Source organism: Massilia aquatica (assembly GCF_011682045.1).
GTDB classification, from domain to species: Bacteria; Pseudomonadota; Gammaproteobacteria; order Burkholderiales; family Burkholderiaceae_D; genus Telluria_A; species Telluria_A aquatica.
In genome coordinates this window covers 1-87919 of sequence record NZ_VVIW01000029.1, presented here as the reverse complement: position 1 = coordinate 87919, position 87919 = coordinate 1, and the positions used below count along the sequence as shown (strand labels likewise).

General features: G+C 61.1%; 74 protein-coding genes and 2 pseudogenes. 56 read left to right on the top strand and 20 right to left on the bottom strand.

The window, feature by feature from the left end; genetic code table 11:
• The first annotated feature begins 119 nt into the window (after positions 1–119).
• The 3 genes from F1609_RS29760 (at position 120) to F1609_RS29750 (ending at position 2633) form a co-directional block, all read left to right on the top strand.
• Complete coding sequence (locus F1609_RS29760; RefSeq protein WP_167080831.1) at positions 120–947, top strand: chitinase; 828 nt, start codon at positions 120–122, stop codon at positions 945–947.
• 501 nt (positions 948–1448) lie between these two features.
• Positions 1449–2096, top strand: coding sequence for a hypothetical protein (locus F1609_RS29755; RefSeq protein WP_167080829.1), 648 nt, complete (start codon positions 1449–1451; stop codon positions 2094–2096).
• 12 nt (positions 2097–2108) lie between these two features.
• Positions 2109–2633 (top strand): hypothetical protein, encoded by a 525-nt coding sequence (locus F1609_RS29750; RefSeq protein ID WP_167080827.1) that lies wholly within the window; start codon positions 2109–2111, stop codon positions 2631–2633.
• 64 nt (positions 2634–2697) lie between these two features.
• On the opposite strand, the gene F1609_RS29745 is transcribed toward F1609_RS29750, so the two are convergent.
• The 4 genes from F1609_RS29745 to map form a co-directional block, all read right to left on the bottom strand.
• Positions 2698–2889, bottom strand: a complete 192-nt coding sequence (locus tag F1609_RS29745; RefSeq protein ID WP_370661686.1) for an RICIN domain-containing protein — start codon at positions 2887–2889, stop codon at positions 2698–2700.
• 208 nt (positions 2890–3097) lie between these two features.
• Positions 3098–3844 carry a pseudouridine synthase gene (locus tag F1609_RS29740; RefSeq protein WP_167080823.1) on the bottom strand — a complete coding sequence of 249 codons (747 nt, stop codon included), beginning with the start codon at positions 3842–3844 and terminating at the stop codon, positions 3098–3100.
• Between the two features lie 52 nt (positions 3845–3896).
• Positions 3897–6479: a [protein-PII] uridylyltransferase gene (locus F1609_RS29735; protein ID WP_167080821.1), complete on the bottom strand. Its 2583-nt coding sequence runs from the start codon at positions 6477–6479 to the stop codon at positions 3897–3899.
• A 13-nt stretch (positions 6480–6492) separates the two neighbouring features.
• Positions 6493–7320: a type I methionyl aminopeptidase gene (gene map / locus F1609_RS29730; RefSeq protein ID WP_167080820.1), complete on the bottom strand. Its 828-nt coding sequence runs from the start codon at positions 7318–7320 to the stop codon at positions 6493–6495.
• A gap of 414 nt (positions 7321–7734) precedes the next feature.
• On the opposite strand from map, the gene rpsB reads away from it, so the two are divergent.
• From rpsB to F1609_RS29635, 19 genes are all read left to right on the top strand, one after another.
• Positions 7735–8484 carry a 30S ribosomal protein S2 gene (gene rpsB / locus F1609_RS29725; RefSeq protein ID WP_166879227.1) on the top strand — a complete coding sequence of 250 codons (750 nt, stop codon included), beginning with the start codon at positions 7735–7737 and terminating at the stop codon, positions 8482–8484.
• 100 nt (positions 8485–8584) lie between these two features.
• Complete coding sequence (tsf, locus tag F1609_RS29720; RefSeq protein ID WP_167080819.1) at positions 8585–9493, top strand: translation elongation factor Ts; 909 nt, start codon at positions 8585–8587, stop codon at positions 9491–9493.
• 102 nt (positions 9494–9595) lie between these two features.
• Positions 9596–10312, top strand: a complete 717-nt coding sequence (gene pyrH / locus F1609_RS29715) for a UMP kinase (RefSeq protein WP_054262915.1) — start codon at positions 9596–9598, stop codon at positions 10310–10312.
• A gap of 27 nt (positions 10313–10339) precedes the next feature.
• Complete coding sequence (gene frr, locus F1609_RS29710; protein WP_166879124.1) at positions 10340–10900, top strand: ribosome recycling factor; 561 nt, start codon at positions 10340–10342, stop codon at positions 10898–10900.
• 101 nt (positions 10901–11001) lie between these two features.
• The gene (gene uppS, locus F1609_RS29705) at positions 11002–11754 is read left to right on the top strand and encodes a polyprenyl diphosphate synthase (protein WP_166879122.1); all 753 of its coding nucleotides are present in this window, start codon (positions 11002–11004) and stop codon (positions 11752–11754) included.
• Positions 11754–12587, top strand: coding sequence for a phosphatidate cytidylyltransferase (locus F1609_RS29700; protein WP_167080818.1), 834 nt, complete (start codon positions 11754–11756; stop codon positions 12585–12587). Before uppS ends, F1609_RS29700 begins: the two co-directional genes overlap by 1 nt.
• Before the next feature lie 34 nt (positions 12588–12621).
• Positions 12622–13803, top strand: a complete 1182-nt coding sequence (gene ispC / locus F1609_RS29695; RefSeq protein WP_167080817.1) for a 1-deoxy-D-xylulose-5-phosphate reductoisomerase — start codon at positions 12622–12624, stop codon at positions 13801–13803.
• The gene (gene rseP, locus F1609_RS29690; RefSeq protein WP_167080816.1) at positions 13800–15194 is read left to right on the top strand and encodes an RIP metalloprotease RseP; all 1395 of its coding nucleotides are present in this window, start codon (positions 13800–13802) and stop codon (positions 15192–15194) included. Before ispC ends, rseP begins: the two co-directional genes overlap by 4 nt.
• Before the next feature lie 16 nt (positions 15195–15210).
• Positions 15211–17544, top strand: a complete 2334-nt coding sequence (gene bamA, locus F1609_RS29685) for an outer membrane protein assembly factor BamA (RefSeq protein ID WP_167080815.1) — start codon at positions 15211–15213, stop codon at positions 17542–17544.
• 40 nt (positions 17545–17584) lie between these two features.
• Positions 17585–18100 (top strand): OmpH/Skp family outer membrane protein, encoded by a 516-nt coding sequence (locus tag F1609_RS29680; protein ID WP_167080813.1) that lies wholly within the window; start codon positions 17585–17587, stop codon positions 18098–18100.
• Between the two features lie 32 nt (positions 18101–18132).
• The gene (gene lpxD, locus F1609_RS29675) at positions 18133–19182 is read left to right on the top strand and encodes a UDP-3-O-(3-hydroxymyristoyl)glucosamine N-acyltransferase (protein ID WP_167080812.1); all 1050 of its coding nucleotides are present in this window, start codon (positions 18133–18135) and stop codon (positions 19180–19182) included.
• Between the two features lie 7 nt (positions 19183–19189).
• Positions 19190–19690: a 3-hydroxyacyl-ACP dehydratase FabZ gene (gene fabZ / locus F1609_RS29670; RefSeq protein ID WP_054262906.1), complete on the top strand. Its 501-nt coding sequence runs from the start codon at positions 19190–19192 to the stop codon at positions 19688–19690.
• A complete protein-coding gene (gene lpxA, locus F1609_RS29665) occupies positions 19691–20479 on the top strand; it encodes an acyl-ACP--UDP-N-acetylglucosamine O-acyltransferase (protein WP_167080811.1) in 789 nt (262 codons plus the stop codon). It begins immediately after the preceding gene.
• A 64-nt stretch (positions 20480–20543) separates the two neighbouring features.
• Entirely contained in the window at positions 20544–21656 is a 1113-nt protein-coding gene (gene lpxB / locus F1609_RS29660) for a lipid-A-disaccharide synthase (protein WP_187363175.1), read from the top strand.
• Positions 21653–22339: a ribonuclease HII gene (gene rnhB, locus F1609_RS29655; RefSeq protein ID WP_167080809.1), complete on the top strand. Its 687-nt coding sequence runs from the start codon at positions 21653–21655 to the stop codon at positions 22337–22339. The genes lpxB and rnhB overlap by 4 nt, the downstream gene beginning before the upstream one ends.
• On the top strand, positions 22336–23124 hold the full coding sequence (locus F1609_RS29650) for a TrmH family RNA methyltransferase (RefSeq protein WP_167080808.1): 789 nt from the start codon (positions 22336–22338) through the stop codon (positions 23122–23124). Before rnhB ends, F1609_RS29650 begins: the two co-directional genes overlap by 4 nt.
• 28 nt (positions 23125–23152) lie before the next feature.
• Positions 23153–23476 carry a hypothetical protein gene (locus F1609_RS29645; protein WP_167080807.1) on the top strand — a complete coding sequence of 108 codons (324 nt, stop codon included), beginning with the start codon at positions 23153–23155 and terminating at the stop codon, positions 23474–23476.
• 143 nt (positions 23477–23619) lie between these two features.
• Positions 23620–24819, top strand: coding sequence for an EAL domain-containing response regulator (locus tag F1609_RS29640; protein ID WP_167080806.1), 1200 nt, complete (start codon positions 23620–23622; stop codon positions 24817–24819).
• Between the two features lie 110 nt (positions 24820–24929).
• On the top strand, positions 24930–25139 hold the full coding sequence (locus F1609_RS29635) for a hypothetical protein (RefSeq protein ID WP_167080805.1): 210 nt from the start codon (positions 24930–24932) through the stop codon (positions 25137–25139).
• Between the two features lie 156 nt (positions 25140–25295).
• On the opposite strand, the gene F1609_RS29630 is transcribed toward F1609_RS29635, so the two are convergent.
• The 7 genes from F1609_RS29630 to F1609_RS35455 form a co-directional block, all read right to left on the bottom strand.
• Positions 25296–26345, bottom strand: a complete 1050-nt coding sequence (locus F1609_RS29630; RefSeq protein ID WP_167080803.1) for an NAD(P)-dependent alcohol dehydrogenase — start codon at positions 26343–26345, stop codon at positions 25296–25298.
• A 232-nt stretch (positions 26346–26577) separates the two neighbouring features.
• On the bottom strand, positions 26578–27111 hold the full coding sequence (locus F1609_RS29625) for a 3'-5' exonuclease (protein ID WP_167080801.1): 534 nt from the start codon (positions 27109–27111) through the stop codon (positions 26578–26580).
• A 12-nt stretch (positions 27112–27123) separates the two neighbouring features.
• The gene (locus F1609_RS29620) at positions 27124–27513 is read right to left on the bottom strand and encodes a hypothetical protein (protein ID WP_167080799.1); all 390 of its coding nucleotides are present in this window, start codon (positions 27511–27513) and stop codon (positions 27124–27126) included.
• Positions 27514–27872: 359 nt separating this feature from the next.
• On the bottom strand, positions 27873–28847 hold the full coding sequence (locus F1609_RS29615) for a hypothetical protein (protein ID WP_167080797.1): 975 nt from the start codon (positions 28845–28847) through the stop codon (positions 27873–27875).
• 174 nt (positions 28848–29021) lie between these two features.
• Positions 29022–29291: a hypothetical protein gene (locus F1609_RS29610; RefSeq protein ID WP_167080795.1), complete on the bottom strand. Its 270-nt coding sequence runs from the start codon at positions 29289–29291 to the stop codon at positions 29022–29024.
• Between the two features lie 284 nt (positions 29292–29575).
• On the bottom strand, positions 29576–30262 hold the full coding sequence (locus F1609_RS29605) for an IS66 family transposase (protein ID WP_267876821.1): 687 nt from the start codon (positions 30260–30262) through the stop codon (positions 29576–29578).
• Complete coding sequence (locus F1609_RS35455; RefSeq protein ID WP_370661687.1) at positions 30184–30465, bottom strand: IS66 family transposase; 282 nt, start codon at positions 30463–30465, stop codon at positions 30184–30186. The genes F1609_RS29605 and F1609_RS35455 overlap by 79 nt, the downstream gene beginning before the upstream one ends.
• 295 nt (positions 30466–30760) lie before the next feature.
• Here F1609_RS35455 and F1609_RS29595 point away from each other — a divergent pair, with 295 nt between their 5' ends.
• From F1609_RS29595 to F1609_RS29575, 5 genes are all read left to right on the top strand, one after another.
• A complete protein-coding gene (locus tag F1609_RS29595; protein ID WP_167080789.1) occupies positions 30761–31195 on the top strand; it encodes a hypothetical protein in 435 nt (144 codons plus the stop codon).
• A gap of 71 nt (positions 31196–31266) precedes the next feature.
• Positions 31267–31773 carry an immunity protein RhsI2 family protein gene (locus F1609_RS29590; RefSeq protein ID WP_167080787.1) on the top strand — a complete coding sequence of 169 codons (507 nt, stop codon included), beginning with the start codon at positions 31267–31269 and terminating at the stop codon, positions 31771–31773.
• 6 nt (positions 31774–31779) lie between these two features.
• Entirely contained in the window at positions 31780–32313 is a 534-nt protein-coding gene (locus tag F1609_RS29585; protein WP_167080785.1) for an immunity protein RhsI2 family protein, read from the top strand.
• Between the two features lie 219 nt (positions 32314–32532).
• Positions 32533–32907, top strand: coding sequence for a hypothetical protein (locus F1609_RS29580; protein ID WP_167080783.1), 375 nt, complete (start codon positions 32533–32535; stop codon positions 32905–32907).
• 490 nt (positions 32908–33397) lie between these two features.
• Positions 33398–33562, top strand: coding sequence for a hypothetical protein (locus F1609_RS29575; protein ID WP_167080781.1), 165 nt, complete (start codon positions 33398–33400; stop codon positions 33560–33562).
• A 175-nt stretch (positions 33563–33737) separates the two neighbouring features.
• Here F1609_RS29575 and F1609_RS29570 read toward each other — a convergent pair whose 3' ends face one another.
• Positions 33738–39404 (bottom strand): DUF3320 domain-containing protein, encoded by a 5667-nt coding sequence (locus F1609_RS29570; protein ID WP_167080779.1) that lies wholly within the window; start codon positions 39402–39404, stop codon positions 33738–33740.
• Between the two features lie 3 nt (positions 39405–39407).
• Positions 39408–40256 carry a posphoenolpyruvate synthetase regulatory kinase/phosphorylase PpsR gene (ppsR, locus tag F1609_RS29565; protein ID WP_166878825.1) on the bottom strand — a complete coding sequence of 283 codons (849 nt, stop codon included), beginning with the start codon at positions 40254–40256 and terminating at the stop codon, positions 39408–39410.
• 179 nt (positions 40257–40435) lie between these two features.
• Here ppsR and ppsA point away from each other — a divergent pair, with 179 nt between their 5' ends.
• From ppsA to F1609_RS29545, 4 genes are all read left to right on the top strand, one after another.
• Positions 40436–42868, top strand: coding sequence for a phosphoenolpyruvate synthase (ppsA, locus tag F1609_RS29560; protein WP_167080777.1), 2433 nt, complete (start codon positions 40436–40438; stop codon positions 42866–42868).
• Positions 42869–43167: 299 nt separating this feature from the next.
• Entirely contained in the window at positions 43168–43590 is a 423-nt protein-coding gene (locus F1609_RS29555; RefSeq protein WP_167080775.1) for an NfeD family protein, read from the top strand.
• An 85-nt stretch (positions 43591–43675) separates the two neighbouring features.
• A complete protein-coding gene (locus F1609_RS29550; protein WP_229422136.1) occupies positions 43676–44533 on the top strand; it encodes an SPFH domain-containing protein in 858 nt (285 codons plus the stop codon).
• A gap of 9 nt (positions 44534–44542) precedes the next feature.
• Entirely contained in the window at positions 44543–45337 is a 795-nt protein-coding gene (locus F1609_RS29545; protein ID WP_167080771.1) for an SDR family oxidoreductase, read from the top strand.
• A gap of 58 nt (positions 45338–45395) precedes the next feature.
• Here the strand turns inward: F1609_RS29545 and F1609_RS29540 are convergent, their stop codons facing one another.
• Complete coding sequence (locus tag F1609_RS29540) at positions 45396–46001, bottom strand: hypothetical protein (protein WP_167080769.1); 606 nt, start codon at positions 45999–46001, stop codon at positions 45396–45398.
• Positions 46002–46186: 185 nt separating this feature from the next.
• On the opposite strand from F1609_RS29540, the gene lepB reads away from it, so the two are divergent.
• Positions 46187–46855, top strand: a complete 669-nt coding sequence (lepB, locus tag F1609_RS29535) for a signal peptidase I (RefSeq protein WP_167080767.1) — start codon at positions 46187–46189, stop codon at positions 46853–46855.
• 107 nt (positions 46856–46962) lie between these two features.
• Entirely contained in the window at positions 46963–48159 is a 1197-nt protein-coding gene (locus tag F1609_RS29530; RefSeq protein ID WP_167080766.1) for a multidrug effflux MFS transporter, read from the top strand.
• Between the two features lie 49 nt (positions 48160–48208).
• Here F1609_RS29530 and smpB read toward each other — a convergent pair whose 3' ends face one another.
• A complete protein-coding gene (gene smpB, locus F1609_RS29525) occupies positions 48209–48658 on the bottom strand; it encodes an SsrA-binding protein SmpB (protein ID WP_054262876.1) in 450 nt (149 codons plus the stop codon).
• A 73-nt stretch (positions 48659–48731) separates the two neighbouring features.
• Between smpB and F1609_RS29520 the strand changes: the two genes are divergently transcribed.
• Both F1609_RS29520 and F1609_RS29515 read left to right on the top strand, forming a co-directional pair.
• A complete protein-coding gene (locus tag F1609_RS29520) occupies positions 48732–49163 on the top strand; it encodes a type II toxin-antitoxin system RatA family toxin (protein ID WP_166878796.1) in 432 nt (143 codons plus the stop codon).
• A gap of 4 nt (positions 49164–49167) precedes the next feature.
• Positions 49168–49485 carry an RnfH family protein gene (locus F1609_RS29515; protein WP_229422135.1) on the top strand — a complete coding sequence of 106 codons (318 nt, stop codon included), beginning with the start codon at positions 49168–49170 and terminating at the stop codon, positions 49483–49485.
• Positions 49486–49513: 28 nt separating this feature from the next.
• Here the strand turns inward: F1609_RS29515 and F1609_RS29510 are convergent, their stop codons facing one another.
• A complete protein-coding gene (locus F1609_RS29510; protein ID WP_167080764.1) occupies positions 49514–49981 on the bottom strand; it encodes a DUF4124 domain-containing protein in 468 nt (155 codons plus the stop codon).
• Between the two features lie 207 nt (positions 49982–50188).
• Between F1609_RS29510 and guaB the strand changes: the two genes are divergently transcribed.
• From guaB to F1609_RS29430, 15 genes are all read left to right on the top strand, one after another.
• Complete coding sequence (gene guaB / locus F1609_RS29505) at positions 50189–51652, top strand: IMP dehydrogenase (protein WP_166878791.1); 1464 nt, start codon at positions 50189–50191, stop codon at positions 51650–51652.
• A gap of 119 nt (positions 51653–51771) precedes the next feature.
• Positions 51772–53382 carry a glutamine-hydrolyzing GMP synthase gene (guaA, locus tag F1609_RS29500; protein ID WP_167080763.1) on the top strand — a complete coding sequence of 537 codons (1611 nt, stop codon included), beginning with the start codon at positions 51772–51774 and terminating at the stop codon, positions 53380–53382.
• Positions 53383–53411: 29 nt separating this feature from the next.
• Positions 53412–53654 (top strand): hypothetical protein, encoded by a 243-nt coding sequence (locus tag F1609_RS29495; RefSeq protein WP_167080761.1) that lies wholly within the window; start codon positions 53412–53414, stop codon positions 53652–53654.
• A 313-nt stretch (positions 53655–53967) separates the two neighbouring features.
• Positions 53968–55116, top strand: a complete 1149-nt coding sequence (gene pigA, locus F1609_RS29490) for a prodigiosin MBC biosynthesis dehydrogenase PigA (RefSeq protein WP_167080760.1) — start codon at positions 53968–53970, stop codon at positions 55114–55116.
• Positions 55117–55243: 127 nt separating this feature from the next.
• Positions 55244–59620: a prodigiosin ligase PigC gene (gene pigC / locus F1609_RS34135; RefSeq protein ID WP_187363174.1), complete on the top strand. Its 4377-nt coding sequence runs from the start codon at positions 55244–55246 to the stop codon at positions 59618–59620.
• A gap of 52 nt (positions 59621–59672) precedes the next feature.
• The gene (gene pigD / locus F1609_RS29475; protein WP_206752975.1) at positions 59673–62114 is read left to right on the top strand and encodes a prodigiosin MAP biosynthesis protein PigD; all 2442 of its coding nucleotides are present in this window, start codon (positions 59673–59675) and stop codon (positions 62112–62114) included.
• 49 nt (positions 62115–62163) lie between these two features.
• Positions 62164–64677 carry a prodigiosin MAP biosynthesis aminotransferase PigE gene (gene pigE / locus F1609_RS29470; RefSeq protein WP_167080757.1) on the top strand — a complete coding sequence of 838 codons (2514 nt, stop codon included), beginning with the start codon at positions 62164–62166 and terminating at the stop codon, positions 64675–64677.
• A gap of 13 nt (positions 64678–64690) precedes the next feature.
• On the top strand, positions 64691–65710 hold the full coding sequence (locus F1609_RS29465) for a methyltransferase (RefSeq protein ID WP_167080755.1): 1020 nt from the start codon (positions 64691–64693) through the stop codon (positions 65708–65710).
• 47 nt (positions 65711–65757) lie between these two features.
• Positions 65758–66036 (top strand): acyl carrier protein, encoded by a 279-nt coding sequence (locus F1609_RS29460; RefSeq protein WP_167080754.1) that lies wholly within the window; start codon positions 65758–65760, stop codon positions 66034–66036.
• Positions 66033–67976, top strand: coding sequence for an aminotransferase class I/II-fold pyridoxal phosphate-dependent enzyme (locus tag F1609_RS29455; protein WP_196785508.1), 1944 nt, complete (start codon positions 66033–66035; stop codon positions 67974–67976). The genes F1609_RS29460 and F1609_RS29455 overlap by 4 nt, the downstream gene beginning before the upstream one ends.
• 152 nt (positions 67977–68128) lie before the next feature.
• Positions 68129–69757: a D-alanine--poly(phosphoribitol) ligase gene (locus tag F1609_RS29450; protein WP_167080752.1), complete on the top strand. Its 1629-nt coding sequence runs from the start codon at positions 68129–68131 to the stop codon at positions 69755–69757.
• The gene (locus F1609_RS29445; protein ID WP_167080750.1) at positions 69750–72479 is read left to right on the top strand and encodes a beta-ketoacyl [acyl carrier protein] synthase domain-containing protein; all 2730 of its coding nucleotides are present in this window, start codon (positions 69750–69752) and stop codon (positions 72477–72479) included. Before F1609_RS29450 ends, F1609_RS29445 begins: the two co-directional genes overlap by 8 nt.
• A 15-nt stretch (positions 72480–72494) precedes the next feature.
• The gene (locus F1609_RS29440) at positions 72495–72815 is read left to right on the top strand and encodes a RedY/HapK family protein (RefSeq protein ID WP_167080749.1); all 321 of its coding nucleotides are present in this window, start codon (positions 72495–72497) and stop codon (positions 72813–72815) included.
• Positions 72812–73558 (top strand): 4'-phosphopantetheinyl transferase family protein, encoded by a 747-nt coding sequence (locus F1609_RS29435; protein ID WP_167080748.1) that lies wholly within the window; start codon positions 72812–72814, stop codon positions 73556–73558. Before F1609_RS29440 ends, F1609_RS29435 begins: the two co-directional genes overlap by 4 nt.
• Before the next feature lie 9 nt (positions 73559–73567).
• Positions 73568–74719, top strand: coding sequence for a nitroreductase family protein (locus tag F1609_RS29430; protein WP_167080746.1), 1152 nt, complete (start codon positions 73568–73570; stop codon positions 74717–74719).
• A gap of 39 nt (positions 74720–74758) precedes the next feature.
• Here F1609_RS29430 and F1609_RS29425 read toward each other — a convergent pair whose 3' ends face one another.
• Positions 74759–76102, bottom strand: a complete 1344-nt coding sequence (locus tag F1609_RS29425; RefSeq protein WP_167080745.1) for a PAN/Apple domain-containing protein — start codon at positions 76100–76102, stop codon at positions 74759–74761.
• 424 nt (positions 76103–76526) lie between these two features.
• On the opposite strand from F1609_RS29425, the gene F1609_RS29420 reads away from it, so the two are divergent.
• A complete protein-coding gene (locus F1609_RS29420; RefSeq protein WP_187363173.1) occupies positions 76527–77279 on the top strand; it encodes a hypothetical protein in 753 nt (250 codons plus the stop codon).
• A 452-nt stretch (positions 77280–77731) separates the two neighbouring features.
• On the opposite strand, the gene F1609_RS29415 is transcribed toward F1609_RS29420, so the two are convergent.
• Positions 77732–80896: an nSTAND1 domain-containing NTPase gene (locus F1609_RS29415; RefSeq protein WP_229422132.1), complete on the bottom strand. Its 3165-nt coding sequence runs from the start codon at positions 80894–80896 to the stop codon at positions 77732–77734.
• Between the two features lie 383 nt (positions 80897–81279).
• Between F1609_RS29415 and tssB the strand changes: the two genes are divergently transcribed.
• The 5 genes and pseudogenes from tssB to F1609_RS34895 all read left to right on the top strand — a co-directional run.
• On the top strand, positions 81280–81819 hold the full coding sequence (gene tssB / locus F1609_RS29410) for a type VI secretion system contractile sheath small subunit (RefSeq protein ID WP_167080742.1): 540 nt from the start codon (positions 81280–81282) through the stop codon (positions 81817–81819).
• A gap of 41 nt (positions 81820–81860) precedes the next feature.
• A complete protein-coding gene (tssC, locus tag F1609_RS29405; RefSeq protein WP_167080741.1) occupies positions 81861–83354 on the top strand; it encodes a type VI secretion system contractile sheath large subunit in 1494 nt (497 codons plus the stop codon).
• A gap of 77 nt (positions 83355–83431) precedes the next feature.
• Positions 83432–83929, top strand: coding sequence for an Hcp family type VI secretion system effector (locus tag F1609_RS29400; RefSeq protein WP_229422131.1), 498 nt, complete (start codon positions 83432–83434; stop codon positions 83927–83929).
• A 291-nt stretch (positions 83930–84220) separates the two neighbouring features.
• The gene (locus F1609_RS29390; protein WP_167080737.1) at positions 84221–84970 is read left to right on the top strand and encodes a hypothetical protein; all 750 of its coding nucleotides are present in this window, start codon (positions 84221–84223) and stop codon (positions 84968–84970) included.
• A gap of 434 nt (positions 84971–85404) precedes the next feature.
• Positions 85405–85546: pseudogene (locus F1609_RS34895) on the top strand (IS5/IS1182 family transposase); the annotation flags it as partial.
• 198 nt (positions 85547–85744) lie between these two features.
• Here F1609_RS34895 and F1609_RS35520 read toward each other — a convergent pair.
• Together F1609_RS35520 and F1609_RS29380 are read right to left on the bottom strand one after the other, a co-directional pair.
• Positions 85745–85870 (bottom strand): annotated as a pseudogene (locus F1609_RS35520) (hypothetical protein); the annotation flags it as partial.
• Between the two features lie 848 nt (positions 85871–86718).
• A complete protein-coding gene (locus F1609_RS29380; protein WP_167080735.1) occupies positions 86719–87627 on the bottom strand; it encodes a hypothetical protein in 909 nt (302 codons plus the stop codon).
• Positions 87628–87919: the final 292 nt, after the last annotated feature.

Here is an 87919-nt window from a genome sequence, read left to right as displayed (position 1 = left end):
CACCGACACCGACACCGACACCCACCCCGACACCCACCCCGACACCGACGCCGACGCCGACGCCGACACCCACCCCGCCACCGACCCCAAGCTGTTCATTCCAGACCTGGAGCGCAGGCGTGAACTACAGCCTGGGCAGCGTGGTGAAGTACCCGGCTAACGGCAATTTCTACAAGGTCGTCAATAGCGGCACCAACGGCTCCGACGGTACCGATCCGACCATCAGCACCTGGTATTGGCAGCCAACGACGTGTGGCGGCACGACGCCAACGCCGACGCCGACTCCCGACCCGGCAGGCAGTTTCGCCGGCCTGTCAAAAGCCCAGTTCGAAGCGTGGTTCCCCAGCCGTAGTTCGTTCTACCAATACGCCGACTTCGTCGCTGCGGCAGGTTTCTATCCAAGTTTTGCCAAGTCGGGCAACGCTACCCTGGACAGGCAGGAAGTGGCCGCCTTCTTCGCCAACCTGCAGCACGAGTCGGACAACCTGAAGGCAGTGAGGGAATACAACACCGCCAACTGGCCCTTGTACTGCGACGTCAACTGGGTACGCGTTGCCTGCAAGAGCACCAACGTGGCCGACCAGTACTTCGGCCGCGGCCCGATCCAGATCAGCTGGACCTCGAACTACCGCAGTCTGGGCAACGCCATGGGCCTGGGCGAGCAACTGGTGAACAATCCGGAACTGTTGGCCACCAACGCCACCATCGCCTGGAGAAGTGCGCTCTGGTACTGGATGACCCAGCCGGGCCGCGCCGGCAGGTCGGCGCATGACTCGATGGTGGGCGGCTACGGTTTCGGCCAGACCATCAATGCCATTAACGGCAATCGCGAATGCGCAGGCGGCACCGAGTACCAGGGGCCGGCACAGATGCAGACCCGGGTGAATTACTACACCACCTTCACCCAGAACCTGGGCGTAGCCACCGGTCCCAGTCTGACTTGCTGACAGGCACGGGCTAAAGCGCAGGCCTGAAACGTCAAAGGCGGCATCGATATCCTGATGCCGCCTTTTTCGTCTCCATATCAGGCCGAACGGCCCGGATGATTTCTGGTTGGCCCGCTCCAGGCCCCAGCGTTGCGGCGCCAGTCCATTGCCGGTCCACTGCTCGATCACGGCGCCGTCGAGCAGGCTGCCGTCGCGGTTGTCGAGCATCAGAGCACTGTTGCGGTTGCGTATGCCGATATCGGCCATCCTGGCGCGCCTGACGCTCAACGCCGCGCATGGCGTCGTTTCTCCATATACGCGGAGCGGTGACGCTTGCCCCCTGCGATTGACTAATGAAATAGCCCGCCGTCCAAAGGCATCTGATGCCTGCGTCGTGGCGAATGATTTTTTGCGTAGAATATTGCTGGAATTGCTGCTAAAAGTAGAGTCTGGAGCTACCAGGTAATGATTGCTTAAGCCATAATCAGTTTTTATTGATTTTTCAAGCCTATGCAACCGAGAATGTTGAGCCGTTTGCCTCTTCGAGGTAGCGCATCATTTATTGACATCGACATTCGGGAAGGCACGATGATCGATGCGCAAAATTGGCATGCTGTTGTTCAACCGCATATAAATACTCAGCAACGCATTGACGCCCTTTGGGACTGGCCAGCCCTGTATACCAATTGTATGGTTCTTGAGGCCGGCTTGGGAAGGAAGGTGAGCCTTCAGTGCATTGATATTCCTAACGCGCATGGAGAGTCGGTACCGCTGGCAATGATGTTGTTATCAGTGGGTTACCCTGCGCTGGATGGGAGCTACAATGGTAGTGTCTTTCTTTGGTATCTTGCTGCCGCCCCTGGGGCTGCACTAACAGCGATGGGCGTGCTATACCAAAAACCGATGTTAATTCTTCAGGCACTGATTGATACAGCGATCCAGCTTAGCTCTGAACAGGGGTATGATGGACGGGTAGCCTTGCACGCAGCACAAGCCGGTAAGCATGAACTGTACTGCAAGTACCGTGATGATGCGCGTATGTTGACATTGAGACATAACGCAGTCCTTTCATTGGGACGGCGGATGAAGGGAGGCAACGATGGGCGCTATTTCTGGACAGATCCTAAGTTGGCCCAATCGTTGTCGAACAGCCTGGATTATTTACGATAAGGAGAATAACTGATGGGACGAAAACCCAAGGCCCCTTCAGGGTCGGCGCATCCGAGCTTGGTGGCGGATAAGCAGCCGGGATCTGCGCGGTCCCGGGTTGTCACTCTTGGTCCGGAGACGTCATTTTGGCCTGAACACGCGCGATTAATTGTCCGATGGTCTTTCCCTGCTTGGGATAGGTCTGTCAATTTCCTCGGGCAAGCGGAACGTGTCGACTATGTAAGTGCATCAGGCAAGGCGCCCATTGGGCCGACCACGCCACCATTGCCGTATGAGCTCTCTAAGTTCAAGGCTGAAGAACACGCCGGTTCTGATGCGACGAGGTCGCCGTCGATGGAGATTCTTGATACTCTGGCAATGGAGGCGCGCATGTTGAACATGCGTTTCGGCGCCATGAACCTTGCGTTACATGAACTGGAAGATGCGGTCTACACGGGCGATTTCGCGCGGGAGCACGCGACCAAGCTGTCTGAGTCCTTTAAACCAACGTTTCCATCATGGCCAAAAAACAAGAAGACCGCACCATACGACCTGTAGCAGGCTAAAAATTGTCGTAAATGTCCTACGTTCGCCCGGTCGTGTGCTAGCGCTTCCAACTGTTTCATCGCCAGCGCGTACTTTCTCCAGTTGCGATCTCCTGGTTGGCCCGCTCCAGAAGCCAGCGTTGCGGCCCCGGTCCGTTGCCGGTCCATTGCTGGATCACGGCGCCGTCGAGCAGGCTGCCGTCGCGGTTGTCGAGCATCAGGCCACTGTTGCGGTTGCGCATGCCTCCATACTTGGTCGCCCCCGGCACCGGCAGCCAATGCTAGCGGCGAGCCGGCCCGTCGGGATGACAGGATGTTGTAACATTGGCAGTCTCCATTGATGGACCGCCCCGTGGAGGCGGACGGTCCGGCCATGGTGTGCCACGGCTCGCCAGCAGAGTATGGTCGCCACTTGAGGCGCCGTCTAATCCCAAAGCGGACATCGCAGCGCGCAAAAAAGTGATTGCAGCCAGGGTGTCAGAACTGCTCGTCGGGCCGCAGATAGCGCCATTGCCCGACCGGCAGGTCGCCCAGCTTGACCTTGCCGATGCGCACGCGCTTGAGGCCGATGACTTTCAAGCCCACCATGTCGCACATGCGGCGGATCTGGCGCTTCTTGCCTTCTCGCAGGGTGAAGCTGAGCTGGTCTTCGTTCTGCCAGCGCACCTTGGCCGCCAATAGCGGTTTGCCGTCCATCCACAGGCCGAAGCACAGTTTTTTCAGGTCCGATTCCGGCAGCTTGCCTTCCTTGGTGTACTGCACGCGCACCAGGTATTCCTTCTCGATGGCGGTATCCTGGCCGATCAGGGTCTTGGCCACGCGCCCGTCCTGGGTCAGGATCAGGAGGCCGACCGAGTCGATGTCGAGCCGTCCGGCCGGCACCAGCGAGCGCAGCTGGGTGGGGTGGAAGGTTTCCGGCGACGGGTCCTCGGCCCAGCGGTTCTCGGCCTTGATGAGCGCCACCGCCGGGGTGTAGCCGTCTTCGGCCTGGCCGCTGACATAGCCCATCGGCTTGTTGATCAGCACGGTGACGCGCTTGGATTGCTCGGCCGCGGCCTGGCGCTCGACCGTGATTTTCTGGTGCGGCAGCACTTTGCTGCCCAGTTCGGAGATGACCTGGCCATCGACCCGCACCCAGCCGCGTGCGATCCATTCATCGGCTTCGCGGCGCGAAGAGAGCCCGAGTTCGGACATGCGTTTGGAGAGGCGTACTAATTCAGTCATGGCTTGCTTTGCTAAGGTTACGTAAATGGGTTGCTAAAAAGGTTGTTGACACTTACACGCGCAATGCGTCGAGCAGGTCGGTTTCGAGCTGGATCTGGTTGCGCGCGTTGTTGAGCACGGCGCCGTCGACCAGGAACACGTCTTCCACCCGCTCGCCCAGGGTCATGATCTTGGCCGTATGCAGGTTGATGCGGTAGCGCGTGAGCACGTTGGCGATCGCGTACAACAGTCCGGTGCGGTCGTTGGCGGCGATCGACAGCAGGTAATACTGGCCGCGCTCGTCGGGCCGCAGGTCGACCGTCGGCGTGATCGGAAAGGTGCGCGACAGGCGCGACAGCCGTCCGCGCGTGGGCGCCGGCAAGGGCGCCTGCGAGGTCAGCAGTTCGCAGATCTCGTGCTCGATCAGGTTGATGATGTCGCGGTAGCTCTTGGCGAAGCTCTGCTCGGTCACCATGAAGGTGTCGAGCGCATAGCCGTGCCTTGTCGTGTGGATCTTGGCATCGAGGATGCTGAAATTCTTGCGGTCGAAATAGCTGCAGATGCGCGCGAACAGGTCGGGCTGGTCCTTGACGTAAACCGCCACCTGCAAGCCTTCGCCGATCGGCGCCAGGCGGCATTTGACGACCGGCTTGCCGCTGTTGAACTTGTCCCACAGGCAGCGCGTCTGCCAGGCGATGTCGGAGGCGTCGTGGCGCAAAAAATAGGCGACATCGAGTTGCTTCCAGAAGTCGACATGGGCGATGTCGGGCAAGCCGTACAGGCGCAGGGTGGCCATCGCTTCTTCCTGGCGGTTCTTCAGTTCGCGGTCGGCCGAGTGCGGCTCGCCCCCCAGCACGCGCAAGGTGATGCGGTACAGGTCTTCAAGCAGCTTGGCCTTCCACGCATTCCACACCTTGGGGCTGGTGCCGCGAATGTCGGCCACGGTCAGCAGGTACAGCGCGGTCAGGTGGCGCTCGTCCTTGACCACTTTGGCGAAGGCCTCGACCACGTCCGGGTCCGACAGGTCCTGCTTTTGCGCGACCTGCGACATGGTCAGGTGGTTTTCGACCAGGAACACCACCAGTTCGGTGTCTTCCGAGCCGATCGCGTGTTCTTCGCAGAACTGGGCGGCGTCGACCGTGCCGAGCTTGGAATGGTCGCCGCCGCGGCCCTTGGCGATGTCGTGGAACAAGGCCGCCACATACAGCAGCCACGACTTGCGGAAGTTGGCGATCAGCTGGCTGCAAAACGGGTATTCGTGCGCGTGTTCGGTCATCGTGAAGCGGCGCATGTTACGCACCACCATCAGGATATGCTGGTCGACGGTGTACACATGGAACAGGTCGTGCTGCATCTGGCCCACGATGCGGCGAAAATTCGGCAGGTAGCGCCCCAGGATGCTGGTGTCGTTCATGCGCCGCAGCGCGTGCACCAGGCCCACCGGCGCCTGCAAAATGCGCAGGAACAGGGCGCGGTTGACCGGGTCTTCGCGGAATTTGGCGTCGATCTCGAAGCGGGCATGCCACAGCGCGCGCATGGTGCGCGCCGTCATGCCCTTGAGGTGCGGGCGCTCGGTCATCAGCACGAACACTTCCAGCACCGTCGAGGGCTGTTTCGTAAACGTGTCGTCGTGGGCGATGTCGATCAGGCCGTTGACATCGTTGAAGCGCTCGTTGATCGCCTCGGCCTCGTTGGCTTCGGGGAACAGCTGCGCCTCGATATTTTGCAGCATGATGGTATTGAGCTGGGTGACCGTCTTGGCCGCCCAGTAATAGCGCTGCATCAGGTATTCACTGGCGCGGCGCGCGTTGATGCCTTCGCCGGTGGTTTTCAGGCCGAAGCTCTCCGCGATCGGGGTCTGCACGTCGAACACCAGGCGGTCTTCGCGCCGGTTGGCGTGCAGGTGCAGGCGCACGCGAATATCTTTAAAGGCGCGTTCCTTTTCCATCAGCTGGCGCGCCTCGGTCTGCGTGATCAGGCCGCGCGTGGCCAGCTGGCTCCACGAATTGGCGAGGTTGGCCGCCTTGGCCACCCACAGGATCACTTGCAGGTCGCGCAGGCCGCCCGGACTTTCCTTGACGTTCGGTTCGAGCGAGAAAGCCGTGTCTTCATACTTGGCGTGGCGCAGGCGCATTTCGGCCGCCTTGGCGTGGAAGAAGGCCTTGGGGTCGAGCGCGCCGGCGTAACGCTGCTGCAACTGGTCGAACAGGACCGCGTCGCCGCACACCAGGCGCGCCTCCAGCAGGCTGGTCTGCACGGTGATGTCGGCCTTCGACTCGCTCATGCATTCGTCGATGGTGCGGATGCTCGAGCCGATTTCCAGGCCCAGGTCCCACAGCATCTGCACCAGTTCTTCCAGTTTGGCCTGGGTGATGGCGTCGGCCGCTTCGCCCAGCAGGATCAGCAGGTCGACATCGGAAAACGGGAACAGTTCGCCGCGCCCGTAGCCGCCCACGCCCACCAGCGCGGTGGAGGCGGGCAGGCCGACCGTCTGCCACGCTTCGCTGAGCACCTCGTCGACGCTGTGGCGCAGGCCGCGCAGCAGCTTTTCAGGCTTGCCGTCGGCGCGGAAGGCGGCAATCAGCACTGCCCGCTCCGCCTTGAGCCTTTGCTTGAGGAGGTCGCGGGATTGCTTCTTGAGCGCGGCGGCGGGCATGGCTGTCCTGGCCTTACGCCGCGGCGCTCTGGCTGGCGTCGGTGATGAAGGCCGGCGGCGGCGGCGAGCCGGCCGACAGGGTCAGCACCTCGTAGCCGGTCTCGGTGACCAGGACCGTGTGTTCCCACTGCGCCGACAGGCTGCGGTCCTTGGTCTTGATGGTCCAGCCGTCACCCATTTCCTTGATGTCGCGGCGGCCGGCGTTGATCATCGGCTCGATGGTGAAGATCATGCCCGCTTCCAGGCGCTCCAGGGTGCCCGGACGGCCGTAGTGCAGCACCTGCGGCTCTTCGTGGAAGATCTTGCCGATGCCGTGGCCGCAGAATTCGCGCACCACGCTGTAGCCGTTCTTTTCGGCGTGCTGCTGGATCACGTGGCCGATGTCGCCCAGGTGCGCGCCCGGTTTCACTTGCGCGATGCCGAGCCACATGCATTCGTAGGTGACTTCGGAGAGGCGCTTGGCCAGGATCGATGGTTTGCCGACCAGGAACATGCGGCTGTTGTCGCCGTGGTAGCCGTCCTTGATGACGGTGATGTCGAGGTTGACGACGTCGCCATCCTTGAGCGCCTTGTCACCGGGAATGCCGTGGCAGATCACGTCGTTGACGGAGGTGCAGATGGCTTTCGGGTAGGGCGTGTAGCCGGGCGGGCAGTAGTTCAGCGGCGCCGGGATCGAGCCTTGCACCATGATCATGTATTCATGGCAAAGACGGTCCAGTTCGCCGGTGGTGACGCCGACCTTGATGAAGGGCGTGATGTAGTCGAGCACTTCGGAGCCAAGACGGCCTGCGACGCGCATGCCTTCGATGTCGGCGGGGGATTTGATCGAGATGTTGGACATAAGTTGGCAGTCAGCAATAAAACAGTAAGATTGAGTAACAGCGGGAGGATGTGGCGAAAACCCGTGCAAATATGGCGACCATTATAAGGGATAACCATCGCGTCGTTCCCGACCTTGGCGGGAACCCAAGTCCTTCATTCAGTGGCGGCAATGCGAACCTGGGTTCCCGCCGGCGGGCCGCCCTGGCGCGGGATGTCGTTTCCGGCAATGCCGGAGACAACCGGTGGGTGGCGAATAGGCTGCGCAGTGCTTGAAAAATTCTCAAATTCCGGTTAGAATCTCGGGTTGCTTGAATTCGCTTTCGGGCAATGTTGTTTAAGTAATGCCACAAATCTTGTTAAAATCGCGAATCCGGTCGCAAAGGGTGCCTGTATGGTGACTGACCGGATTCCAGACCCAACCCTGGAGAATTACATGTCCGTAACAATGCGTGAAATGCTGGAAGCCGGTGTCCACTTCGGTCACCAAACCCGTTTTTGGAACCCAAAAATGGCGCCGTTCATTTTCGGCCACCGCAACAAGATCCATATCATCAACTTGGAAAAGACGATGGGTATGTATCAGGAAGCCATGAAAACCATCAAGCAGGTCGCATCGAACCGCGGCACGATCCTGATGGTCGGCACCAAGCGCCAGGCGCGCGAAATCATCGCCGCTGAAGCTGCACGCGCCGGCGTTCCTTTCGTCGACCAGCGCTGGTTGGGCGGCATGCTGACCAACTTCAAAACGATCAAGACCTCGATCAAGCGCCTGAAAGACATGGAAGCGCAAGTTGAAGACGGTTCGGTTGAGAAGCTGTCGAAAAAAGAAGGCCTGATGTTCCAGCGCGAAATGGTCAAGCTGCAAAAAGCCATCGGCGGTATCAAGGACATGGGCGGCGTTCCTGACGCAATCTTCGTCGTCGACGTCGGCTACCACAAAGGCGCGATCACCGAAGCCGGCAAGCTGGGCATCCCTGTTATCGGCATCGTCGATACCAACCACTCGCCAGAAGGCGTGACCCACGTCATTCCAGGCAACGACGATTCGTCCAAAGCGATCATGCTGTACGCCCGCGGTGTTGCCGATGCGATCCTGGAAGGCCGTGCAAACGCCTCCAACGAAATCGTTGAACTGGTTAAATCGGCTGGCGACGAGTTCGTCGAAGTTTCCGAGCAGGCTTAATTGCCCCCAGGCGCCTCTCTGGCGCCACGGAAATCAAAAGGGGTAGCAGCAGCTCCCCCTTTTTTTTAAACAGAATATGTCACAAATTTAGGAGAAACACATGGCAGCGATTACAGCAGCGATGGTAGGCGAACTGCGCGCGAAAACCGACGCACCGATGATGCAATGCAAAAAAGCACTGACCGAAGCCGATGGCGACATGGCGCGTGCGGAAGAAATCCTGCGCGTCAAACTGGGCACCAAAGCCACCAGCAACGCGACCCGCATCACCGCTGAAGGCGTTGTAGCAACCTTCATCGCTGGCAATATCGGCGCCCTGGTTGAAGTCAACAGCGAAACCGACTTCGTCGCCAAGAACGACGACTTCCTGGCACTGGCGAACAACGCCGCGCGCCTGGTTGCCGAAAACAACCCGGCCGACGTCGCTGCCCTGCTGGCCCTGCCACTCGATGGCAAGACCCTGGACGAAGTGCGTATCGCCCTGATCGGCAAGATCGGCGAGAACATGACCATCCGCCGCTTCCAGCGTTTCGAGACCACCAGCAAGCTGGCCTCGTACCTGCACGGCACCCGTATCGGTGTCGTGGTTGACTTCGACGGCGCCGACGAGCAAGTCGGTAAAGACGTGGCCATGCACATCGCTGCCATGAAGCCAGTGTCGCTGTCGTCGGACCAGGTGCCTGCCGAACTGATCGAAAAAGAGCGTTCGGTTGCTGCTCTGAAAGCTCAGGAAGATGCTGACGTCGCCGTTGCCGCAGGCAAGCCGGTACAATCGGCTGAAATCCTGGCCAAGCGCCTGGAAGGCTCGATCCAGAAGTATCTGAAAGAAGTCTCGCTGCTGAACCAATCGTTCGTCAAGAACGACAAGCAGTCGATCGAACAGATGCTGAAAGAAAAGAGCACCAGCGTGAAAGCATTCACGATGTATGTTGTCGGTGAAGGCATCGAGAAAAAGCAGGACGATTTCGCTGCAGAGGTTGCGGCGCAAATGGCTGCCAACAAGCAGTAAGTGTGAAAGCGGGCCGGAAGGCCCGTTTTTTTAATCTGCGTACATGAAAGTGTGCGTATGGAAAGACCGAATACAAACCGTCATTTTTTGGAGCCCACCCCCATGTCGAAACCAGCCTACAAACGCGTACTCCTGAAATTGTCTGGCGAAGCACTGATGGGCGATGATCCTTACGGCATCAACCGCGCCACCATCGAGCGCATGGTCGCCGATGTCGCGGAAGTAGCGAACCTGGGCGTGGAACTGGCCGTCGTCATTGGCGGCGGCAACATCTTCCGTGGTGTCGCTCCCGGCGCCCAGGGCATGGACCGCGCCACCGCCGATTACATGGGCATGCTGGCCACCGTGATGAACGCGCTGGCCCTGGCCGACGCCATGCGCCACGTCGGCATCGTCGCCCGCGTCATGTCGGCGATTGCCATCGAGCAGGTGGTCGAGCCGTACGTGCGCCCGAAAGCGCTGCAATACCTGGAAGAAGGCAAGGTTGTCGTGTTCGCCGCCGGCACCGGCAACCCGTTCTTCACCACCGATACCGCCGCCGCACTGCGCGGTTCGGAAATCAGCGCCGAAATCGTGCTCAAGGCCACCAAGGTCGATGGTGTTTACACCGCCGACCCGAAAAAGGATCCGAACGCGACCCGCTACGAGTCGATAACTTTCGACGAAGCCATTTCCAAGCACCTGCAGGTGATGGATGCGACCGCGTTCGCGCTGTGCCGCGACCAGAAACTGCCGATCAAGGTGTTTTCCATCGTCAAGCCAGGCGCGCTCAAACGCGTGATCATGGGCGAAGACGAAGGTACACTGGTACACGTTTAATATCATTCAGAGCTACAGGAGAGCAGCATGACTATCGCTGACGTCAAGAAAAACGCGCAAGAGCGCATGAACAAGTCGATCGACACCCTTAAAAGCGATCTGGCCAAGGTCCGTACCGGCCGCGCCCACACCGGCATCCTCGATCACGTGATGGTCGATTATTATGGTTCGGCCACCGCGCTGACCCAGATCGCCAACGTGACCCTGATCGACGCCCGCACCATCGGCGTCCAGCCGTGGGAAAAGAAAATGCTGACCACGGTCGAAAAAGCGATCCGCGATGCCGACCTCGGTCTCAATCCATCGTCGCAGGGCGACATGATCCGCGTACCGACCCCGCCACTGACCGAAGAACGCCGCAAGGAAATGGTCAAGCTGGTCAAGGGCGAGGCGGAAGATGCCAAGATCGCGATCCGCAATATCCGCCGCGATGCCAACGAATCGCTCAAGAAACTGGTCAAGGACAAGGCGTGCTCGGAAGATGACGAGCGTCGTGCATCCGAAGAAATCCAGAAACTGACCGACAAGTTTGTCATCGATGTCGATAAACTGGTTGCTGAAAAAGAAAAAGAAGTCCTGACGGTGTAGAGTTAGGGGAGGCCCGCTCAGGGCGCGAAGGCAGGGTCTGCCCACGCGGAGGCGGACCCGGCGTCCGCTTCCCATGCATTTGTTCTAGATAGTCTGGATTTATGATCTATAAAAGTTCGACGACAGCAGTACCCGAAGTGGCCCGCGTGCCGCGTCACGTTGCGATCATCATGGACGGCAACGGCCGCTGGGCCACCAAGCGCTTCCTCCCGCGCGTGGCCGGCCACGTCAAGGGCGTCGAAGCCGTGCGCGGCTGTGTCGAAGCCTGCATTCAGCGCGGCATCGAGTACCTCACCCTGTTCGCCTTTTCGTCCGAAAACTGGCGCCGCCCCGAAGAAGAAGTCTCGCTGCTGATGCGCCTGTTCGTCACCGCGCTCGAACGCGAAGTGGCGAAGATGCACGCAAACAATATTCGTCTGAAAGTCGTGGGCGATCTGTCGCGTTTCGATTCCAAGTTGCAAGACATGATCGCCTCGGCCGAGCGCCGCACCGCCAACAACACGCGCCTGACGGTGACCATCTGCGCCAATTATGGCGGACGCTGGGACATCATGCAGGCCACCAGCAAGATGGTGGCCGCCAATCCCGGCATCACCACCTTTGCCGAAGAGCAGCTGGCCGAGCACCTGGCCATGGCCTACGCGCCCGAGCCGGACCTGTTCATCCGCACCGGCGGGGAAGAGCGCATTTCCAACTTCCTGCTGTGGCAGCTGGCGTATTCCGAGCTGTACTTTACCGATACCTACTGGCCCGATTTTTCGATCGAGTCCCTGGACGCGGCGATCGCGTCCTATCAAAACCGGGAGCGCCGCTTCGGACGCACCGGCGACCAACTGGCTGAAAAGAAAAGCTGATGCTAATTACCCGGATCATCACCGCTGTTGTCTTGCTTGTCGTCCTGCTGGCGGTGCTGTTCGGCGGGTATTACCCCGCCTTCGCCGCGGTGGTGCTGGTGTTCCTCACGGCCGCCATCACCGAGAGCTTTCAATTGTTCAAGTCCTCGCGCAAGCAAGCCTTCCTGGTGGCCCTGTTCTGGAGCGCCGCCTTTGCCTATGCCTTCCTGTACAAGGACAACAGCGCCGTGAAGTTCTGGTTCGGCCTGTCGACCCTGCTGTGGCTGTTCCGTTTCGTGCCCGCCCTGAAAACCGGCTTGCCCCCGCCCGAAGGCGGACGCAACACCATGCTGGCGACCATGTACGCGATTTCCATCGTGGCCTGTTTCGCCGCCATCGTGCTGTTCTTCAAGCATTCGGCCGTGTACTTGCTGTCGGTCATGGCATTGGTCTGGATCGCCGACATCGGGGCCTATTTTTCCGGCAAGGCCTTCGGCAAGCGCAAGCTGGCGCCGACCATTTCCCCAGGTAAATCGTGGGAAGGCGCGATCGGCGGCGGCATCGCCGTGCTGGTCCTGTCCACCCTGCTGATCCAGTTCGCCGGTCCGCTGCTGGCCGATACTTTCCCGGTGCACCTCCAGGCCAAGCTGGGCTGGGGCGGGGCGCTGGCGGTGCTGGTGGTGCTCGTTGCCGCCAGCGTGGTAGGCGACCTGGTCGAATCGCAGCTCAAGCGCCGCGCCGGCGTCAAGGACAGCAGCAACCTGCTGCCGGGCCATGGCGGCGTGCTCGACCGCATCGACGCGCTGGTGCCGGTCATGCCGCTGGCTGCCCTGATCTATACCGGGATGCTTTGAAAAGAAGTCTGATAAAAAGTTTGAAAGTACGCCTATGCAACGCATCACCATTCTAGGCGCGACCGGTTCGATCGGCGTGTCCACCCTGGACGTGCTTGCACGCCATCCTGAAAAATACCAGGTCTACGCCCTCAGCGCGCATGCCAAGGTGGAAGAACTGGCCGAACAGTGCGCGCAGTTCCGCCCGGCGCGCGCCGTGGTCGGCAGCGCCGCCGCCGCCGCCCGCCTGAGTACCTTGCTGCGCGAACGCGGCCTGGCGATCCAGGTCGAACACGGCGAGGCGGCGCTGTGCTCAATCGCGTCGAGCGCCGACGTCGACACGGTCATGGCCGCCATTGTCGGTGCCGCCGGCCTGGCCCCGACCCTGGCCGCAGCCCGGGCCGGCAAGAAAATCCTGCTGGCGAATAAAGAAGCGCTGGTCATGTCGGGCCAGCTGTTCATGGACGCGGTGCACGAGCACGGCGCCACCTTGCTGCCGATCGACAGCGAACACAACGCCATTTTCCAGTCGCTGCCGCACTCCTACGCGCGCAAACCGGCTGCCGCCGGCGTGGCCAAGATCCTGCTGACCGCCTCCGGCGGCCCGTTTCTGAACCGCGCGGTCGAGACCCTGGAGCACGTCACGCCCGACGAAGCCTGCAAGCATCCGAACTGGTCGATGGGGCGCAAGATTTCGGTCGACTCGGCCACCATGATGAACAAGGGCCTGGAAGTGATCGAGGCGCACTGGCTGTTCGGCGCGCCGGCTTCCCTGATCGAAGTGGTGATCCACCCGCAAAGCGTGATCCACTCGATGGTGTCCTACGTGGACGGCTCGGTGATCGCCGAACTGGGCAACCCCGACATGCGCACCCCGATCGCCAACGCGCTCGCATTTCCCGAACGCATCGAGTCCGGCGTAGCCCAGCTCGACCTGACCAGCATCGGCACCTTGCAGTTCCACAAGCCGGATTTTGCGCGCTTTCCCTGCCTGGCGCTGGCCTTCGAATCGCTGGACGCCGGCGGCACTGCGCCGGCCCTGCTCAACGCCGCCAATGAAGTGGCGGTGCAAGCCTTCCTGGAACGGCGCATCGGTTTTCGCGACATCGACCGCGTGATTGCGCGCGTCATGCACGAGAACGAACATCACGCGGCCACCAGCATCGGCGCCGTGATGGACTGCGATGCGCGCGCTCGCGCCGCCGCCCACGCCATCGTCGCCGGCCTGGCCAGATGAACTTTTTCACCACGCCGCTGGCGTTCCTGTGCGCGCTCGGACCGCTGATCATTCTTCACGAACTGGGTCACTACCTGGTGGCGCGCCTGTGCGGCGTGAAAGTGCTGCGCTTTTCGCTCGGCTTCGGCAAGGTGATCTGGTCGCGCCGTTTCGGCGCCGACCAGACCGAGTGGGTCATTTCCATGCTGCCGCTGGGCGGCTACGTGCGCATGCTGGACGACCGCGATCCGGCTACCCGCGCCATGTCGGAAGCCGACCAGGCGCGCGAGTTCACCCGCAAGTCGGTGTGGCAGCGCATCGCCATCGTGGCCGCCGGTCCGGTCGCCAATTTCCTGGTGGCGATTGCGCTGTTCGGCAGCCTGTACATGGTGGGCATGGACGAAATCGGCACCCGCGTGCGCGCCATGGAAGCGAGTACGCCCGCGTACCAGGCCGGCCTGCGCGGGGGCGACCGCATCGTCGCCGTCAACGGCGAAGCGGTGGCCACCTACACCGAATTGCGCTGGGAAACCCTGAAAGCCGTGTTCGACAAGGGCGGGGTGCGGCTCGACGTCGTCCAGCAGGGCGGGGCGCGCTACAGCGCCACCTTGCCGCCGGCTGCGCTGGCCGGCAAGGATGTCGAAGGCGATGTGCTCGGCGAACTCGGCATTGCCGTGTTCCTGAGCCCGGTGACGATCGGCGAGATTCCCGATCCCGCCGGCCCGGCCGCACGCGCCGGCATGCAGCCGGGCGACCGCGTGATCAGCATCGACGGCAAACCGGTGGCCGACGGCGCCGCGCTGATGAAACTGGTCGGCAATGCCTGCGGACGCACCCTGGAATTCGTCATCGACCGGGCCGGGCGCACGCTCACCCTGGCCGTCACCCCGGAACTGAATAAAGCTACTAATCTCTGGCGCATGAATGCCCAGGTCATCTCGCAGCCGGAGATGGTCGAGGTTGCGCTGGGCCCGATTGACGCGATTGCCGCCGGCGCCAGAAGCACCTGGCAACAAGCCATCATGAGCCTGAAAATGATCGGCAAGATGGTGACCGGGCAGATTTCGCTGGCAAACCTGACCGGCGTGGTCACGATCGCCGACTACGCCGGCAAGACCGCGCGCATGGGTCCGGAGGTTTTTTTGAGCTTTATCGCCGTCGTCAGCGTCAGTCTTGGAGTGATGAATCTGTTACCAATTCCGGTTCTGGACGGTGGGCTTTTGCTGTATTATTCGCTGGAAGTTTTGACCGGGCGCCGCCTGCCGGACCGGGTAGTCGAGTTGGCGCAGAGCGCCGGCGTCGTGTTCCTGGTGATGCTGATGGCCCTGGCGCTCTACAATGACGTGAACCGCCTGACCCAACCGGCGCCGACGCCTTCCACGAATACATATGTACGTTGTCCAAACGATTGACCATTGAATAACCCCAATGAAATTAAATTCTGAACGTTTTGCCTTGCCTTTCTTTCGTCGCAGCTTAATCGGCGCAGCCGTCCTGGCGCTGTGCGCCGGACAAGCCCTTGCAGTGAACCCATTCGTGGTCAAGGATATCCGGGTCGAGGGCATCCAGCGTACCGAAGCCGGTACCGTGTTCAGCTACCTGCCGGTGCGCGTCGGCGAAACGTTCAACGACGAAAAGAGCATCGCCGCCATCAAGGCGCTGTATGCAACCGGCTTCTTTAAAGACGTGCGCCTGGAAGAAGAAAAGGGCGTGCTGGTCGTGCTGGTGGAAGAGCGGCCGGCGATTGCCACCGTCGACTTCACCGGCACCAAGGAATTCGAGAAGGACGTGCTGGTCAAGGCGCTCAAGGAAATCGGCGTCGGCGAGACCAAGATTTTCGACAAGGCGTCGGTGGACCGCGCCGAGCAGGAACTCAAGCGCCAGTACCTGTCGCACGGCCTGTACGGCGTCAAGATCACCACCACCGTCACCCCGATCGAACGCAATCGCGTCACCGTCATGTTCAACGTCGACGAAGGCGAGGTCGCGCGCATCAAGCAGATCAGCATCGTCGGCAACAAGACCTTTTCGGACAAGGAACTGCGTGAAGTGCTGCAACTGGGCACCTCCGGCTGGTTCACCTGGTACACCAAGGCCGACCAGTATTCCAAGACCAAGCTGACCGGCGACATCGAGTCGATCAAGTCGTTCTACCTGAACCGCGGCTACCTGGAAGCGAACGTCGAATCGACCCAGGTGTCGATCACGCCCGACAAAAAAGACATCTACCTGACCATCAACATCACCGAAGGCGAGAAGTACACCGTCTCCGGGATCAAGCTCGAAGGCGAAATGTTCGGGCGCGAGGACGAACTCAAGGAACTGGTGCGCCTGCGCGAAGGCCAGACCTATTCGGGCGAACTGCTCACCTTGAGCAACAAGCTCATTTCGGACCGCATGGGCACCTTCGGCTACGCCTTCGCCAACGTCAATGCCAACCCCGAAATCGACCGCGAAAAGCGCCAGGTGGCGTTTACCTTCTTTGTCGATCCGGGCAAGCGCGCCTACGTGCGCCGCATGAATATCGCCGGCAACACCACCACGCGCGACGAAGTCATCCGCCGCGAGTTCCGCCAGTTCGAGGGCTCCTGGTACGACGGCAACAAGATCAAGATGTCGCGCGACCGCGTCGACCGCCTGGGCTACTTCAAGGAAGTGACCATCGACACGCCGGAAGCGCAGGGCACCTCCGACCAGGTCGACGTCAACCTGACCGTGGTCGAAAAGCCGACCGGTAACTTCCTGATCGGCGGCTCGTTCTCGCAGGCGGAAAAATTCACTTTCACGGCGTCGATCCAGCAGGCCAACTTTGCCGGCAGCGGCAACACGGTCGGCATGGAGCTCAACACCAGCGACTACAGCCGCACGATCGCGCTGTCGCACATGAATCCGTACTTCACCGAAGACGGCGTGTCGCAGCAGTTCGAACTGTACCTGCGCACCCTCAATCCTCCGGCGCTGAACCAGGGTACCTACAAGGTCAAGCAGACCGGTGGCCGCGTCAACTACGGCGTGCCGTTCTCCGAAACCGATACCGTCTATTTCGGCATCGGCGTCGAACGCACCACCATCGAAACCGACATCACCAGCCCGACCCGCTACCAGGACTACGTGCGCCAGGTGACCGGCATCGAGAGCGGCATCGGCAGCGCCACCACCAACGCCTTGCCGCTCACCGCCGCCTGGCAGCGCGACAGCCGCGACAGCGCGATCACGCCATCGGCGGGCCGCTACCAGCGCATCAACGTTGAACTCGATCTCGCCGGCGACACCAAATACTACCGCGCCATCTACAACCACGAATGGTTCCGTCCGCTGACCAACAAGATCACCCTGGCGCTGCGCGGTGAGATCAATTACGGCCAGGGCATCAAGGGCAGCCCGTACCCGGTCTTCAAGAACTTCTACGGCGGCGGCATCGGTTCCGTGCGCGGTTACCTGAGCCAGTCGCTCGGCGTGGTCGACCGCAACGGCGACGCCGTCGGCGGCGCCAAGCGCCTGATCGGCAATGCCGAACTGCAGATGCCGTTCCCGGGCAGCGGCACCGACCGCAGCCTGCGCTGGTTCGGCTTTGCCGACGCCGGCCAGGTCTACAGCGAAGACCAGAAAATGCGCCTGAACGAACTGCGCTACTCGGCAGGCCTGGGCGTGAGCTGGATTTCGCCGGTCGGTCCGCTCAAGTTGAGTTATGCTAAGCCTTTGAACGCGAAACCTGGCGATCGCCTGGAACGCTTCCAGTTCCAGATGGGTACCGGTTTCTGATCGCTAGCGCGACCGTTTCCATTTTAGATTGCGGAGAACTATGTTGAACACTGTGACTGCCTCCTGGCCCAAGCATCTTGCCCTGCTGGCTTTGTGCGCGTGCTCGCTGGCCCAGGCGCAAAATGCGCCGAGCAGGATTGGCTACGTTTTCACCGAGCGCCTGATGACCGAGTCCAAGCTGGCCAAGGCCGCCGACGCCAAGATTGAAGCCGAGTTTTCCAAGCGCCAGAAGTCGATCCAGGACACCGTGACGCGCTTCAAGTCGATGGAAGCGAAGTTCGAGACCGACGCGCCGACCTTGCCCGAACTCGAACGCACGCGGCGCGCGCGCGAACTGCTCGACCTCGAAAAAGACGTGCAGCGCACCCAGCGCGAATTCCGTGAAGACCTGATCCAGCGCAAGAGCGAAGAGCGCGCCAACATCGCGCAAAAGGCCTACAAGCTGATCGAACAGATCGCCGAGCAGGAAAAGCTCGATATCGTGCTGCAGGAATCGGCCTGGACCAGCCCGCGCATCGATATCACGGACAAGATCCTGAAACAGCTCGACAAATAACACCAATACAAACTCAAGACAGGACTAAGAAGATGAGCACTCGACTAGGTGAATTGGTCGAACGCTTGGGAGGACAGCTGATTGGCGACCCGAATACCGAGGTATCCGGTGTCGCTTCATTGGCTGACGCAGGCGTTTCGCACATCAGTTATCTGAGCAACAGCAAACTGCGGGCCCAGGCCGCGCAGAGCGGCGCGGCGGCCATGATTGTATCCAGCGCCGACGACGAATTCGTCGGCGCCACTTACGCGGGCGCGCGCATCGTCGTTAAAAACCCGCACGTCTACTTCGCCTACGCCGCCCAGTATTTTGCCTCGCTCGACGCGATCGTGGCGCCGCCCGGCATCGACCCCACTGCCAGCGTGCACCCGAGCGCCACGGTCGATCCGAGCGCGCATATCGGCCCGCAGGTGACCATCGAAGCCGGGGCCGTGATCGGCGCGCACGCCGTCATCGACGCTGGCAGCTTCGTCGGCCGCGAGGCCGTCATCGGCGAAGGCACGCGCCTGTTCGCCAACGCCACCTTCCATGCACGCTGCCAGATTGGCAAGCGCGGCATGATCCATTCGGGCGCCGTGATCGGCACCGACGGATTCGGCTTCGCCAACGAAGGCGGCGTGTACGTCAAGATTCCGCAGACCGGGCGCGTGATGATCGGCGACGATGTCGACATCGGCGCCAACACCACGGTCGACCGCGGCACCATGGCCGATACCGTCATCGAAGACGGCGTCAAGCTCGATAACCTGATCCAGATCGGCCATAACTGCCACATCGGCGCGCACACCGCGATGGCCGGCTGCGTCGGCGTGGCCGGCAGCGCCACCATCGGCAAGTACTGCACTTTTGGGGGCGCGGCCATGGTCTCGGGCCACATCACCATCGTCGACAAGGTGTACGTCACCGCCGGCAGCCTGGTGGCCAACTCGATCAAGGAAGCGGGCCAGTACACCGGCTTTTACCCGATCGCCAAGAACAGCGACTGGGAAAAGAACGCGGTCCTGCTGCGCAACCTGACGTCGATGCGCGAAAAAATCCGCGCGCTCGAAAAAGCCGTCAAGGCACTCACAGAACAAAAATAGACAACATATGACCATTACCGACAACAAAGGCGTACCCGGCAAGACCCTCGACATCTGCCAGATCAAGGAATACCTCCCGCACCGCTATCCGATGCTGCTGGTGGACCGCGTGCTGGACTGGGAAGCGCACAAGTCGATCAGCGCGATCAAGAACGTCACCGCCAACGAAGAATTCTTCAACGGCCACTTCCCGCACAAGCCGGTCATGCCGGGCGTGTTGATGATCGAAGCGATGGCGCAGACCGCGGCGATTTTGTCGTTCATGTCGATCGGCGTGAAACCGGACGCCAATTCGGTGGTCTATTTTGTCGGCATCGACAACGCGCGCTTCAAGCGTCCGGTCGGTCCCGGCGACCAGCTGCGCATGGATATCGAGATCATCCGCTGCTCGCGCGGCATCTGGAAGTACAAGGCGGTCGGCAGCGTGGACGGCGCCATCGCGCTTGAAGCGGAACTGATGTGCACCATCCGCAGCGCGAGCGACGCGAGCCAGCCGATGGGGAACTAAATGGCCACGATCCATCCCAGCGCCATCGTCGACCCGCGCGCGCAGCTAGACAGTAGCGTCGAAGTGGGCGCCTTTTCGATCATCGGCCCGCACGTGTCGATCGACGCCGGCACGGTGGTTGGCCCGCACGTGGTCATCGAAGGCCACACCACGATCGGCAAGGACAACAAGTTCTTCCAGTTCTCGTCGATCGGCGCACCGCCGCAAGACAAGAAGTGGGACGGCGAGCCGACCCGCCTCGAAGTGGGTGACCGCAACACGGTGCGCGAATTCTGCACCTTCAATACCGGCACGGTGCAGGATGAAGGTGTTACGCGCCTCGGTCACGATAACTGGATCTCGGCCTACTGCCACCTGGCGCACGACTGCCAGGTCGGCAGCAACACGATTTTCTCGAACAACGCCCAGCTGGCCGGGCACGTGGAAGTGGGCGACTGGGCGATCCTGTCGGGCTTCGCCGGCGTGCACCAGTTCTGCAAGATCGGCGCGCATGCCTTTATCGGCATGTACACCAGCCTCACGCAAGACGTGCCGCCGTTCGTGCTGGTGTCGGGTAATCCGGCCAGCGCCCACGGCGTCAACATCGAAGGCATGAAACGGCGCGGCTTCACGCGGCCGCAGATCGATGGCGTACGCGCGGCCTACAAGCTCATTTACCGCTCCGGCATGACGCTCGAACAAGCCAAGGCGGCCCTGGTCGACCAGCAGCACGAGTCGCCCGACGCCGCGCTTGATATCGGCGCCATGCTGACCTTCCTGGGGACTGCGTCCCGTGGCATTGTCCGCTGATTCAGTCCGGGGTGCTTCGGCCGGGGTTTCTGTTGCCTTGGTAGCGGGCGAGGTCTCCGGCGACATGCTCGCCGCGCGCCTGCTGGCCGGCCTGCGCCCGCACCTTCCCGAGGCGCGCTTCCACGGCATTGGCGGCCCGCGCATGATGGAGCAAGGCTTCGTGTCGGACATCGAGATGGACCGCCTGACCGTGCGCGGCCTGTTCGAAATCATTCCCCGCTACCGCGAGATCAAGGGCATCCAGAATACCCTGCGCGACCGCCTGCTGGCCGAGCGCCCGGACGTGTTCATCGGCGCCGATTACCCGGGCTTCAACCTCGGGCTGGAACAGCAGCTGAAAGATGCCGGGATTCCGACCGTGCACTTCGTCAGTCCGCAGATCTGGGCCTGGCGCGGTGGGCGCATCAAGAAGATCATCAAGGCCGTCTCGCACATGCTGGTGATCTTCCCGTTCGAGGAAGAGATCTACCGCAAGGCCGGCGTGCCGTGCACCTACATCGGCCATCCGCTGGCCGAAGTCATTCCCATGGAGCCGGACGTGGCGGCCGCGCGCACGGCGCTTGGCATGCCGCTTGACGCGCGCGTGATCGCGCTCATGCCGGGCAGCCGCATGGGCGAACTCAAATACCTGGCCGAGCCGTTTGTCGGCGCAATCAAGCTGCTGGCCGCGCGCGACCCGGACCTGCGTTTTGTGGCGCCCATGGCGGGCCAGCGCCAGCGCCAGTATTTCATGGAATTGATCGCCAAAGCCGGCTTGCAGTCGGTGCGCATCGACCTGCTGGACGGCCGCTCGCACGAAGCGATTGCCGCCGCCGACGCGGTGTTGGTGGCGTCCGGCACGGCAGCGCTGGAAGTGGCACTCTTCAAAAAGCCGATGGTCATTGCCTACAAGGTCATGCGCGCCTCCTACGAGATCATGCGCCACATGGGCTACCAGCCGTGGATCGGCCTGCCGAACATCCTGGCGCGTGAATTCCTGGTGCCGGAAATCCTGCAACATGACGTGACGCCGCAAAAGCTGGCCGACGCCATGTGGGAACAACTTAACAACGCGGCCAACCGCAAGCTGCTGGTGCAGCGCTTTATCGAGATGCACCACAGCCTGTTGCGCAACAGCGCGCAGGAAAGCGCGGCGGCCGTCATGCGCGTGATCGCGGCATCGAAAAAGTCATCATGAGAACCAAAAAAGTCAATTTTTACCCGGGGCTGAAAAAAAACGCCTATCCGTTCACGCCCGACGATATCGTGTGCGGCGTGGACGAAGCAGGGCGCGGCCCGCTGGCCGGCCCGGTGTTCGCCGCCGCCGTGATCCTGCATCCGGACCGCCCCATCGAGGGCCTGCGCGACTCCAAGAAGCTCACTGCCGAGAAGCGCGAGGCGCTGGCGCCGCAGATCAAGCAATACGCGCTGGCCTGGGCGATTGCCGAATGCTCGCACGAGGAAATCGACAGCATCAATATTTTGCAGGCGACCATGCTGGCCATGCGGCGCGCGGTGGAAGCCTTGTCCACCATGCCGACCATTGCCCTCATCGACGGCAACCGCAGCCCGGTGATGCAGGTGCGCTGCCATCCGATCATCGAAGGCGACGACAAGGTGCACGCCATTTCGGCCGCCTCGATCCTGGCCAAGACCGCGCGCGACGCCGCGCTGGTGTCGCTGCATGAACTGTATCCGCAGTACGGCTTCGACCAGCACAAGGGCTACGGCACCGCGCTGCATTTGGCGCGCCTGCGCGAGCACGGGGCCTGCCCGGTGCACCGGCGCTCGTTCGCGCCCGTGCGCGCGACCTTGCCTGTAGCGGTGGCCAACACCATTGTCGGCATGGACATGTCGTTTGATTTTGGCGAGGCCGCATGAAAACCATCACCTCGCGCGATAACCCGCTCTATAAAGACCTGAAACACCTCGCCGGCAGCTCGCAGGCGCGGCGCAAGGCCGGCCAGACCCTGCTCGACGGCGTGCACCTGTGCCAGTCGTACCTGGCGCTGCGCGGCGCGCCGCTGCACTGCATCGTTTCCGAAGGCGCGCTGGCCAACCCGGAAGTGGCCGACATCGTCATGCAGTGCGAAACAGCGCGCGCGCATGTCACCGCCATGCCGGACGCGCTGTACAACGCCCTGAGCCAGGTCGAACACGGCGTCGGCCTGATGTTCCTGATCGCCACCCCGGTGCTCGATGCGCCGGGCGTGCTGACCGCCTCGGCGGTCCTGCTGGACAACCTGCAGGACCCCGGCAACGTCGGTTCGATCTTGCGCAGCGCGGCGGCGGCCGGTATCACCCAGGTCTATTGCAGCAGCGGCACAGCCTTTTGCTGGTCGCCCAAGGTGCTGCGCGCGGCCATGGGCGCGCACTTCGTGGTCGATATCCACGAAAACGTCGACCTGGCCGAGCTGGTGAAGGCCTCGGCCATTCCGGTGCTGGCCACCAGCGGCTATGCCGAGCAGCGCCTGTACGACGTCGACCTGGCGCGCCCGGTGGCCTGGCTGCTCGGGCACGAAGGGCAGGGCGTAGCGCACGACCTGCTGGCACTGGCGACCCATCAAGTGGTCATCCCGCACCTGGGCCAGATAGAGTCGCTCAACGTGGCCGCCTGCGCGGCGGTCTGTTTCTTTGAACAGTTACGGCAGATTCAAGCGGCGTGAAGCTCGTCCGCTTGCTGGAAGTTGTCAGATGAATAGCGAATTCAAGCGCGAAGTCATGGAGTGCATGGAGACGTTTGCGCACACCGTGCGCATGACGCGTCTGTTCGAGGACGCGGAGTTGGAGAGGCTCAAACGTCTGCTATCCGAGCTGGCCGACATGTTGCGGCATGAAACCGTGATCGATAAAGACTTGGCCGCGTACTTATATGACCTGCCTCAGATTGTGCGCAATATGTCGCTCAGTTATGACGGTCCCCCCACGGAACGCCCAGAACAGTTTGACCGTCTCGAGGATGCCTGGCTCGAGCTGGATGCGCTGGTGAGCGAATGCCTGAACACGCCTGCAGCATGAGAAAACGCCTTAACGTGTGCGGCTGTCTGTTTTTTTGAACAGTCGAGGTAGATTCCATCAAAGTAAGGCGAAACAGTTTCTTGACAGCATAGACGCGGCTGCTCTCCGGGGGTAATGTCAATACTCGGACCTCAGGAGATATGATGGACATCGCCCCTTTGCACTTTCTGGTCGCCGACGGCGACGCCGCGCAGCGCCAGACCCTGATCGACATGCTCGGCCGCCTGGGCGCGACCCGCATCAGCGTGGCGGCCGATGGCGAGGCTGCGCTGCGCCAGATCGAAGCGCCGGCCGGACCGCCGATCGACATCGCCGTGATCGACCTGGCCCTGTCCGGACGCGACGGCCTGGAACTGATCCGCGACATCACCGTGCTCAATGCCGGCACGCGCGCCATCATCACCGGCGGTTGCCACGCCAGCCTGCTGTTTTCGGTCGAAAGCCTGGCGCTTGCGTATGGACTCGACCTGCTCGGCACCATTCCCAAACCGCTCACCAGTGGCCATCTGGAAGCAGTACTGTCGCACTACACGCCGCCGGCTGCCCCGGCGCAGGAGCGGCGCGCGCTACCGCGTTTCAGCTTTGCGCAAGTGGGCGTGGGGCTGCAGGCGCGCCAGTTCGAACCATTTTTCCAGCCCAAGATCGAACTGGCCAGCGGCGAGGTGAAAGGGCTGGAAGTGTTCGCGCGCTGGATCCACCCCGAGTACGGGGTGCTGGGGCCGGCCGCCTTTATCGACGCGCTGGAACAGAACCACTGCATCGATTTTCTCGACTGGACCATGATCGAAAGCGCGGCCGAACATTGCCGCGCCTTTCAGGACAAGGGACTGCCCGCCGCGATCTCGCTCAACCTGTCGGCCGAAACAATCGGCCACCCTGATTTTTTGCGCCAGATTGGCGTGTGCGCAGGCCGCCACGGCGTGGCGCCGGCGCTGCTCACGTTCGAACTGCCCGAATCGGCGGTGCTGACCAACGACCCGAGCTTTCTGGAACGCCTGCTGCGGCTTCGCATGATGGGTTACGGACTGGCGGTGGACGACTACGGCACCGGGCGCTCGAACGTGCAGCAACTGGCGCGTGTGCCGTTTTCGGAGTTGAAGATCGATCGCAGTTTCGTCGACGGCGCCTCGCGCAAACGCTCGCTGGCGACCGTGCTCAGTTCCTGCCTGGGACTGGCGCGCAGCCTTGACCGCAAGTCCTGCGCGGTGGGCGTGGAGACGCGCCAGGACTGGGACTTTTTGCAGGGGCTGGGCTGCACGTATGCGCAGGGCCACCACATCGCCCGGCCGATGGAAGCGGAGCGCTTTCCGGAGTGGCTGGCGGACTGGCGGCAGTTTTTCTGACGCCGTCAATTGCGTAGGGGGCGGCGTGGCTTAAGCGTGAGGTTTTGCCGACGCTGCCCGGTTTGCGTTAAACTATTTCGCACCGACGTTCTTGTGATAGGAGGTCTGCCATGGCAACAATGAAGGATTCAAGCGACGATCCGCCTACTAAAGCTGTGGCCGTGCCTGCGCCAGCTGTAGCGGAAGAGTCGATCGAAGTTCGACGTGCCCGCCGTATGGCTGCGCTGAAGAAAGTTGCAGGAATCTGGGCCGAGCGGGAGGATATTCCGGCTGATGGTTTGGACTATCAAAGAGCACTAAGATCCGAATGGCGGGCTTAGTTCGTTTCTAAAATCAACGTAATTCCTGCTGGCGATACGCCACTCCCGCTACGTGCAGGAGCGGCTACCCTGAAGCAAGCAAAATAATCGGATATCTCAACAAAGCGATGCCCTGTGCGGCGAATGCTTTCAGTTGGTCTCCGATCGCCAGTTCGCTTACGGCGCGACCGATTTCATATCGATGACGAAACGGTAGCGCACATCGCTCTTGACCACCCGTTCATACGCTTCGTTGATCATCTTGATGTCGATCAGTTCGATATCGGAAGTGATGTTGTGTTTGCCGCAGAAATCGAGCATTTCCTGGGTTTCCTTGATCGAGCCGATCATCGAGCCGGCCAGGGTGCGGCGCGCGCCGATCAGGTTGAAGGCGTTGATCGGCGGCGTTGCCGCGTCGGGCACGCCCACCAGGGTCATGGTGCCGTCGATTTTCAGCAAACGGATGTAATCGTTCCAGTCGATCGCGGCGCCGACCGTGTTGATGATCAGGTCGAATTGGCCGGCCAGCTTCTTAAAGGTTTCCTTGTCGCTGGTGGCGTAATAGCTGGCCGCGCCGAAGCGCAAGCCGTCGTCCTGCTTCGACAGCGACTGGCTCAATACCGTCACCTCGGCGCCCATGGCGTGTGCGATCTTCACCCCCATGTGGCCAAGGCCGCCGAGGCCGATGATGGCGACTTTCTTGCCCGGACCGGCTTTCCAATGATTCAGCGGCGAATACAGTGTGATGCCGGCGCACAGCAGCGGCGCGGCCTTGTCCAGCGGCAGGTTGGCGGGAATCGACAGCACATAGCCTTCCTTGACGACGATGTGGTCGGAATAGCCGCCGAAGGTCGGCGTGACGCCGTCGGCCTCGACGCTGTTGTAGGTCTGGACCAGACCGGGCATGTACTGCTCCAGATCGGCGTGGCGGGTGCCGCAAGTGGTGCACGAATCGACGAAGCAGCCGACGCCGACATGGTCGCCTACTTTGAATTTGGTGACGTCGGCGCCGACGGCGGTGACCACGCCGGCAATCTCGTGGCCCGGCACCATGGGGAAGGTCGCGCCACCCCATTCATCGCGCGCCTGGTGAATATCGGAGTGGCATACGCCGCAGAATTTGATGTCGATCGCCACGTCATCGGCGCGCGGGGCGCGGCGCTCGAATGAGAAGGGGACCAGTTTTTCCTTGGCGGCCAATGCCGCGTAACCTCGTGCGAGTGTCATGGGTAATAATCCTGTGTAGATGAGATGAGAAGGCCGATGCCTCAGGCGATATTGCGCGCCGGCCCGCAGGCCGGCTACAGTCGCAATATACGCGTTGGCGGACAATTCGACAGGACTGCACGTTGCCCGCGTCGCGGCGGCCCGGCAGGTGGTTGTCGCTCACAGAAGATAGAACGCGTCGATCAGCCCTTTTCCATTTGCTTGCGCCGCGAAGGCGGGCACCGTCGGCGCATCAAAAGAACAGGTACGGGGCCAGATTGGCCATGTTACGGGCGTCGTCGATGCCGCGGTGCGGTTGCCCCTCGAACTCCAGGCCGACTTTGGCAAGAGCCTGTTCGAGTCCGCATGGCTTTCGCATGCTCATGTTGTCGGCGAACCGCTTCTTGATGTTGATGTGTTCATCGCCAAACGGATAGGCAACGTCATGGTATGCACAGTCTTGCCGCAGCTGATGTTTGTCATAGTCGCCCCAACTGCAAAAAACCGCTTGGTTAAAGGAGGCTATCCACGCGGAGAAGCGTGCCAGGACGGCGCCAAAGGTCTCCGCGCTGTCGACTTTCTGTTGCGGGATATTTGTCAGCTGCTTGCAAAAAGCAGTCAGTTGCGTGTTCCGGACGGGTTTGACGAATGCCTGGAACTCGCCAAGCGTGAACGGCCCGTTGCCATGCAAGGCAACGGCACCGATCTCGATGATTTCCATTTCATCGCGCGCGATCTGCCCGCTGTTACAGCAGGTCGCCTCGAAATCGATAATGATGTAAGTCATGATGGTTCCACGTTATGCTGTGCGCCTGCGGGTATTGAGCGTGTGCGCGAGCCAGAAGAGCAGGGCGGGCCACAGTACCACCAGGACGCAGATGAGCAGGCCTGAGAACACTCCGATGGCATTCCTATCGATCTCCAACAATGCGATCGCGGCAAACGCGATCGCATTGACCAGCACCAGGAGCGCCGTGAAAAACAGCCGGTGCCCCTTTCCGGCAACGGCAAGTAGCGCCCCGGGAATGATGGTTGACCACACCCAAAAATAGAAATCGGTTCCGAAAAAAACATGCGCAAAGAAGAAGGTATTTAGCGTGAACACCATCAATCCGACGTGCGTGTACCACGGCAGGTAGGCGGGCCGTGGTGGCGACGCCGGTGGCGACGATTCGAAGTCAGGATGCATATCGTGGTACTTTCTTATTATTAATTGTCAGCTACGCAGTCTGGAATCAGCACACCGGGCGGCGCGGCACCGGGTGAGCACAGGACACGGCTGGACGTATCATCGGAAGAACCGACATGGCGCGCCGAGGAAAATGATAACATTAATGTTTGGAAAATCTTCAATTGCTGAGTACGATGCATCCAACTCATGTGACGTTCAATCATCGTGATTTTTATATGCGCAACTCAGTCAAACTCTCCTCTGAGGGCGCGTAATGTTTGAGTGCAGTCAGGACCTTGTCGAGTCCACGCCACATTGTCTTCACGCCCGGCTCGCCTTCACTCGCTGTTATAGCGTGCAGATGGCTGATATCGGCATTAGAAAATCTTGTGCCAGACACTGTCCTCCATATACGCTGCACCACTATGACCTGCCAGAAGCAATACGTCGCCGCAACTGGAGAGATGGCCTGAGCACACTTTAATGTCATCGCTCACCTTGGCGATGTGAGCTTTCCCGTTCGTGATCTGCCATAAACCATAATCGCTGGTGCACCATATCTGGTTGTCATGCCATACCATATCGCGGAATGGTATAGTCAATTCCCCTTGATGAATCTTTGTCCATTTCTGGTCGCGGCCTCTGAATGTTGTACCTTGGTAACCACTAATGTAAACAAAACCGTCACCTGCGCAGCAAACGGAATAGAGATGCATGTTGCTAGGGAATGATATCTGCTTCCATCGGGCACCATCGAAATGCCAGACGTCCCCGTTTCCACCAACGCAGTAAATGTCCCCGCTGTTAAACCCGTCTATATCTCTAAAGCCTGCATTCTCCCAGTCGAGTGTATAAGTAAAGGGTAAGCCGTGTGTTAGCGAAATCCAGTTATTTTTGTCTTTGCGAAATCCTACTGAGCGCCCGCCGCCAGTCACATATATATGCCCATCAATGGTGCGGCATCGAGAAACACTTCCTCGAAGCGGGCCGCCATCCAGCCATTTTTTTACCCGTAGCTGCATTTCACTTGGGCCTCCTCCTAATGCAAAAACTTGCCCGTCTTTATCAACACTAATTAGCTGGACTTTTGGGCTTTGAGAAACGCTGATTTTGTAATTGTCGGAATTCTTAAATTCACCATGCCCCCACCTATCATTTTCGGGAGCCGATTTTATGTAATATACAATACGTTTTTTGAGCCATGCTTGATTCTGTTGTTCGTCGTCTAACTCGGCAAATATTGACTCTTTTTCACAAAGAGAAAAGTAAAAAATGTCTTTTGATCGGACTGCGCAATCAATAATGAAAAAATTCCCAAAGCTTTCTTCATATTGTTTTTTTGAAATTTCCATTCTGTTCCCTGTTAAAATTAAATATTTCCGGTTGGACGCATGGCTGACGGGTTGTGATCTCCATCTTGCTCCCCCTTCCATTCCCGGATGAGGTATAAGATCAGCGTCGTCGCACTGGATGCGTTTTGGTGAACCAGAAAAATAATTTCATTGCCTGGTAGAGATCCCAGTGGGTTAAAAGAATTTGTGCCAGACACCGTGTTGTTTATAAGCGGCGCCGCTGTTTCCCGCTAATAGAATTACATTGCCACAAGGGGGGAGATGTCCCGAGCAAACTTTAATTTCACTGTCAACGTCCGCAACTATAAGCTTTTCGTCCGGATCTGGAAATCTGGAGGTGTTGGTGCAAAGTGAAAAATAGAAAATGTCCTTCGACCGAATGGCGCAGTCTACAATTATATAGCCGGAAAAGGTTTTTACGTACTGCTCTTTCGAAATGTCCATTTCATCTCCTGCGTTTGGTTAATGTGATCTATTAAGGCAGCATAAATTTTATCTTCGCGCGGCTTTTTCTGCATTTATCTGCGCTCGCTTCGCTTTCTTTATTGCCTTTCCCGGTCCTGTTCCTCTTGCCAGGCCTGAGGGGGGCTGGCCAACTGCCCCGGCTTCATATCGCGGCCAACGACAAGCTCACTTGTTACGGCGTACACGCCAACCGTGGCATGGAGGCGATCACCGCCCATGCCATCTTGCCCTTTCGCTCGGGCGTACTGATGCAGGGTAGCCGTTCACACCCCTACCGGAATTGCCGGTAGTGCAGGCAGCGCCAGACCCCGTCGGGCTGCGGCAATGACGCCAGCAATGTAGGTCCACGACGATGCCGTGCGTTTTCTGCACGTCTCGATAACGCTGGCCAAGAGCGCAAAGGCCCGCGTGCCGGCTTCACTGCGAGTGCCCATGCTGCTACGGCGCGCGATCACCCAATGGTGCAGGGCTTGCTCGGCAGCCTTGTTTGTCAAGGGTAGCTGCGGCTCGGAGACCTGGCGCAAGATGACGTCCCAGTCGAGCAGGAATTCACGCGCAAGGGCACGCAGCTTGTCATTGCCATGGTCCCGGTGTCGCTCGCAGAGTGTGCGCAAGCATGCGATATCGGTAGCGTGCATGCTCGCCAGCGCGCCCACAGGCTGGCTCTGTGCGCAACGGGCGGCATAGATGGCCTCCATCAGCGTACATAGCACCTCATGCATGTCCTTGCCGGCGCGCGCCACCCTGGCGTCGGTGGAATCGATCAAACCTTGGCACTTCCTGATCAAATGCGCCCAGCAACGCAGGCGCCGGCCAAGGTGGCGGTAGGCTTGATAGCCATCGGTCATCAGATTGCCCGCGAACTTGGCCGTCAGTACATTCGACAGGATTTCCAGGCCGCGCGAGCAGATGAAGAACAAGGTGGTATGGCTGGCCACGAACACCCACAGCCAGAACGGCTGGCCGCACTCGTTCCATGGGTCTCGTCGGCGTGGAGCAGGACGGCTTGCTCGATGTCGAGGACCATCTCGTCTTCCAGCGGCGCGACGGCACGACCCGCTTCACGGATGGTTTCGTCGAGCACGCCCGTGCTCAGTTGCAGATCGAACAGCTCGATAATGAATTCACGGATGCGTGCCCGCGGCAAACGCATCCGCAGCGCCAGGAACACGATGGCGCCGGCCAGGCGCGGCCCGATCAGGCGCCATTGTCCGAGCGCCACCTTGTCCCAGAATGGTCGTGGGGCGCGACGTGAGGGAACGACTCGCGTGGCAGCGCGGCTCACCGTCTTCGCAGGAGGGCGCTGTACGCATCATCGAAAGAACCAATATCGAACACTCGGGCTAGAGATACAGATGATAACATTATGCTTGCGAATATTCACTCGATGAGGCATCGGCAGATGCGCGCGGATCGCGAGCAAGTCAAATTGAAGTGCAAGGGAAATAATGTCGCAGGATATCGTCTTGATTTCTATGGAAAATCTAAGTAATCCCGATATTGAAGCGTGGCTGTTACCGCGCTATCGGTTGGGCCATGGGGTGCTGATCAATCGCGTTGCTGTTCTTTATGTCCACGATCATGATGAGGAAGACAGGCAGTTCAGCTATGTTCGCATCAGCGAATTGATCCCTTCCCACGAGGTCGCTGATGATTACAAAGATCACGACATTCTTGACGTTAAACTCAAGATGAGGCTTGAGACATGCCGCTACTATCATGTAACGTTTAATAATTATGAGTTTTACGAAAAGATCATGGCAACGATTTTGACAGGAATGGGCGACGACATTGATTCTTGCTGGATTGATGATAGCTACGGGAGACTTGTTCCCGGTAAGGATGTTTTGGCGAAACTAAACGGCAGGGTGGATGCGCAATGAAAGGGGAAAATGCCGACAATATTTCCTTTTTATTATCTGAGGTTGGAATGTGGAATTATGGTCGGAGCTGAATGTTTTTAAATGCTGAACAAGCGGAAATTCCGATGAAACTGGTTTTCCAATTATCCACTGAATTGAGCGGGGACCCTGAGCGAGTAGCGAGAATTCAGGCGCTGACCAAAGATTGTTCCAGGCCGAGCATGGGACATAAAGGAACATACGGATTATACAATTCCGAAGAGTGGTGGGATAATATCAAAAAAGGAAGTATGCCAAGTCAATATGTCTCAGGTGTAATTCAAGTTCTGGGCCACGCGGGTCAAGAAAGCCGCGACACAAATTCGTTTGTTCTTTTATTGGATGACGGATCGACAAGATTCGACAGTATTTATTGCAATAATCGCCGTGATATCGAATTTTTTCGCGTAGGTTGCCGGGTTGATGTTTTTTCTGTTTTTGATCCTCCAAAAATTACCAGACCTGTTGTCCCTGGGCTCGAGCGATCTAAAATCTTGATTGAAATGGCGGTTTCAACTATGCCGGTCGCATCAATAATTGACGGGAGTAATGATTCTTAAATTCATATGTGGCCATTTGTCATCGGAGATTGGTATGTTCTTAAAACTGAACAAGCGGAAGTTTCAATGAATTTAGTATATCGGTTGACCACTGAATTGCGAAAGGACCCGTCTAGAGTTGCCAGCGTTCGAGAGATAAGTGCTGATACGTCGCGGCCGAATATGGGATTGAAAGAGGGATTCGGATTGTTCGACTCGGACGAGTGGTGGGGAAATGTAAAAAATGGGAACCTGCGTGGTAACTATGTCTCCGGTGTGATCGAACATCTAAGCCATGCCGGCCAAGATGAAGATGACGACATAAACTCATTTATTATTTTGTTGAACGATGGGTCAACCAGATACCGTTCAATATATTGCAATAATCGTTGCGACGCCGAATTGTTTCGCTTGGGTTGTCGGGTTGACATTTTTAGTGTTTTTGTTCCTGTGAAAAATAGTAGGGCGCCGGGGCTGGAACGGGATTTTTCTGAAATGGTGATTGAAATGGCAGTTTCAACGATGCCGTTGGCATCAATTCTTGAAGTGATTGAAGATTGATAAAAATTGGTTTTAGCGGTTTTTTTTTTGAGAGTGAACGAGTTTTGATGATCCGGATTTTGCGAAGCTAATCGCCAGACTCCTCGCTTAAAGTGATCTGATTAGAATGATACCCTTGAAGCTGGACCAGGAGGAAGAAGACAATGTTTTGTGTGCACTGATTTTTGATTCCGATTTCTTCCCCTGGCCCGACGCGCTGCTGGATCTGGAAAGGCTTGCATGTCAAAAATTGTAGTGGTTGTGCGCAGTTTTGGAGCGGACAAGAAGGCGGTGATACAGGCCGTGCGCAGGACGATTGACACCAGCATTGCTGATATCATCCAGGCCGTCGCGGGCGGCACTCCTGTTATCGAGAAAAAATTCGCAGACCGCGACGATCCGGGGTCCGAGACCAAACTGATCGGCCTGGTCGAGTTGCTGCTTCGCGAAAATGTCGATTTTTCCATCTACGAATTGTTGGATCACCAAACATTTGCCCCTACTGCAACGTATTTCCAGCCAAGCTTGAACGCATTGCGTTGCATCGCTGAGGGACGGATCGCTTCACTTGAATTTCAGCGTAGTCTTGATATCTTGCAAGAGGAGAAGCCCTGAAAGCGTCGTTCGCAGGGTGTGATTCCTGTCTCGCCGTGCAGGTATTCTGAGACACGACGCAACGCTGCCGCACTGGATTCATGTACATGGTATGCGCAAGTAGTTGATACTGAGAGGCTGGCCGGCAGAAGGTTAGTCAGGCAAAAGGGAGGATATCGATCTAAAACGATATTTGTTGGTTTGCAGCGATGATTGGACAAGGTTTAATATGTCGCAAGATATTGTGTTAATTTCCATTGAAGTCTGAAAAATTCTGACATTGAGAATTTTGTCTCTAAACACTGGCGGGTTGGGGAAATAGAATGCATCAATGGTGTTATCGATCTTCAGGTTAATACGATTGATGAAAAAACAAAGACATTTTCGTATGTTACTGTCGGCCAGCTGATTCCTTCGCATGAGTTCGCAAATGATTACGTTGATCACGGTATATTGAACAATGAATTAATGGACTCAGCATCGCTGCCTTGAATTTTTACAGAGTGGCGACATGAATATTGCCGGGGTATCGGCGACTTGTTTGGGCCATATAGCAAGAATCCATCGGAAGCTTGAGAAAGAAAAAGTAATAGCTGCATTGCGAATGAAGCTTGATAGAAGTGAAATTGCTGGAGTGGTTGAGGATGCGCTTGACGATATTTCGACGTTTTCATAGTCGGGGCAGATAGCGGACTCGCGGTACAGTCAACAGTATCGTCACAGGTTCTGTCGAATTAGCGAACGTTCAGGATCAACATCATCAGCACGAACAGCCATGGAAGGTCGCCCAGGCCACGGAATGTGCGTATCGGATCAATGCCGGGCCAGTCGGCCCGGCTTGTCGATCACGCCTACAGCGAGCGCGCATGATCCGACAGCACCAGCACCGGCCCGCTCGCCACCAGCACCATCTCGCGCACCATCAGGTTCAAACGCATCTGCACCGCGTCGCGCAGCGGCCCCTGGATCGGTTTAAACCCGAACATCTTCAACACACCCTTCACGATTTCTTCCTGGCTGGCGCCGAAGTGGCGTTCCACCACCTGGATAATGGCCACCTCGATCTCTTTCGGCGGCAGCATGTCGGCGCGGCGCAGTCCTTCCGAATCGACAAAGGTGCGGTCGCGCGGCGTCACCGGGCTGCCCGGCTTCCACACAAAGCCGTTCAGGCGCGCCACCAGCCCTTGCGCCACGGCGGCATCCACCGCGCGCTCGGTTGCTGCCGCCATGCGCGGACCGACCCGCTGCAAGCCCCAGGTATTGCGCAGCCGGACCACGATTTCATCCAGGTGCACCGGACCTTCGATGTAGACGATCTGCTCGACCAGGTCGACCAGCACGTCGACCGGCGCGTCGTGCAGCTCGTAGTCGCCGGCAGGTTTCACCAGCACCGCTTCCACGTAGCGGTTCCTGCGCTGCGGCGCTTCCTCGGCCGGCGTGATCGCCACTTCGGTCAGGATCTCGCGCTCGATGCGCACCCCTGGCGGCGGTGGCGGCTGGTGCAGCTTCTTGCTTTCTTCGGCGCGCAGGTCGAGCGTCTTGCGCGCCTGGTTGATGGCGGCGATGGTGCGCTGCAGTTGTTCCTGCGGGCGCTGGAACCAGTCGGTGCTCCAGATACGATGGATGATCCAGCCATGGTCTTCCAGCACCGCCTGGCGCAGGCGGTCGCGATCGCGCGCGGAACTCGACGAGTGATACGCCGCGCCGTCGCATTCGATCCCCAGCAGGTAGCGCCCGGGGCGGTCCGGGTCGGGAATGGCCAGGTCGATGAAGAAGCCGGCGATGCCCACCTGCGGATGGACCTCGAAGCCGCGTTCCTGCAATGCGTTGGCCACTTCGACTTCGAACAGGCTGTCGTAATCGCGCCCGCTGCGCAGCGCCATGCCCAGCTGCCCGGTGCGCGCATAGCGCAGGAACAGCTTGAAGGCCTGCACCCCCTTGCCCTTGCCGCGTTCGAGGTCGATGTCTTCGTCGGTGATCGACGCGAATACCTCGCAGCGGCGCTTGGCGCGGCTGATCAGGACATTCAGGCGCCGTTCGCCGCCGTCCGCGCTCAAGGGGCCGAAGCGCATGTTGACCGTGCCGTCGGCATTGCGCCCGTAGCCGACCGAAATGAGGATCACATCGCGCTCGTCGCCCTGCACGTTTTCGAGGTTCTTGATAAAAAACGGCTCGCTCGGATGCGACTGGAAAAAGCTCTCGGCGCGCTGGTCGGCGCGCCGCAGCACTTCGAGCTGGTCTTCGATGGCCTTGCGCTGCGCCACCGAGAAGGTGGCCACGCCCAGCGAATGCTGGGCCGACTGCACGGCGTGGCGCATGATGGCCTCGGCCACCGCTTTCGCTTCCTGCACATTGGTGCCGCTGTTGCCGGTGTCGAAAACGCCGTCCGCCACGTGCGTGAACGACAGGCCCATGCCGGCTTCCTGCGTGTAAGGGCTCGGCACGATGAACAGTTTGTTCTCGTAGAACTGGCTGTTCGATACCGCGATCAGCGACTGGTGGCGGCTGCGGTAGTGCCAGCGCAGCATGCGCTGCGGCAGGCCGCGCGCGGTGAACAGCCCCAGAATGCTTTCGATGTCGGAAACCTGCGCTTCGCCGCCGTCGGTGTCCTCGTCGCTGGCATTGCCGTCGGTCAGCTTGGCGAAAAAGCGCGTCGGCGGCAGTTGGCGTTCGTCGCCCACCACCACCACCTGGCGGCAGCGCGCAATCGCGCCGAGGGCATCGACCGGCTGGATCTGGCTTGCTTCATCCATCACCAAGAGGTCGAAGGTGAGCAGCCCTGGCGGCAGGAACTGCGCCACCGACAAGGGGCTCATCATCAATACCGGCTTGATCGCCTGGATCGCCGGCGCCGCCTTGAGCATCAATTGGCGGATCGGCATGTGGCCGCGCCGGCGCGCCAGTTCGCCGCGCAGCACGCCCAGCGGGCCGATGGCGCTGCCGCCTTGCGGAATGCGCTGGAAGTGCGCGCGCGCCACCTGCAGGCCGGCGGCGCTGATGCGCTGGCGGTCCAGCTCTACGAACTGCTGCACTTCGCTGTCGTGCACCTGGCCGTCGAAACTGGCCAGGGCCGGCTCGGCGCGCACCTGCGATGCGTACAGCGCTTCGAAGTAGCTCATGTTGAACGAGGCCGGGGCCGCGCCGGTACTCAGGCGGCCGCTTTCCATCTCGTCGACGAAGCGCGCCATGCCCATCAGGCGCGCCATGCCGCTGCGTTCGCGCCAGGTGACCCAGCGCGACAACTGCTCGGCGTAGGTGATCCAGTCGGCAAAGCGCACCAGCAGGTCGGCGATCGGCACCTGCGCTGCGCTGTCGGTGCCAAACAGCGACTGGGCGTCGGCGCACAGGGTTTCGAACAGGCCTTCGAGTTCATTGTTCCAGGCGATGAAACTCTGTTCCAGCGCCAGCGCGCGCTGCAAAGGCAGGCTGCGGTCGTCGTGGCGCGCCACCATGGCCGGCAGCGCCGGATTGGCGTTGATCCACTGCGCCGCGCCGATCAGGAAGCTCCAGTCCGAGGCCGCGCCCTGCCAGTGCGAGCCGAAGGCCTGCTCGCCCAGTACGCGCGCCTCGTCGATGCTGGCCGCGATGCGCTGGGCCGTGATCAGGGCGTCGAGCACCGGCAGCAGGTCGGACAAATGCGCCGGCCGGAACGCCAGCGCGCTGCGCACCGTGCCGAGGGCCGCGTCGAGCGCGGCGACAAAAGTGCCCACTTCGGCCAGGTTGGCATGTTCCACCGTCAGGATGTCGGGGAACATGTGGCGGATCGCCGCGCCGCAGTCGTTCCAGCAGTCGCGCAGCAGGGTCAAGGTGTTGTCGAGCGAGCGCTGGACATGGTCCACGCGCACGCCCAGGGCAGGGCGGTCGGTGACGCCGGCGGCGATCAGGCGCGGTTCCGGGCCCATGCCGCGCAGCGTGCGGATCCACGCCACCAGGGCGCGCAGCGGCACCGGCGACGAGCGCTCGGCGCGCCAGTCGCCGCCAAAGGCGGTGCGTCCCAGCTGGTCGTTCTCGCGCAGGAAGCGCATGGTTTTCTGGCCGGCCGAGAGGCGGTCGAGGATGTCGATCTGGCCGACCAGCTCAATATCCGGATTGCGCAGCACCGATTTAATCAGGCCATTGGCGCGGCGCCAGTCGTCGCGCAAGAAGCGCAGCATGCTGCTGCCGTGGATGGCGAGTGCCTGGCGCACGCCGGTCAGGTCGGTGTCCCAGGCTTCGTCGAGCACCTTGTCGGCCAGGTACGTACGGGCCTCGTGCAGGGTGGCCACCGCCTCGGCCAGGTCGGCCGCCTGCTCGATGCCGTGGTCCCACACGCTGGCCGACAATACCTCGGCGCTGACGTCGGGCGCGCAGGCGATGCGCTGGCCGAGGATGAGCGCCTTGCCGATCTCGGACAGGGTATCGGTGCGCGCCGCGGCGCCCAGGTGTGCGCGCAGGCGTTCGGTGTCTTGCAGCAGCGTTGGCAGCTGCACCGCCAGGCGCGCCAGGCGCCCGAAGGCGGCGTCGCTCATTCCGGCCGGCAGCGGGCGCAGTGCCTGGCGCACCGGTTTCAGGTCGAGGTGCCAGGCGTCGGGTGTGGCTTTGCCTTCCAAAAACGTGACCAGCTGCGCGTACTGCGCGCCCTGTTCGACCAGGTTGGTCATGTCTTCGCGCTGTGTGGTCCAGACCGGCGACGACAAGGCCTGGCGCGACAGGCGCGGCGCATTCGCCACGCGGTGCGCCATGTCGGCGATGCGGGCAAAATCGTCGCAGCTGTCGGGCGGCCCCATGTCGAGCGCCGCGGCCAGGGTGGTCTGGCTGGCCGCCAGTTCCGACAGGCCGCCGCTGGCGCGCGTAATGCGCTGGGCCAGGCGCTCCATTTCGGTCGGCGAGATATTCGTCATGCGCACCCCGCGCCATGGGTGCTGCGAGGGCAGGCCCATCTCGGCCAGGCGCTGCGCCAGTTCGCTCACCAGCTGGTAGCGCTGCGCGCGTTCGTCCGGCGTCCAGGTGTCGGGCTGGTCGAACGGATTATTCAGGGGCGCCACGCGCTGGCGCTGCAGTTCGGTGATATGGCCGATCACCTGGTAGGGCGTCAGGCGCGCCACCGGGTGCTCGGCGTGCATGCGGTCGGCATGGCCGTTGAGGGTGTCGCGCGCCAGTTGCAGGCGCGCGTTGAGGGTGGCCGGCAGCTCGCCGCGCGGCGCGCCCAGGTCGGCGGTGCGGCGCAGTTCTTCCAGCAGCACGCGCTTGTTGGCCTTGTTGCTGTGCAGTTCGAGGCAGGCGTCGCCCACGCCGGCATGGTCGAGGCGGCGCTTGACCACGTCCAGCGCGGCCATCTTTTCGGCCACGAACAGCACGCTCTTGCCGTCGGCGACCGCCGAGGCGATGATGTTGGCGATGGTTTGCGACTTGCCGGTGCCGGGCGGGCCCTGGATCACCAGGTTGCGGCCGCTGCGCACGTCGTGCACGGCCAGCGCCTGCGAGCTGTCGCAGTCGACGATGTGCAGCAGTTCGGCGGGCGAAATGACGGCGTCGATCGGGGTGTCGTCGGGGATCATCGGGGTGTCGCTGCTAAAGCCGTCCGAGAGCAGGCCGCGCATCAGCGGCTGGCCGAGCAGGCCTTGCTGCACCGGCCACACCGACGGATCGAGGTCGCGGTACATCAGGAATTTGGCGAACGAGAAAAAGCCCATCACAACATCGTTAACAAGCACCTGCCAGTTTTCTTTCGAGGCGATCGCTTGCGCGACCTCGTTGATGTAGGCGGTCGGGTTGAAGTCGTCGCCAGCCTCGAAGGTGGGCAGGGTGATGCCGTGCACGCGCTGCAAAAACGCTTCGAGCGAGAGATTGGCTGACAGTTCTTCCTGGCGCCAGCGCAGCTTGAATTGTTCGGCCGCGTTGCCGCGCTGGAGACTGACCGGAATCAGGATCAGCGGCGCGTAGCGGATGTTCCTCGCGTTGGCCGGGTCGATCCATTTGAGGGTGCCGAGCGTGAGGTACAAAATGTTCACGCCCTGTTCTTCTTCCAGCGTGCGGGCGTCGTTGTACAGGTCGAGCAGGCGCTTTTGCAGGCCTTTGGAGGTCAGCTTGGTTTGCAGTTTGGTGTCGTTATGGCGCAGCATAACGCCGTTTTCGTCGACTTCCTCGTCGGGCTGGGCCAGTTCCTCGGGCACGCCGGCGTCTTCGGCCAACTGCGCCGCGGTGGCCACGAAGGCCGCGCTGTGCCCGGGCAGGAAGGTGAGCGCGCGGTTTTCCGTGACCAGCATGCGGAAAATATCGCTCGAACGCTCGTCGATCACGTCGATGATGCGGGTCGATTTGGCCGAACGCGGAATGTTCAGCAGCCGGTTGCGCGCCGACAGGTCGAGCAGCTCCATGCGCGCGCGTTCGAGCTTGTCGTGCGCGCTCAGGTTGCGATCAAGGAACTCCGAGATCTTTTCCTGCGCTGCCTCGGGCGCAGGAGCGGCCGCAAGTTCCGCAGCGCCATCGGACAGGCCATCGGCCACGGGATCGATCTTCTTGCTTTCAGCTTCACTCATGTATTAATACTCGCGCCGATCCGGTTTGATTTCCTGCAAAATGGTGGTGGCGATTTCCTCGATGGACTTGGTGGTCGACGACAGCCAGCGGATGCCTTCGCGCTTCATCATCAGCTCGGCCTCGTTGACTTCGTAGCGGCAATTCTCGATCGACGCGTACTTGCTGCCGGCGCGCCGCTCATGGCGGATTTCGGACAGGCGCTCCGGCGTGATCGACAGGCCAAAAATCTTGTCGCGGAACGGCGGCAGCGACGAGGGCAGGCGGCCGCGCTCGAAATCGTCGGGAATGAGCGGATAGTTGGCCGCTTTGATGCCGTACTGCATCGCCAAATACAGGCTGGTGGGGGTCTTGCCCGAGCGCGACACGCCCACCAGGATCACATCGGCGGCCGACAGGTTCTTGTGCGACTGCCCATCGTCATGCGCCAGCGAGAAATTGATCGCTTCGATGCGGTTCTTGTACTCCTGGCTGTCGACAATATTGTGCGAGCGCCCGATGGTGTGGGTCGACTTGACGCCCAGTTCCTGTTCCAGTGGGGCAACAAAAGTCTGGATCAAGTCCATGTGCATGCCGCGCGACTGCCGGATCACGTTCGACAGGTCGGGCTTGACCAGGGTCGAGAACACGATCGGGCGCTGGCCGTCGGTGGTGAGCGCCTCGTTGATCTTGCGCGCCGCGTCGTAGGCCTTGTCGAGCGTGTCGATGAAGGGCAGGCGTACCTGGCGGAAACGCATTTCGAACTGGGTGAGGACGGCGTGGCCGAATGTCTCTGCGGTAATACCTGTGCCATCGGAAACGAAAAACACGGTCCGGGCGGAGGTGGGCAGGGGTGGGCGTGGTTCTGTGGTCATATTTGTCGTGTCGGCTTCCTGTGCTGCCAATGTTTCAAGTTGTGCGCTGTAAATTCGCGGCGCAGGCTGTAAAATGCTCTGCAACGCATCAATTGTGCGGCACGGCCCCAAGAATAACAAGAAAACATAGTCAGTCCCGCTCTGCGAACAGATTTCTACTATCAGTAAGGGTGTTTGTTATGACCAAGTTGTCTACCGCAGCATTGAAGGAACCGGATCGCACCGGGGTGTACGTGGCATCGTTCGAGAAATTGCGCATGACGGATGTGGAATCCGTCGGCGGCAAGAACGCTTCGCTCGGCGAAATGATCAGCCAGCTGGCCGGCGCCGGCGTGCGCGTGCCGGGCGGCTTTGCCACCACGGCCGACGCCTTCCGCGACTTTTTGGCGCACGGCATCGACGGCGGCCCGTCGCTGGGCGACCGCATTGCCACCCGCCTCGAAGGCCTGAACATCGACGACGTGCGCTCGCTCGCCGCCGCCGGCGCCGAGATCCGCAAATGGATCGTCGAAACGCCGTTCCAGGCCCGCCTGGAAGAAGAAATCCGCACCTTTTATGCGCGGCTGGTGGCCGATTCCGAAGTCGAAATGTCGTTCGCCGTGCGTTCCTCGGCCACCGCCGAAGATCTGCCGGATGCGTCGTTCGCGGGCCAGCAGGAGAGTTTCCTGAACGTGGTCGGCATCGACAACGTGCTGGAAGCGATGAAGCACGTGTTCGCGTCGCTGTACAACGACCGCGCCATTTCCTACCGCGTGCACAAGGGCTTTACCCACGCCGAAGTGGCGTTGTCGGCTGGCGTGCAGCGCATGGTGCGCTCCGACCTGGGCGCGGCCGGCGTGATGTTTACGATCGATACCGAATCGGGTTTTAAGGACGTGGTGTTCGTCACCTCCAGCTACGGTCTGGGTGAGACGGTGGTGCAGGGCGCGGTCAATCCCGACGAATTCTATGTGCATAAACCGATGCTGGAACAGGGCAAGTCGCCCGTGATCCGCCGCAATATTGGCTCCAAATTGGTGAAGATGGAATTTACCGCCGAAGCCAAAGCCGGCCGCTCGGTCAAGACCGTCGATGTGCCGATCGAAATGCGCAACCGCTATTCGCTCAACGACGCCGAAGTGGTGGAACTGGCCAAGTACGCCGTCATCATCGAAAACCACTACGGCCGTCCGATGGACATCGAGTGGGGCAAGGATGGCCGCGACGGCAAGCTGTACATCCTGCAGGCGCGTCCCGAGACCGTCAAGTCGCAGCAAAAACCCACCGACGCCCAGCAGCGCTTCAAGCTCAAAGGCAGCGGCACGGTGCTGGCGCAGGGCCGCGCCATCGGCCAGAAGATCGGCGCGGGCCGCGTGCGCGTGATTCACGATCCGTCCGAAATGGAACGTGTGCAGCCGGGCGACGTGCTGGTGGCCGACATGACCGACCCTAACTGGGAACCGGTGATGAAGCGCGCTTCGGCCATCGTCACCAACCGCGGCGGGCGTACCTGCCACGCGGCCATCATCGCGCGCGAACTGGGCGTGCCGGCCGTTGTCGGCTGCGGCGACGCCACCGAAACGCTGAAAGACGGCATGCTGGTCACCGTGTCCTGCGCCGAAGGCGACGAGGGCATGATCTACGACGGCTTGCTGGAAACGGAAGTGTCGGAAGTGGCGCGCGGCGAACTGCCGCCGATCGCCACCAAGATCATGATGAACGTCGGGAACCCGCAGCTGGCCTTCGACTTCCAGTCGATTCCGAACGGCGGCGTGGGCCTGGCGCGCCTCGAGTTCATCATCAATAACAATATTGGCGTGCACCCAAAAGCGATTCTCGAGTATCCGAACATCGATGCCGACCTGAAAAAAGCGGTGGAATCGGTGGCGCGCGGCCATGCCTCGCCAAAGGCCTTCTACGTCGACAAGTTGGCCGAAGGGATCGCGACGATTGCGGCCGCGTTCTGGCCGAAGCCGGTCATCGTGCGCCTGTCCGACTTCAAGTCGAACGAGTACAAGAAGCTGATCGGCGGTTCGCGTTACGAGCCGGATGAAGAAAACCCGATGCTCGGTTTCCGTGGCGCCGCGCGCTACCTGTCGCCGGACTTTGCCGAGTCGTTCGAGATGGAATGCGCGGCCATGAAGCGCGTGCGCAACGACATGGGCCTGACCAACGTCGAGATCATGGTGCCGTTCGTGCGTACCCTGGGCCAGGCTGAGAAAGTGGTCAATCTGCTGGCCAAGAATGGCCTCAAGCGCGGCGAAAACGGCCTGCGCCTGATCATGATGTGCGAAGTGCCGTCGAATGCGATCCTGGCCAACGAGTTCCTGCAGCACTTCGATGGCTTTTCGATCGGTTCCAACGACCTGACCCAGCTCACGCTCGGCCTGGACCGCGATTCGGGCATGGCGCTGCTGGCGGCCGACTTCGACGAGCGTGATCCGGCGGTCAAGGCGCTGCTGTCGATGGCGATCAAGGCGTGCCGCGACCAGGGCAAGTACATCGGCATCTGCGGCCAGGGGCCGTCCGACCATCCAGATTTTGCGGCATGGCTGATGGGCGAGGGCATCGAGTCGATGTCGCTCAATCCTGACTCGGTGATCGATACCTGGCAGAAGCTGGCCGCGCTGTAATAGCTGGTGCCCTGCGCCATGTAACGCCGCTCAACGGCGTTACACGTCAAGCCGTCGTTCCCGCCATTGGCGGAAACGGCGGTTTTTCGTTGTGGGGTCCACGTTTTGTCTGTTCGCCGCCGAGCGACGGCAAATAGGATTGACACTTCCGCAAAACGCGCTAGACTAAGCGCATCAAAGTCAATCCAACAAGACCATCATAAAAACCGGCTTTTCAACAAATTTGCACCCTCGTCGTCCATGCCGGGCCACGGGGGTTTTTGTTTTTCATAATCTGGGTCCGCCTTTGGAGGAATATCATGGCTGATTGGACGTGGTGGCTGGCGGCAGCTGGCGCATTGGTCATTTTCGAACTCTTCACGGGCACGTTTTACCTGCTGATGATTGCCATCGGCCTGGCATGCGGCGCCATCGCGGCGCTGACAGGCTTCGGGATGCCGCTCCAGATCCTTACCGCCGCCGTGGTCGGGGCGATTGCCACCGGCGTGCTGCATCGCAGCCGCTTCGGCGCGCCGAAGCGCCAGGACACCGCGCGCGACCCCAACGTGAACATGGACATCGGCCAGAGCGTGCACGTAACCACCTGGACCGACGGCAAGGCGCGCGTCATGTACCGCGGCGCACCGTGGGACGTGGAACTCGGTCCCGGCGCGCTGGCCGAAGCAGGCAGTTTCAGGATCGTTGAAGTACAGGGCAGTCGCCTGATCGTCGCCAACAGCTAACGACAACAACCCAAAGGAGCAGGCTATGGAAGGTTTCGGAATATTCTCACTCATCGTTCTGGCCGTGGTGGTGGTGTTTGCCTTCATGGCGATCAACGTCGTGCCGCAGCAGCACGCCTGGGTGGTCGAACGCCTCGGCAAATACCACAAGACCCTGGTGCCGGGCCTGTCCATCGTGTTGCCGTTCATCGACCGCATCGCCTACAAGCACATTCTCAAGGAGATTCCGCTCGACGTGCCGCCGCAGGTCTGCATCACGAGAGATAACACCCAGCTGCAGGTGGACGGCATCCTGTACTTCCAGATCACCGATCCGATGCGCGCCTCGTACGGCTCGTCGAACTACCTGGCGGCCATCACCCAGCTGGCCCAGACTACCCTGCGCTCGGTGATCGGCAAGATGGAGCTCGATAAAACGTTTGAAGAGCGCGATCACATCAACATCACCATCGTCAACGCGATCGATGAATCGGCCGCCAACTGGGGCGTGAAGGTGCTGCGCTACGAAATCAAGGACCTGACGCCGCCGCAGGAAATCCTGCACGCAATGCAGGCCCAGATTACCGCCGAACGCGAAAAACGCGCCCTGATCGCCGCCTCGGAAGGACGCAAGCAGGAGCAGATCAACATCGCCACCGGCGAGCGCGAAGCGGCGATTGCCCGTTCCGAAGGCGAGAAGCAAGCCTCGATCAACCGCGCCGAAGGCCAGGCCAAGGCCATCGTGGCGCTGGCCGAAGCGAACGCCGACGCGCTGCGCCAGATCGGCGCCGCCATCCGCGAGCCGGGGGGGCAGGATGCGGTCAACCTCAAGGTGGCCGAGCAGTACGTGCACGCGTTCTCGGAGCTGGCCAAGACCAACAATTCGATCATCGTGCCGGCCAACCTGGGCGAGATGAGCGGCTTGATCGCCAGCGCCATGCAGATCGTCAAAACACAGAAATAGGGAGCGGGCATGCGCGTGATTGTCATTACCGGCAGTTCGGACGGCATTGGCGCCGAGATGGCGCGCCAGCTGGCCGCGCGTGGCGGCGCCCAGGTGGCGCTGGTGCTGGCCGCCCGCAACGGCGCCATGCTCGACGAGGTGGCGGGGCAGTGCGGCTCGCTCGGCGCGCACACCCTGGCCGTGCCGACCGATGTGTCGGTGCAGGCCGAGTGCATTGCGCTCATTGCCGCCGCCGTGGCGCGCTTCGGCCGCATCGACGCCCTGGTCAACAACGCCGGGCGCTCGGCGCACGCCCTGTTTGAAGACGTGCAGGACCTGGGCTGGTACGAAGACCTGATGCGCGTGAACCTGTGGGGCAGCGTGTGGTGCACCCACGCGGCGCTGGCGCACCTGAAGGCTTCGCGCGGGAGCATCGTGGCGGTGTCGTCGCTGGCGGGACTGGTCGGTGTGCCGGGGCGCACCGCGTACGCGGCGACCAAGTTCGCCATGGCGGGATTTTTCGAAGCCCTGCGCGCCGAATTGAAGGGCGCTGGCGTGAGCGTGACGACTGCGTACCCGGGCGTGGTGGCCACGCAGATCCGCCATCACGGCTACAACGCGGCCGGAGGGCAACTCGGCAAAAGCCTGCTCAAGGAAGAGGGCGCGATGGGGGTGGAAGAATGCGCGCGCCTGATTATCGACGGCATGGAGGGGCGCCGACGCGAGGTGGTCATGACCGCCAGGGGCAAGGCGGGGCGCTTTCTCAAGCTGGTCGCGCCGGGCCTGGTTGAAAACATGGCGCTGGCGGCGGTCAAGGAGCCGTAGCTACCTGACGCAATGACGGTCGCTGCCACTGGCATGTTGCGCTGGCAGCCTGCCGGACTTACCGGCAGGCGCGCGCGACGCGCCGTTCGGCTTCGGCGATCGCGGCATCGCGCTGCGGATCCGAAAGAAAGTTGCGCTCGCCCTTGTTGTTGACGGTATGCACGCCGCGCCCATCCCTCGCCACTGCCAGTTGCTGGCGTTCGTTGTTGCATTCGATGGCCTTGTTGCCGGCGCGGATTTTGGCATTTTCGGCTTCGAGTTTCTGGGCAGCCAGTTTTTCCTGATAGTCGCCTGGCGGGGCGCCGCGTGACGCCGATTTCGCAGGCGCTGCCGGCGTTGCCTGTGCCTGCACGCTGGCCTGGCCTGGCACGGGAGTGGGCACCTGCGGCGGCAGCGAGGCGGACGGCTTGCGCGACGGGTCCCAGTTGGCGCCCGGGCGGTCGTCGGCGTAGCGCTGTTTTTCTTCTACCTTTTGCTGCTTGACCTGTGCATTGCGCTCGGCCAGGGCCGGCATCTTTTTCGCGTAGGCACTGGCCGGCGGCGGGCACGGCGCACTCTGGTAGACGGGGTGCCCGTTGGCCCCCTTGCATTTGTTCAGGCCCGCGTGGGCGCCGGTGCACAGGCTGGCGAGGAGAAGCGCGAGGTAAAGCGAACGTGGTTGCATGCTGGTCGGAATAGAAGAACTGAAGATAGGGAAGAGGGCAGGACGCACGTGGCGTCGCAGGATTCTGGCAGTAATGGATATTTTACGCAAGCAATCTTATTCAAATAGTCAGGCCGCCGCCGGCGTTAAGCATCGTTAAAGACCTGCCGCGTATAACTTGCCCATTACTTACAGGGGAGGCTGGAATGAAAAAACTGCTGCGCGAGAACAAGGGCTGGTTGGCGTTTCTGTTGTTATTCGGACTGTTCCGAACCGCCGTGGCGGACTGGAATCCGATTCCGTCGGGCTCGATGCGCCCGAACCTGCTCGAAGGCGACGTTGTCTTCGTCAACCGCCTCGCGTACAACGTCAAGATTCCGCTGACCGACGTGGTGCTGGCGCGCCTGGGCGAGCCGCAGCGCGGCGACGTGGTGACGTTTTCCTCGCCGCTTGACGGCACGCGCCTGATCAAGCGCCTGGTCGCGCTGCCTGGCGACATTGTCGAAATGCGCGACGAGCAGCTGATCATCAACGGCCAGCCGGCCAGCTACGCCGCCGCCGGCGCGGCGCTCGAGCCGCTTGGCGACGGCACCCGCGTTAGCGCCCAGAACGTCGACGAAACCTTCGCCGGTCACCGCCGCCGCATCCAGGTTATTCCCGAACTGATGGCGCCGCGCAGCTTCGGGCCGGTGACGGTGCCGAAAGACCAGTTCATGATGCTCGGCGACAATCGGGACCGCAGCGCCGATTCGCGCATGGTGGGCATGGTGCCGCGCCATCTGCTGATCGGGCGCGCCGAGCGCATCCTGGCCTCGGCCGCGATCGACGGCAACTGGATGCCGCGCCTTGAACGCTTCGGGATGAGGATGCCGTAACGCCCCGGCAATCTCTGGCTCTCCGGTAACGTTTCCCAAATGCCGGTAAAATTGCGGCCTCGGTTGGCCGCATGGTGCGCTGCCGTTTTTACATAAGGCGTTACCGCATGCAGCGAATGTTAACAGTGATCCTGGCTTGCCTGGGGATGGTCGGCGCTCTCGCCATCGATACCTACCTGCCGTCCATCCCGGCGATCGGGCGCGAATTTGCGGTCGGCCCGCTGGCGGTGCAGCAAACCCTGAGCGTGTTCCTGTTCACCTTTGCCTTCATGATGCTGTTTTACGGCACCCTGTCGGACTCGTTCGGGCGCCGCCCGGTGATCCTGGTCGCGCTGGCGGTGTACACCCTGGCCTCGCTGGGCGCCGTGTTCGCGCCCAGCTTCGGCGTACTGCTGGCCTGCCGCGCGCTGCAGGGCCTGGCGGCGGGCGCCGGCTCGGTGATCGGGCAAGCCATCGTGCAGGACCGTTTTTCGCACGACCAGGCGCATGCGCAGCGCATCATGTCGCACATCATGATGGTGTTCGGGCTGGCCCCGGCCATCGCGCCGGTGCTGGGCGGCTACCTGCACGTGCACTTCGGCTGGCGCTCGACCTTCGTGTTCCTGGCCGTGTTCGGCGCCCTGATGATGCTGCTGGTCTATCGCGGCTTGCCGGAAAGCTTGCCCAAGGCGCAGCGGCATGCCTTCCACGGCATCGCGATCGCCAAAAATTACCTGAAAGTGCTGCGCCATCCGCAATTCTTGCTGCTCTCGCTCGCGGTCGGGCTGGCCTTCAGCGGCTTGTCGCTGTACATCGGCTCGGCGGCCAATTTCGTCATGGATATCCTGCACCTGCCTGAGACGGCATTTGCGTGGCTGTTCATTCCCATGATCGGCGGCATGGTGGTCGGGTCGGCCTGGGGCGGCAAGGCGGCCGCGCGGATTGCGCCAGCCAAGATGATGTGGATCGGTTTCGGCATCATGGCGGCGGGCAGCGTGATCAGCATCGGCTACAACCTGATGTTCGTGGCCGCCATTCCGTGGGCGGTGCTGCCGCTGGCGGTGTACACCTTCGGCCTGGCGGTGGCCATGCCGGCGATCCAGGTCGGGGCCTTGTCGCTGTTTCCGCATAACCGGGGCCTGGCGTCGTCGATGATGGCCTTCATCCAGATGATGGCGTTCGCGCTGGTGTCGGGCATGCTGGCGCCGCTGCTGTTCGACAGCGCGCTGAAACTGGCGTGCGGGGTCGGCGGCTCGCTGGTGCTGAGCTTCCTGTGCTGGCGTTTGAGTCTGCTGATGGCGCGCCCTGCGCTGCAGGTGGCCTGAGGGCCGCCGTTGCCGCAGGGCGCGGCAGCGGCGGCATTGCCAGCCGTGTTTAGCGGCTGTGCGTTTTCATCGCAGCGGCAACCTCGCGCTTGCCGTCGCGTTCTTTCTCGGTGGCGCGCTTGTCGTGCTGCTTCTTGCCCTTGGCAAGGCCAATCTCGCACTTGACCCGGCCACCCTTGAAGTGCAGGTTGATCGGCACCAGGGTGTAGCCGGAGCGCTCGACCTTGCCGATCAGCTTGTCGACTTCGGCGCGGTGCAGCAGCAGCTTGCGCGTGCGGACCGCTTCGGGGTGGGTAAATGACGACGCGGTCGACAGCGCGCTGATATGCGCGCCGAACAGGAACAGTTCGTCCCCGCGCACGACCACGTACGCCTCCTTGATCTGGACGCGCGAATCGCGAATCGCCTTGACTTCCCATCCTTCGAGCACGATACCGGCTTCGTACCGGTCCTCGATGAAGTAGTCGTGGAATGCTTTTTTATTGTCAACAATACTCATGAAATGGCTAAAATGCGCGGTTCGGTTAAACTACTGATGCAACATACCCAACATCATAGCAAACGGTTGATTAATGGCAGTAGTACACAAAACAGTATTTTTGGCTTACAGCGCCGAACAGATGTTCGACCTGGTCGCCAAAGTGGAAGATTATCCCAAATTCCTGCCCTGGTGCGGCGGCGTGAAGCTCATCGAGCGGACCGACGACTCATTGACGGCCAGCCTGGCGATTCACTTCCACGGTGTGAAGCAAAGCTTCACGACCCGCAATATCAACACGCGGCCGACGCAGATGAAAATGAAACTGGTCGACGGCCCGTTCAAGTGCATGGACGGCACCTGGACTTTCAAGGCGCTGCGTGCCGATGCCTGCAAGGTCGAATTCGACCTGCACTACGAATTTTCAAGCATGATACTCGAACAATTGATCGGACCGGTGTTCGGCGTCATCGCCAACAGCATGGTCGACTCGTTCTGCAAGCGCGCCGAGACGGTCTATGGTTGAACCCATGACTGATTCCCTCGCTGCCACGGTGGCGGGCATGATTGCCGTCCAGGTCTGCTACGCCACGCCCCTGCGCGAGTACTTGCAGGAGCTGACGGTGGAGCAGGGCTGCACGATCGAACAGGCGATCCGCCAGAGTGGCGTGCTCGAGGCCATTCCCGGCATCGACCTGGCGCTGCAGCCGGTCGGCCTGTATGGCAAGAAAAAGCCGCTGGACACGGTGTTGCGGGCGCGCGACCGCATCGAAATCTACCGCCCGCTGGTGGCCGACCCGAAAGAGTCGCGCCGCAAGCGGGCGGACAAGAAGGCGCAGCCGCTCTGATTGCCCGGGACGGCCGCGCCGCGCCGGCTTATTTGCAGACTTCGGCGATGGCCTTGTTGGCACGCGCCAGTTCGGACGCGCGCTGGGCGTCGTCCATGACCGAGTCTTCGCCTTTTTTGTTGGTGGTGGTCACGCGCGTGCCCTGCTCGAGGGTGCGCTTGTAGGTGCGCGCATCTTCGCAGGCAACCTTGTTCCTGGTCTTGGCGGCGGCGGCGGTGCTGGTCTTTTTCTCGGCCTCTTCCTTGGCCTTGGTGCGTTTGCGGTAGTCCGCTTCGCGGTCGGCCAGGCTTGGCGGAACCTTGTCATCGGCTGCCGCCGGCGCCGCGGCCGGCGCGGGAATGGCGGGCGCCTCGCCGGCCCTGGCCGCGCTGCCGCCCGGCTGCTTGATGATATTCTTGGCCGGGATGCCCGGCGGCGGTGGACGGTCCGAGAATTGCTTGGTGCCATTGGCGTCGACCCACACGTATTGCGCGTAGGACACAGAGGCGAACAGCATCAGCGCGCCTCCGGCCAACAGCTGCAATGTTCGTTTTACGTTAAGGTTGGCCATGTGAATCTTTCCGTTAGTAATCAATCCCCGATTTCACCGTGATTTGTCCGGCTTGTCAACGAGCTTGGCGGGTTTTGGGGCATTTTGAGGGCTTGATGAGACGGCAGGCGCGAACTTCTGTATAATTCACTTTTGCGCCAATAGGAAAATGCTATGCGTCTACTTCAAAAAGCACTCACGTTCGATGATGTGCTGCTCGTCCCGGCTTACTCGAATGTCCTCCCAGCCGACACCTCCCTCAAGACTCGCCTGACCCGGAATATCGCCTTGAACATTCCCTTGCTGTCCGCAGCGATGGATACGGTCACCGAGGCGCGCCTTGCCATTGCCATGGCGCAGGAAGGCGGGATCGGCATTATTCACAAGAATCTGTCGCCCAAGGACCAGGCCCGCGAAGTAGCGCGCGTAAAACGTTTCGAGGCCGGCGTGCTGCGCGATCCGATCACGATTCCACCGAGTATGAAAATCCGCGACGTGATCGCCCTGACCGAGCAGTACGGCATCAGCGGCTTCCCGGTTGTCGAAGGCAAGACCGTGGTCGGCATCATCACCAACCGCGACCTGCGTTTTGAAGAAGAGCTCGACGCCGAAGCGCGCGACAAGATGACCCCGCGCGACAAGCTGGTCTACGTCAAGGAAGACGCCGACACCGCCGAAGCGAAGCGCCTGATGAACAAGCACCGCCTCGAACGCGTGCTGGTCGTCAACGACGAATTCGAACTGCGCGGCCTGATCACCGTCAAGGATATCCAGAAGTCGCACGAGCACCCGTTCGCGTCCAAAGATGCGCAGGGCAAACTGCTGGTCGGCGCCGCCGTTGGCGTGAGCGCCCGCGACGAAGAGCGCATCGAACTGCTGGTCGCGGCCGGCGTCGACGTACTCGTGGTCGACACCGCCCACGGCCATTCGCAGGGCATCCTCGACCGCGTCAAATGGATCAAGGTGCGCTTCCCGCACGTGGACGTCATCGGCGGCAACATCGCCACGGCCGCCGCCGCGCTGGCGCTGGTCGAACACGGCGCCGATGCGGTCAAGGTCGGCATTGGCCCTGGCTCGATCTGCACCACCCGTATTGTCGCCGGTGTCGGCGTGCCGCAGATCACCGCCATTTCCAATGTGGCCGAAGCGCTGGCCGGCACCGGCGTGCCGTGCATCGCCGACGGCGGCATCCGCTTCTCGGGCGATATTTCCAAGGCACTGGCCGCGGGCGCGTCGAGCGTGATGATGGGTTCCATGTTCGCCGGCACCGAAGAAGCGCCGGGCGAAGTGATCCTGTACCAGGGCCGCAGTTACAAGTCGTACCGCGGCATGGGTTCGCTGGGCGCGATGGCGGACGGCTCGGCCGACCGTTACTTCCAGGATGCGGCGGCCAAGGCCGACAAGTTCGTCCCGGAAGGCATCGAAGGCCGCGTCGCCTACAAGGGCAGCGTGCTGGCCATCATTTACCAGCTGGTCGGCGGCGTGCGCCAGTCGATGGGCTACTGCGGCTGCGCCTCCATCGACGAGCTGCGCGAAAAAGCCGAGTTTGTCGAGATCACCTCGGCCGGCATGCGTGAATCGCACGTGCACGACGTGCAGATCACCAAGGAAGCGCCGAACTACCGTTCCGGCGAGTAAAGGCACGCACAACGCGGCGACCGGGTCGCCGCGTTGTTTTCAGCGTGGGCAGCGCTTGCCCGCGAACGCCGCGTAGTGACACCCATCGTCACCAATTTTGCAATTTCTCCTGGCCCTTCATGCACTCTAAAATCCTCATCCTCGATTTCGGTTCCCAAGTCACCCAGCTGATCGCCCGCCGCGTGCGCGACGCCGGCGTGTTCTCCGAAGTATTCCCGTATGACGTCAGCGACGAATTCGTGCGCAACTACGGCGCCGCCGGCGTGATCCTGTCGGGCAGCCACAGTTCCACCCTGGAAGGCGACGCCCCGCGCGCGCCGCAGGCCGTGTTCGAACTCGGCGTGCCCGTGCTCGGCATCTGCTACGGCATGCAAACCATGGCCGCCCAGCTCGGCGGCAAGGTCGAAAACGGCCTGGTGCGCGAATTCGGCTACGCCGAAGTGCGCGCGCGCAGCCATACCGCGCTGCTGAACGGCATCAACGACTTCGTCACCGACGAAGGCCACGGCATGCTCAAGGTCTGGATGAGTCACGGCGACAAAGTGCTCGACATGCCGCCCGGCTTCAAGCTGATGGGCGACACCCCGAGCTGCCCGGTGGCCGCCATGGCCGACGAGGAACGCCGCTTCTACGGCGTGCAGTTCCATCCGGAAGTAACCCACACGGCGCAGGGCAAGGCCATGCTGGGGCGCTTCGTGCACGACATCTGCGGCTGCAAGTCGGAGTGGAACATGCCCGACTACATCAGTGAAGCGGTCGCCAGGATCCGCGAACAGGTCGGCACCGACGACGTCATCCTCGGCCTGTCGGGCGGGGTCGATTCGAGCGTGGCGGCGGCCCTGATCCACCGCGCCATCGGCGACCAGCTCACCTGCGTGTTCGTCGACCACGGCCTGTTGCGCCTGGACGAAGGCAAGATGGTGATGGACATGTTCGCCAAGAACCTGGGCGTCAAAGTGCTGCGCATCGATGCCGAAGAGCAGTTCCTCGGCCATCTGGCTGGCGTTGCCGATCCGGAAGCCAAGCGCAAGATCATCGGACGCGAGTTCGTCGAAGTGTTCCAGGTCGAAGCGGGCAAGCTGAAGAACGCCAAGTGGCTGGCCCAGGGCACGATTTATCCGGACGTGATCGAAAGCGCCGGCAAGGGCAAGAAAGGGCAGACCATCAAGAGCCACCACAATGTGGGCGGCCTGCCGGAAACCCTGAACCTGAAACTGCTCGAACCACTGCGCGAACTGTTCAAGGATGAAGTCCGCAAACTCGGCGTGGCGCTCGGCTTGCCGCACGATATGGTGTACCGCCATCCGTTCCCTGGTCCGGGCCTGGGCGTACGCATCCTGGGCGAAGTGAAGAAAGAGTTTGCCGACCTGTTGCGCCGGGCCGACGCCATCTTCATCGAAGAACTGCGCAATACCCCGTGCGAGCTGCCAGCACTGGAAAGCATCGATGCCGGCGCCGCGCCGACCAACTGGTACGAAGCGACCAGCCAGGCGTTTGCCGTGTTCCTGCCGGTCAAATCGGTGGGCGTGATGGGCGATGGCCGCACCTACGAGTACGTGGTGGCGCTGCGCGCGGTGCAAACGCTCGACTTCATGACCGCGCAATGGGCGCACTTGCCGCACAGCTTACTGGGCAAAGTTTCCAACAGGATCATCAATGAAGTGCGCGGGATCAACCGTGTCGTGTACGATATTTCCGGGAAGCCACCAGCGACCATCGAGTGGGAATGATGCTGGCACTGGCATGAGTTGGCAGGCTCATGCATTTCGAAATAAAGAAGCCTCTGATTTCAGTGGCTTTTTTTTCGCCGGTACTGCTCAGCTTGGCAGCGCAATATGACGGTCTTCCCGCCTGTTCCTGCACGCTGCGTTTGTTGGCCGGCGCCACCCGCGGCCCTCCTTTGCGCCTGGCGCTAACCGCTGGCGGCGGCTTCCTCGATCAATTCCTTTGCATGTTCAACCGGTCAAATCGCGACCAAATTTCCCCGCCCGCCGGGCTTTGAACGCTTAGCGCGCTGAGCCCGCTTAGCCCCCAGGCAGGCAAAAAATTTCGGAATTGCACTGGAATATGCAGCGTAATTAGACATGTGAATTCAACATGATTAATGTTGGACATTGTGCAACGGACGTAATTTTTGTTTAATTTAGCTGAAGTACGGCGCCGGAATCACGGTAAGGAGAGGAAATTTAACCTGATGGGCGCGCTACGGCGTTGCACCTCGTTCATCGGGCAGGCGTGATGATGCATTTCCAGGGAAGCTTCCAATAAAACATGTGCAGGCGCTATTTCCGCTGCACCAAATATAGGGCAAGTGCATGGATTTTCGACTCAGCAGCGAGCAGCATGAAGCCGTTTCACACATCCATCGTTTTGCCCGCGACGTGTTGTCGGCCTCGGCCAGCGAACGCATCGCGTCTTCCCATTTCGACCGCAACAAGTGGACGCAGGCGTCAGAGATCGGCCTGGCCGGTTTGCCCTTGCCTGAAGAGTGGGGCGGTTCCGGCTTTGGCGCGCTCGATACCATGCTCGCGGTGGAGGCGCTCGGCCGGGGTTGCGTCGACATGGGGCTGGTGTTCTCCTTGTGTGCGCACATGTTCGCTTGCGCCGTGCCGCTGTGGCGCCATGGTTCGCGCGAACTGCACGAGCGCTACCTGTCCGGTATGGCGAAAGGCAGCCTGATTGCCGCCAATGGGATCACCGAGCCCGGCTCCGGTTCCGACGCATTCGCCATGCGCAGCAGCGCGCGGCGCGACGGCGAGCACTACATCCTCAACGGCGAAAAATGTTTCGTCACCAATGCGCCTGTGGCCGATGTCTTCCTGCTGTATGCGAAGACCGATGCGCACCAATCCTATTTCGGCATCAGCGCCTTTTTGATCCCGCGCGCAACGCCTGGCCTCACTGTGACGACCGGTGAGCACAAGTCGGGCCTGTGCACCTCGCCCTGGGGCAGCGTCCATCTGGACGACTGCAGAGTACCCGCATGGGCGCGCGTGGGCGAGGAAGGCGCGGGCGCGAGCATCTTCCAGGACTCCATGATCTGGGAGCGCGGCTGCCTGTTTGCCGCCTATGTCGGCGCGATGGAGCGCGTGCTTGCGCAATGCGTCACGCATGCGCGCGAACGTCAGCAGTTCGGCCGTCCGATAGGACACAACCAGGCGGTGTCGGACCGGCTGGTCGACTTCAAGCTGCGCCTGGAAACATCGCGCCTGCTGCTGTACCGCGCCGGCTGGCTCTACGATCAGGACCTGCCGCATGAAGAGGCGATCGCACAAAGCAAGCTGTGGGTGTCCGAGTGCGCGGTGCAATGCGGGCTGGACGCGATACAGATCTTTGGCGGCGCCGGTGTCTGCAGCGAGACCGGCATCGATCGCTTGCTGCTCGATGCACTGCCGGCGCGCATCTTCTCCGGCACCAATGAAATACAGCGCGAGTTCATCGCACGGCACATGGGGCTGCGTTAGCCCGACTCATTCGGTTTCGCCTACGCGCCGGACACATCGCTTGTCCGTGGCTGGTTGCAAGCCAACGTCCGGCAAAGCGGGCTTTTTGAAGGCAGCTGTTCAACCCAGGAAAAGGTAGAGACAGAAAATGGCAACGCAGAAAAAGTTCCCCAGCAAGGATTATGAAGAAGGCGCAGCGGCCATGCCCGCTGCGGACGATCGCGGTGTACGGGACGGCGACGCGGCCGGCGCTTGCGACGTGGTGGTGGTCGGCGGCGGACTGTCCGGCCTGGTGGCAGCCTGGAAGCTTGCCGGCCATCGCGTGCTGGTGCTGGAGCGCGAGACCACGGTGGGCGGCGCGGCGCGCAGCGGGCAGCGCGGTGAACTGCGCTTCGCCACGGCAGGCAGCTGCTTCCAGGAGCCGGTGCCCGGTTCGGACACGGCGCAATTGCTGAGCGGGCTCGGCTTGTCGAATGCATGGCGCTCCACCGGCGACAGTCAGTTCGTGCTGTTCAACACGCGCCATCTGCTGCGCGGTCTGGGGGAGGTCACGCTGGGGCTGCTGAAGCAGCCGAAGGCCTTGCTGGACCCGGCGATGTATGGACTGACCTTTAACCTGCTCGGCGCCGCATTGCGCGGCAAGAAATTCATCGCTGCGCCGAAGAAGCTGGGCGACCCGGTGTTTGCGGAACTGTATGCCTATCTGCAGCGCTTCCGCAAGGAGGACGGCAAGTATCCGGCGCTGCCGTGGCAAGCCGGATGCGGCTGGACGCGCGAGGAAATGGAACAGTTCGATTCGATGTCGCTGGCCGAACTGCTGTTCGATGAGAAAGCGCGTTCGCGGCTGCCGACGGCGCTGGCGCCGGATGCGAAGTTCGGCCCGCTGGTGCGCGATGCGGTCGAGACGACCCTGAAAGTGGAATGTCTGTCGGCGGCGGATGTGTCCGCCTATGTCGGGCTGCACTTCCTGGTCGGCTACTTGTATGGCACGCTGGTGACCTTCCCCGGCGGGAACGGTTATCTCAGCGAACGTCTGCAGGCGGCGTTGCGCGAGCGTGGCAACTGCCGTATTGTCAGCGGGGCGCGCGTGCGCACGGTTGCGCGTGATGGCGAACGTTACCGCATCACCTTTGAACGTGGCGGCGTGCAGAGCGAGGTCAGCGCCGGCGCGGTGGTGTGGGCCGCACCCAAGCATGCGGCACTCGATGCGGTTGCCGGTTTGCCGGCGCAGCAGCAGCATGCGATACGTCAGATCCAGCACCGCGACTATTGCATCGCGAACGTCTACCTGCGCAACGCTGCCTGGACCGACTACTTCGGCGGCTATGTGATCGAAGGCGATACCGCCGCCGCTGCGCCGCTGGCCTGGTGCCGCAGCCGCGTGTGCGTGGTCGCCAACTGGCTGGACCGCGACGACGGCAAGAAAGCCGGTGTGCTGACCTTGCTCAAGCCGGTGGCGGAACTGCTCAACCAGGGCAAACTCGGCAAGACAGATTTTGCGCAGCTGCAGCAGGCGACCTTGCAAGAAGTGTCGGAAATGCTGCAGGCGAAGGGACTCTCCACGGATGAGGTGGAAGACATCCGGATCTGGCGTTGGCCGCGTGCCCTGGTGGTCGCCACGCTCGGGCAAATGAAAGCCGACTTGTTTGTGCGGGCGTCGCAGCCGGTGGCTGGGGTTTCCTTTGCCAACCAGGACAGCGTCGGCATCGGCAACCTGGAGAGCGCAGTGGGCGCAGGGTGCGCCGCGGCACAACAGGCGCAGGCCTACCTGGAGCGCGCGGCGGCCGATACGATGGCGCTGCAAGGACTGGGTTCCGGCCTGCATGTGATGGAAATAGCCGGCAACCCTGCGACCGGCGTGCAGCGTATCGGCGGCAAGGCGAACTCGCTCAATACCTTGATCGGCGCCGGCTTCCCGGTGCCGCGCGCCTGTTGCGTGACGGTCGATGCCTTTCATGCTTTTATGCAGGCATCCGGATTGGCGGCCTGGATCGACGGCATGGACAAGGTCGAGCGCGACACCTGCGCCGAGATCCGCGCACGCATTGCGCAAGCGCCGTTGCCGCCCGCGCTGCACGATGCGATCGTCGCTGCCTATCGCGAACTCGGTAGCGGCCGGGTCGCGGTGCGCTCCTCCGCCGTCAATGAAGACGGCGATGCACAATCATTCGCAGGCCAGTACGACACCTTCCTGCACGTGGAGGGCGAAAGCGCGCTGCTCGATTGCGTCAAGCGTTGCTGGGCGTCGCTGTGGAACGAGCGCGCGCAGGCCTACCAGGGGAGCCAGCGGGCCGACAGCGGCATCGCGGTGGTGATCCAGCAAATGATCGCTGCCGATGCCGCCGGCGTGTTGTTCACCGCCGACCCGATCAGCGGCGATGCCGCACGCACGGTGATCGAATCGTGCTGGGGCTTGGGCGAGGGCGTGGTGTCGGGCCAGGCGAGCACCGATACCTATGTGGTGGACAGCGACAGTCATGCGCTGATAGAACGGTTTGTCCGGGCCAAGCCGGTGATGTGCGCGCGCACGGCCGATGGCGTCGCGATGCAGGAGGTGCCGCCGCAATTCGTCGATCAGCCGAGCCTGAGCGACAGGCAGGCATCCGAACTGGCGGCCTGTGCCGCACGGATTCGCCGCCATTACGGCTGCGAACTCGATATCGAATGGGCAGTAAAGGATGGCAGTATCTGGATCCTGCAGGCGCGCCCGATCACGGTGACCGCTTCCGTCGCCGGCAAGCAGTACGGCGACGCGCAGGAAAGCGATCAGCAGGTGCGCGACAACACGATGTTTTCGCGCATGGACACCGGCGAAATCCTGACCGGGCTGATGACGCCGCTCGGACTGTCCTTCACCCGCTTCTACCAGCACCACGTGCACGGCCCGGCAGTCAAGACCATGGGCTTGCTCGACATCGGCAGTTCGCAGTATTACGTCGGTTACCTGCAGGGTCATGTGTACCTGAACATCTCCGCATCGGCGCGGCTGCTGACGCAATGCCCTCCCACGCACGAGCCGATGAAGTTCACGCGGCGCTACGCGACAGCCGACGTCGACTTCACGCACTACAAAAATCCCTACGGCGAACCGGTGTCCGGGTTCCAGTTCTTCAAGAGCAGCCTGTACTGGCTGGTATGCCAGGTGCAGAATATGGCCACCGCCGGCGGCACGGTGAAGAAGATGATCGCCTTGCGCCAGCGCGAAAGCGAACGCTTCCGCAAGCTGGAGCTCGAGAAGATGAGCCTGGCGCAGCTCGATGCCGAACTGCAGCGCATCGACCGCTACTTCCTCGCATCCTGCGCCGCCTACATGCCGTTCTTCCTGCAATCGTTCGCGCTCTACGATGCGCTGGCGGAGCTGTGCGAGAAGTGGCTGGGGAACGAAGGACAAGGGCTGCAGAACCGCATCAAGGCATCGATGAACAACCTGCGTACCATCGAAGTGACGCGTGGCGTGTGCGAACTGGCGGCGCGCGTCGAGCGCTTGCCGGCGCTGCGCGCATTGTTCCTGGAGACGCCGCTGGCGCAGTTGGCGGATAGCTTGCAGCAGCATCCGGAGGGGCGCCGTTTCTGGGACGAGGATTTTGGCGCCTTCCTCGCGGACTTCGGTTCGCGTGGCCGCCAGGAATTCGAACTGAGCATTCCGCGCTGGAACGACGATCCGACCTATCTGCTGCAAATCATCCGTCTGTACCTGAGCAGCGACGTGCAGCTTGAAGCGCGTCTGGCGGCGATCGGCAAGGCGCGCGAAGAAGACACGCGGCAGTTGCTGGACAAACTGCCGCTCAAGGCAAGGATGACATTCCGCTTCGTGATCGCCGCCTACGCGACGATGGCGGAACGGCGCGAAGCGACGCGTCCGACCTTCATCGCCGAGACCTGGTTCTACCGCAAGATCATCGTCGAGGTGCTGCGCCGCCTCGAGGCGGAAGGTGTGTGCGGCATACAGGACTTGCCGTACATCGATTTCAACGAATTGCGCGATTACGTGGCCGGGCGCAAAACGGCGCAGCAGGCATTTTCTCCGCAGCTGATTGCGCGCAACCGTCAGCAGCATCTGCGCAACGAGCGTCTGAAGGAGCCGCCAATGGCGCTGATCGGCGGCCACGTGCCGCAGCGCGACGATCAGGTGTTGCTGGATGCGGCGCAGGGCGACCTGCTGCAGGGCCTGGGCGCGAGCCCCGGCGTGGCGCTGGGGCGCGCCCGCGTGATCACCGACCTCAACCGGCAGGCGGGCGAATTCCGCCAGGGCGAAATTCTGGTGGCCCGCTTTACCGATGCATCGTGGACGCCGCTGTTCGTGCTGGCGGCCGGGGTGGTCGCAGACATCGGCTCGGCCTTGTCGCACAGCTCCATCGTGTCGCGCGAGTTCGGTATTCCGGCGGTCGTCAATGCGAAGCAGGCGACCCAGACCATCCGCACGGGCGACCTGATCTACCTCGACGGCGACGGCGGCGTGGTGCGCATCGAGGAACGGCTTGCCGAAGCCGGCGAAGCGCTGGTCGGGCAAAGAGCAATCGCATGAACATTCGGTAGTGATCTCCGCAGATTTCAATTTTCCACTAAGGGACGAAAATATGGATATGACGGCTATAGGCGTGGTGGTTGTCACGCGCCGCCGCGAGTTCTTTGAAACCGGTTTCAGTGTGTTGAACGATGTGCGCGGCGAAGTATTCCAGCACGTGGAAATTGATGCCGACATCGACTATGCGCCAGCGCAGTCGGTGTCGAACCCGGTCTATCGCGAGGCGTGCGACAAGGCGGTGCGCTTCCTCGCCGCGCGGCGGGAACGACTGGCGATCAAGGTGATCCAGGCCGACAGCCTGGAGGCGGCGTTCGACAAGATTACCGCCGCGCCAACACCGGGCGGCTGCCAGATTGGCATGCTGTTCATCGATTACGCCGATCCGCTGTACGATGGCATCAGCCCGCAAGAAATCGACCAGCAGCTGGCCAGCTTCCACGCGCGCCTGCAGGAGGCGGCGGTGCCGGCATTGTGCTCCTCGTTTTCGACGGCGGTATTCACCTCGCCGCACCAGAACCGCATCCGCTACCAGCCGATGGAATACATCGAGTGCATCCTGCCGGCCGACAGGGCGGTGCTGCAGACGGAGTTGCTGTGCCTGTGGATGGATTTCCTCGAACTCAGTTATGTCAACCGGCGCGCCAAGACCGACACGCGCGGCCTGCGCAGGAATACGCTGGCCGGCTTCCTGACCGGCTTCCTGTCCGGGCGCGCCGGCAGCGACTGGCTCGGTTTTTACTTTACCGGTTCGCTGGTGTCGAATCTGATCAGTTATTTTGAAGTGGAAGCGAAGCGGCTTGGCGCGCTGGTGCTGCGTGGACCGAGCGAACACAGCCTGGCTTGCGGCGCGATGGCCAACTGGCAGCTTTACAAAAAGCCGTTCGCAGTGATCGTTACCAGCGGCATGATCGACGAATTCCGGGGTACGCTCGCCAACCTGCGCGAGGCGCGCGCCAAGGGCTTCATCGTCTGCGCGGAAAACCGTGCCAGCCAATGGTTTGCGTTCCAGGGCACGATTTCCCGCGACGAGGATACGCGTGCGGTGCTGCAGGCGCGCGGCATCGCTTATGTGTACATGGAAGACGCCGGCAAGATCGCTGAAGACCTTCGACGCGCGGTGGCGCTGTACGACGCGGGGCAGGGGCCGGTGGTGCTGCTGGCGACGCAGGCCGTGCTCGACGCCGGCGACGAACCCGATCCGGCGCTGTTTGCACCTGCGCTCAAGGAGTGCCCGGCAGCGCCCGACGCGGCGATGCAGGATGTGTTGCAGGACGTGATGCGGATCATCAACCAGGGGCCGGAACGGTTGCTGTGGCAATGCGGGCCGATGGATGAGGAAGAACTGGCCTTGACCTTGTCGATCGCCGAGCGTGCCGGCATCGCGCTGACCGATTCGCTTACCCATCCCGGTTCGGTGCCGAAGTACCGCGACGGCAAGCGCATTCCAAATTACCTCGGCACGCTGGCAGTGTACGGCTACAGTCCGCGCGTGTACAACTACTTGCATACCCGGGACAAGCTCAATCCGCAGTCGCAGCAATGCCTGTTCTTCATGAAAAGCAAGCTTGGACAGGTCAGTACGCCGTTTTCGGAAGGCCGGCTCAAGCGCAATCTGAGCATCGTGCAACTGACCCGCAACGCCGCCCACATGTCGCCTTTTACCGACCATGGGCTGGTGATGGATTACCGTAGCTTCCTGCGCCATGTGGAGCGCCACCTCGACGTGTCGCCGGCCTTGCGCGAACGCCGCTGCCGGCTGATGGCGTCGGTGCCGGACACGCCGTCGGATGTGGCAAGCAAACTGCCGGCGACACCGATGAGCCCGAACTATTTTTTCGCGCGCCTCAATCACCTGGTGGAAAAGCTGATCGTCGAGCGCGCTTACGACTACACCGGCCTGTACGACGTCGGCCGCTGCGGCATCTCGGCGATCCGCAATGTTGCGCGCACCCGGCGCGGCTTTTCCGGTTGGTACGGACGGGCGCTGATGGGCGATGCGCTGCAGGCCACGCTGAGCGTCGCGTACACCAGCGGCACCAACGTGGTCGCCTTCATCGGCGACGGCGCCAAGGGCCTCGTGCCCGACATCCTGCCGAGCTTTATCGAGAACGCGCTCAATTATCCGGACCGCATGCGCAAGAACTTCACCGTCTTCTACTTCATGAACGGCGGCCACTCGGTGATCAGCACCTACCAGGAGCGCATCCTGTTCAACCGCACCTCGCGCCAGATGCGCCTGGTGAACCTGATGTCGGCGGACTGGGAAGAAGACATCTGCGGTCTGGAGGTGTGCGCGCGCACGCTCGACAGCTTCGATGCCGACATGCTGGCCGAGGCGCTGCAAAAGCCGGGGCGCATCAATCTGTTCTCGGTGGTGGTCGGGCATAACAACGAAGGCGACGGGATCAGCCTGGCGACGGCGACGGGCTGGCAGCGCGATGAGATGCACAGTGAGCCGGCTGCCGTGGCGGACGCTGCGCCCTTGATCGCCTGACGGCGGCTACATGAATGATTCCCATATGAAACCAGCATCAGGAAAAACAATGAAATTTGGATTCATCGCACATCCGACCTCGGTCGGACTCAAGCGTTACGTGAAGATGCTCGACCTGCTGCAGCGTCAATCGAAAGACCTGCAAAGCGGCTACCAGCGTGACTTGTGGCGCCACGAAAACATGGTGCCCTTCGTCGACTTCGGCCAGATCCGTTCCGCCGCCGGCGCCACCTGCGAAGGCATCGTGCACTACCTGCCGCTGACCGCCGATGAAATGCTGGCGTCGGCGCGCGAGGTGCAGGAACGCATCTTCGAAGGCATCGATACGCTGGGCAAACAGGGCGCGCACCTGGTCGGCCTCGGCGGCTTCACCTCCATCATCGGCAAGCGCGGCCTGGTCACCGCCGAGCGCGCCAGCCTGCCGGTCACGAGCGGCAATTCGCTCACGACCTATGCCGCTTACAAGGCCCTGCTGCAGGTGTTCGAATGGCTGCAACTGCGCCCGCAGGAGGCACAGGTGGCGATTGTCGGTTACCCCGGCTCGATCTGCCTGTCTCTGGCGAAACTGCTGCTGGCGCAAGGCTGCCGCCTCGACCTGTTGTACCGCAGCGGCAGCGCCAGCCGGGAAGAATTGCTGGAACACCTGCCGGCAAAATGGCATGCGCAGGTAACGCTGCGCGACAGCATCGACGACTGCTATGCGAACAACCGCCTCTTCGCATCGGCTACCTCGTCCGGCGACGTGATCGACGAGGCGCGCCTGCTGCCGGGTTCGATCGTGGTCGATATTGCCTTGCCGCGCGATGCGCTCCGCAGCACGCCGCCACGTACCGACACGCTGGTGATCGACGGCGGCTGCATGACCGCGTCGGCGCAGGTGAAGCTGGGCGGGGAATCATTGAACATGGCGATCAAGCAGCAGATCAACGGCTGCCTGACCGAGACCATGGTGCTGGCCCTGGAAGGGCGCGCCGAGTGCTTTTCCATCGGGCGCACCCTGGAGCCGGAAAAGGTGCTGGAGATCGGTGCGCTGGCCGAGCGCCACGGCTTTTACGCTTTCCCGCTGGCGTCCTGGGGTGAGCGCATCAATGAGAAAATCATCAGCGGCCTGGCGCGTTATCACCGGCGCCAGGAGTCTGCCGCGGCACCCGCCGATGGCGGCGAACAGCGTCGTACCCAGACGCTGCAGCGCTACCGCAGCCACATCAATCCCATGCTGGCCGACTTCCTCGGCATGCAGCGCTGCGATCATGTGTTCGATCGCGCCGAGCAATGCACGCTGACCGATACCGAAGGCCGGCAATTCCTCGACATGGTGTCCGGCTACGGTTGCCTGAACCTCGGCCACAATCCGCGCATCGTGACCGAGGCGATCCGCAAGTTCCTGAGCGATTCGACGCCCAACTTCGTGCAATACGTGTCCTTGCCGCAGGAAACCTCAAGGCTGGCCGAGCGCTTGTGCGCGATTGCGCCCGGCGAACTCGAGCGTGTGTTCTTCAGCAACTCCGGCACCGAAGCGGTGGAGGCGGCGCTGAAACTGGCGCGTGCCGCCACCGGCCGCACACGCTTCGTGTACGCCGAAAACAGTTACCACGGCAAGACGCTGGGCGCCTTGTCGGTGACCGGCCGCGAAAAGCACAAAAAGCATTTCCGGCCGCTGGTGCCGGGCTGCGTCGGCGTCGCTTTCGGCGATCTCGAGGCCTTGCGCAGCGAATTGATCTCCGGAGAGGTGGCGGCCTACATTGTCGAACCGATCCAGGGCGAGGGTGGGGTCAAGCTACCGCCGCCCGGTTACCTGGCGGCGGCGCAGGAGATCTGCCGCCAGACCGGCACGCTGTTGATCGTCGACGAGATCCAGACCGGGCTGGGACGCACCGGCCGCATGTTCGCCAGCGAGTGGGAAGGACTCGAGCCGGACATCATGGTACTGGCGAAATCGCTGTCGGGCGGCTTGATCCCGATCGGCGCCACGCTCAGCAGCGCGCAGGTCTGGGATGCCGCCTACGGCACCATGGGCCGTTTCCTGCTGCACACATCCACCTTCGGCGGCTGCAACATCGCCGCGGTCGCCGGCCTGGCCGCGCTCGACGGCCTGCAGCAGCAGGGCCTGGCCGAACGCGCGGACCAGCTCGGTACCTATTTCAAGGCGGAGCTGGAAAAAGCCACCGAACGCTATCCGTTCATCGCCGAAGTGCGCGGGCGCGGCCTGATGCTCGGCATCCAGCTCGACAACGATTTCGCCGGTGCGGTGGAAGCCTGCGCACGCGAATTCGGCACGCGCCTGCCGGGCGACTGGCACCTGACCTACCGTTTCTTCCCGGATGAAGTCAAGCAGCACCTGGCCGCTGCCATGAGCAAGATGGAAGAGTCGCTGGCCGAGATGTTCTGCATGCGCTTCGTCACCAAGCTCAGCAACGACCACGGCATCCTCACCTTCGTCACGGCCAATAGTTCGACCGTGATCCGTATCCAGCCGCCGCTGGTGATCAGCCGGGAAGAAATCGATCACTTCGTGCGTTCGTTCGCGACCGTCTGCGAAGACATGTCCACTTTCTTAAATTAATGGGAACCGCAACATGGAAATGAATAAAGAACAGATCGTTGACTTGATGATGGGATTTTTCAAGACCAAAACGATCACGTCCGCCCTGGAACTGAAAATCTTCGACGCGCTGGAGCAAGGCCCGGCGACGGCGCAAGCCATTTGCGGGCACCGCAACATTCCGCTGCAATCGGGCAAGCGCCTGCTGATCGCCTTGACTGCCATCGGCCTGCTGGCGAAGGAGGAGGATCATTTCCGCCTCACCCAGGCGGCGCGCGACTACATGGTGAGTGGTTCAGCGCAATGGCTGGGCTGGCTCGGCCGGCATATCGATACCTTCCTGTATCCGCTGTGGTCGCATACGGCGCAAGGGGTGCGTGAGGACAAGGATCAGCGTCGGGCGGCGTTCGGCGATGACCGCAGCTGGTTCAGCATCCTGTACCAGAACCCGCAGGATGTCGTTGATTTCCAGGAATTCCTCGGTATTTTCGCGCAACCCTTTATCGAAGGCATGCTGGAAGGATTCGATTTTTCCGGCTACAGGAAATTCATGGATATCGGCAGCGGCATCGGCACCTTGCCGATGGCGGTCGCTGCGCGCTATCCACAGCTTGGCCTGAGCATCTGCGAACTGCCGCAGGCGACCAGCTTCGTGCGCGACAAGATCGCCGGCAACGGATACGCCGAGCGCATCAAGATCGTGGCGGGCGACGTCATCAGCGGCACCATCCCCAAGGGGGAACACGACCTGATTCATCTCGGCTGGATGCTGCACGACTATGCGCCGGATATCCAGATGCAGATCCTGCGTCACATCCACGAGGCGCTGCCGGCGGGCGGCACCTTCATCGCCAGCGAGACCCCGCTGGCCGATGACGAAAGCGGCCCACTGTTCACGTCGCTGCTGTCGATCAACATGCTGGTGTCCACTGACGGCGGCATCGAATCGACCTGCGCGCAATACCTGCAACGTTTCACCGAAGCGGGCTTCGTCAATGCCAGGGCGCAGGCGATACCGGGGCCGCGCACCTTGTTCATCGGCGAAAAGCGGTAATAAGCGTCTGTCAGAACCCTGAAACCCTCATCTAGCGAGAGAACACCATGTTAGGAAACAAGCTTCTTGCGTATATCGCGGAGAACTACCTCGGCGGCGAGTCCCAGCAGTTTGCGCTGGACACGCCCTTGCTGGAATTGAACATCATCGATTCCAGTGCCTTGTTCGATCTGGTCGACCTGCTGCGGCGGGAAGCCGGCGTGACGGTGCCGCTGAAGGCGGTCGTCCCGAACAATTTCAAATCGGTGCAGCACATGCTCGATCTGGTCGAGCGCCTGCAAAGCGAAAGCCGGCCGGCACTGGCACAAGTAGCGGGGGTAGCATGATGAACGACCAGGTCATCGACCATATCGCAACGCCCGACGCGGGACTGCGGGCGTATGTGCTGGACATGTTCCAGACCCACACCGGCTACGCACGCGCCGACCTCGTGCCGGATGCCGATTTCGAGGGCGATCTCGGGATCGACTCGGTGACGCTGGCCACCACCCTTGCGGAGCTGTACAAGGCGCTCGGCCTGCCCAGCCGGCAAAATCCGCAACACACAAGCACGATTGCGCTGGTGCTGGCGCATATCGGGGAGTGCCTGGAACAGGATGGAAAGACGCTTGCCTTGCCTCAGCGAGCCTGGGTGCCGGAGCACGCAGCCGATGCGTTGACGACGGCGGTCATCGCCGCCTACAGCCGGCACACCGGTTACAAGCCGGGCGAGCTCATGCCGGATGCCGGGCTCGAGAGTGATCTCGGCATCGACTCCGTTACCCAGGCAGCCGTGTTGTCCGAGCTTCCCAGGTTGCTTGGGATTGCCGCCGTCACCTTTCCGGCAGGGTTGACCAGCATTGCACAGGTCATCGCGCATCTGCGGCCTTTGGTGCAAGCGGACATGCTGGAACCGGCAGCGCCGGTAATCGCAGCGCCGCCGGCGACGGAAGAAAAGAAGTGGTCGGCGTTCATGGACAACCTCGGCCATGCCGACCCCGGCGCGCTTTCCGTGGCGCCAGAGCCGGCAGCGGACGACGCCCGGACGATGCGCGATTTCGTCCACATCCCGCATCGCGACCTGTTCCATAAGGCGCGCGAGTTCAATACCTTCTATCAGCGCAAGCAGCAAGAACAGTTGTACTGGTACGGCATGCCGCTGGAATCGCGCTGCAGCAACCGTGCGGTGATCTACGACGAGGTCAGCGGCAAGCGCCGGGAATTCCTGATGTTTGCGTCGAACAATTACCTGGGCCTGGCGAATCATCCGGAAGTGATCGAGGCGATCGTCAAGGGCGTGCGCGAATACGGCGCCACCAATACCGGCTGCCGCCTGATCGGCGGCACCAATGTGCTGCACATGGAACTGGAGCGGCGGCTGGCGAAGCTCAAGGGCAGGCAGGCATGTATCGTCTACCCGTCCGGCTATTCCGCCAACCTGGGTTGCATTTCCGCGCTGGCCGGGCAGAACGATCTGATCTTTACCGATGCGCTGAACCACATGAGCATCCAGGACGGCTGCAAGCTGGCCGGCGCAGCGCGCAAGATTTATCCGCACGACCTGGACGGACTGGAAAGAATCCTGCAGAAATATGCCGACCACGACGGCGGCAAGCTGATCGCCACCGACGGCGTGTTCAGCATGCACGGCGATGTGGTCGACTTGCCGCGCCTGGTCGCGCTGGCGAAGCAATACGGTGCGCGGGTGCTGGTGGACGACGCGCACTCCACCGGTGTGCTCGGCCGCACCGGTTCGGGCACCACCGAGCATTTCGGCATGAAGGGCGCGGTGGACCTGGAAGTCGGCACCATGAGCAAGACCTTGGCTGGCGTCGGCGGCTTCGTGTGCGGCGACGAGGAGGTGGTCGATTACCTGCGTTTCTATTCGCATTCCTATGTGTTTGCAGCCACCATCCCGGCGGCGGTCGCGGCCGGCCTGATCGCCGCGATCGACGTGATGGAGCGCGAGCCGCAGCGCATCAGCAAGCTGTGGCGCAACGTCCATCACTTGCGCGGCCATTTGCTGGAAGCCGGGTTCGACCTCGGGCATTCCGCCAGCGCGATCCTCCCGGTGGTGGTCGGCGATGACCGCCAGACGCTGGAATTCGGACGCGCGGCGCGTGCCCGCGGCATGTATTGCCAGACCGTGGTGTTCCCGGGCGCCGCTGTCGGCGATGCGCGTTTGCGCATCAGCGTGAGCAGCGAGCACACGGCCGATGATCTCGACGAGGCGGCGCAGATACTGGTCGATGCGGCCAAGGAGGTGGGGGTGGCGGTGCGGGGATAGGTGTTCAGGTGAAGGACTGACGGTTCCTCCCCCTCTGCAGGGGGAGGTGCCCTATCCCGGATGGCAATGTGCGTGCACGGGAACGGCACAGGACCGCTGACCCTCTTTTTTTACAAAGAAGTGAAGCACCTCAATCTAATTGACAGAAGAATATGAGCACTCCAACCTTCACCCCCGTCATTGATTACCTGCGCACCTCGGCGCAGGAACATCCCGATCGTCTTGCATTCGTTGATCCTGACGCCATCAGTTACAGGCAGTTCTACCAGGCCGTGCGCCAGCGCGCCGCCCATTTTGCGCGCCATGGAACACAGCCTGGCGACCGCGTCGCCATCTGGCTGCCGAAATGCCGGGAGTATGCCTTGTCGCTGTATGCGGCGATGGAAATCGGCGCCGTCTATGTGCCGCTGGACGGCACCCAGCCGGCGCAACGCGCAAGGAAAATCCTGGACAGCGCCGAACCGGCGGTGCTGGTCACGGATGCCGCGCATTTCCGTGCGCTGGACGGCTGGCGGCGCGATACGCTGAAACTGGTGTTGATCGTTGATGATGCGCCTTGCGATGATGCGCCGCTTGGCGACACGGCGGTGATGCAGCTTGCCGCAATGGCGCCGCCGGTCGAACTGCCGCCACCATGCGCCGCCGGTGTGGACGATCTCGCCGCCATCCTGTTTACCTCCGGCTCCACAGGCGTGCCGAAAGGCGTGCGGATCAGCTACGCTAACCTGCACAGTTTCATCGCCTGGGCACTGGCGGAATTGAAGCTGACGCCGCACGATGTCGTCGCCAACCATGCCGGGTTTCACTTCGACCTGAGCACCTTCGATTACTTCGCCGCCGCCGCGGTCGGCGCTGCGGTATGGATCGTGCGCGAGGACGAGCAGCGCGATCTGGCGGCGCTGATCGCCGGCATCCGGCGCCACCAGGTCAGCATCTGGTACAGCGTGCCGTCGGCACTCGCGCTGCTCGCTGGCAGCGGCGAGCTGACATCCGAGGTGACTGCATCGTTGCGCCATGTGCTGTTCGCTGGCGAGGTATTCCCGATACGGCAACTGCGGGCATTGAAATCCTGCCTGCCCGCGGCATGCGCGCTGTATAACCTGTACGGCCCCACCGAGACCAACGTCTGCCTGTACTACCAGGTGCGCGACGAGGACATGGCGCGCGACAAGCCAGTCTGTATCGGCAGTACGCTGCCCGGCGTGATGGCGAAAATTGTCGACGCCGACGGGCAGCCGGTCAGCGGCGAAGGTGCGATCGGCGAACTGCTCGTTTCCGGCGCGTGCGTGACGCCCGGCTACTGGCGCCGCCAGGAACCGGAAAATCACATCAACCACCTGCACGGGCGCCATGCCACAGGCGACCTGGTCGGCATCGAGAACGGCTTGCTGTACTACCACGGCCGCAAGGACCGCATGCTCAAGCTCAACGGCAACCGTATCGAGCTGGGCGAAATCGAAGCGGTGCTGGGGGCGATGCCGGGTATCGCGGAAGTCGCGGTCGTGGCGGCGTGCGCGGGGGATACGCAACACCTCGTTGCCTGTTACACGCTGCGGCATGCCGGCGAACGACTTGGCGTGCTCGATATCAAGCGCTACTGCGGCGCCCGGCTTCCGCGCTACATGATCCCCCGGCTTGCCCGGCAACTGGAAGCATTGCCGAAGAATGCGAATGGCAAGATCGACTACCGCGCGCTGGAGCAGCTCACGCGCGGCACCAGCGACAGCGCCGCCATGCCGCATGCGCACGAGCGCAACGACATCGTGACCGCCGATGCATAAGCCGCCCGATTTCGAGCCGATCGCGATCGTCGGCATCGGTTGCCTGTATCCACAGGCGCGCGGCAAGGAGGCGTTCTTGCGCCAGCTGCAGGCGGGGACGTCGCACTTTGCGCCGCTGCCGCTGGCACGTTACTGGGACACTGACGGCGCCGTGCGCGAACAGTTGCGAGGATGGCACGGCGCCTTTTTCGACGAGATGGAATGCGATTTCAAGCGCTTCCGGATTCCGCCGGTCTACCGCAAATCGGTTTCGCACATGATGTTGATGCTGTTGCAGGTGGCGGACGAGTGCGTGCGCGATGCCGGCTATGACAAGCGCGCTCTGCCGCGCGACGACGTGGCCGTCATGTGCGGCACCTGCTTCGGCTTCGACAGCACCATCGCCAACGCCTTGAAGGTGGACGGCGTGCGGCTGGCGCATGAACTTGCTGGCGGCGCCGATCAATTTTCGCGCCTGAAGGAGGCATTGCGCGCGCGCTTCGGTTCCTCCTCGCATGACCGGGTCGGCGAAATGGCAAGCAGCATTCCGGCGCGCATTGCCTCCTTCCTGTCGCTGCGTGGTCCGGTGCAGGCAATCGAATGCGCAGATGCGACCGGCTACGCGCTGCTGGAGGCAGCCAGCCTGTCGCTTCACAGCGGCCAGAGCAGGGCAGTCATCGTCGCCAGCGGACAACGCATCGAGAGCCTTCTGACGCCCTTGGCACTGGCAAGAAAGGGTTTTACCGGCGCTTTGGGCGGCCACCCTTTTGCGCAGGACGGCGCGGGCACGCCCATGGGCGAAGGCGCCACCGCGCTGCTGCTCAAACGCTGGTCCGATGCGCGCCGCGACAAGGACCGCATCTACAGCGTGCTGCGCGGCATGGGTGCGGCAAGGCAGGACGCGCCGGGGGCATTCGCTTATGCGGTGGATGGCACGGCGGCGTTCCATGTGATCAATGAAGCTTGTGCACAGGCGGACGTGACGGCGGCGCAGCAACAGTATATCGACTGCGTGCTGCCCGGCATCGGCAGCCAGGCGCCGCAGTTGTTGAGCGTCTTGAGCGATGCCTGTGCGCAAGGCAAGCAGCGGCCGCTGCACCTTGGCGCCAGTGTCGCCACATTCGGTCATACCTTTGCCAATGCGGCACTGGCCGCGGTAGCAGGCAGCAGCCTGGCCTTGCACGAAAAAACCTTGCCGCGCATGCGCAGTGCGGCAGCGCTGCATGCGCGTGCCGGTATGGCGTATCCCGATGCCGCGATGGCCTGGCCTGGCGACGCGCCGCAGCTTGCCGGCGTCTTTGGCAGCAGCCTGACCGGCGTGCAATGGCATCTGCTGCTGTCGGCGCCCGACAGTGCCAGTCATGCATTGCCGTCCGACAGGGTGCCTGCGCAAGAACGGCAGGAAGCGATTGCGATCGTCGGCATCGGCGGCGCCTTCGGTCCCTGCAGCAATAGCACCGACTTCGCGCAGCGCCTGTTCGACGGCCTTGATGCAGTGCAGCCGCTGCCGGAAAGCGTGCTGCCGCGCGCCGCCTATTTTGGCGAAGGCGAGGCCGCTGTGCTGTCGAGCTATGCGCAATACGGCGCCGACCTCAAGCAGCGCGCCCTGTACGATGCCGGTCTTGCCGCATATAAAATATTCCCGAAGCGCGCTGCCGGGCTGGATATCGCGCAAAAGCTGACCCTGCACGTTGCCGCCGAAGCACTGGCCGATTTCGGCCTGGCGCACAAGCGCGGCAAGCTCGGCCGCACCGCGGTGATGCTCGCCTCCAATCTCAGCCTGGGCCGCGAGCGCGAACTCGCGTGCCGGCTGCACGCGCCCGAACTGGCGCGCACCCTGGGAAGCGTGCCCGATGGCGCGACGGCGGACAAGGGCATCGATCATTTCACGCTGGACGGCTACCTTGCCAGCGGCAGTGCGGCACTGGTGTCGGCCTGCTTCGGCCTGGCCGCGATGCCGGTCGCGCTGGAAGCGGCCTGCGCGTCGTCGCTGGCAGCGTTCAACAATGCGGTGCTGGCCTTGCGTCGGCATCGCTACGACCTGGTGCTGGCCGGCGGCGTCGAATTGCCGGCCAACCTGCGCGATCTGGTGCTCTGTTCCTCGCAAATGATGCTGTCGCAACAAAGGATAGCGCCGTTCGCCGAGCATGCCGACGGCTTCTCGCCGGGCGATGGCGCGGCGCTGTTCGTGCTCAAGCGGCAGAGCGATGCGCTGCGCGACGGCGACCGGATTCATGCGACGATCACCGGCGTTGGCGGCTCCGCCGATGCCGTGTCGATGACCGCGCCCGATCCGGACGGGCAGGCGCTGGCGATGCGCCGCGCCTTCGCGCAGGCCGGCTATGCGCCAGCGAGCGTGCAGTACGTCGAAGCGCACGGTACCGGCACGCGCCTGGGCGATCTGGCGGAACTGACGTCGATCGGCAGCGTGTACGGCGGCGCGCGCGCAGTGCCGCTGCGCATCGGTTCGGTCAAATCGAACATCGGTCATACCTTCGCCGCCGCTGGCGCCGCCGGCTTGTTGAAAACGGTGCTCGCCTTGCAGCGGCATGCGCTGCCGGCCACCTTGCTGCGCCGCCGGATCGATCCGCAGTTGCCGCTGGCGGGCATCCCGGCTGAACTGGTGACCGTCAACACGCGCTGGGATGCGGTCGACGGCTGCCGGCGCGCGGCGGTCAGTTCCTTCGGCACCGGCGGCATCAATTACCACCTGCTGCTGCAAGCAGATAGCGGCGTTCACTAACCACGGGAGTCTCACATGCAATCGATCGTCCATAAAATCCGCCTGCTTGACATCGGCCATGCGCAGGCTTTCGAAAACTGGGTACTGGAGACCGACTATGCGACCTGTCCGGAATTGCCGAGTGTGCGCAGTTTCGACGTGCACCGGGTCAGTAGTGCGCATGATGCGCCGTTCCACTATATCGAGCTCATCAAGGTGAGCAGCGACGCGGCATTCCAGCGCGACATGGCCAGCGCGAGCTTCGCGCGGCTGGTGGAAGGCTTTTCCACGATGGCCGAAGTGGTGGAGGAAGTCGCCGGCACGCAGCTCGGCGCCGGTTACCAGGCGCCTGCATGAGCGGGATTGCCGCAATCCTGTTGCCGCAGACGGAAACGGCGTGGATAGTGGGCATCGGTGACTGCGTTGTCAGCGCAGTGTCGGTCGACGCGGTAGCGCGGCGCGAACATGATCCTGTTTACCTCGCACGCATGTTTGGCAATGCCGAGCGCGAGCGGCTGCACGGATTGCGGCTGGCCAAGCGGCGCCGCGAATGGATGGCCGGGCGCGTCTCCGCCAAGGCCGCATTACAGCATCTGCATGCGCAGTCTGGTGCTGAATCGCCCTTGCATGCGCTGGTCATCGGCAACAGCAGCGCCGAACACAATCGCGGCCAGCCGCAGGCAGCCGGTGGCCATGTCAGCATCAGCCATTCGCAAGGCTATGCGGTCGCTGCGGCCAGTGCGTATCCGGTCGGCATCGATATCGAGCGTGTCAGGCCGTTTCCGGATGCGGCACGCGAGATGGCATTTACCGCGCACGAATCGCGCCTCAGCGCCGCCGGCGGCGATGCCGTCCTTACCGCGGTCTGGGCCTTCAAGGAAGCCTTCATGAAGGCACACGGGAAAAGCATATTCGGCTGGTTTGCCGACATCGAGCTCGAAGCCATCGGCGGCGACGGCCGCTTGTCATGGCGCCTGTCGCCGCGCCTGCTGGCACAGTTGCCGGGCAGCCAGGGAACGCAGCTGAGCGGCTACGGCGCGCTGATCGGCGATTACGCGCTGGCGCTGGTAGGGCAGTGCGTGTCACACGGGGACGGCTAAGGGGCGTTGATGGAATTTCAAGAAAACCTGCGACAAGCGGTCGACATTGCGCGCCAGGCGCCGTCGTCGCACAACTGCCAGCCATGGAAACTGGTGCACATCGAAGACAGGCGCATGCGGGCGCAACTGTTGCCGGCACATGCCTGGCCGGAGCACGCGCAGTTGCTGCTGCTGGGCATCGATCGCAAGCGTACCTTGAGAGCATTACCCAGTCTGACGCTGGAAATGCAGCTCAGTTGCGGCATGTTCCTCGGCTTGCTGAGCGCGGCCTTCGATGCGCTGGGCTTTCACTGCAACTGGCACTGGCTCGAGAGGCTCGATACGCAGGCCCCGGCAGCCATGCCGTTCTTGCAATCGCTGGAACAAGGGCATGGCTGCCGGGGCCTGGTGTTGCTTGCTCTGCAGCCGCAGCGCGTTCCAGATGCCACGGCATTAGCCGGATTGCAAGACAGCGTCCGCCAGCGCCGTACGCATCGCGCGCCGTTTGCCGAGGGCAGTTGCAGTGACATGGTGCTCGCGCAATTGCTGGAACGGCACTGGCCGCAACAGCTGACCGGGGACCAACTGCATCTCCGGGTGGAACGCAGCCCGGCCTTTATTGCCCGTGCCGCCGGGTTGGTGCGGCAGTTCGCGGCGCTGGACTTCTCCAGCTACCGCGCGTGGAAGGAAACCTACCGCTACCTGCATTTCGATCCGCGCAAGCCGGCCGAAGACGGTTTTTATCTGCATAGCCTGATGGGACCGATGTCGCCGCTGCGTACGCGCATCATGCAATGTGTGCTGGCACCGGAGGTCATGCAAGTGCTGCGTATCGTGCGCGTGCCGCATCACATGGCGGCGCAACTGGCGGCGCTGGTGGAAGACTCGGCGCAACTGCTGTTGTGCAGCCTGCCGTCGGACAACCTTGCATCGACGGTGATGGTCCAGGCCGGCGCGCGCCTGATGGAAGTGTGGCTGAACGCGCAGCGGCTCGGACTGGCGCTGCACCCGCTCAGCGTGATGCTGCAGCACGACCGGGCGCGCGGCCAATTGCAGCACCTTGCCGGGGGCGACCGGCGCATCGTTTTTTTCGCGCGTTTCGGTGCGATCAGGCAGCGGCACGGCGAGTGCCTGCGCAGGCCGCTTGCCGCCATCATTGAAACCCACGGCGAGACAGTCTGACGCATATCCTGCAGACCTGTTCACGCCAGCGCGGATACGCTATTTCCTGCCGGCCGTTTTCCAGCACATCTCCGTGGCCGGGTTGCCGGGCTGGGTCGCGTTGCCAATGCTCGCCGCGTCGAAGAGCACGCACGATGGGTACATGGTGGACGAATGGAAGGCCACGCAACTGCTCGATTGGCTACAGCGCGCCGCACATTCCTGCGACGTTGCAGCTGGAACGTTTGGTGCCGGGAAAGTGCCCCGATCGGGGAGCGGGGAATTGACGGCGCAGCTGTAGTTGTTGTTTTTGAGGTTAGGGTCGAAGCCCTTTTGGCGCAGCTTGGACCAGGTGGCGAGGCGTGCGAACACCTGCCTGGCAAGCGGGCTGCTGCTCCAGTACCAGTCGGTGGCGTAGGGATAGCTGTAAAAGCTGCCGTTGTGCGCAAAGGCCTGGTTGTGCCCGATCTCGTGGAGGAAAATTCTGGCGGTATCCTCCACGTCATAGTCGTTAAAGGAATCGTAACGCGAAGAAATGACCGCGTAGGGCGACAAGGTGACCGTTACCCACGCCACGCCCCCTCCGTAATTGCTCATGGGCGCCGCGACATAGATGTTGATCCGGCCTGGACGGCCGCTGTTGTCGTACTTGACAAAGATCGGGTCCATCGCACGGCCATTGAAGAGTTGGTCGTCGACAATGCGATCGAAGCTGCCGAGGCTGAACACCACTTCGCCATTGTTCATTTCCCGGGTCGCCTTGGCGAGCACTTGCTGCGCGTACTCCCTGGTCCACCTGGCGTTGCCGCCGCTGGTACTGTCGATCACATGGACATCCACCATCAGAATGGCTGGCTGGGTTGCCTTCATGAACAACTTTGCGTTCGACCACGGGCCATTGGTGCTCGACCAGGTCGACTCGAGGCCGTATAGCCTGCAGACGTCGGACGTCGTGATCGTGTGGAAACCGACGCAATCGGCCTTGCCATTACACATCTTGGCACATTGCTGCGGCTGATAACCGTACAAAGTATCCGTCAGCGCACCATTATTGGGGATGGGCAAAAAGCCAGATGTATAGGCTGCAAGCGGGTCCGGGCTGGCTTTCTTCCAGTTCATCTGGACGTTCGACCAAGGCCCTACGCGCGCGGCGACGTCGGCATCGGGTCCATAGAGCTGACATGTATCCCAGTCGGTGAAAGCATAGAAGCCGCTACACGACTGGTTAGCGGAACACGCATCCTTGCAAGCCTGCGGCGTGGTGTTGTAGCGCCTGGCGCCGAGTTCTCCTGTGGCCGGGATCTTCCAAATCCCCGAGAGGTAGTCAACGGCCAATGCCGTGCTTCCCCATAGCAAGCCCAACGCGACAATCAGTATGTTGAACCAAACCGAAACAGTTTTCATCTTGTTCTCCTAATGGACGTTGATTGCTACAAGGATGGGTTGTCGCCAGCCTAGCCGACGCTAGACCGCGGCGCGCCGGGATTGGTGCTTGCGTCGCTTGCTACCCCGGGTGTTGCGGCTTGCGCCATAGCGCCATCGGCCAGCAGTGGCGGTCGATGACAGCCCATGCAGGGATGGTGAAGGGGCCTGGCCGACGTGTGAAGTAACATCCCGTAACGCGGCGCAGCGTGACCGACGGTCCCGTGCAGGGCTTGCGGGCCAGCGCGTGTGGTCTGGGCTGCTTGCGAAATAGAAAAAATTGCCTTTTAAATCAATGGCTTGAAATCGTAAGGTAATCGTAAGGTCAAGATTGATCCATCTCGTTAGAGTCAATTCAGGCACACCTCAGTGCACTTCCTGAATCCCTTTTCCGACTGGATCGACCATGAATACGCACACCAGCAACGCATCGACATTGACAGCCGCCGCCGTGCAAAGCGACGCCACTTGGCAGGCTGTACAACATGTGCTGTCCAGTCCGATCTTCGTGAAAGCGCCGCGCATGCGCGCCATGCTGTCGTTCCTGATGACGAGAAAATTGAGCGGCATGGAAGCGTCGATCAGCGAATACGCAATCGGCATTGAGGTGTTTCACCGTGATGCGCGCGATTACGATACGAGCTTCGATCCCGTGGTGCGGGTGCAGATGGGCAGGCTGCGCTGCCGTCTCGCGCAGTATTACGCGACGGCAGCCAACGTGAACGACTTGCAGATTGTGATTCCTATGGGAACCTATGTGCCCGTGCTGACATCGGTAGCGAGCGCGCGTCCCATCTGTATCAAGTCGGTGGCGCTTTTGCCGCTAGACCGTCCATCGCCGGAAAGCGGCACGCAAAACTTTATTTCCGGACTGGAGGAAGAACTTGCCTTGCACCTGTTCCAGCGCTTTGGCAGCGAATCGGGTGCGTCGGCAGAGCAATATCGCATCGAAGTGCGGGTCAGGACCGAGCCCAGGTACGTGCGCGCGACGATCCGTCTGTTGGACGCCAATACCGGGCAGATCGCCTGCATCCGGCAGTGCGACCGCCACGGTGATTTGGGCATCGCGCTGCAGGAGAAGTTGGCACTGGCGATCTGTACCGACTTGCAGAATTACATATTGGGCGACGATGTCACCCTGCGCGGCTGCGGAGCATGATGGGTCTCCGGGTCGCACACCTTGATGGGATTGAGAGGATTGCCCTCCTGAGGGTCATCCCATATTTTCGTCCTCGTGAGTTGATTGAAGAAGACGACGTCGAATGTATAGTCCAGTTCAGTCTGATTATAAGTAGTAATCAATGCAAGGCAAGAGGCTTGGAAGTCTGGGGACGATGGGATTAAGTGTTGACCCGACTTTGATGTCGATGGGGCCAGTATTGCAGGCGTGGTGACGATCCAACCGTTACGCGAGCTCGCGTAGTCCAAGGCGAACAACGTTTGATACGGAGAAACAGCATTAATAGTGCACGTGGGCGACTTGTTATAGTGGATGCCTGATAGTGGATCGTCATAGGTGTAGTAGACCTCGGAAGACGCATCGATGCCCACGATGGTAACCACCACCGGGACTTGGGAAAGTACTGGAACTGTATGACGCATAGAATCTTCCTATCTTGGGATTAACTTACGGTAGAGAGAGTCCCGATACCCGATCTGTGCAAGCCGTTGCCATGGAGTGTTATCGATCACGGATTGTTGCAGACAAAGCGTCGAGCGGCTCCAGGGATCGAGAATGAAAAAGTCCCTGGTTGAGGTGGTGCTGGGTTCAATGACAGCGAAGGCTTCCTTGCACGCAATGATCGAATTGGTGTCGTCTCTTCGTTTCTTTTGTATCTTTGCGTACAGCAACAGCGACTCCGCCAGCGACAGGCGGATTTGCAAATCGGCAGGCGTACGCTTGTGTAAGAGACGGAACTGTGCAATGACAATGTCAATCTCGCCTTTCGCCCGTTCCAGATCGCCCATCTCGAGCAGCGCCGTCGCAATACGGAAGCGGGCGACGGTTTCGTTGCTGATCCATCGGACGTTTTTCGGGTTCATTGCGCTCTCTGCCGCCAGGTTGGCGTGAATGCGCTGCAGCTGCGGCAGGATGAGCTGCGCGGGTTCAGTGCGCAATTTCACCATCAGATACTCTTGTTGGGCATTCGCCAGTTCAACCTGCCACGCCCGGTTTTTCTTGTCGTTTTGTGCGAGGTCGACAAGTAACGCGGCAGCAGCTGCCAGATCGTCCAGCGCACGATCATCCTTGCCCAGGGCGAGCGCGAGGACCGCGCGATGCTGCAGAGCGCGGGCATAGCGATTGATCCACATGGGCTCGCTGGGAAATCGCTGGCGCAATTGCTGTACCAGTTCCATTTCCTGTTCGTATAGCTGTTCCGCGGCCCCCAGCTGACCCAAGGATTGCTTGGCCAATGCCAACCAGGAATAGGTTTCCGCCAGCGCGGCGATCAGCATTTTGTCGCCGGGCGTGTGTTGCAAAGCGCGCTGTTTCAATGCGAGCGATGCGGCAAACTCCGTTACAGCGGACTCCGGTTTGCCAAGCGCGAAGGCCAGGGAGCCAAGGTTATTGTGCGCGTAAGACTGTTCTATCCACCATTGCGCTTTGTCGGGTTCGAGCATGTGCAACTGTTCGGCAAGCAGCCGATACTGTTGCCATGCGGCCGCAGCTGCCGGCATGTCATTGTGATCCTTGTGCATCTGGCCGATATAGTAATTGTTGTTGCCGAGATTGTTGAGCACCTGGATGTTCTTCGGATCGGCTTCATGCTGGCGCCGCAGTATGGCGTTGGCCTCGGTTAAAGCATCAATCGTTTGCGCAGCGTTGCCTTGCTCCCTGCCGACCTCGCCGATCACTTGCAAGGCCTTGGCACGCAAGGTCAAGGCTGCAGGACTCAGTTCATCTTGCTGCGAACTGCGCAAGTACTCGAGCGACTTGCCGCTGACGCCTTCGAGCAGTTCGAGTTTGCCCAGCGGGCGCAGCTTGTCGGCAAAGTCGCCCAGCATGTAATCGACCAGGCCCTCGACCTTGGTGCGGCGTGCTTCAGCAGTGCGCTTGGCCGCCAGTGAGCTCAGGGCGAACGCCGAATTGAGCACGGCAAGCACAATGATCAGCCCCAAAGCGGACAGGCGCGCCCATTCGAACTGGCGCGCGCGCCGGTTGGACAGGCGGATGAGCTCGCATTCGTCGGGCTCCAGCGACCATCCTCCGGCATCGCGCAGTTGCTTGGCCTCGTCGAGCAGCTTGCCGCGCGGGATGAGCAGATCGGCGCGGCGTCCATCGGCGCTCCAGCGGGCCACCTGCTGCGCCAGTCGGCCGCGCGCCCGCAAGGCATCGCGGTGCGCACCGATCCAGTCGCTCATGCGCGGCCAGCGACGCAGGATCGCTTCGTGCGCAATCCCGAACACCCGTGTCCCGCTGGCCAGGTCGCTGACGAACAGGCGTGCTTCAACCAACGCCGTCACCGTTTCGCGCGCCTGCTCGCTGCGCAGCGCCGACCATGGCGCGCGCTGGCTGGTGACGAGCTCCTCATCGATCGCCAGCACCGTGACCAGCGACATGATGTGCGGCAGTTCGGCGCGGTGATCGTCGCTGAGCCCAACGACAACCTGCTCGGCGCGCCGCCCAATTGCGCCTTCAAGCCCGCCCAGTTCATGGAAGGCGGCGAAGCTCAGTTCACCTTCGGCGGTGCGCTGCTGGTACAGCTCGTGCAAGCAGTATTGCAGCAAGGGCAGGGCGTCCGGACTGGCGGTGGCGCTCTCGCACAGGATGTCGTCAAGGCTGGCGTGGGTAACCGGATCGACGCCGAAGACCAGCTGGGCTGCAGCGGCCGGCTTGCGGATCATCTGGGCGATATCGCTGAAACCGGGCGGCGCCAGATCGACGTGGCCGCCGTAAGGCTTGACTTCGATCAGCAGCGGCAGCGTGGCAATGTTCGGGTAAAAATCGTTGCGGCAAGCGATCACGATCAGGCAAGTGCCGCTGCGCGCCAACTGTTCCAGCGCGGCCAGAAACGCGCTGCGTTCCGCTTCGGTGACGCGGTTGGCGTTGAACAGCGCTTCGAAACGGTCGATAAAGAGGGCCAAGCGGACGCCCGAGCGATGCGGCGCCAGTGCGGCGTCGAGCTGATTGATGACGCTGTTGCAATCGCGTTCCAGCCGCTGGCCCAGCGCAATCGCGCTTTCATCAGGAAATCCGTAGCTGTCGTCCCAGTGCAGGTCGAGCATGGCGCCGGCCAGCGCGGTAAATAGCGTCTGTTCGCCTTGATCGGCGATGTCGAAGGTGGTGCTGGCCAGCAGTGCAGGACCGGTGCCGTCCTGTGCGCGCGACATGGACGGGAACAGGCCGGCCTGCACCAGCGAAGTTTTGCCCGAGCCGCTCGGGCCGAGCAGCAGCAGCAGCGCGAGCCCATGGTCGATCTGCGCCTGGGCCGCTTGCGCCAGCTTGCGCGTTGCCTCGTCGCGGCCGTAGAAGACACCGGCATGGGTTTCGTCGAACGGCAGCAGGCCACGGAAGGGCGAACCGTTTTCCCAATGCGGCGCCTGGACATCGTCCACCGTCCAGTCGACCGCCGCCACGGTGCGGTAGCCGCGTTTGCGAATGGTTTCGATGAAGAGCGGCGCATTGGCGTTGTCGCCCAACAGGCGGCGCAACTGGGCAATGTTCTTGTGGACCGGACTGTCGCCGTGGATCGTGCTGCCCCAGCATTGTTGCAGCAGTTCCTCGGTGCTGACGATGGCACCGTTGGCGCGGCACAGCGCTACCAGCACATCCATCGTGCGCGGCTCCATCTGGCGCGTTTCGCCCGCGTTGTCGATGGTGTTGGAAGCAGGGGCGACCAGCCAGGCTCCTAAGCGAAAGCGCGCCCTTGTTGGGTGCGGATTTGCAACTGGGGAGGGCCGACCAGACATAGAGCCTTTGAAATCTTAGCCAAACTACAATCATTTATCGTATCACGGCGATCCGGCCCTGTCGAACGCATTGTTGTGGATGAGACACCTTGTGTTGTTACTTGTGTTACGTGCAAACGGACTTCTACCATCAACTCCGAACTACCCGCATGACGAAACGAGTTGACGGTGCTTTCAGGTCAGTTGAAATGCTTTGGCGGACCTGCTTGAACGTCTGATCCACAAGTCCAACAACCAGTGAGGATGTGATGTCAGAGAGCTTGCAAAAATGGGTGGGACGCAATCGTCCCCCGCGCGTTCAGATTACCTACGATGTGGAAATCGGCGGCGCGGTCGAGAAGAAGGAATTGCCGCTGGTGGTTGGCCTGCTGGCCGACCTGTCCGGCCAGCCGCTGGAGGCGCCGCCCAAGCTGAAGGCGCGCCGCCTGGTGGACATCGACCGCGACAACTTCAATGAAGTGATGGCCAAGATCGCACCGCGCCTGGATCTGTCGGTGCCCGACACCTACAAGGGCGAAGGCAACCTGAAGATTGAATTGAACTTCACCGAGTTCGATCACTTCCATCCCGAGGCGATCGTCAGTCAAGTGCCACGGCTGGCGAAACTGCTGGAAGTGCGCCAGCAATTGCGCGACCTGCTCGGCAAGCTCGATGGCAACGACGAACTCGATTCGCTGCTCGAAAACATCGTGCAGAACACCGAAGAGCTGAAAACCCTGCGCACCGACGATCCCGCTGCGGCGCACGCCCAGGCAACGGCCGACAGCGCCGAACCGGTTGCATCCTGACCGGGCGCCGATTCATACCAACATCGAAAGTGAGTTCAATTATGGCCAGCACACAAACAGCAGAAAGCGGCGGCAGCAATGCCGCGGTAGTGGAAATGAGCCTGTTGGATCGCATCGTCCAGGAAGGAAAAATGGCGGTCGACCCTTCGCAGAACATGTATGCGCGCAAGCTCCTGGGACAGTTTGCCACCCAGGTGCTGGACGAGGGCATGAGGGCGGCGCCGGACAAGGGCATCGTGGCGATGATCAACGAGCGCGTAGCGCAGATCGACAAGATCCTCAGCGACCAGATCAACGCCATCATGCACCATGAAGGATTCCAGACCCTGGAAGCGTCGTGGCGCGGCCTGCGGGATATGGTGTTCGGCACGGAAACGAGCAGCAAGCTAAAACTGCGCCTGCTGAACGTGTCCAAGAAAGAGCTGCTGAAAGACCTCGAAGGCGCGGTCGATCACGACATGAGCGCGCTGTTCAAGAAGATCTACGAGGAAGAGTACGGCACCTTCGGCGGGCACCCGTATTCGCTGTTCATTGGCGACTATTACTTCGGCCGCCATCCGCAGGACATGGCGCTGATCGAGCGCTTGTCGAAAGTGGCGGCAGCCGCGCATGCACCATTCATCTCCGCCGCCGCGCCGTCGCTGTTCGACATGAGCTCGTTTACCGAATTGGGCGTGCCGCGCGATATGTCGAAGATCTTCGACAGCGCAGAACTCACCTCGTGGCGCGGTTTCCGCGAATCGGAAGATTCGCGCTACGTGGCGCTGGTACTGCCGCGCTATGCCGCGCGTTTGCCGTATGGCGCCAAGACCATTCCCGTGGAATCGTTCGCGTTTGAGGAAGACGTCAACGGCAAAGACCACAGCAAATACCTGTGGGCCAATTCGGCCTATCAGCTGGGGCTGCGCATTACCGATTCGTTTGCCAAGCATAGCTGGACCACGGCGATTCGCGGCGTCGAGGGCGGCGGCAAGATCACCGGCATGACGGCGCATACCTTCAAGACCGATGAGGGCGACATTGTGCTCAAGTGCCCGACCGAAGTGTTCATTACCGACCGGCGCGAGAAGGAGTTGAATGACCTGGGCTTTATCGCGGTGGTCAATTCCAAAGGATCGGACATGGCGGCGTTCTTTGGCGGGCAGTCGGTCAACAAGCCGAAGTTGTACAACCTGGACTCGGCCAACGCCAACGCGGCCTTGTCTTCGCGCCTGCCGTATGTGCTGGCCGCGTCGCGCTTTGCGCATTACATCAAGGTGATCATGCGCGACAAGATTGGCAGCTTCCAGAGCCGCCAGAGCGTGGAGAACTATCTGAACAACTGGCTGGCCGACTACGTCCTGCTGAGCGCGAATGCGTCGCAGGGGGAAAAGGCCCGCTTTCCTTTGTCGGAAGGGCGGGTGGATGTCACCGACGTGGCAGGCAAACCGGGCGCCTATTCGGCCGTGGTTTTCCTGAAGCCGCATTTTCAGATGGAAGAGCTCACCACTTCGATTCGCCTGGTGGCGGAGTTGCCTGCGGCGGTAGCTGCGTAATCGGCGTGCGGGCATCTTTCCCGCACATCTCGTTTTCATTAGCGCGGCGCTGTCCGTAACAGCACCCGCATTTTTATATGGAGCACAAAATGTCAGACGTTCTTATTCTGGACCTGGGTGACAAATACAAAGGCAATTGCACGATCGACGGCTATGCCGACAAGATCATCGTCAATTCGTTTTCGCATAATGCTTACCTGCCGATGGGCAGCGATTCGGCCAATACCGAACGCACCTTGGGCCGGCCCGTGCTCTCCGAGATGTCGTTCTCAAAATCGTCAGATTTGTCCACTACCGAATTGTTCAAAGCGTGCACGCAGGGCAGCAAGATCGGCCCGGCGACACTGAGCATCGGCCGTGTCGAGAATGGCGTGTACATGAACTTCATGACCTACACGATGCAAAACGCGATGGTTTCACAGATGAGTTGCGGCGGGGGCGGCGGAATTCCTAGTGATTCCTTTTCGCTCAATTTCACCAAAATCGAAGCGGTGTTCGCGCAGCAGAATGCCGATTCGACCAAAAAAGGAACCGGGACCTGGAATTGGAATTTGGGGACCATGAAGTCGGATTAGCGCGCGTCGCTCCCAGTGCCCGCAGACTCACTGAAAATTGCATTCGGGAATGTCGAGCAATCTGCAGCCCGGATGTATCATCAGCTATATTGGCCAAAATACCGGTAGCCTTCCCAGTAAATGGCTCTACTGCGATGGCGCGTCGTACGGCAACATGCAATATCCCGAAACTGTATGCTGCAATCGGCGCAGCTTTTGAGTCACAAGGGGATGAGGTTGCGCTTCGCTTCTCAGCTTCGCGCGTTCTCCCTCGTCTAATCGAGATCGACAATCTAATAACTTTGATATCATATGCCATCCACTTTCAAAATATTCGACCTGCCGTTTTCCTTGCCCATGCCCATTGTAGTTACATTAAGAGAGTTAAGCCATCTCCAAAACGGGCATACTGATAACTTGCGGGCTAAAATTATGTTGTCAGCTACAGCACACGGGCAAACCTGTAGAATTTCGCATATGTCACGGGCGAAGGAAAGGGATCATAATGATAGCTTTATTTGGTTTGTCTATGTCGGCGGCGTAAAAATAGGTAAGATTACCGAATCAGGAATTAACGAGTATCCGGCGTCATGCCCTGCGTGCGGCGTAGCACGGGATCAGTGGAAAACCAAGTCGGAGGGGACCAGAGCGCATGACGTTATTAGTTCATCTATTTGGAAAAAGGTATTCGAAAAAGTTATCCAACACTTTAGGCAAAAATTTTTAGATGAAATTTCGAATGAGAATGGCCCGGTCGATAATCAAGCGGCTGAGAATGCCGTTGGCGATTTCAGGAAGATGCTGGAAAAATGCGCAATTACTTCGGCGCCTACTTCAAACATTGGTGCTGCTACCCAAGGGGTGCGGAGTACTTGCAAAGAATGCGAACATTCTCAAGGTTCTCTTAGCCTTTTACAACGAGTTGAGCTCATGGCCGAGTACCGTAAGCAAGGCCCGATAAACGAAGAATTGGCGGGAAAGCTGGTTGGCAAGCAATACGCTGAAACTCTCTCGCCCTCAATATTACGAAATTTAGGATTCTTGACGTTATCGAAGGAGTGAGGCGGAGAATTGAAGGTCTGGAAAATGAGGTTAAATATAAACCTGACTCCGCTGCTAAATATCCGTTTCTGAAGCTTATAGTGTTAAACGGTTCAGGCCGCGAAGAATTCTTTAAATTTCTAGCGAAAACGGCGCTGGCCGAAGCGCAAGTCATTCCCGCCGACATAAAAGACAATCTTATTGGGAAATTTCTGCCTGCGGTCTCGAAAGGGGCAAGCGCGAATGCGAGCGCTAAGAATGGCCACCGCAGTCCCGCCTAGCGAAAAGCCTGGAAGTCGTATTTAATGACGATTATTTTCTAAACTATTGGGCACCTCGAAAAACTACGCCGTGCATGGCATTGTCGCGAACCACCGATTGTGAGGTTCCTGATGATCAGAACCAGCCTATTTTCCGACCAGGCGCGTAGCCAAGCTGAACAAACTGGGCGACGCGCCAAGCGCCGGCAGAAGGACATGGACGCGCCGGACCAAGAAGCATGGCAAGTCCTAATTTGGCTACAAGATGTCGGCCAACGCCGATAAGCGCTACAAGCTGGTATGCACAATCAAGGTCAACACGGCCAACGAGCACGACAGGCTCTTTTGAGCGCTTTGCGATCCGTCCAATCACCGCGCGCGCAACGCGCGGCTGCTCGCGTCTCTTTGCGCCGTGCGGCGTCCATCGCCTCGACAGCCAGGACGACCACATGGAATCGGTCGAAGCTAATCCGGGCCTGGGGCAGCATCTTGGCCAGCCCTTCGTATAGGCGGCGCTCATATCCATGCACACATGCTTGATGTCGTTTGGATCGCCGCCATGCGCGACCATGTCGGCCTTGAAGGCGAACACAGTGCCGCGCTTACGACCCTCGGCCTTGAACAGCAGCCACTTTGCGTCCAGGTCATGGACCAGCGTCACGTAGTCTTGGCATGCCGGAAACTCAAGTCGTCGTGCCGACTATGGCGACGCCTCTCATGTCCTCCTGCGCGCGCGCCACACCGACGTAGTGATCGATCCGGCGCCACAACTGCTTTGCATTGACACGTAGCAGGCCCGCGGCATGCGGGTCCGGCATCGCCTGGCACAGCGCCAAGGCAATCGCCTCGACCAGCAGCAGGAAGCCGCTGCCCGGCCGCGCTTAGGCGCCTCCAAGGACGTGCTCTTGCCGCAAGCGCCGCAATCGATGTGCGGCATGTCGGCGTGCAGCCACGCCTTATGTTGGTAGAAGTCGAGGTGGCGCCAGTCGCGCCGGCCCTGTCGGGGATGTCTTGGCCGTTCACGCCGCAGGCAGGACAAGGCGTTTGCTTGGCGTTGCACGCAACTTCGACATCAATCCTCCGTTTGGCAGTGTCGAGCGCGACCTTGGCCACGTCCAACGGCGATTTCACTCCCAGCGCAGACGTAGACAGGGCTTCGACAGCAATACTCATCGGGGCTTTCTCAATTCAGATAACGCTCATTGATGTGGATGGCACCATCATCGCCGGGTGTCAGCGCGGCCATCGTCACGGAATGCCATGTCGATGGCCGCGCCCAAGTGTGTTGGTTCTACACAGCGTAAAGGGTTCGCTACGCCAGGCCGCGCTCCGCGCACCCCGCCCTTGACCCCGCTCCGGACCTCTGCACATCAGAATACGGGGCAATGCAGGGCGATGATGGCATCAGGCGTTCACGGCGGAAGTCGCCATGGTAGTCGAAGTTGAAGTCAAGTTCCACTCCAAACGGCAATGGGCCATTTTTCGGACACTGATCGCCGGTAGATCGTATTATTTGAAGGGCGAATCGTCAAAGGCCCAATTTAAACTGATGAAATCAAGGTATGTAACCAATTTCAGTCGGAACTTAGTCCAGTTTTCTCGTGCATTTTCAAGGCGCTTGTAGTCGTCGCTTGCCTTCTTTCCCCGCGCTATCAGTGAATTTAATAATGCCGAATAGTGCATGTCTCCCGCGACCGAGGATGCGTTCACTTCAGAGATCAGACATCTCATATGCTTTTCTTTCCAGCGTCTGGTATTGTCAACCGTTGCATTTTCAAATTTGTCCGGCGCATGTTTCCATATCTCTTTGTTGAGCTCCAGATTTGCGCTATAGGCCGACATCTGGCGCTCCAGTTTAGTGTTGGCTGGCCTCGGAGCGAAAGTCGTTTGAGTATTTGGCGCAATACATTGCGAAATCCTGACATTTGTAGTGAGGGTGGTGGCGGTACAATTCATCGATGTGCTGCGCTGCGCTCCCCCCGTTATTTTTTCGAACACGTCGTGGTAATGGGAATCAATGGTTTCACTTGCGTTGTGACGGTTTTCCCATGCCCATCCCGCCCATAGGTTCATTGGTTCCCATAAGTACACAGCACTCAGTCTATGGGGTTTGTTTTTATCCCAATGGGGCGTAACGGAGTAGTTGCTTAAATCGGGTGCATTGATTAATCCAAACGGATTGTCGTAAGCGCAGCCTGCCATAAGCATCAGATAGGAAACTGTTATCGCCCGTTGAGGTGTATTTGGATCCTGTCTGCAGGCGGCGTTATAAACTTTCTCTAAATCGGTTTTTCTGATCTTATGACGCTTATCGAGTGCGCTCGCCATGTTGACGTCCCCAGTGACTGAGCCGGTCAGGGCCAAGGCAGTCGATTCGGACAGAAAAAGTTGCAATGCATTTTCATGTATTGTTGACATGTCGTTTCCATCGCGCTTGCGCGCCGTAGTTAAATCACGAGAGTACAGCGCTGGCTGCCCAGGACTGGAGGCCATTCAGTGTCAAGTCAGTCCATCCTAATCGTCTCCAAGTTGCAATCGCAGTTACCCGATCACATTCCCTGCAAGTCAGTCCGCTGATGGATACTGCTGTGGTCAAGTAATTTCGGACACCACGATAGGTTCGCGTACTGCCATTTTCCGTTCGTAGACGGCGGGCGACAGATTGCCCAATGCTGAATTGATGCGTTTGCAGTTGTAGAAGCCGACGATG

Bases quoted from the DNA above. Each gene is read 5' to 3' on its own strand.
- F1609_RS29755 (WP_167080829.1), top strand. From the start codon at position 1,449: ATGTTGAGCCGTTTGCCTCTTCGAGGTAGCGCATCATTTATTGACATC.
- F1609_RS29750 (WP_167080827.1), top strand. From the start codon at position 2,109: ATGGGACGAAAACCCAAGGCCCCTTCAGGGTCGGCGCATCCGAGCTTG.
- F1609_RS29740 (WP_167080823.1), bottom strand. From the start codon at position 3,844: ATGACTGAATTAGTACGCCTCTCCAAACGCATGTCCGAACTCGGGCTC.
- F1609_RS29735 (WP_167080821.1), bottom strand. From the start codon at position 6,479: ATGCCCGCCGCCGCGCTCAAGAAGCAATCCCGCGACCTCCTCAAGCAA.
- map (WP_167080820.1), bottom strand. From the start codon at position 7,320: ATGTCCAACATCTCGATCAAATCCCCCGCCGACATCGAAGGCATGCGC.
- rpsB (WP_166879227.1), top strand. From the start codon at position 7,735: ATGTCCGTAACAATGCGTGAAATGCTGGAAGCCGGTGTCCACTTCGGT.
- tsf (WP_167080819.1), top strand. From the start codon at position 8,585: ATGGCAGCGATTACAGCAGCGATGGTAGGCGAACTGCGCGCGAAAACC.
- pyrH (WP_054262915.1), top strand. From the start codon at position 9,596: ATGTCGAAACCAGCCTACAAACGCGTACTCCTGAAATTGTCTGGCGAA.
- frr (WP_166879124.1), top strand. From the start codon at position 10,340: ATGACTATCGCTGACGTCAAGAAAAACGCGCAAGAGCGCATGAACAAG.
- uppS (WP_166879122.1), top strand. From the start codon at position 11,002: ATGATCTATAAAAGTTCGACGACAGCAGTACCCGAAGTGGCCCGCGTG.
- F1609_RS29700 (WP_167080818.1), top strand. From the start codon at position 11,754: ATGCTAATTACCCGGATCATCACCGCTGTTGTCTTGCTTGTCGTCCTG.
- ispC (WP_167080817.1), top strand. From the start codon at position 12,622: ATGCAACGCATCACCATTCTAGGCGCGACCGGTTCGATCGGCGTGTCC.
- rseP (WP_167080816.1), top strand. From the start codon at position 13,800: ATGAACTTTTTCACCACGCCGCTGGCGTTCCTGTGCGCGCTCGGACCG.
- bamA (WP_167080815.1), top strand. From the start codon at position 15,211: ATGAAATTAAATTCTGAACGTTTTGCCTTGCCTTTCTTTCGTCGCAGC.
- F1609_RS29680 (WP_167080813.1), top strand. From the start codon at position 17,585: ATGTTGAACACTGTGACTGCCTCCTGGCCCAAGCATCTTGCCCTGCTG.
- lpxD (WP_167080812.1), top strand. From the start codon at position 18,133: ATGAGCACTCGACTAGGTGAATTGGTCGAACGCTTGGGAGGACAGCTG.
- fabZ (WP_054262906.1), top strand. From the start codon at position 19,190: ATGACCATTACCGACAACAAAGGCGTACCCGGCAAGACCCTCGACATC.
- lpxA (WP_167080811.1), top strand. From the start codon at position 19,691: ATGGCCACGATCCATCCCAGCGCCATCGTCGACCCGCGCGCGCAGCTA.
- lpxB (WP_187363175.1), top strand. From the start codon at position 20,544: ATGCTCGCCGCGCGCCTGCTGGCCGGCCTGCGCCCGCACCTTCCCGAG.
- rnhB (WP_167080809.1), top strand. From the start codon at position 21,653: ATGAGAACCAAAAAAGTCAATTTTTACCCGGGGCTGAAAAAAAACGCC.
- F1609_RS29650 (WP_167080808.1), top strand. From the start codon at position 22,336: ATGAAAACCATCACCTCGCGCGATAACCCGCTCTATAAAGACCTGAAA.
- F1609_RS29645 (WP_167080807.1), top strand. From the start codon at position 23,153: ATGAATAGCGAATTCAAGCGCGAAGTCATGGAGTGCATGGAGACGTTT.
- F1609_RS29640 (WP_167080806.1), top strand. From the start codon at position 23,620: ATGGACATCGCCCCTTTGCACTTTCTGGTCGCCGACGGCGACGCCGCG.
- F1609_RS29635 (WP_167080805.1), top strand. From the start codon at position 24,930: ATGGCAACAATGAAGGATTCAAGCGACGATCCGCCTACTAAAGCTGTG.
- F1609_RS29630 (WP_167080803.1), bottom strand. From the start codon at position 26,345: ATGACACTCGCACGAGGTTACGCGGCATTGGCCGCCAAGGAAAAACTG.
- F1609_RS29625 (WP_167080801.1), bottom strand. From the start codon at position 27,111: ATGACTTACATCATTATCGATTTCGAGGCGACCTGCTGTAACAGCGGG.
- F1609_RS29620 (WP_167080799.1), bottom strand. From the start codon at position 27,513: ATGCATCCTGACTTCGAATCGTCGCCACCGGCGTCGCCACCACGGCCC.
- F1609_RS29615 (WP_167080797.1), bottom strand. From the start codon at position 28,847: ATGGAAATTTCAAAAAAACAATATGAAGAAAGCTTTGGGAATTTTTTC.
- F1609_RS29610 (WP_167080795.1), bottom strand. From the start codon at position 29,291: ATGGACATTTCGAAAGAGCAGTACGTAAAAACCTTTTCCGGCTATATA.
- F1609_RS35455 (WP_370661687.1), bottom strand. From the start codon at position 30,465: ATGCGTTTGCCGCGGGCACGCATCCGTGAATTCATTATCGAGCTGTTC.
- F1609_RS29595 (WP_167080789.1), top strand. From the start codon at position 30,761: ATGTCGCAGGATATCGTCTTGATTTCTATGGAAAATCTAAGTAATCCC.
- F1609_RS29590 (WP_167080787.1), top strand. From the start codon at position 31,267: ATGTTTTTAAATGCTGAACAAGCGGAAATTCCGATGAAACTGGTTTTC.
- F1609_RS29585 (WP_167080785.1), top strand. From the start codon at position 31,780: ATGTGGCCATTTGTCATCGGAGATTGGTATGTTCTTAAAACTGAACAA.
- F1609_RS29580 (WP_167080783.1), top strand. From the start codon at position 32,533: ATGTCAAAAATTGTAGTGGTTGTGCGCAGTTTTGGAGCGGACAAGAAG.
- F1609_RS29575 (WP_167080781.1), top strand. From the start codon at position 33,398: ATGAATATTGCCGGGGTATCGGCGACTTGTTTGGGCCATATAGCAAGA.
- F1609_RS29570 (WP_167080779.1), bottom strand. From the start codon at position 39,404: ATGAGTGAAGCTGAAAGCAAGAAGATCGATCCCGTGGCCGATGGCCTG.
- ppsR (WP_166878825.1), bottom strand. From the start codon at position 40,256: ATGACCACAGAACCACGCCCACCCCTGCCCACCTCCGCCCGGACCGTG.
- ppsA (WP_167080777.1), top strand. From the start codon at position 40,436: ATGACCAAGTTGTCTACCGCAGCATTGAAGGAACCGGATCGCACCGGG.
- F1609_RS29555 (WP_167080775.1), top strand. From the start codon at position 43,168: ATGGCTGATTGGACGTGGTGGCTGGCGGCAGCTGGCGCATTGGTCATT.
- F1609_RS29550 (WP_229422136.1), top strand. From the start codon at position 43,676: ATGGCGATCAACGTCGTGCCGCAGCAGCACGCCTGGGTGGTCGAACGC.
- F1609_RS29545 (WP_167080771.1), top strand. From the start codon at position 44,543: ATGCGCGTGATTGTCATTACCGGCAGTTCGGACGGCATTGGCGCCGAG.
- F1609_RS29540 (WP_167080769.1), bottom strand. From the start codon at position 46,001: ATGCAACCACGTTCGCTTTACCTCGCGCTTCTCCTCGCCAGCCTGTGC.
- lepB (WP_167080767.1), top strand. From the start codon at position 46,187: ATGAAAAAACTGCTGCGCGAGAACAAGGGCTGGTTGGCGTTTCTGTTG.
- F1609_RS29530 (WP_167080766.1), top strand. From the start codon at position 46,963: ATGCAGCGAATGTTAACAGTGATCCTGGCTTGCCTGGGGATGGTCGGC.
- smpB (WP_054262876.1), bottom strand. From the start codon at position 48,658: ATGAGTATTGTTGACAATAAAAAAGCATTCCACGACTACTTCATCGAG.
- F1609_RS29520 (WP_166878796.1), top strand. From the start codon at position 48,732: ATGGCAGTAGTACACAAAACAGTATTTTTGGCTTACAGCGCCGAACAG.
- F1609_RS29515 (WP_229422135.1), top strand. From the start codon at position 49,168: ATGACTGATTCCCTCGCTGCCACGGTGGCGGGCATGATTGCCGTCCAG.
- F1609_RS29510 (WP_167080764.1), bottom strand. From the start codon at position 49,981: ATGCTGTTCGCCTCTGTGTCCTACGCGCAATACGTGTGGGTCGACGCC.
- guaB (WP_166878791.1), top strand. From the start codon at position 50,189: ATGCGTCTACTTCAAAAAGCACTCACGTTCGATGATGTGCTGCTCGTC.
- guaA (WP_167080763.1), top strand. From the start codon at position 51,772: ATGCACTCTAAAATCCTCATCCTCGATTTCGGTTCCCAAGTCACCCAG.
- F1609_RS29495 (WP_167080761.1), top strand. From the start codon at position 53,412: ATGCATTTCGAAATAAAGAAGCCTCTGATTTCAGTGGCTTTTTTTTCG.
- pigA (WP_167080760.1), top strand. From the start codon at position 53,968: ATGGATTTTCGACTCAGCAGCGAGCAGCATGAAGCCGTTTCACACATC.
- pigC (WP_187363174.1), top strand. From the start codon at position 55,244: ATGGCAACGCAGAAAAAGTTCCCCAGCAAGGATTATGAAGAAGGCGCA.
- pigD (WP_206752975.1), top strand. From the start codon at position 59,673: ATGGATATGACGGCTATAGGCGTGGTGGTTGTCACGCGCCGCCGCGAG.
- pigE (WP_167080757.1), top strand. From the start codon at position 62,164: ATGAAATTTGGATTCATCGCACATCCGACCTCGGTCGGACTCAAGCGT.
- F1609_RS29465 (WP_167080755.1), top strand. From the start codon at position 64,691: ATGGAAATGAATAAAGAACAGATCGTTGACTTGATGATGGGATTTTTC.
- F1609_RS29460 (WP_167080754.1), top strand. From the start codon at position 65,758: ATGTTAGGAAACAAGCTTCTTGCGTATATCGCGGAGAACTACCTCGGC.
- F1609_RS29455 (WP_196785508.1), top strand. From the start codon at position 66,033: ATGATGAACGACCAGGTCATCGACCATATCGCAACGCCCGACGCGGGA.
- F1609_RS29450 (WP_167080752.1), top strand. From the start codon at position 68,129: ATGAGCACTCCAACCTTCACCCCCGTCATTGATTACCTGCGCACCTCG.
- F1609_RS29445 (WP_167080750.1), top strand. From the start codon at position 69,750: ATGCATAAGCCGCCCGATTTCGAGCCGATCGCGATCGTCGGCATCGGT.
- F1609_RS29440 (WP_167080749.1), top strand. From the start codon at position 72,495: ATGCAATCGATCGTCCATAAAATCCGCCTGCTTGACATCGGCCATGCG.
- F1609_RS29435 (WP_167080748.1), top strand. From the start codon at position 72,812: ATGAGCGGGATTGCCGCAATCCTGTTGCCGCAGACGGAAACGGCGTGG.
- F1609_RS29430 (WP_167080746.1), top strand. From the start codon at position 73,568: ATGGAATTTCAAGAAAACCTGCGACAAGCGGTCGACATTGCGCGCCAG.
- F1609_RS29425 (WP_167080745.1), bottom strand. From the start codon at position 76,102: ATGAAAACTGTTTCGGTTTGGTTCAACATACTGATTGTCGCGTTGGGC.
- F1609_RS29420 (WP_187363173.1), top strand. From the start codon at position 76,527: ATGAATACGCACACCAGCAACGCATCGACATTGACAGCCGCCGCCGTG.
- F1609_RS29415 (WP_229422132.1), bottom strand. From the start codon at position 80,896: ATGGATGTGCTGGTAGCGCTGTGCCGCGCCAACGGTGCCATCGTCAGC.
- tssB (WP_167080742.1), top strand. From the start codon at position 81,280: ATGTCAGAGAGCTTGCAAAAATGGGTGGGACGCAATCGTCCCCCGCGC.
- tssC (WP_167080741.1), top strand. From the start codon at position 81,861: ATGGCCAGCACACAAACAGCAGAAAGCGGCGGCAGCAATGCCGCGGTA.
- F1609_RS29400 (WP_229422131.1), top strand. From the start codon at position 83,432: ATGGAGCACAAAATGTCAGACGTTCTTATTCTGGACCTGGGTGACAAA.
- F1609_RS29390 (WP_167080737.1), top strand. From the start codon at position 84,221: ATGCCATCCACTTTCAAAATATTCGACCTGCCGTTTTCCTTGCCCATG.
- F1609_RS29380 (WP_167080735.1), bottom strand. From the start codon at position 87,627: ATGTCAACAATACATGAAAATGCATTGCAACTTTTTCTGTCCGAATCG.